This window comes from Sphingobacterium sp. UBA6320 (assembly GCF_002440335.1).
Taxonomy (GTDB): Bacteria; Bacteroidota; Bacteroidia; order Sphingobacteriales; family Sphingobacteriaceae; genus Sphingobacterium.
Genome location: NZ_DJTA01000017.1, coordinates 1 through 115,343 on the forward strand (window position 1 = coordinate 1; position 115,343 = coordinate 115,343).

Annotated in this window: 118 protein-coding genes, 1 tRNA gene and 6 pseudogenes (1 of these 125 running past the window's edge); 82 read left to right on the plus strand and 43 right to left on the minus strand. The window is 37.6% G+C overall.

The features are described from left to right. The 5 genes from B3P23_RS09920 to B3P23_RS09940 all read left to right on the plus strand — a co-directional run. Positions 1–614: Rpn family recombination-promoting nuclease/putative transposase (locus tag B3P23_RS09920; RefSeq protein ID WP_293925580.1), on the plus strand; the 614-nt coding region annotated here is incomplete at its 5' end. 146 nt (positions 615–760) lie between these two features. Further along, positions 761–934 (plus strand): heavy metal-binding domain-containing protein, encoded by a 174-nt coding sequence (locus B3P23_RS09925; RefSeq protein WP_293925582.1) that lies wholly within the window; start codon positions 761–763, stop codon positions 932–934. Positions 935–970: 36 nt separating this feature from the next. Beyond that, entirely contained in the window at positions 971–1,135 is a 165-nt protein-coding gene (locus B3P23_RS09930) for a hypothetical protein (RefSeq protein ID WP_293925584.1), read from the plus strand. A gap of 312 nt (positions 1,136–1,447) precedes the next feature. Then, positions 1,448–1,987, plus strand: coding sequence for a GNAT family N-acetyltransferase (locus tag B3P23_RS09935; protein ID WP_248753528.1), 540 nt, complete (start codon positions 1,448–1,450; stop codon positions 1,985–1,987). Between the two features lie 220 nt (positions 1,988–2,207). Continuing rightward, positions 2,208–2,981 (plus strand): hypothetical protein, encoded by a 774-nt coding sequence (locus B3P23_RS09940; protein WP_293925605.1) that lies wholly within the window; start codon positions 2,208–2,210, stop codon positions 2,979–2,981. A 42-nt stretch (positions 2,982–3,023) separates the two neighbouring features. Here B3P23_RS09940 and B3P23_RS09945 read toward each other — a convergent pair whose 3' ends face one another. Continuing rightward, entirely contained in the window at positions 3,024–3,584 is a 561-nt protein-coding gene (locus B3P23_RS09945) for a suppressor of fused domain protein (protein ID WP_293925606.1), read from the minus strand. Positions 3,585–3,769: 185 nt separating this feature from the next. On the opposite strand from B3P23_RS09945, the gene B3P23_RS09950 reads away from it, so the two are divergent. Beyond that, complete coding sequence (locus tag B3P23_RS09950; protein WP_293925607.1) at positions 3,770–4,219, plus strand: nuclear transport factor 2 family protein; 450 nt, start codon at positions 3,770–3,772, stop codon at positions 4,217–4,219. A 207-nt stretch (positions 4,220–4,426) separates the two neighbouring features. After that, positions 4,427–5,344, plus strand: coding sequence for an Rpn family recombination-promoting nuclease/putative transposase (locus B3P23_RS09955; protein WP_293925609.1), 918 nt, complete (start codon positions 4,427–4,429; stop codon positions 5,342–5,344). Between the two features lie 196 nt (positions 5,345–5,540). Here the strand turns inward: B3P23_RS09955 and B3P23_RS09960 are convergent, their stop codons facing one another. After that, positions 5,541–6,671, minus strand: coding sequence for a TlpA family protein disulfide reductase (locus B3P23_RS09960; protein ID WP_293925611.1), 1,131 nt, complete (start codon positions 6,669–6,671; stop codon positions 5,541–5,543). A gap of 464 nt (positions 6,672–7,135) precedes the next feature. On the opposite strand from B3P23_RS09960, the gene B3P23_RS09965 reads away from it, so the two are divergent. The 3 genes from B3P23_RS09965 to B3P23_RS09975 all read left to right on the plus strand — a co-directional run bounded on the left by B3P23_RS09965 (position 7,136) and on the right by B3P23_RS09975 (position 9,150). Continuing rightward, positions 7,136–7,585, plus strand: a complete 450-nt coding sequence (locus B3P23_RS09965) for a nuclear transport factor 2 family protein (protein WP_293925612.1) — start codon at positions 7,136–7,138, stop codon at positions 7,583–7,585. A gap of 216 nt (positions 7,586–7,801) precedes the next feature. Next, on the plus strand, positions 7,802–8,764 hold the full coding sequence (locus B3P23_RS09970) for a hypothetical protein (RefSeq protein ID WP_293925613.1): 963 nt from the start codon (positions 7,802–7,804) through the stop codon (positions 8,762–8,764). A 146-nt stretch (positions 8,765–8,910) separates the two neighbouring features. Continuing rightward, positions 8,911–9,150, plus strand: coding sequence for a heavy metal-binding domain-containing protein (locus B3P23_RS09975; protein WP_293925614.1), 240 nt, complete (start codon positions 8,911–8,913; stop codon positions 9,148–9,150). 273 nt (positions 9,151–9,423) lie between these two features. Here B3P23_RS09975 and B3P23_RS09980 read toward each other — a convergent pair whose 3' ends face one another. Then, on the minus strand, positions 9,424–9,834 hold the full coding sequence (locus tag B3P23_RS09980) for a DUF6169 family protein (protein ID WP_293925910.1): 411 nt from the start codon (positions 9,832–9,834) through the stop codon (positions 9,424–9,426). 74 nt (positions 9,835–9,908) lie between these two features. Further along, complete coding sequence (locus tag B3P23_RS09985) at positions 9,909–10,058, minus strand: hypothetical protein (protein WP_293925616.1); 150 nt, start codon at positions 10,056–10,058, stop codon at positions 9,909–9,911. A 156-nt stretch (positions 10,059–10,214) separates the two neighbouring features. On the opposite strand from B3P23_RS09985, the gene B3P23_RS09990 reads away from it, so the two are divergent. The 7 genes from B3P23_RS09990 to B3P23_RS10015 all read left to right on the plus strand — a co-directional run bounded on the left by B3P23_RS09990 (position 10,215) and on the right by B3P23_RS10015 (position 16,019). Continuing rightward, a complete protein-coding gene (locus tag B3P23_RS09990; RefSeq protein WP_293925617.1) occupies positions 10,215–11,132 on the plus strand; it encodes a heavy metal-binding domain-containing protein in 918 nt (305 codons plus the stop codon). A gap of 74 nt (positions 11,133–11,206) precedes the next feature. Then, positions 11,207–12,217 carry a PDDEXK nuclease domain-containing protein gene (locus tag B3P23_RS09995; RefSeq protein ID WP_094772085.1) on the plus strand — a complete coding sequence of 337 codons (1,011 nt, stop codon included), beginning with the start codon at positions 11,207–11,209 and terminating at the stop codon, positions 12,215–12,217. A 284-nt stretch (positions 12,218–12,501) separates the two neighbouring features. Next, a complete protein-coding gene (locus B3P23_RS21470; protein WP_414713144.1) occupies positions 12,502–12,747 on the plus strand; it encodes a heavy metal-binding domain-containing protein in 246 nt (81 codons plus the stop codon). After that, on the plus strand, positions 12,677–13,468 hold the full coding sequence (locus tag B3P23_RS10000; RefSeq protein WP_293925620.1) for a hypothetical protein: 792 nt from the start codon (positions 12,677–12,679) through the stop codon (positions 13,466–13,468). The genes B3P23_RS21470 and B3P23_RS10000 overlap by 71 nt, the downstream gene beginning before the upstream one ends. Before the next feature lie 243 nt (positions 13,469–13,711). Next, the gene (locus B3P23_RS10005) at positions 13,712–14,326 is read left to right on the plus strand and encodes an HAD hydrolase-like protein (protein WP_293925622.1); all 615 of its coding nucleotides are present in this window, start codon (positions 13,712–13,714) and stop codon (positions 14,324–14,326) included. After that, entirely contained in the window at positions 14,313–14,996 is a 684-nt protein-coding gene (locus tag B3P23_RS10010; protein WP_293925623.1) for a phosphoribosyltransferase, read from the plus strand. Before B3P23_RS10005 ends, B3P23_RS10010 begins: the two co-directional genes overlap by 14 nt. A 21-nt stretch (positions 14,997–15,017) precedes the next feature. Beyond that, complete coding sequence (locus B3P23_RS10015; RefSeq protein ID WP_293925625.1) at positions 15,018–16,019, plus strand: DNA-processing protein DprA; 1,002 nt, start codon at positions 15,018–15,020, stop codon at positions 16,017–16,019. 125 nt (positions 16,020–16,144) lie between these two features. On the opposite strand, the gene B3P23_RS10020 is transcribed toward B3P23_RS10015, so the two are convergent. Then, the gene (locus B3P23_RS10020) at positions 16,145–17,290 is read right to left on the minus strand and encodes an IS481 family transposase (protein ID WP_293925627.1); all 1,146 of its coding nucleotides are present in this window, start codon (positions 17,288–17,290) and stop codon (positions 16,145–16,147) included. Between the two features lie 73 nt (positions 17,291–17,363). Between B3P23_RS10020 and B3P23_RS10025 the strand changes: the two are divergent. Beyond that, positions 17,364–17,639, plus strand: a pseudogene (locus tag B3P23_RS10025) (IS66 family transposase); the annotation flags it as partial. Between the two features lie 50 nt (positions 17,640–17,689). Here the strand turns inward: B3P23_RS10025 and B3P23_RS10030 are convergent. The 3 genes from B3P23_RS10030 to B3P23_RS10040 form a co-directional block, all read right to left on the minus strand. Further along, entirely contained in the window at positions 17,690–19,504 is a 1,815-nt protein-coding gene (locus B3P23_RS10030; protein ID WP_293925629.1) for an RNA-directed DNA polymerase, read from the minus strand. Between the two features lie 224 nt (positions 19,505–19,728). Further along, on the minus strand, positions 19,729–20,385 hold the full coding sequence (locus B3P23_RS10035; RefSeq protein WP_293925631.1) for an SLATT domain-containing protein: 657 nt from the start codon (positions 20,383–20,385) through the stop codon (positions 19,729–19,731). A gap of 109 nt (positions 20,386–20,494) precedes the next feature. Continuing rightward, the gene (locus B3P23_RS10040) at positions 20,495–20,653 is read right to left on the minus strand and encodes a hypothetical protein (RefSeq protein ID WP_293925633.1); all 159 of its coding nucleotides are present in this window, start codon (positions 20,651–20,653) and stop codon (positions 20,495–20,497) included. Positions 20,654–21,000: 347 nt separating this feature from the next. On the opposite strand from B3P23_RS10040, the gene B3P23_RS10045 reads away from it, so the two are divergent. Next, positions 21,001–21,234, plus strand: coding sequence for a hypothetical protein (locus B3P23_RS10045; protein ID WP_094772536.1), 234 nt, complete (start codon positions 21,001–21,003; stop codon positions 21,232–21,234). Between the two features lie 490 nt (positions 21,235–21,724). Here the strand turns inward: B3P23_RS10045 and B3P23_RS10050 are convergent, their stop codons facing one another. Next, a complete protein-coding gene (locus tag B3P23_RS10050; protein WP_293925637.1) occupies positions 21,725–22,276 on the minus strand; it encodes a hypothetical protein in 552 nt (183 codons plus the stop codon). A 138-nt stretch (positions 22,277–22,414) separates the two neighbouring features. Between B3P23_RS10050 and B3P23_RS10055 the strand changes: the two genes are divergently transcribed. After that, complete coding sequence (locus tag B3P23_RS10055) at positions 22,415–22,645, plus strand: hypothetical protein (RefSeq protein ID WP_293925639.1); 231 nt, start codon at positions 22,415–22,417, stop codon at positions 22,643–22,645. 71 nt (positions 22,646–22,716) lie between these two features. On the opposite strand, the gene B3P23_RS10060 is transcribed toward B3P23_RS10055, so the two are convergent. The 3 genes from B3P23_RS10060 to B3P23_RS10070 all read right to left on the minus strand — a co-directional run bounded on the left by B3P23_RS10060 (position 22,717) and on the right by B3P23_RS10070 (position 24,540). Further along, positions 22,717–23,115 carry a DUF5958 family protein gene (locus tag B3P23_RS10060; protein WP_293925640.1) on the minus strand — a complete coding sequence of 133 codons (399 nt, stop codon included), beginning with the start codon at positions 23,113–23,115 and terminating at the stop codon, positions 22,717–22,719. 95 nt (positions 23,116–23,210) lie between these two features. Beyond that, positions 23,211–23,669 (minus strand): DUF695 domain-containing protein, encoded by a 459-nt coding sequence (locus tag B3P23_RS10065; protein WP_293925642.1) that lies wholly within the window; start codon positions 23,667–23,669, stop codon positions 23,211–23,213. A gap of 487 nt (positions 23,670–24,156) precedes the next feature. Next, entirely contained in the window at positions 24,157–24,540 is a 384-nt protein-coding gene (locus tag B3P23_RS10070; protein ID WP_293925644.1) for a hypothetical protein, read from the minus strand. A 473-nt stretch (positions 24,541–25,013) separates the two neighbouring features. Between B3P23_RS10070 and dinB the strand changes: the two genes are divergently transcribed. From dinB to B3P23_RS10085, 3 genes are all read left to right on the plus strand, one after another. Continuing rightward, on the plus strand, positions 25,014–26,192 hold the full coding sequence (gene dinB, locus B3P23_RS10075) for a DNA polymerase IV (RefSeq protein ID WP_045756481.1): 1,179 nt from the start codon (positions 25,014–25,016) through the stop codon (positions 26,190–26,192). Next, positions 26,182–29,118 (plus strand): DNA polymerase III subunit alpha, encoded by a 2,937-nt coding sequence (locus B3P23_RS10080; protein ID WP_293925646.1) that lies wholly within the window; start codon positions 26,182–26,184, stop codon positions 29,116–29,118. Before dinB ends, B3P23_RS10080 begins: the two co-directional genes overlap by 11 nt. A gap of 63 nt (positions 29,119–29,181) precedes the next feature. Beyond that, the gene (locus B3P23_RS10085) at positions 29,182–29,364 is read left to right on the plus strand and encodes a hypothetical protein (protein WP_293925647.1); all 183 of its coding nucleotides are present in this window, start codon (positions 29,182–29,184) and stop codon (positions 29,362–29,364) included. 175 nt (positions 29,365–29,539) lie between these two features. Here B3P23_RS10085 and B3P23_RS10090 read toward each other — a convergent pair whose 3' ends face one another. From B3P23_RS10090 to B3P23_RS10100, 3 genes and pseudogenes are all read right to left on the minus strand, one after another. Beyond that, on the minus strand, positions 29,540–30,874 hold the full coding sequence (locus tag B3P23_RS10090) for an HlyD family secretion protein (protein WP_293925649.1): 1,335 nt from the start codon (positions 30,872–30,874) through the stop codon (positions 29,540–29,542). Beyond that, on the minus strand, positions 30,874–32,547 hold the full coding sequence (locus B3P23_RS10095; RefSeq protein WP_293925650.1) for a peptidase domain-containing ABC transporter: 1,674 nt from the start codon (positions 32,545–32,547) through the stop codon (positions 30,874–30,876). Before B3P23_RS10095 ends, B3P23_RS10090 begins: the two co-directional genes overlap by 1 nt. A 156-nt stretch (positions 32,548–32,703) precedes the next feature. Further along, a pseudogene (locus B3P23_RS10100) lies at positions 32,704–33,057 on the minus strand (cysteine peptidase family C39 domain-containing protein). Between the two features lie 323 nt (positions 33,058–33,380). Here B3P23_RS10100 and B3P23_RS10105 point away from each other — a divergent pair. The 7 genes from B3P23_RS10105 to B3P23_RS10135 all read left to right on the plus strand — a co-directional run bounded on the left by B3P23_RS10105 (position 33,381) and on the right by B3P23_RS10135 (position 37,514). Next, positions 33,381–33,944, plus strand: coding sequence for an IspD/TarI family cytidylyltransferase (locus tag B3P23_RS10105; protein ID WP_349681562.1), 564 nt, complete (start codon positions 33,381–33,383; stop codon positions 33,942–33,944). Continuing rightward, on the plus strand, positions 33,919–35,115 hold the full coding sequence (locus B3P23_RS10110) for a LicD family protein (protein WP_293925651.1): 1,197 nt from the start codon (positions 33,919–33,921) through the stop codon (positions 35,113–35,115). The genes B3P23_RS10105 and B3P23_RS10110 overlap by 26 nt, the downstream gene beginning before the upstream one ends. 12 nt (positions 35,116–35,127) lie before the next feature. Continuing rightward, on the plus strand, positions 35,128–35,340 hold the full coding sequence (locus B3P23_RS10115) for a hypothetical protein (protein ID WP_293925652.1): 213 nt from the start codon (positions 35,128–35,130) through the stop codon (positions 35,338–35,340). A 117-nt stretch (positions 35,341–35,457) separates the two neighbouring features. Further along, positions 35,458–36,075, plus strand: a complete 618-nt coding sequence (locus B3P23_RS10120; protein ID WP_293925653.1) for a hypothetical protein — start codon at positions 35,458–35,460, stop codon at positions 36,073–36,075. 26 nt (positions 36,076–36,101) lie between these two features. Further along, positions 36,102–36,497, plus strand: coding sequence for a hypothetical protein (locus B3P23_RS10125; protein ID WP_293925654.1), 396 nt, complete (start codon positions 36,102–36,104; stop codon positions 36,495–36,497). A gap of 128 nt (positions 36,498–36,625) precedes the next feature. After that, a complete protein-coding gene (locus B3P23_RS10130; protein WP_293925656.1) occupies positions 36,626–36,919 on the plus strand; it encodes a hypothetical protein in 294 nt (97 codons plus the stop codon). Between the two features lie 100 nt (positions 36,920–37,019). Further along, complete coding sequence (locus B3P23_RS10135; protein WP_293925658.1) at positions 37,020–37,514, plus strand: GNAT family N-acetyltransferase; 495 nt, start codon at positions 37,020–37,022, stop codon at positions 37,512–37,514. A 156-nt stretch (positions 37,515–37,670) separates the two neighbouring features. Here B3P23_RS10135 and B3P23_RS10140 read toward each other — a convergent pair whose 3' ends face one another. The 3 genes from B3P23_RS10140 to B3P23_RS10150 form a co-directional block, all read right to left on the minus strand. Beyond that, positions 37,671–37,853, minus strand: coding sequence for a hypothetical protein (locus tag B3P23_RS10140; protein WP_094772097.1), 183 nt, complete (start codon positions 37,851–37,853; stop codon positions 37,671–37,673). Positions 37,854–37,926: 73 nt separating this feature from the next. Next, positions 37,927–38,601 (minus strand): PDDEXK nuclease domain-containing protein, encoded by a 675-nt coding sequence (locus tag B3P23_RS10145; RefSeq protein ID WP_349681563.1) that lies wholly within the window; start codon positions 38,599–38,601, stop codon positions 37,927–37,929. 129 nt (positions 38,602–38,730) lie between these two features. Further along, positions 38,731–39,102 carry a DUF1016 N-terminal domain-containing protein gene (locus B3P23_RS10150; RefSeq protein ID WP_293925660.1) on the minus strand — a complete coding sequence of 124 codons (372 nt, stop codon included), beginning with the start codon at positions 39,100–39,102 and terminating at the stop codon, positions 38,731–38,733. Positions 39,103–39,493: 391 nt separating this feature from the next. On the opposite strand from B3P23_RS10150, the gene B3P23_RS10155 reads away from it, so the two are divergent. From B3P23_RS10155 to B3P23_RS10165, 3 genes are all read left to right on the plus strand, one after another. After that, entirely contained in the window at positions 39,494–39,967 is a 474-nt protein-coding gene (locus tag B3P23_RS10155; protein WP_293925662.1) for a hypothetical protein, read from the plus strand. Between the two features lie 68 nt (positions 39,968–40,035). Further along, the gene (locus B3P23_RS10160; protein WP_293925664.1) at positions 40,036–40,836 is read left to right on the plus strand and encodes an SOS response-associated peptidase; all 801 of its coding nucleotides are present in this window, start codon (positions 40,036–40,038) and stop codon (positions 40,834–40,836) included. 18 nt (positions 40,837–40,854) lie between these two features. Then, a complete protein-coding gene (locus B3P23_RS10165) occupies positions 40,855–41,580 on the plus strand; it encodes a hypothetical protein (protein WP_293925665.1) in 726 nt (241 codons plus the stop codon). Between the two features lie 1,182 nt (positions 41,581–42,762). On the opposite strand, the gene B3P23_RS10170 is transcribed toward B3P23_RS10165, so the two are convergent. After that, on the minus strand, positions 42,763–43,122 hold the full coding sequence (locus B3P23_RS10170; RefSeq protein ID WP_293925666.1) for a winged helix-turn-helix transcriptional regulator: 360 nt from the start codon (positions 43,120–43,122) through the stop codon (positions 42,763–42,765). Between the two features lie 102 nt (positions 43,123–43,224). Between B3P23_RS10170 and B3P23_RS10175 the strand changes: the two genes are divergently transcribed. The 4 genes from B3P23_RS10175 to B3P23_RS10190 all read left to right on the plus strand — a co-directional run bounded on the left by B3P23_RS10175 (position 43,225) and on the right by B3P23_RS10190 (position 46,858). Continuing rightward, the gene (locus B3P23_RS10175) at positions 43,225–43,968 is read left to right on the plus strand and encodes an SDR family oxidoreductase (RefSeq protein ID WP_293925667.1); all 744 of its coding nucleotides are present in this window, start codon (positions 43,225–43,227) and stop codon (positions 43,966–43,968) included. 253 nt (positions 43,969–44,221) lie between these two features. Further along, positions 44,222–45,124, plus strand: a complete 903-nt coding sequence (locus tag B3P23_RS10180) for an NAD(P)H-binding protein (RefSeq protein WP_293925668.1) — start codon at positions 44,222–44,224, stop codon at positions 45,122–45,124. An 11-nt stretch (positions 45,125–45,135) separates the two neighbouring features. Beyond that, positions 45,136–45,873 carry an SDR family oxidoreductase gene (locus B3P23_RS10185; protein WP_293925670.1) on the plus strand — a complete coding sequence of 246 codons (738 nt, stop codon included), beginning with the start codon at positions 45,136–45,138 and terminating at the stop codon, positions 45,871–45,873. 73 nt (positions 45,874–45,946) lie between these two features. Next, positions 45,947–46,858, plus strand: a complete 912-nt coding sequence (locus B3P23_RS10190) for a helix-turn-helix domain-containing protein (RefSeq protein WP_293925672.1) — start codon at positions 45,947–45,949, stop codon at positions 46,856–46,858. A 143-nt stretch (positions 46,859–47,001) separates the two neighbouring features. On the opposite strand, the gene B3P23_RS10195 is transcribed toward B3P23_RS10190, so the two are convergent. Together B3P23_RS10195 and B3P23_RS10200 are read right to left on the minus strand one after the other, a co-directional pair. Continuing rightward, complete coding sequence (locus B3P23_RS10195) at positions 47,002–47,184, minus strand: RidA family protein (RefSeq protein ID WP_293925674.1); 183 nt, start codon at positions 47,182–47,184, stop codon at positions 47,002–47,004. Beyond that, positions 47,168–47,404 carry a hypothetical protein gene (locus tag B3P23_RS10200; protein WP_293925676.1) on the minus strand — a complete coding sequence of 79 codons (237 nt, stop codon included), beginning with the start codon at positions 47,402–47,404 and terminating at the stop codon, positions 47,168–47,170. The genes B3P23_RS10195 and B3P23_RS10200 overlap by 17 nt, the downstream gene beginning before the upstream one ends. Before the next feature lie 574 nt (positions 47,405–47,978). Here B3P23_RS10200 and B3P23_RS10205 point away from each other — a divergent pair. From B3P23_RS10205 to B3P23_RS10220, 4 genes and pseudogenes are all read left to right on the plus strand, one after another. Further along, positions 47,979–48,287, plus strand: coding sequence for a putative quinol monooxygenase (locus tag B3P23_RS10205; protein WP_293925678.1), 309 nt, complete (start codon positions 47,979–47,981; stop codon positions 48,285–48,287). 466 nt (positions 48,288–48,753) lie between these two features. Next, positions 48,754–48,957, plus strand: a pseudogene (locus B3P23_RS10210) (transposase); the annotation flags it as partial. Next, entirely contained in the window at positions 48,941–49,378 is a 438-nt protein-coding gene (locus tag B3P23_RS10215) for an SOS response-associated peptidase family protein (RefSeq protein WP_293925679.1), read from the plus strand. The pseudogene B3P23_RS10210 and the gene B3P23_RS10215, both read left to right, overlap by 17 nt. Before the next feature lie 18 nt (positions 49,379–49,396). Next, a complete protein-coding gene (locus tag B3P23_RS10220) occupies positions 49,397–49,870 on the plus strand; it encodes a hypothetical protein (RefSeq protein WP_293925681.1) in 474 nt (157 codons plus the stop codon). Here the strand turns inward: B3P23_RS10220 and B3P23_RS10225 are convergent. Together B3P23_RS10225 and B3P23_RS10230 are read right to left on the minus strand one after the other, a co-directional pair. Beyond that, a complete protein-coding gene (locus B3P23_RS10225; protein ID WP_293925683.1) occupies positions 49,808–50,536 on the minus strand; it encodes an FtsK/SpoIIIE domain-containing protein in 729 nt (242 codons plus the stop codon). The two genes, B3P23_RS10220 and B3P23_RS10225, sit on opposite strands and share 63 nt — an antisense overlap. A gap of 886 nt (positions 50,537–51,422) precedes the next feature. Continuing rightward, positions 51,423–52,433 (minus strand): hypothetical protein, encoded by a 1,011-nt coding sequence (locus tag B3P23_RS10230; protein WP_293925685.1) that lies wholly within the window; start codon positions 52,431–52,433, stop codon positions 51,423–51,425. Between the two features lie 72 nt (positions 52,434–52,505). On the opposite strand from B3P23_RS10230, the pseudogene B3P23_RS10235 reads away from it, so the two are divergent. The 6 genes and pseudogenes from B3P23_RS10235 to B3P23_RS10250 form a co-directional block, all read left to right on the plus strand. Further along, positions 52,506–52,928, plus strand: a pseudogene (locus tag B3P23_RS10235) (IS66 family transposase); the annotation flags it as partial. A gap of 50 nt (positions 52,929–52,978) precedes the next feature. Beyond that, positions 52,979–53,098, plus strand: a complete 120-nt coding sequence (locus B3P23_RS21475; RefSeq protein WP_414713145.1) for a group II intron maturase-specific domain-containing protein — start codon at positions 52,979–52,981, stop codon at positions 53,096–53,098. Positions 53,099–53,303: 205 nt separating this feature from the next. After that, positions 53,304–53,483, plus strand: a pseudogene (locus tag B3P23_RS21480) (IS3 family transposase); the annotation flags it as partial. A 1,465-nt stretch (positions 53,484–54,948) separates the two neighbouring features. Beyond that, on the plus strand, positions 54,949–55,836 hold the full coding sequence (locus B3P23_RS10240) for a nucleotidyltransferase domain-containing protein (RefSeq protein WP_293925686.1): 888 nt from the start codon (positions 54,949–54,951) through the stop codon (positions 55,834–55,836). Positions 55,837–55,839: 3 nt separating this feature from the next. Further along, a complete protein-coding gene (locus tag B3P23_RS10245) occupies positions 55,840–56,481 on the plus strand; it encodes a hypothetical protein (RefSeq protein WP_293925687.1) in 642 nt (213 codons plus the stop codon). Positions 56,482–56,529: 48 nt separating this feature from the next. Beyond that, positions 56,530–58,308 (plus strand): hypothetical protein, encoded by a 1,779-nt coding sequence (locus tag B3P23_RS10250; protein ID WP_293925689.1) that lies wholly within the window; start codon positions 56,530–56,532, stop codon positions 58,306–58,308. A 369-nt stretch (positions 58,309–58,677) separates the two neighbouring features. On the opposite strand, the gene B3P23_RS10255 is transcribed toward B3P23_RS10250, so the two are convergent. Next, positions 58,678–58,899, minus strand: a complete 222-nt coding sequence (locus B3P23_RS10255; protein WP_293925691.1) for a hypothetical protein — start codon at positions 58,897–58,899, stop codon at positions 58,678–58,680. Positions 58,900–58,947: 48 nt separating this feature from the next. On the opposite strand from B3P23_RS10255, the gene B3P23_RS10260 reads away from it, so the two are divergent. Then, a tRNA-OTHER gene (locus B3P23_RS10260) sits at positions 58,948–59,041 on the plus strand. Between the two features lie 512 nt (positions 59,042–59,553). On the opposite strand, the gene B3P23_RS10265 is transcribed toward B3P23_RS10260, so the two are convergent. Further along, positions 59,554–60,414 (minus strand): hypothetical protein, encoded by an 861-nt coding sequence (locus tag B3P23_RS10265; protein ID WP_293925693.1) that lies wholly within the window; start codon positions 60,412–60,414, stop codon positions 59,554–59,556. A 592-nt stretch (positions 60,415–61,006) separates the two neighbouring features. Between B3P23_RS10265 and B3P23_RS10270 the strand changes: the two genes are divergently transcribed. From B3P23_RS10270 to B3P23_RS10285, 4 genes are all read left to right on the plus strand, one after another. Next, on the plus strand, positions 61,007–61,690 hold the full coding sequence (locus tag B3P23_RS10270; RefSeq protein WP_293925695.1) for a hypothetical protein: 684 nt from the start codon (positions 61,007–61,009) through the stop codon (positions 61,688–61,690). A 138-nt stretch (positions 61,691–61,828) separates the two neighbouring features. Then, positions 61,829–65,131: a SusC/RagA family TonB-linked outer membrane protein gene (locus tag B3P23_RS10275; RefSeq protein ID WP_293925697.1), complete on the plus strand. Its 3,303-nt coding sequence runs from the start codon at positions 61,829–61,831 to the stop codon at positions 65,129–65,131. An 11-nt stretch (positions 65,132–65,142) separates the two neighbouring features. Beyond that, on the plus strand, positions 65,143–66,498 hold the full coding sequence (locus tag B3P23_RS10280) for a RagB/SusD family nutrient uptake outer membrane protein (protein ID WP_293925699.1): 1,356 nt from the start codon (positions 65,143–65,145) through the stop codon (positions 66,496–66,498). A gap of 1 nt (position 66,499) precedes the next feature. Continuing rightward, positions 66,500–67,972, plus strand: coding sequence for a TlpA family protein disulfide reductase (locus B3P23_RS10285; protein ID WP_293925700.1), 1,473 nt, complete (start codon positions 66,500–66,502; stop codon positions 67,970–67,972). A gap of 37 nt (positions 67,973–68,009) precedes the next feature. Here the strand turns inward: B3P23_RS10285 and B3P23_RS10290 are convergent, their stop codons facing one another. The 3 genes from B3P23_RS10290 to B3P23_RS10300 form a co-directional block, all read right to left on the minus strand. Then, entirely contained in the window at positions 68,010–68,351 is a 342-nt protein-coding gene (locus B3P23_RS10290) for a hypothetical protein (RefSeq protein ID WP_293925702.1), read from the minus strand. 10 nt (positions 68,352–68,361) lie between these two features. Beyond that, on the minus strand, positions 68,362–68,868 hold the full coding sequence (locus B3P23_RS10295; protein ID WP_293925703.1) for a MauE/DoxX family redox-associated membrane protein: 507 nt from the start codon (positions 68,866–68,868) through the stop codon (positions 68,362–68,364). 337 nt (positions 68,869–69,205) lie between these two features. Next, the gene (locus B3P23_RS10300; protein WP_293925705.1) at positions 69,206–69,811 is read right to left on the minus strand and encodes a hypothetical protein; all 606 of its coding nucleotides are present in this window, start codon (positions 69,809–69,811) and stop codon (positions 69,206–69,208) included. Positions 69,812–70,280: 469 nt separating this feature from the next. Here B3P23_RS10300 and B3P23_RS10305 point away from each other — a divergent pair, with 469 nt between their 5' ends. The 5 genes from B3P23_RS10305 (at position 70,281) to B3P23_RS10325 (ending at position 74,108) form a co-directional block, all read left to right on the plus strand. Further along, positions 70,281–71,210, plus strand: a complete 930-nt coding sequence (locus B3P23_RS10305; RefSeq protein WP_293925707.1) for a hypothetical protein — start codon at positions 70,281–70,283, stop codon at positions 71,208–71,210. A 29-nt stretch (positions 71,211–71,239) separates the two neighbouring features. Then, the gene (locus tag B3P23_RS10310; protein WP_293925708.1) at positions 71,240–72,247 is read left to right on the plus strand and encodes a hypothetical protein; all 1,008 of its coding nucleotides are present in this window, start codon (positions 71,240–71,242) and stop codon (positions 72,245–72,247) included. Positions 72,248–72,251: 4 nt separating this feature from the next. Further along, complete coding sequence (locus B3P23_RS10315; protein WP_293925710.1) at positions 72,252–72,965, plus strand: LytR/AlgR family response regulator transcription factor; 714 nt, start codon at positions 72,252–72,254, stop codon at positions 72,963–72,965. A 33-nt stretch (positions 72,966–72,998) separates the two neighbouring features. Next, on the plus strand, positions 72,999–73,310 hold the full coding sequence (locus tag B3P23_RS10320; RefSeq protein ID WP_293925711.1) for a MerR family transcriptional regulator: 312 nt from the start codon (positions 72,999–73,001) through the stop codon (positions 73,308–73,310). A 276-nt stretch (positions 73,311–73,586) separates the two neighbouring features. Beyond that, positions 73,587–74,108 (plus strand): ferritin-like domain-containing protein, encoded by a 522-nt coding sequence (locus B3P23_RS10325; protein ID WP_052627616.1) that lies wholly within the window; start codon positions 73,587–73,589, stop codon positions 74,106–74,108. A 267-nt stretch (positions 74,109–74,375) separates the two neighbouring features. On the opposite strand, the gene B3P23_RS10330 is transcribed toward B3P23_RS10325, so the two are convergent. Next, the gene (locus B3P23_RS10330) at positions 74,376–74,591 is read right to left on the minus strand and encodes a hypothetical protein (protein ID WP_293925713.1); all 216 of its coding nucleotides are present in this window, start codon (positions 74,589–74,591) and stop codon (positions 74,376–74,378) included. A 100-nt stretch (positions 74,592–74,691) separates the two neighbouring features. Beyond that, the gene (locus B3P23_RS10335; RefSeq protein ID WP_293925715.1) at positions 74,692–75,192 is read right to left on the minus strand and encodes an RNA polymerase sigma factor; all 501 of its coding nucleotides are present in this window, start codon (positions 75,190–75,192) and stop codon (positions 74,692–74,694) included. Positions 75,193–75,587: 395 nt separating this feature from the next. On the opposite strand from B3P23_RS10335, the gene B3P23_RS10340 reads away from it, so the two are divergent. Then, a complete protein-coding gene (locus B3P23_RS10340; RefSeq protein ID WP_293925717.1) occupies positions 75,588–75,878 on the plus strand; it encodes a hypothetical protein in 291 nt (96 codons plus the stop codon). Between the two features lie 54 nt (positions 75,879–75,932). After that, the gene (locus B3P23_RS10345; protein ID WP_293925719.1) at positions 75,933–76,487 is read left to right on the plus strand and encodes a DUF4142 domain-containing protein; all 555 of its coding nucleotides are present in this window, start codon (positions 75,933–75,935) and stop codon (positions 76,485–76,487) included. Between the two features lie 189 nt (positions 76,488–76,676). On the opposite strand, the gene B3P23_RS10350 is transcribed toward B3P23_RS10345, so the two are convergent. Further along, positions 76,677–76,967, minus strand: coding sequence for a hypothetical protein (locus tag B3P23_RS10350; RefSeq protein ID WP_293925720.1), 291 nt, complete (start codon positions 76,965–76,967; stop codon positions 76,677–76,679). A gap of 312 nt (positions 76,968–77,279) precedes the next feature. Then, on the minus strand, positions 77,280–79,163 hold the full coding sequence (locus B3P23_RS10355) for a PAS domain-containing sensor histidine kinase (protein WP_293925722.1): 1,884 nt from the start codon (positions 79,161–79,163) through the stop codon (positions 77,280–77,282). 397 nt (positions 79,164–79,560) lie between these two features. Between B3P23_RS10355 and B3P23_RS10360 the strand changes: the two genes are divergently transcribed. The 6 genes from B3P23_RS10360 to B3P23_RS10385 all read left to right on the plus strand — a co-directional run bounded on the left by B3P23_RS10360 (position 79,561) and on the right by B3P23_RS10385 (position 87,981). Further along, a complete protein-coding gene (locus B3P23_RS10360; protein WP_293925724.1) occupies positions 79,561–80,709 on the plus strand; it encodes a zinc-dependent alcohol dehydrogenase in 1,149 nt (382 codons plus the stop codon). Positions 80,710–80,725: 16 nt separating this feature from the next. Continuing rightward, entirely contained in the window at positions 80,726–81,223 is a 498-nt protein-coding gene (locus B3P23_RS10365) for a hypothetical protein (protein ID WP_293925726.1), read from the plus strand. A gap of 349 nt (positions 81,224–81,572) precedes the next feature. Next, a complete protein-coding gene (locus B3P23_RS10370; protein WP_293925727.1) occupies positions 81,573–82,646 on the plus strand; it encodes an ATP-binding protein in 1,074 nt (357 codons plus the stop codon). 959 nt (positions 82,647–83,605) lie between these two features. Next, positions 83,606–85,144, plus strand: coding sequence for an FAD-dependent oxidoreductase (locus B3P23_RS10375; protein ID WP_293925728.1), 1,539 nt, complete (start codon positions 83,606–83,608; stop codon positions 85,142–85,144). Between the two features lie 75 nt (positions 85,145–85,219). Next, positions 85,220–85,771 carry a ferritin-like domain-containing protein gene (locus B3P23_RS10380; RefSeq protein WP_248753609.1) on the plus strand — a complete coding sequence of 184 codons (552 nt, stop codon included), beginning with the start codon at positions 85,220–85,222 and terminating at the stop codon, positions 85,769–85,771. A gap of 20 nt (positions 85,772–85,791) precedes the next feature. Beyond that, positions 85,792–87,981: a catalase gene (locus B3P23_RS10385; RefSeq protein WP_293925731.1), complete on the plus strand. Its 2,190-nt coding sequence runs from the start codon at positions 85,792–85,794 to the stop codon at positions 87,979–87,981. Between the two features lie 62 nt (positions 87,982–88,043). Here B3P23_RS10385 and B3P23_RS10390 read toward each other — a convergent pair whose 3' ends face one another. The 3 genes from B3P23_RS10390 to B3P23_RS10400 all read right to left on the minus strand — a co-directional run bounded on the left by B3P23_RS10390 (position 88,044) and on the right by B3P23_RS10400 (position 89,753). After that, complete coding sequence (locus B3P23_RS10390; RefSeq protein WP_349681561.1) at positions 88,044–88,508, minus strand: ankyrin repeat domain-containing protein; 465 nt, start codon at positions 88,506–88,508, stop codon at positions 88,044–88,046. Between the two features lie 56 nt (positions 88,509–88,564). Beyond that, on the minus strand, positions 88,565–89,176 hold the full coding sequence (locus B3P23_RS10395; RefSeq protein ID WP_293925735.1) for a hypothetical protein: 612 nt from the start codon (positions 89,174–89,176) through the stop codon (positions 88,565–88,567). Positions 89,177–89,258: 82 nt separating this feature from the next. Then, positions 89,259–89,753, minus strand: a complete 495-nt coding sequence (locus B3P23_RS10400) for a hypothetical protein (protein ID WP_248753613.1) — start codon at positions 89,751–89,753, stop codon at positions 89,259–89,261. A 249-nt stretch (positions 89,754–90,002) separates the two neighbouring features. Between B3P23_RS10400 and B3P23_RS10405 the strand changes: the two genes are divergently transcribed. Beyond that, the gene (locus tag B3P23_RS10405) at positions 90,003–90,206 is read left to right on the plus strand and encodes a hypothetical protein (RefSeq protein ID WP_045755969.1); all 204 of its coding nucleotides are present in this window, start codon (positions 90,003–90,005) and stop codon (positions 90,204–90,206) included. 127 nt (positions 90,207–90,333) lie between these two features. Beyond that, complete coding sequence (locus B3P23_RS10410) at positions 90,334–90,807, plus strand: ferritin-like domain-containing protein (protein ID WP_293925740.1); 474 nt, start codon at positions 90,334–90,336, stop codon at positions 90,805–90,807. Positions 90,808–90,951: 144 nt separating this feature from the next. Here B3P23_RS10410 and B3P23_RS10415 read toward each other — a convergent pair whose 3' ends face one another. Both B3P23_RS10415 and B3P23_RS10420 read right to left on the minus strand, forming a co-directional pair. Then, the gene (locus tag B3P23_RS10415; RefSeq protein WP_260949416.1) at positions 90,952–91,209 is read right to left on the minus strand and encodes a DUF7218 family protein; all 258 of its coding nucleotides are present in this window, start codon (positions 91,207–91,209) and stop codon (positions 90,952–90,954) included. 24 nt (positions 91,210–91,233) lie between these two features. Continuing rightward, on the minus strand, positions 91,234–91,446 hold the full coding sequence (locus B3P23_RS10420; RefSeq protein WP_293925743.1) for a hypothetical protein: 213 nt from the start codon (positions 91,444–91,446) through the stop codon (positions 91,234–91,236). A gap of 255 nt (positions 91,447–91,701) precedes the next feature. Between B3P23_RS10420 and B3P23_RS10425 the strand changes: the two genes are divergently transcribed. The 7 genes from B3P23_RS10425 to B3P23_RS10455 all read left to right on the plus strand — a co-directional run bounded on the left by B3P23_RS10425 (position 91,702) and on the right by B3P23_RS10455 (position 99,256). After that, entirely contained in the window at positions 91,702–92,427 is a 726-nt protein-coding gene (locus B3P23_RS10425) for a hypothetical protein (protein ID WP_293925745.1), read from the plus strand. 823 nt (positions 92,428–93,250) lie between these two features. After that, complete coding sequence (locus B3P23_RS10430) at positions 93,251–94,396, plus strand: glycosyltransferase family 1 protein (RefSeq protein ID WP_293925747.1); 1,146 nt, start codon at positions 93,251–93,253, stop codon at positions 94,394–94,396. Then, a complete protein-coding gene (glf, locus tag B3P23_RS10435) occupies positions 94,389–95,495 on the plus strand; it encodes a UDP-galactopyranose mutase (protein WP_293925749.1) in 1,107 nt (368 codons plus the stop codon). The genes B3P23_RS10430 and glf overlap by 8 nt, the downstream gene beginning before the upstream one ends. Positions 95,496–95,535: 40 nt before the next feature. Next, the gene (locus B3P23_RS10440) at positions 95,536–96,702 is read left to right on the plus strand and encodes an amine oxidase (protein WP_293925751.1); all 1,167 of its coding nucleotides are present in this window, start codon (positions 95,536–95,538) and stop codon (positions 96,700–96,702) included. 58 nt (positions 96,703–96,760) lie between these two features. Beyond that, positions 96,761–97,966 (plus strand): acyl-CoA dehydrogenase family protein, encoded by a 1,206-nt coding sequence (locus B3P23_RS10445; protein WP_293925753.1) that lies wholly within the window; start codon positions 96,761–96,763, stop codon positions 97,964–97,966. After that, the gene (locus tag B3P23_RS10450) at positions 97,947–98,675 is read left to right on the plus strand and encodes a PIG-L deacetylase family protein (RefSeq protein WP_293925754.1); all 729 of its coding nucleotides are present in this window, start codon (positions 97,947–97,949) and stop codon (positions 98,673–98,675) included. Before B3P23_RS10445 ends, B3P23_RS10450 begins: the two co-directional genes overlap by 20 nt. Then, complete coding sequence (locus tag B3P23_RS10455) at positions 98,672–99,256, plus strand: class I SAM-dependent DNA methyltransferase (protein ID WP_293925756.1); 585 nt, start codon at positions 98,672–98,674, stop codon at positions 99,254–99,256. Before B3P23_RS10450 ends, B3P23_RS10455 begins: the two co-directional genes overlap by 4 nt. Here the strand turns inward: B3P23_RS10455 and B3P23_RS10460 are convergent. Beyond that, the gene (locus tag B3P23_RS10460; RefSeq protein WP_066852649.1) at positions 99,226–100,407 is read right to left on the minus strand and encodes a glycosyltransferase; all 1,182 of its coding nucleotides are present in this window, start codon (positions 100,405–100,407) and stop codon (positions 99,226–99,228) included. The genes B3P23_RS10455 and B3P23_RS10460 overlap by 31 nt on opposite strands. A gap of 358 nt (positions 100,408–100,765) precedes the next feature. Here B3P23_RS10460 and B3P23_RS10465 point away from each other — a divergent pair, with 358 nt between their 5' ends. Next, positions 100,766–101,185 carry a hypothetical protein gene (locus tag B3P23_RS10465; RefSeq protein ID WP_045752126.1) on the plus strand — a complete coding sequence of 140 codons (420 nt, stop codon included), beginning with the start codon at positions 100,766–100,768 and terminating at the stop codon, positions 101,183–101,185. Positions 101,186–101,703: 518 nt separating this feature from the next. On the opposite strand, the gene B3P23_RS10470 is transcribed toward B3P23_RS10465, so the two are convergent. After that, a complete protein-coding gene (locus B3P23_RS10470) occupies positions 101,704–102,711 on the minus strand; it encodes an SDR family oxidoreductase (protein ID WP_414713143.1) in 1,008 nt (335 codons plus the stop codon). Between the two features lie 366 nt (positions 102,712–103,077). Here B3P23_RS10470 and B3P23_RS21410 point away from each other — a divergent pair. From B3P23_RS21410 to ligD, 7 genes and pseudogenes are all read left to right on the plus strand, one after another. After that, positions 103,078–103,616: pseudogene (locus B3P23_RS21410) on the plus strand (DUF6766 family protein). 466 nt (positions 103,617–104,082) lie between these two features. Next, positions 104,083–104,205, plus strand: coding sequence for a hypothetical protein (locus B3P23_RS10475; protein WP_293925760.1), 123 nt, complete (start codon positions 104,083–104,085; stop codon positions 104,203–104,205). Between the two features lie 574 nt (positions 104,206–104,779). Then, complete coding sequence (locus B3P23_RS10480; RefSeq protein WP_293925762.1) at positions 104,780–105,424, plus strand: DUF6266 family protein; 645 nt, start codon at positions 104,780–104,782, stop codon at positions 105,422–105,424. A 58-nt stretch (positions 105,425–105,482) separates the two neighbouring features. Then, on the plus strand, positions 105,483–106,016 hold the full coding sequence (locus tag B3P23_RS10485) for a DUF6266 family protein (protein ID WP_281047098.1): 534 nt from the start codon (positions 105,483–105,485) through the stop codon (positions 106,014–106,016). Next, positions 106,013–106,417 carry a DUF5675 family protein gene (locus B3P23_RS10490; protein WP_281047099.1) on the plus strand — a complete coding sequence of 135 codons (405 nt, stop codon included), beginning with the start codon at positions 106,013–106,015 and terminating at the stop codon, positions 106,415–106,417. The genes B3P23_RS10485 and B3P23_RS10490 overlap by 4 nt, the downstream gene beginning before the upstream one ends. 246 nt (positions 106,418–106,663) lie before the next feature. Next, positions 106,664–106,888 (plus strand): hypothetical protein, encoded by a 225-nt coding sequence (locus B3P23_RS10495; RefSeq protein WP_260949434.1) that lies wholly within the window; start codon positions 106,664–106,666, stop codon positions 106,886–106,888. A 457-nt stretch (positions 106,889–107,345) separates the two neighbouring features. Further along, on the plus strand, positions 107,346–110,042 hold the full coding sequence (ligD, locus tag B3P23_RS10500) for a DNA ligase D (RefSeq protein ID WP_293925765.1): 2,697 nt from the start codon (positions 107,346–107,348) through the stop codon (positions 110,040–110,042). A 218-nt stretch (positions 110,043–110,260) separates the two neighbouring features. Here the strand turns inward: ligD and B3P23_RS10505 are convergent, their stop codons facing one another. The 4 genes from B3P23_RS10505 to B3P23_RS10520 all read right to left on the minus strand — a co-directional run. Further along, positions 110,261–110,590 (minus strand): DUF6122 family protein, encoded by a 330-nt coding sequence (locus B3P23_RS10505; RefSeq protein WP_293925766.1) that lies wholly within the window; start codon positions 110,588–110,590, stop codon positions 110,261–110,263. 330 nt (positions 110,591–110,920) lie between these two features. Next, positions 110,921–112,393 (minus strand): TlpA disulfide reductase family protein, encoded by a 1,473-nt coding sequence (locus B3P23_RS10510; protein WP_281047107.1) that lies wholly within the window; start codon positions 112,391–112,393, stop codon positions 110,921–110,923. Between the two features lie 48 nt (positions 112,394–112,441). Continuing rightward, a complete protein-coding gene (locus B3P23_RS10515) occupies positions 112,442–113,824 on the minus strand; it encodes a RagB/SusD family nutrient uptake outer membrane protein (protein ID WP_094772187.1) in 1,383 nt (460 codons plus the stop codon). 11 nt (positions 113,825–113,835) lie between these two features. Next, on the minus strand, positions 113,836–115,343 hold the final stretch of the coding sequence (locus B3P23_RS10520) for a SusC/RagA family TonB-linked outer membrane protein (RefSeq protein WP_293925769.1). The gene runs 1,843 nt beyond the window's last position; only the last 1,508 of its 3,351 coding nucleotides appear in the window; the start codon falls outside the window, past its right edge — the gene reads right to left on this strand; the stop codon is at positions 113,836–113,838.

The window sequence follows — 115,343 nt, forward strand, 5'->3', positions numbered from 1 at the left end:
CCGTTTTTTATACATCCAGGCTTATCAATAAACTTATTCCCAAGGGCTATAAGGGAAATACATATGAACTTCCCGAAGTATATTTTATCGGTATTTTAGAGTTTGAATTAGGAGAAACAGAACCCGGAAAGTATTTTTACGATGTTGCCCTTTGCGATAAGCAGAGTAATCGTATTTTTTATGAAAAGCTTGGTTATAAGCTGTTAGTATTACCAAATTTTATTAAGGATGAGGCTGATATCAAGACAGATATGGATATATGGCTATATCTATTGAAAAACATGAGTAAACTTGATAAAATACCGGATTTTTTGGATAAGCGGGTATTTGGTCTTATCTTTGACATAGGCGAAGTAGCAAAATTAACACCGGAGGATAAAATGGCATACGAAGCAAGTTTAAAACATAAGCGTGATGCAGAGAATAACTATTCTACTGCTCAACGTATTGGACATGATCGAGGTTTAAAAGAAGGGTTAAAAGAAGGCATTGCCCAAGGCGAGCACAAAAAAGCCATTGAGACAGCTTTGAATCTTAAAGAGATGGGTTTGTCTATTGATCAGATTGCCAAAGCTACAGGCCTGACCATTGACGAAATCGAAAAGCTGAAATAAATCAAATAGATCATATAAAAAAACAAACAAAGCCATTCTGTGAAGAATGGCTTTGTTGGTTTAACACCATCCTTACTGTTTCCCGTATCTGTTACGCAAACCGATCAATTATTTTCGGGCTTTAAAAACAGTATTCATCGTAGACTATGATCGTTACCAGTATCCATACCATCGAGGGGAGAGAAGTCCAGCGTTATTTTGGTCCCATTTCAGCAACAGCTGTTATTGGAGCCAATGCTTTGAGTGAAAAAGGAGCAAGCTTCGTAGACCTCTTCGGTGGGCGTATTTTTAGTTATACAACACGCCGATTCCAACATTAGCTACAAACTTATGGTATAGATAATGTCTTCCAATTAATGGTTTTCCAGCAAAAAGGAGTGAGTATACGCGAGTCTGCCTTTAGTATCTCCCGGTTATTTACGGTAGTAGATGGGGAAGAGATTGTTAGAGCAGGATTTGCTCGCTGGCCAGATATGATAGTAGGGGAGCTGGAATTGCTGAAGAACAGATTGGTTGATTAATGTGCCGCCATCGTCATGGAAGAGTTTTCTTCAAATTGTAGAAGCTTTGCATGTGGACAACATTGACCCCGACATTGAGAAATTAATTAATCAAAGAAATAAAGGTGTATGTCCATGTACTTTATCTTAAGTGAATTAATGTGCGAATGTAAACCACGGGAAGCAATATATATGAATGCGAATTTAAGTGAGTAGACAATTCCTATTTCCGCAACTCTGAAAACGATTAAGTCGTCAAGAAAGTTCCGTGTTAATCACATTGGCTTTTTTTGTAAATTTAGGTGTTGATAACGCAATTTTACCAATTCATATATGGATATATTTATAGAAACGGAACGACTAATTTTAAGAGAGCTAGAATTTACAGACCAAAGTGATTTGTTTGAAATGGATTCTGACCCAGAAGTTCATTTATATATTGAAAACAGTCCTGTTAAATCTATTGACGAAATTTCGAAAGTGATTGAAATGCTAAAAAAGCAATATGCGGAAAATGGAATTGCTCGTTGGGCCGTTGTTGACAAAGAAACTAACGAATGCATTGGTTGGGCAGGACTGAAATATTTCAGAGAAAATTTGAATAATCACGTTAATTTCTACGAGCTTGGTTATAGATTTAAAAGAAAACATTGGGGCAAAGGTTTTGCTACCGAAGCATCTGCCGCAATACTGGACTATGGATTCAAAAGCATGAAGGTTGACAAAATTTATGCAATAACCGATCCTAAAAACGTAAATTCAAAAAAGGTTTTAACTAAATTAGGCTTTGACTTGCAAGAAACTTTTGACTATGAAGGCGACCCCACAGATTGGTTTGAATTGACAAGAACAAGTTGGGTGAATAAAAGTTAAATCTCTAATAAATATTTTAGCAGTTTAAAAAAAAGTATACCCGCGATTCCTTCAATATTTGTTACTTGTCTTCTAATTTCAATTCCACTAGTAAACAATCAATAATTTCTCAATCTTATTTATTTACGAATTCATTCAGTAATTTTAAAATAAATTAAATGTTGAAATATTCATCATTAATAAACATATTTGATTGGGAGTAATAAAGCCTCTTTTTAAAATGGGTACATTCGATTTTTGGAAACGATGCAATAGCAAACCTTCAATAAAGAAGAGATTAAGAAAGCTGCTTAATTCCCTTTATGAATCATTTGCTGATAAGCAATACTTTCAGCAAAGTGTAGAGTACAATCATTTGGATGAATGGGGGCTTGCGGTTGAAAGTCTGATAGAATTGGGTGTTACGGGACCGCCACATTATACTAAAGAAGTGTGGTGTGAACTATATCAGCTAGCTAGAGAAATAGGGCTAGATGAAGACGCAAATTATTGCCGAAAACAAATTGACCTGATAGCATCTGAAATTTATGAAATAGACGAGGTTGATGAATTAGGATTTACTAAGTCTGAATTGGAATATTATGACAAGCACGTCAGGTTCTACTATACCAATATCGTCAATTCGCTTATTCTGTTCACTTATAAATCTAGAGAACTAGAGCTTATGGCATCTCCCATTTTCGATCCAATGACAGAGCTTTATCAGGAATTGGAATATGCATATACACCGGTGTGCTTCGAAACGGTATTTAGGAAAAACCTAATACCAATGATATACAAGCAAGAACTACTGAGGTTCAAAACTAAGGTCGATCAAATGCCAAGTGAGATATGGTATTGGGAATATTTGGAAGAACATCCGAGCTGGATAAACATAAGAACTGATGCTGAAGAAATATTAAAGAAAATGGGAATACTGCACCGCGTATATGATTATTCATTCACCAATATAATATCATCAAGTGGAGAAGTGATCAAAAAGAAAGAACAGTAATAACATTCTGAACAATAATCTTGAATCAAAAAATGTTAATTTTTAAATTAAACTGGCTCTTTTAGGACTTAGATAATTTAATTCTTTTTCTTCAAAAATTGTCTCTAGAGCATCATATCCAAATTTAATTTTAAAATCCCGTTCAGCTTTTGTTATAGGAATATACCAAAAGCATTTGATGGTTTTATGATCTATATCTATTTGCTCAAATTCAGGTTTTTCCAGATAAGGAAAAGATATAAAGCCATGGTCGCATAACGATTCCCCCAACCAAGGTTGTCCTAAATTAACTGTGTGATGTAAGTTCAATGGCGCATCGTTTCGATGGTAGCTTGCACAGTAGCAGAGAAGGTCTACAAGTAATGAATTCTTTTCAGCGGCATAAATGAATAACTCAATTAAGTTTTCATTCCACCTGTTTAATGACATTCCTACTGTACAATAGGTGTACATATTATGAATCTGATTGGGAGGAAACTCTAATATGAAAAATTCAGGATCGAGTTTATTTATTGGTCCCTTACCAATTTTGTGCACAATTCCTGAAATACCAAAGTATTGTTCATAATGCCTCTTCAACTTATCTATATAAACATTGATCATATTTTATACAACAATTTATGTGCTTAATTTAGCATTTTGAATCGATCTTCACAACTTCACCTACCAATTTCCACCATTCACCGAGTTTTTAGTTGGTTTAGTCTAATTGCCATTGGGTAGGAGCGATTTACACCCTACTTTTGAATCAACAAACAAGAACTAACAAACTATAATATAAAGACATTATGAACACTATAGCAAAAACATTCGCAGCAGCAGCATTGATCGCAGTATCTACATTTAATATGGTAGCAGCAAAACCAGCAGGAGACAACTCTACAAAAGCAACTGTCAACCTTTCCACAGCAGATCTGGCCATTGACCATTACGTAGCCGTTATGACGGAAGGTCAATCGGCAGGAGTAAAGCAACTGTTTACATCCGACTTCAGCCAAAAAGTACAGGCATCAAACGATCAGACCAACAGCCGTTCAGAAGTTATTTCCTTCTTGAAAAAGCAAAAAGGAGAGCAGTTAAACTGTAAAACCAATACAGTAATTTTACAGGAATCAACAGACTATATGATCGCCAAAATAACGATGCAGTTTGAAGGTTTTACCAAAACTGATCTGGTGACATTGGTCAATGATGGCGGCAACTGGAAAGTATCCCAATCGATCAATTCTTATCAGTAATCAAGTTTAATCCATATATTAAGTATAAGCCATGTCGTAAGATGTGGCTTTTTTTGTGCCCGGACAGCAAGACTAGGTTGACAAGTTGATACTTTTGTTACCTGCTAGCCGACAACAAACGACAACAAACGTTTAATAACCGGCTAATAATTTTAGTTTTCTGATGTTTGCTTATCAATATCGATTATTTAAGCAAATCCTAAAATTATGAAAAATCACGTTCAACCCGTTTTTATTGATCCGACCACCGATGAGGGATTCAAACGGTTATTCGGAGATAAGGTTAATCTGATCAATTTTCTAAACATCATCTTTCGCGGTCGCAAGATCATCACAGATCTGACGTATCGAGATACCGAGCGTATCGGAGCAACCGAGGAGATCGGTAAGGTTATCTTTGATCTGGTTGTCCAGCTCAGTACAGGCGAAGAGATCATTATCGAGATGCAGACCAGTATACAGACCAATCTTAAACAGCGCATGCTATACTATGCCAGTAAGGTTATTTCAGATACAGCTCCCAAAGGCAATCGCAAGTCCTGGGGGTATGCCATTCCAGAGGTTTACACCATTGTCCTGATGGATGGTTTTCATATGCCAGGAGGTGACCGGAGTACATATTTTCATGATACCTGCCTGTGTAATAGAGATTCAGGGAAAATTTTTTACGAGGGTTTGGGGTTTATCTATTTAGAAATTATTAACTTTGTTAAAAGCGAAGCAGAGGTTGAAGACGAACTGGACAAAGTATTCTTTATGCTCAAGAATATGTCTACGTTAAAGACCTTGCCACGGATCATGAAATCGGCGGTATTTCAACGATTCTTTCAGTTGGCCAGCTATGCAAAATTGACAAAGGAGGAACGAACTATGTATGATATTAGTTTAAAACGTAAATGGGATGCCGAAGCAGTGCGCATGTACCAAGAAGGTCTAGAAAATCAATTGGAAGGACTAGGAAAGCAATTGCAAGAAGCCAAGAGAGCAGTTGTAATTGCTAAAGCCGAAGGCGAACACAAAAAAGCTATTGAGACGGCTTTGAAACTGAAAAAGATGGCGTTATCAGTAGAGCAAATTGCTGAGGCTACGGGTCTTACCATCGACGAGATTGAAAAACTGAAATAAATCAAATACATCATATAAAATAAACAAGTAAAGCCATTCTGTCAAGAATGGCTTTACTTGTTTTATACCTTCCTTACGGTTTACCGTATCCACTAATCAAACCAATCCTTTATTTTCAGTCTTTTAAAACAGTATTCATCATACACCATGATCGTTACTAGAACTGTCCAAGACGAGATTGTTGAGTTATTGTTATTTACTTCGTTAAAAGTTTTTCTAAGGTTGCCATCAATTGCTCACCTTTCAGTCCTTTTGCAACAATGACACCATTTGGATCTAGTAAGTAGTTTTCAGGAATAGCAGTAATTAAAAATCTCTTAGCAACTTCATTATTAAATCCTTTTAGATCAGAAAGTTGAGTCCAGGTTAAACCATCATCCTGAATTGCTTTTAACCATGATTTTTTCTCCTTATCAAGCGAAACTCCCACAATTTCGAAACCTTTTGACTTTAATGTCTCATACGCTTTAATCAAATAGGGATTTTCTGCTCGACATGGCCCACACCAAGATGCCCAGAAGTCGACGAAGACGTACTTGCCACGAAAACTAGACAATTTTATGAAGTTCGATGCGGTATCCGGCTGCTCAAAATCTGGTAGTACCTGACCGATCTGACTCATTTCGTTAACTGAGATTTTAGAATAGATTTCTTTCCCTAAATAGGTCGAAGTAAGTGGTTCAGGGTAACTGTTTATCCATTTTTTCACTTCTTGGATATCAAAATTTTTAGTTTTTAGTTTTTTATTGATTAAATATAAACCATAATAGTTTTTAGGTTCATTTATAATAAAAGTATTTGTGATGCTATCATAAACCGCTAGTGATTCATCTTTGTTTAATTCAGATCCCTTTTGTTTCTTACGAGAATCTAGCGCCTCGGACCATTTCTTTTTATAAATTTTATCAAGACTATCTAAGACCGAATTTTTGACTTCATAGCGGTCCGATCTTGCTACTAATCCGTAAATACCTTTACTTAACCACCCCCTGTTACCTTTTAATAATATCGTTTTGTCTGGCTCTGCCCAAAAAGAATAGACATTAAAATCTCCTATGATTCTATCGTTATAAATATTGGGCACACTTAAAGAAAAGATTGTTGGTTCAGGAATTGTAGCCTGATATACAAAACTACTATTCTTGTCCAGTGTTACTGTATCCTGCATCATTTTATTACCATTTGCATAGCTTATAAAGTAGGTTGCATTAGGTACGGTATCGATGACCGCTTTTAATACAAACTGATCCTTTGACTGCGCAGACAAATTTGAAATACCGGAAAAGGTAAATGTTAAGAGGAGAGAAATTCGAAGAGCTTTTATCATTTATTTGTGGTTTTAAATTTGGGTAAATTGACCATTAAGGGTGATTGTCAGTAATTTTATGTTTAATTCTATTTGAAGTTAATAATTTTGATTGATATATTTCATTTTTAAGCTATCATTTACGTTGAAAAGTTTATTTATTGTTAAATATTATAAAATCATTAATTCTGAAAATAAACATTCAGACATATTGAGCCGGCTCATACTGAGTATTTGTCATGTATTGCTAACATAATCTACAAAAATTGAATAGCAAGGTAGTTTGTTTAGGACCGTCACAACTTCACCTAGCCATTTCCACCATTCACCGAGTTTTTAGTTGGTTTAGTCTAATTGCCATTGGGTAGGGGCGATTTACACCCTACTTTTGAATCAACAATTGCTTTAGCAAAGCATCAGGGTTTGAGTTGGTGGATGAGGGGCTGATGCAATTAAGAACTAACAAACTATAACATAAAGACATTATGAACACTATAGCAAAAACATTCGCAGCAGCAGCCTTGATCGCAGTATCTACATTCACTATGGCCGCGGGCAATCCAGAAGTAGCAAACCCTAAAAAAGCAGTGGTCAATTTATCTACAGCAGATCTCGCCATTGACCATTACGTAGCCGTTATGACAGCAGGTCAATCGGCAGGAGTAGAGCAGTTGTTTACAGTAGATTTTAGTCAAAAAGTACAAGCCTCTGAGGGGAAGACAAACAGCTGTTCAGAAGTTATCAGCTTTTTGAAAAAGCAAAAAGGAGAGCAGTTAAACTGTAAAACCAATACAGTAATTTTACAAGAATCAACAGACTATATGATCGCCAAAGTAACGATGCAGTTTGAAGGTTTTACCAAAACCGATCGAGTGACTTTAGTCAATGACGGCGGTAACTGGAAAGTATCCCAATCAATCAATTCTTATCAGTAATCAAGTTTAATCCATATAATAAGTAGAAGCTATGTCGTAAGATGTGGCTTTTGTTTTTTCTGCATTGATGCTGTCTCGGGAAAAGGAACGCCAATTGTTTAAGATCCCGTTATCGATACACGCGTACTTCTAAGGTTAAGAAAATAAAGAAACAAATGCTAATATATTTAGTTTTTATTTGTATCTTTATTTCTGTTAACCAATTGATAGACAGTTATGAGTGTAGATTCAAGACGTTTAAAGCCAGCCAAGAAGAATGATGAGCTTTTGAAAGCCATTTTTGAGGATAATTTTCCTGATTTTTTGCGGTTTATGTATCCAGATGCCGATGCTACCTTTGATCTCGGGCGTGGATTGACTTTCATGGATAAAGAATTGTTGGAGATCATTCCCTATCGTGAGCGTAAAAAAGGGAAGCGTGTGGCAGACCTTCTGGTCAAGGTTTATTTAAAAGACGGAAGCGAGAAGTGGATTTTAGTGAATACGGAAATTGAAGGCGGACATGATTCCGATTTCTCACATCGTATCTTTCAGTATTTTTACAGGCTATTAGATCGTTACCGTGTTCCTGTGGAGACCATTGCTGTTTTTACTGGAGGACGTTCGCAGCCATGTACTGATGAATATCATTTTGCTGTTTTTCGCACGTCGTTACGCTTTCAGTACCTGAGCTATCAAATTTTTGATCATGACGAATCAGAGCTACTAGATATGGACAATATATTTGCTTATATTGTCTTGGCATGCCAGAAAGCTTTAGATGAAGATAAGGTTCCGGAGCAGGAGCTCGCAGAGCAGCGTAGTACAATCGCAAGAAGGCTTATCGAGACCAATAAGTATAGTAAAGATCGTATAATGAGCTTTTTAGTTTTTTTAAAGAGTTTTCTTTTTATACGAGATAAAGAAATAAATAGTAACTTTGATCAATACATTTATCAAGTGACAGGAGGCACAATCGAAATGGGTGTAATAGAAACAATCAAACGACAAGAAAGAGAAAAAGGAATCCAAGCTGGAATCGAAAAAGGAATTCAGTCTGGAATCGAAAAAGGAATTGAAAAAGGCAAGCGAGAAGAATCTATTGCCATTGCTTTAGAGTTCAAGAAAATGGGCTTACCTATTGCCGATATTGCAAAAGGTACAGGCCTTACCATCGACGAGATCGAAAAACTAAAATAAATCAAATAAATCATATAGATAAACATATAAAGCCATTCTGTCAAGAATGGCTTTACTTGTTTATTACCAACCTTACGGTTTACCGTATCCGTTACTCAAACCAATCCTTTATTTTCGGGCTTTTAAAACAGTATTCATCATACACTATGATCGTTACCAGTACCCATACCGTCGAGGGGAGAGAAGTCCTGCGTTATTTTGATCCCATATCAGCAACAGCTGTTATTGGAGCCAATGCTCTGAGTGAGATCGGAGCGAGCTTTGTCTTGTTTGCTGCGCAGATCCCTTCGGGATTCTTCGGTGGGCGCTCCCGCAATTATGAAAACAAATTACAGGAGCTATATAAGAGGGTAGTGGAGTCTTTAAAGCATGCGGATAGCTTTTAATAGATGCCATTATAGACTTCAGCGTCAATATTGATTAACGCTTGGGCAAAGGCATGCTGATTATTTATGGTTATTACAATCGGGCCGATGTAATAGCAATTTAGATGCAGTACCTGAGGAATAGATTGGTGTTTTAACAATGCAAATATTATGGTGCCGGAGGGACATTAAAATGTTGTGTAAATCCAATTATGAATAATGAATATTTTTTTTATTATATTGATTGGTAGGTTATTGATAGATTAGGAAATCCTATGAGTCTTCGATGCAAAATTATTTTTCATCAAGCAATGCACTTGATATCTGAGTATAAATATGGATTATCTTTTTAGAATTGCTATTATCTCTATGAAACATCATCGATGTATAAAGTTTTTGGGTTTCTTGGTCCCCTAAATTGAAACTAATTATATTGTCAAGTTTTATTATAGCATGATGATATGGAGAATTTTTGTACCATCTATCAAAGATGTCATGACGCAATTTGGATTTTTTGTCATCATCAGAACAGATATATATTAACGAATTTTCAACCGTTTGGAAAAATTTTCCGGCAATGTCTTCTATTGTCTTAGAAACTTTAGCATCGTAAGATTCAACAGTTTCAGTTGCTTTTTCCACAACTAATTGGAACATGTTGGGAATGGTCTCTCCAGATATTGCTGAAAAAGTTTCATCCACCACAAAACGCAACCCTGTATAAAATAGAATTTCTTGTTACAAAGTTATACGTATTTGTAATATTATCGAAAACGTAATTATAATGGTTTTGCAAACTTGATACCTTTCTTATCCAGTTCTTGAAGTGTTGTTTTACCTTTTATGTATGAACGCACAGCTTCCTTATCAGCAATCATTTGAGATACTGAAGTTATAATCACTTGCTTTTTAATTTCTTGTTTTTTCATACTATCACAAAGATAATAAAAAAAACATTAATTATCTATATTACAGCATTATGCTGTAAAAATTCTTTGTTTATTACCATCCTTACGGCTTCCCGTATCCGTTACTCAAACCAATCCTTTATTTTCGGGATTTTAAAACAGTATTCATCATAGACTATGATCGTTACCAGTACCCATACCATCGAAGGGACACAAGTCCTGCGTTATTTTGATCCCATATCAGCAACAGCTGTTATTGGAGCGAATGCTTTGAGTGAAATCGGAGCGAGCTTCGTAGACTTTTTCGGTGGGCGCTCCCGCAATTATGAAAACAAACTACAGGAGCTATATAAGAGCGTAGTGGAGTCTTTAAAGCAAAATGCACGTAGCTATCGGGCAGATGCCGTTATAGGCTTCAGCGTCCATATTGATGAGCTCTCTGGCAAAGGCACGCAAATGTTCATGATCACCGCTATTGGTACTCCTGTATTGCTCAATGAAATCAAACATATACACGCAGAAGCAGTAGGTGGAGATATCGATGGATCTGTTATTAAGAACAAAGTCAAAGCAAGCTTGATCATAGAACGTTATACCGGTATCTATGCGATGACCAATGCTACAGCCGAGTTTATAGCCACATCCCGATTGACCGAATTTGTCCCCCTGCTATTCAAAGCAATGAATGAAACAGGGGAGGATCAGGTATTTATAGACCGTCAAGCCACGCTCTTCCGTTATTTTGATTTCCTGGACAAAGATCAAGCTATAGCCATACTCTATGGACAGTTGCTATCCGATGATTTAACCAGTGCGCAGTTTAAGATTATTTGCAAAGCTATCAGCAGTTCCAATCTGATCGATTACGATCAAGTGGAGAAACTGTTAGCAGGATCTTTATTAGCAAAAAAGGCAGCATTAAAGGTACTTACCTTAAAAGAAGACTGGTATTCCGCTCAATATATTGCCTATCTACAGACATGGAGAGGAGAGGGCTTGTTACAGTTATTTCAAGAAGTATTTACCGTTAAAGAGTCAAAGGATTCTATTACTTTTTCAACATCAGAGAATGAGCTGGATATGGAATTACAATGAAGTGATCTGGTACTGATGGTGGCAGGTATTCCTTTAATTTGTATATTTGATAAACGCTTAGAAGTTTCAATACTATGCTCGTAAACCAAACGATTATAACCGACATCAAAACCATAATTGCACAATCAAAAGATAAAGCGATTCGTGCCGTAGATCATCAACGGACGTTGATGTATTGGCATATAGGTAAACGTATTTTTGAAGAAGAGCAAGATGGGAAAGAACGTGCTGATTATGGTACTTACCTTATCAAATATCTTTCGGAAAAATTACAGCCTGAATTTGGATCTGGTTTTTCAATAAGACAAATCAACTTGTATCGTCAGCTTTATCGGACATTTCCAATTGTGCACGCACTGCGTGCACAGTTAAGCTGGACACAGTATAAATTGCTTTTAGGTGTTGACAGTGAGGAGAAAAGAGAGTTTTATATCGCTGAAACCATAAAAAATAATTGGACTTCAAGACAGTTGGAACGCCAAGTTTACAGCAATCTATACGAACGCCTCTTATTGAGTAATGATAAAGATAGCGTATTAGCTGTTGCAAAAAATGAAAAACTCCCATCGGATGCCAAAGAAATTATTAAAGACCCCATGTTTTTAGAATTTCTAGGTTTGAAACGTGAAGCCTCTTACTATGAAAAAGATTTAGAAAATGCAATTATTACCCATTTACAAGAGTTTTTGTTAGAATTAGGAAATGGATTTTCATTCGTTTCCAGGCAAAAACGAATTCATTTGGATGGCGATGAGTTTTTTGTAGATCTAGTTTTTTATAACCGTTTATTGCAGTGTTTTGTCATAATCGAAATCAAAACGCACAAACTAACCCATCAAGATATAGGTCAGTTGCAGATGTATGTTAATTATTACGACCGAATAGAAAAATTATCGCACGAAAACCCAACCATTGGTATCCTGCTTTGCGCTCATAAAAACGATACAGTTGTAAAATTTACACTACCCGAAGAGCAGAGGCAAATCATCGCCAGCCAATACAAACTTTACCTACCAACGGAAAAACAACTTTTGGAAGAAGTAAAAAAAGAATTGGATAGTTTTGAGGAGAAAGAGAATTTTTAAAAATAAGTAATTACTAAGGCTTTTTTTAAAAGCTGTAAATACAGAACTGATCAATCTGTATTGGAATATTGGCGAGTTAACAACAAATAAAGCCATTCTGTCAAGAATGGCTTTACTTGTTTATTACCATCCTTACGGTTTACCGTATCCATTACTCAAACCAATCCATTATTTTTGGTCTTTTAAAACAGTATTCATCATACACCATGATCGTTACCAGTACCCATACCGTCTAGGGGAGAGAAGTCCTGCGTTATTTTGATCCCATATCAGCAACAGCTGTTATTGGAGCCAATGCTCTGAGTGAAATCGGAGCGAGCTTCGTAGACTTTTTCGGTGGGCGCTCCCGCAATTATGAAAACAAATTACAGGAGCTATATAAGAGCGCAGTGGAGTCTTTAAAGCAAAATGCCCGTAGCTATCGGGCAGATGCCGTTATAGGCTTTAGCGTCAATATTGATGAGCTCTCGGGCAAAGGAACGCCGATCGTTTACGATCACCGCTATCGGTACTCCTGTATTGCTCAATGAAATTAAACATATACAAGCAGAAGCGGTAGGTGGAGATATCGATGGATCTGTTATTAAGAACAAAGTCAAAGCAAGCCTGATCATAGAACGCTATACCGGTATCTATGCGATGACCAATGCTACAGCCGAGTTTATAGCCACATCCCGATTAACCGAATTTGTACCCTTGTTATTCAAGGCGATGAATGAAATAGGAGAGGATCAAGAATTCAAAGACCGTCAAGCCACGCTCTTCCGTTATTTTGATTTCCTGGACAAAGATCAAGCTATAGCCATACTCTATGGACAGTTATTGTCGGATGATTTAACCGGTGCGCAGTTTAAGCTCATTAGCAAAGCTATCAGCAGTTCTGATCTTATCGATTACGATCAAGTGGCAAAACTGTTAGCAGGATCTTTATTGGCAAGAAAGGCAGCATTGAAGGTACTTACCTTAGACAAAGACTGGTATTCGGCTCAAGATATTGCCTATCTACAGACATGGAAAGGAGAGGGGCTATTACAGCTATTTCAAGAAGTAGTTACCGTTAAAGAATCAAAGGGAATGTTTTCATCGGGTAAAGAAGTATGGGTATGTTTATGTGGCTATAGCAATAAGCTGGATGCTACAGCATGCAGTTCTTGTACCGAAGATAAGCGAGGCTTTGGTTCTGAGGAATTAAAACCTGAAGCTGTGCAGAAACTGATTAATCGGAGGTTAGCGGTTATTGAAGGGATTTAATGGCTGATAAACTTGTATTTCTAATTTAATTTACTAAAAATGATTAATGCTTAAACATTTGGTTAATTGAGCAACAACAAAATTAATTGTTACGGTAGCCGCTTTACGGTTTTCCGTAAAAATTATGGTTTTTAATAATTTATTTTTGCCAAGGAAACAGAAATGAGATAATCTGTTTTTTAAATTATACATAAAAGTAATAACCATTTTCCTAATCCTGACATATAAAACTATAATAACTAAATGGATACACTAAACCCCGTAAGTCAGGAAAAATATTTTAAAATTATCAGTGATACCATTTTATTTTTTGATATGGACGGAACATTGATTGATACGGACTTTGCAAATTTTTGCTCTTATAACAAAGCTGTAAAATCTGTTTTGGGTTCAGATTATAATCTAACTTTTGATCCTAATAAACGATTGGATAGAACTGGTTTAAAATATTTAATTGCAAACTTAAGCGAAACTGACTTAGATCTGATAATCAAAGAAAAAGAAACTTGTTACTATGAATTTTTATCAGAAACAAAACTTAATGAGGATATTGTAAATATACTTTTCAAATATTGTTCGACAAACTTGACTGTTTTAGTAACAAATTGTCGTGAAGACAGAGCTTTAATGATCTTAAATCATCATGGAATAATGGACAGATTCAATTATATTTTCTGTAGACAGTTTGTCATTAATGATTTTGAAAGAGTAAACAAATTTCAAAATGCGATAAAGAAATTGGATATATCACCAAATGTAGTAATTGCTTTTGAGAATGAAGAAATTGAAATTCTTGATGCTCAAGAGGCAGGTATAGAAATTATTAACCCTAAAATATATAATTATGAAGAGCTTTAAAATTACACCATGTGAAAGTTGGTATACAAATCGGAATGACAATAGGCGAAAGGGAAAATTTATTACAAAAACAATTGATGCTTTTTACCATTCAGATTATCAAGGAGGTAACGATGCTTTAAGAAATACTGTTGGAACTGTTGAAAATGTAATATGTACAGTTAAAAATCAGTTCTTAGATAAAAGTCAAGCAGTCTTGAAAAATGTATGTGAAAATTTAATTGAAATATTGAAAGAAGATTTGCCAAAGATTCTTCAAATATCAGGAAAAAATAATCTTTCTGTTTGCGTTATTCCACGATCTAAAGCTGAGATGAGTTATGATCAGAGTCAATTATTATTTAAGAAATGTGTGGGTTTTGTTGCACAAAATTTGCAAGGTTTTAGTGATTGTACAACTTATATAATTAGACATACTGATACGAGAACAACGCATTTGGATAAGTCAGGCCATGGTGGTAGAGGTGATTTACCATATCCAGGAATAACTTGTGATACTTGCACAATATCTGAAGATGTTAATGGGAAAAATATTCTGTTGATAGATGATTTATATACAAAAAGTGTTAATATAGATGAAGATGCAATTCAAGCATTATTGGATAAGGGGGCGAATTCAGTTCTTTTTTATTCAATTGGTAAAACAATAGAGAAGAATTTATTTTTGTAAATTTGTAAAAAAGCTAATAGGATGGAATATACAGAAAACGCGCTTAATATATTAACTGCCAAGTCATATAAAGGAATTGGAAATGCTTGGATGGTTAAAAATCTGAGAGGAGGTGAAAGTGTAGATCTGATAATTACTTTACTTAATAAAACGATCAAGGGTGATCCTACAACTAGAGAGGAATTTGAACGTTTGAGAACAGATTTTGAGACTAAACTTAAAGCGAAATTTAAGGATTGTTGTGATGGTTTTACTGCTTTAGGAGATGCGAACTTTCCAAAGCATAGGGGGAATGTTAAAGATAGTGAAAAACCAGTTTTTCTTTATTATAAAGGTAATATTAACTTATTAAGCTGTGAGAATAAGAATATTTCAGTTATTGGGCTTTTAAATCCAGATAGCAATATAGAAAGAAGAGAACGAATAATTGTTGATAATTTTATTAAAAATGGTGCGACTATAGTTAGTGGACTAGCTTTTGGGTGCGATAGTATTTCTCATAAGCAAGCATTAGATTCCAATGGAAAAACAGTCGCTATTTTACCAAGTCCATTGCATAAAATTTTACCACTGAAAAACAATGATCTAGCACTTCAAATCGTGAAAGATGGAGGACTACTTGTAACGGAGTATGGAAACGATTTTAAGAGTAAAATGGAATTGAGCACTCGCTATAAAGAGCGTGATCGTTTACAAGCGTTATTCTGTGATACAATAGTTTTAATTGCAAGTTACGCCAAGAATTCTGCTGAGAGATGGGGAATTTATGGACAAAAACTTGATAGTGGAGCGCGTTTGGCAATGGGATATGCAAAAGAATACAATATTCCAAGAGCAGTGATGTATGACAAGGATCTAGATGAAAAAAATGCAATGTTCGATTTGAATAGAGATCTTTTTGAGGAACAAAAGGACATTACTATAATAACACAAGAAAATTTTAGTGAAATTGTAGATGAAATAATGTTAAAAAGCACTATTATCAAAGATATCGATATACCTCAGCCGAATTTATTTAATTAACAATAGCTAGGCTGAGATTATTAAGGAGTAAAAGAAATACAATAAGCATTTAATATGGTAGACCGGAAAGGTCGTGAAACGTCTAATCTTTACTAGCCACTACTTGATCTTACAGTTGGGTGTCTTTAAAAATTGTCAGATTGCCTATTCGAATATAGTATTGTTTCCCCAAAATCTATAGACGCAACTTGTTGCTTATTCTCTTGCATCGAATAAGTAACAAGTTGCTCTTCTTTTAGCGCCTCGCGCATCTTTTCTCTCGCTAAATTATTTGTATCGTTGAAGGTATTCATAGGTGTCTTCCCAAAGCAATATTTTCCAGTATGAATTCGATCCTGATTATAGTAAATCATCCAACGATCAAGGTCGTTTTGAAGATCCTGAATGCTTCGGTATACTTTCTTTCTGAATGCAACGGCATAAAACTCATCTTGAATAGTACGATGGAAATGTTCACAAATACCATTTGTCTGAGCACTTTTTGCTTTAGTTTTCGTGTGATCTATGTCTTCGATCGCTAAATAAAGCTGATACTCATGTTGATCTCTTACCCCGCAATATTCCGTTCCTCGATCTGTTAATATCCTTAACAATCTTAAGTCATATTGTTCGAAAAATGGTACTACCTGATCATTTAGCATATCTGCTGCAACTAATGCGTTCTTACGAACATAAAGCTTTGTAAAAGCGACTTTGGAATAGGTATCAATAAAAATCTGCTGATATATATGCCAAACTCCCTTAATATTTCCAACATAGTATGTATCCTGAGCTCCCAAATATCTAGGATGATGAGTTTCTATCTCACCGTGTGTCTTTTTCTCATCTTTAGCTCTTTCTAGAGCTACAAGCTGAGCTTCCGTTAAAACAATACCTTCCTGTGCGGACTTTGCCTCTAAGGCTTTTAATCTAAGCCTGAAGGTTTGCAGATCATGGCGCATCCATATACTACTAACTCCTCCATGTGATATAAGTATTCCCTGCTTTTTTAGCTCATTAGATACTCGTAATTGTCCTAAAGCGGGTTGATCTATAGCCAAATCCACAACTGCTTTTTTAATATGTTCTTCAACTCGATTCTTTAGAATTGGCTTCCTTCTTGAAAGCTCTTGAAGTGCAAGTTCACCTCCTTCGTCATACAATTCTTTAAATCTATAAAAGCTGTCTCTGGAATAGCCCATTACTTTACAGGCTCTTGATACATTCCCTAAGTGCTGGGCAAGTTCTAATACCCCCAGTTTGTTCTTGATGATTTTTTCTTGTGTAGTCATAACTCTAATCTATTTTTCAGTTATTAATTTTTTGCAACTGTCAGATTAAGTCTTGACTACTTCAGCTTATGCAAGGTGGGATGCCTTATCCGCTTATCTATACGACAGCTCATTATTGATCGATAATAACCAGATTGAAAATGCAATCAGACGTAAAAACTACCTCTTCGCTGGAAGCCATGAAGTGGCACAGCGTGCAGCAATGATCTATTCGTTCTTTGCTATCTGCAAAAAGCATGAGGTCAATCCTTTCAATTGGCTAAAGCATAACTTGCAGAATATAACATCCATAAACCACAAAAACTTAAAAGATCTATTCTCACAGAACTATAAACTAATCATCCAGTAATGAAATATGTAATTCCTAGGCTGGATACGTTGTAAACTCCCGAGGAAGGCTTATTTAATATTATATTGTAACTCAATCCATTTTTTAAAGTAAGGATCAGTAATATACTCTCTAACTTTTTCTCTTATTGAATGATCATTTCTAATGTGTTCAGAATTTAGAACTGAACATAAAACAAGAAATTTAGCCAAAGGGTATATTTTTTGTTTACTTTGGGGAAACAAGTAAAAGTTCATTTTAGAATCTAGTTGTTTTAAGTTTCTAAAATAATAAATTTGATTTGCTAATGTAACTGTGTTTGGAACGCCTGAAGAAATTTGACTATTCAATAATCTAATTACATCATTATTATTATTGAATAGAAGTCGTGACAATATTGACGTAACTTGCCTTCGTAAAAATGTATCATTATTCCATATATATTGATACTTTCTTATATAACCTAGTAATTCTTCAGGATGGCTATATTTTGCTTTAAACCACATAGAGCAGTAGAAGTCAGAACTATTTTTTCTCTGTACAGAAAATTTCGTTATTTTATTTTCAAAATTTTTTAAGAATTTGTCATTTTCTTCGCTTATTTTAATTTCCCATTGAGTGACTAAGAAGCAAATTTGATACAAAGAAATGTCATCAAATATATCTATTTTGTCAACAATTGAAAGTACGATTCCCGCATTTCGGTTTGAATATCCTAGAGTGAGTAAATAATAAATTAGATTTGCTCTCAACCCTGGGTTCTCAATATATGTTTGCACGATAATATTTAATAGTGTTTTACATTTTAGTTTACCGTAAGTAGTGATATATCTTTTGGATATTTTATCCCAATACTTAGGCTTTCTGTCTTTAAGATGTTGTTTGAAATTTGAATGCAATTGACTGCATACACTTTTATAATTATCATCTGTTTTTTTTATTTTTTCGATTAAGTCTATGTATCTATTTGCTTCTATTTGAAAATGATAGTAACCTTCTTTCTCGTCATATATATTTGTTTTTGACAAATTAAGAGCCAGACCCCTTGATTTTAAAATATCTGAAATAGAACTTAGAGTTTCAACAGCATGTTTTTTTGTTTTCATACCAATTACAATGTCGTCCATCCATCTTGTGAAAGAGTTGTCTGACTTGTTGGCTAAAACTTCATCTACTTCAAATAAGAATGAATGAGCTAATAATCTAATTCCTTCAATGTTTGTGGTTGGTAGACCACGTTTTGAATATGGTAAATAATCAGGCTTCCAAGATATTTCTTCTATAATTCTGAATAGTAAATCAATTAAAACCTCATCAATTTGACTATAGCTTGTGAAAACCTTTCTTAGTTCATTAATATCGATGCTATCGTAGTAATTAGTTAAATCAGTAACAACAATAAAATCTTTATCTTGTTGAAAATTGTAGATTTTTTTCTGTAATTGTTTCCATTGTTGTCGCCAAGTAAACCCATATTCTTCTACAGAATGTGGTGAGCTTACATTATGTTTATCTCTAGAATAAAAGGCATTAGGTGATGGTTGGTTTTTTAATATTTCAGTCGAAACAAACTCTACCAGTACTTGTAATACTAATGCATCAATTGGTTGAGGAATTACCAAATGTCGACAAATACCAAATTTTTTTTCAATTCGATATATCAACGGTTGAGATACTTTATAAGTTCCCCCTAAAATTTCACTTCTAATTGCTTCTGCTCGGATTTCTATGTTGAAGTTGAAATCATAATGATCAAATAAGTCTTTTAAGTCCAAACTTCTTAATTGATCACGTACTATTTTCCTCCAAACTTCAATGATTTTTTTACTTTCAAAAATCTTAGATAGTTTGTCTTTTCTTAATTGATTAAATCTGTCGGTTTGCATTTTTTTTGATTAAGAATACTGCTAATGGCTTGTATATTGTGGATAGTGATGGATTAAATACTCTAAACTTTTCGTCTAAGATTACCGTAGGTAACAACCTTATATTCATTACTGAATTATAAATAGAGAAAATATAAAAAGTTATTAAGACAAAAGAAGAGAAATTTTCAATGTCTCCCATAACCCGTTATTTTACCAATATGATGTTATCAATAGTACAGTTGTTAGATCATCTGAGAAATAGTCCAAATTAATATGATAGGAAGAATAAAAATAACTATATAATAATGGATGTAAATTAAATGGTTATATTTTAGCTTTGTCCTAAATCTATTGTATGTAGCTAAATTTATACTTACCCATAAAAATTTTACATTATCTTCATTATATTTTTTTAGCTTATTAGTAGATTGAAAAAAGTTGAAATCAATTGGTCTATGATTTTCATATAGATCAATAATTTCATTATATTTTTTTTGAATCTGTAAGTATTTATGATATTTTTTTGTTTCATCTAAAGATGCATCTTCCTTAATAAACTCAAATTTTTTAAATAACTTTCCTATTTTCTTTGCACAATCATGAAATTTTTCTGCTTTCAAATTGTATTGCATTGAAGATTCCATTAAAACAAAAACAAGAAGTGTTATTGAAACACATGTAGCTATTAAATTTAATACATTTAATGTCTTTTCTTCTGAAATAATATCATATGGATGAAATAAAGCAAGAACTATCACATAAACAGACAAAAAGCTTGTTGCGTAGGAAGATAAATATTGTGTTTTATTGAGCCTGTGATAAGCGTTAAATCTTGCAGATTTTGTTTTCCACAATCGATCATAAAGTTCATTTGCAGTATTTTGGCTTTGTATTCTCATTTTTCTTAAAGTATAGGTGGTAACGTTTCGGGGATTGGCGGAATTGGTGGATTATAAATCCTGCACTTTTAATTAAACGGATAAAAAATGACTACGTTTACTCTTGTATTTAATTCGTTACCCCCAGACTATCAATAATTGTATTTCCAATATTGAAGATGTCATCTGTACAAAGATCAATATTAAAATTGTAGTGTAATATTGTTTGGATTTCTTCGGTTATCTGTAGTTCTTCCACAAAGAATCCAATAAAAAGTTTTAGTTTCATTTTTTATTTCCTATTAGTCTGCGAAATTATTAGAAAATTAAAGAAAATATTTACGGGAAACCGTATTTCTAAAATTTAGATAACTTAAATATTAATAAGAATGCATTAAGCTAAAATTTGTAGTAAATAAACGCTAATATATTTAGTTTTATTATTTATCTTTGGATATTGAATAAGGATGGACACGATATTAAGATAACCGGTTGCTCAACATTCTTGCGTGTTCATCCTGTTCAATATTGAATTAAAAGCAGGGGAGGTCTGGTAGTTCGCTTTATAGTGAAGGGACTTACGATGGAAATTTAACCCTGTTAGGAAAAAGGCGAAAATGATAAATACTAATTGCGATGAATGTACCATTGACAATCGAGATCTTGAAGGATTTAAAGCATAAGGGATACAATATCCTCAAGTCCGACAATAGTGTGGATGATGTTATACAGCATTTTGTCCCGACAAAAGTGAACGACCTATGGGCGTTTATGAGCGAGTTTAAGGAAGAGTCTGCGACAGTTGTTATCGAGCAGATTTTGGATGTGCCAGAGGAAGTGTTAGAAGGGAAATTCTTGAGGGTTTTCTGATTGATTTATTAATCTATAAAAAGTTAAATCAATGAATCTAAAACAAATACAGCAAGAATTTATACTTAATCATCCTGCTGCTGTCAAAACTGCAAAGAGCAGAGGACAGCTAACTCTTAGACATATTCCAGGCATTCGTGAATGGGCCTTTAGTATCTCTCATTTATTTATAGATAACTCTTCATACCCTCTTCAAGTGCGGGCTCAAAAAAGCTTTTAACAAATGAGCAAGTGTTCCATACCTACCTGAAAGTAAATTCCCGTTGCGTAATTGTTCGAGGGCTTTATCCTTCATACACGCAAAATCAAAATCTGTCTCGTTGATACTCGTAAAACTGTGTCACTAATAATATTTTCTTTTATTATTAGTGACATAGTTTATTTTACAGTATCATTGTCTCAACTGTCTCCATGTAAAATAGGTTTTATCTCAAATACGATTAGCATGATTGAAGCTTTTATTGGGATTGCCTACTAAGCAACAAAACTTTTAACGGTGCTGCCAGCACCTTCCTCCACCTACAACGACACGCTTACAGTAGCCTCCCGATTTGTTTTTAGCTCCGCATACGGACGATGTCGGTTTGGTGCTACCGCCATTATTTCCTCCATTTCCTGAGTCTGTATTTTTAAAAGAGCCATAGACTCCATATCCCTTAGCTTTTTGTGCATCATATGTTATATCAGTTTGGTTGTATCCCACATCACCAAATACAGTTTCTTTATTTTTTAATATATATGCATTTATTGTCTGTTTAGATGCTAGCAAGGTTTTGATGGATAGCTTTAGCTCAAAGCTGATCCTTTGATCAAATCGATATTCCCACTTTCCTGTCGTATGCTTAACTTTCTTTGTGGTATTGGATTTATCGGTATAGGTGATTTCACAACTGGTACATTCCACTTCATAGCTGAATTCATCAATAGGTTGTTCTGGTATGGTTTCCTGGTTTTTGCTGCACGCATTAAGAGTTAGTAGAGCCACGAATAAAAATAGATACTTTGTTAAGCCTTTTGCTTGAATTAAATTTTTAAACCTCATATAGAATTTAGCTTTTGTGTTAGATTAATGTTATGTCAAATCTAATGGTTCATTTTGAACCTACCTTACGGTTTCCCGTTTTCAAAGCTCAAAACCTTTCTCGTACTTTAATTAAAATTTTAACTTAATTATTGAACTATGAAAAATATATTTCTTCAGGCTGCAGCAGGATCTGGATTTGGGAATTTGTTTTATTTTTTAATTGTAATAGCCATAACGGTAGTATTATTTATTGTCTTTCGCAATCTAATACTGTGGTATTATAAAATAGATGTAATATCTAAAAATATTCAAGAACAGACGGAGATACAAAGGGCTATTCTTAGAAAACTTGAATCTTTTAATGATGACCAGAAAGGAAATCCTTAGTTTGGGATTGTAGGAACGAAAATATAAGTTAGATGTTTAGTAAAAATTAGGTCGTGACACGTAGCATTTCTTTACATATTATGCCAATCATGCCCGCAACCATTTTTACATTCCGTATTCCGTCGTTGTGTATCGGTTTGCTTGAATATCCATAATAGTGCAAAAATGGTCTTTTGTTGTTCATCTTTACGGAGTATCTTAAGTTTGTTAAATGCAATTTTAGTAGGGAACGATTTTAAAATTACAACTGGAGTTAAGGTAGGTTTAAGTGGTATACTGGCAATTGCTTGAATGTATGTATCGGTAGTATAATTTACTTTTTCGGGAATTGAATTGAAAATATAATCTCTTAACAATGTGAAAACAAGTTCAAATTCAAAATTGGCGTGATTTAATATTAATGAACTGCCTTGATTAAATTCAATTTTATCCTGAGCTATTTGATTTATTAGTTTATAAAATTCTTCCATTAGTATTCCGAATATTGATAATTGAATTTAATGCTTTTACTTAGTAAAATAGCTGAGTTAGTTGTCATCATATATTATTAAACCCAAGCTTTTCACTACTTCCAGTCTGTCAAATGCCACTTTGCCAATTCCCATTTATTGTCAGGATCGATTCGATAGTCAAACTGTCTAGGGGAAGAATTTTCTGTAATAATTTTTTGCAGAAAGCTATTTGAGATTTCAGGATCGTATACGCGCCAAATTAATTCTCGAGTTTTATTCCAGGTTATTCTTGCAAGAAATAAGGCATTAGGCTTTTCCTTATCCGGGCCTTTTATTTCATTATCCAAATAATCGCCATAGTTGTCAATTACTTCAACTTCACTTTTTGAAGGCATTCCATTGTTAATTAAATCTTCTAGTTCTATCATAATTGATAAATGCCATGCGAAAACTATTCTTGGTTCAAATTTCCTTAAAGCAGTATTGACCACGGCCACACCTGGAAAATTATCTTGCTTAAAATTTAACACTGAATAGGATTCGTCGGGTATCAATACTTTATAATCTGTCATAATTTTTATTGTGGTATTATTTCATACACTAAACATGATCTCGTTTATTATAACAAATTGTTTGCAAAAGGTAATAATAATCTGAGATGGCTACCTATAACCGTAAATCGTTATTGAATCCTGATCAGTGTCGAATGGATGGTTTTTATCTTAGAGAAATGAGACCAATGATTTGTTACCTAACAACGTTATTTTTTCAATATCCAGAAATTTTATGAATCCGCTTTTATCATCAATGATCAGGCAGTCAGACTCCAGTTCGCAAATAAGTGTTACTCAGATTTCTATTTCATGGTTTAATCTCTTTAATGAAAATTTTCTACCTAATTGCTCCAATAATTCAAATAAATTAAACTATTTGATATTATTTAACAAACCAGATTTATTATTCATTATCGTTATTTAGTTAAGATTAGTATTTTACCTGAATAGTTTTATAATCTAGCTAAGATATAAATTTCATTCTACGCTTTTTAGTTTATACTTTTCAATCTGATTTCTTTAATACTTCATCCACATATTCATTAAATCTATTGTATCCATTATGTGATGGATTATTCAGATCTATCATTCCATCCAATCCAGAATCGTAGATTTGCCAACCCTGTAATTTTGCCAATTGTATCATTTCATAAATAGCATTTTCACCATATAGATGTAAAAGTTCATTTGAACTTAACTTATCATTTACAAAATAATCTATTTCAAAACCATCTCCAATGATAGTGCTACACTTATCTTTAACTTCAATTCTTTTAAAATACGTTTGTATTGGAGTGAAAAAATCAGTATCTATTAACAGATCCTCCTGAATTTCTTCCAGATCTGTTATTTTCTGTTTCGAATTAAATAAAACGATGTCCCAACTCATAAGGATGATATTATATGAATTTGCTATATAACTATTATGTTATAAATATAGGAAATCATAGTGCAATATTCTGTAAAACCAACATGAATATATGTGGGATTACAGTATTCATTGGTTCACTTCATTCAGTTGCGTACCGAAGTCGCACTACAGCCTTTCCGGTTGAATGCGATTAAACTGTTGTACTACGAAAGTAGAATAATGATTCTACTTCATTGATGCATCAGTGCCAACAGTTCTTAAATACGACCAGCTTATACAGTTTTATTGACTGTCACTAAATCCTCATTCTTTCCTTTAAAAAATCAATCCTTACATTATATTTGGCTAAATAATTTAGTCTTGAAATTCAGTTGTTTATCAAATTCCATAACTTTTACAATTCTTTTAGCTAAATATATTAGTATATTTGATCGAGTATTTATACCTTTAGGTATAAAAAAACAGTCGGGATAGAGATGATTTTTTAGAAAATGGAACGGAATATAGTGCATTGTGATCTTGACACATTTTTTGTGTCCGTAGAGCGTTTGCTCAACGTAGGGCTGGTGGATAAACCTGTGCTTATCGGTGGGACTTCCGATCGGGGTGTGGTCGCATCCTGCTCGTACGAAGCCCGTAAGTATGGCGTACACAGTGCCATGCCTATGCGGCTGGCCTTGCGTATGTGTCCCGAAGCCATTATTGTCAGGGGCGATCACGATCTGTACAGTCATTATTCTTCCATGGTCACCGAGATTATCGAAGAGGTGACACCTGTGGTTGAAAAAGCCAGTATCGATGAGCATTACCTCGACGTGACCGGTATGGACCGCTTCTTTGGATGCTGGCAGTGGACGCAGGAACTACGGCAGCGCATTATAAAAGAAACAGGATTACCCATCAGCTTTGGACTGTCCGTCAATAAAACCGTTAGCAAGATTGCTACAGGTCAGGCCAAACCATCCGGTGAACTGTTTGTCAACAGCGGTACCGAAAAAGGCTTTTTAGCACCGCTCTCCATCCGGAAGATCCCGATGGTAGGCGAGAAGTCCTACACCTTGCTCCGCAATATGGGCATCAGCAAGATCGGTACCCTGCAGCAGATGGAAGCCTTCACCATGAAGCATGTGATGGGGGAGAACGGAGTCACCATCTGGCGTAAAGCAAACGGTCTCGATGATTCCCTTGTACTGCCATTTCGGGAGCAGAAATCCATGAGCAAGGAAACAACTTTTGAGCAGGATACCATTGATATGGATCTGCTGCGCCGAACACTGATCGGTATGGTCGATACCCTTGCATTTGAGCTTCGCAAAGATCAGAAACTCACCAGCAGTATCACCCTTAAGATCCGTTACAGCAATTTCGATACCCATACCCAGCAGGTCAAGGTAGCCTTCACCAATTCGGATAAGCTTATTACCGAAAAAGTAATGGCACTATTTAAAAAGCTCTACAGCCGGCGCATGCTTATCCGCCTCATCGGAATCAAGTTTTCCAATCTCATCTATGGCGCCTATCAGACCGATCTGTTCAATGACAGCAGTGACGAAGTCAACCTGCTACAGGCCATGGACAAGATCCGCTTACGCTACGGCAGCCAGTACCTGATGAAAGGCATCTGTGCTCCCGATCCGACGGCGAAGAAAGGAGGGAACCATGCTCCTTAATCTGCACAGTTACTATAGCCTTAGACATGGCACCTTAAGTCTCGACGAACTACTGGAAGGCATGCTGGCCAATGGCTACGATACTGCCGTGCTCACCGATATCAACAACAGTACTGGTTCCATAGACTTTATCCGCAAAGGCCAGCAGGCAGGACTCAATATTCTGGCCGGCATGGAATTCCGTCAGGACGACACCTGCTGTTTTATCGCCATCGCACAGAACGAGCGGGGCTTTAGCGAGATCAATGCCTACCGTACACAGCTCAATTTCGAGAACGCAAAAGTTCCTCTGCAGGCACCAGAGTTCAAGGAAGTATTTGTCATCTATCCCCTGCAGCGCATGGGCAGTTTTGCCCTGAAAGACTACGAATACATCGGTATCCGTCCGTCGGAGCGGAGCAAGGCCATCCTGATGGATAAGCAGTTGCTTTCCAAAGCCGTTATACTTGCCCCGGTAACATTCCGTACAGCAGATCATACCTTTCATCGTCAGCTCAGAGCCATTGATCACAATCTGCTCATCTCGCAGCTCTCGGACGAACAAGTAGCACCTGTCGATGAAGTTTTTGTACCCAAAGCACGGCTGATGAAAATCTATGCCGATCTCCCACAGCTCTTGAACAACACCCATCGATTGTTGGCACAATGCCGCTTTCAGATGGATTTCCAGAGCGTAAAGAACAAGGCCACTTTTACTGGAAATCGGTATAACGATAAACAGCTCCTGCTCAAATATACCGGAGATGGATTCGAACACCGCTATGCCAAGAACGACCCCGTAGCCTGGGAACGCATAGCACGCGAACTGGAAATCATTGAACAGCTCAATTTCTCCAGTTACTTTCTCATCACCGATGATATCTGCCGGTATGCCCGCCATCGCGATTACCATTACGTAGGTCGGGGTTCCGGTGCCAATTCCGCAGTTGCTTACTGTTTGGGTATCACCGATGTCGATCCCATTGCCCTCAAACTGCCTTTCGAACGTTTCCTCAATCCCAAAAGGAAAAGTCCACCCGATTTTGATGTTGACTTTAGTTGGCGGGACCGTGACGATATGTACGACTATATTTTCAATCGTTATCAGCACGGCTATACCGCGCTAATGGGAGCGATGAGCACCTTTCGGTCGCGGAGCATCCTGCGAGAACTTGGCAAAGTCTATGGTCTCCCTAAATCAGAAATTGACCGTTTGGTACACGAGCCCGAGCATATGCTCAATAAAAATGAAGTGACCAATACCATCTTGAGCGTCTACAACCGTATGGCCGATTTTCCCAATCAGCGGACCATCCACGCCTCCGGAGTGCTTATTTCCGAACAGCCATTGGTCAGTTATTGTGCGCTCGACTATCCGCCAAAAGGATTGCCGACCATGCAGTTTGATATGTATGTCGCCGAAGAAATCGGATTTGAAAAATTCGATATCCTGTCCCAACGCGGTATCGGTCATATTAAAGACTGTCGGGAGATCGTACATGCCAATCAGGGCATTACGATTGATACCCGTCAGCCAAAACGATTTTTCGAAGATCCGCATATCGCCCAGCAGCTTCGCTCGGCCAATACCATCGGCTGTTTTTACATCGAGAGCCCCGCCATGCGGCAGCTGCTAACCAAACTGCATTGTGACGATTACCTTACGCTCGTTGCCGCATCCTCCATCATCCGACCAGGTGTATCGAGCAGCGGCATGATGGCTGCCTTTATCCAGCGGCACCATGACCCCAGTCAGGTGGTATATCCGCATCCCGTATTCAAAGAGCAGCTGGAAGAAACCTATGGTGTCATGGTTTATCAGGAAGACGTGATGAAGATCGCCAATGCCTACGGTGGGCTGGATATGGCCGATGCCGATGTCCTCCGTCGCATGATGTCCGGTAAATACAGAAGCAAAGACCACCTCATCGAGATCGAGGGGAAGTATTTTGACAACTGCAGGGCAAAAGGGTATGACGAAAAAGTGAGCCGGGAGATCTGGCGGCAGATGGAGAGTTTCGCCGGGTACTCGTTCAACAAAGCCCATTCCGCCTCCTTTGCTGTCGAGAGTTATCAAAGTCTCTATCTCAAGACCTATTTTCCACTCGAATTTATGGTCAGCGTGCTCAACAATTATGGCGGTTTTTATAACCGCAAAGTCTATGTCAACGAAGCCCGTGTCGCGGGTGCTACCATCTGTCTGCCCTGTATCAACCGGTCGGAGTATCAGACCAGCATTCATGGCAGCGATATCTATCTCGGTTTTGACTGCATGCAGCACGTAGAATCCAAACAAGTTGAACGGTTAATAGAAGAGCGGACGCGTAATGGGTTGTACCAGAATCTTGAACAGTTTATCAGACGAACAGGTACTGGGCTCGAGCAGTTGATCATTCTTATTCGTATCGGTGCATTTCGCAGTTTCGGTAGCAGTAAAAAAGAACTGCTCTGGGAAGCACATCTTTTGCTGAACAAGCACACAAAAGCGAGTCCAAGTGCCGAACTGTTTGAATCCAATAGCCGTAAACCCGTTTTGCCACCTTTGGATAGCCATATCCTGGAGGACTATTATGATGAGATGGAACTTATTGGTTTTTGTGTTAGCGGTACGCTGTTTGATCTTGCCCGGAGTGATTTTCGAGGCGATGTTCAGAGTCGTGAACTGATGGATCATGTCGGTCGGACCGTTCGTATGGTTGGCGATTTTGTGGCCGAAAAGTTTGTGAAGACAAAGCGTGGCGAGCTGATGAAATTCGGCACCTTCCTGGATATCGAAGGCAAGTTTTTCGACACCGTGCATTTTCCACCCACGTTGGCACAATATCCTTTAAGAGGAGCTGGTATCTATCTTATCGAAGGGAAGGTCGTGCAAGAGTTTGGTTGTCCGTCACTGGAAGTGATCCGCTGTGCCAAGATGCCCCTTAAGCCAGATCCACGGAGTATATAGCGGTATACGTCGTAGAATTTCTACTGATATTCCTTATATTCGTATCAACAACGCGATACTGTTATGCTTTACAATCCATTTGAACAACGCACCCGCAGTACCTTTCAGGAATTTCTGGAACAGGGCTATCGTGATTTTGTACTGCAACGGTTTGAGTGGACGAACATCAGTAAGGTTAACGGTTTAATGTTATTGCTATTTTTTATAGCAGAAAAAACACATGCAAAATACGCATACTTAAATTAACCAATTAGTTTATAATAGTCTACCTTGTATAATTTCTTTTTTCAAACGGCAAAGCCTCGTGAATACCAATAGAATAAAATACGCATAAAAAATCAAGTTGTGTTTTATCTTTCACTTTGCGAATAAAATTAGAATATCGCAATTATTCACTATTAATTTTTATTAATGATACACTTTAATTTACATTCTCGGAGGGAAGCTGATTTTTATCTGTAAGCATATATTTTAAATTGTCAAAAATTCGTGCAATTAATCGTCTATCTTTAGTTATAATTTCTGCGATTCCTTTTAATTCATATTTGAAATTTAGCGTTTTACCATAATTAGTTTTTAAGCCATCGGGCAGTTCTACTTGAATGAGATAATTTTCAATACTTCCCTGGGCAGTTTCTTGGGTGTTTGTTACTAGTGAAATATCATTTACGATTCCTTTTATCGAGCCATATTCGTTATATGGGTAATTATCTAATTTAATTACTACATTTTGATTTTGAGCTACTTTTCCAGCCCCTGAATTGGGCAGGAATATTTGAGCTATTATTTTATTATTAGCTGGAACAATTGAAAAAATAGGTTCTCCAGCTTTAACATAAATATTGTCGTTCCAAAAATTAAGGTATTGTAAAGTCCCTGTTTGAGGACTTTTGAAAATATAGCTTTCTTCAAATGATTTTAAAGCCATTGAGAATTCGTGATACGATGAATTTAAATTTAATAATAGTGATTTTTCTATTTCTTCTTTTTTGATCTGGGTTTCAGTTATTGCATTTTGCGTTCTAAAAAGTTCTAACATAATTTGTGATGCTTCATTTTTATTATTCACAACACTATATGCGGCATTTAGATAGCTTATTTTATTTCTTTCAAATTCTGCTGTACTGATCACTTTTTTCTGTAAAAGAATAGAATCACGTTCCGCAAATTTGTTCATGTAACTGATGCTTCTATTGGACAACTCTGCTTTCTGTTTTGTTGTAGTTAAAATGTTATTCTGCTCGTGCAATAATTCTCGATAAGTATTCAATTGATGATCAAAAGTTCGATTTTGATGATAATTTTTAAATTGTTGTAAGGCATCTAAAAACGTGTAATATTTATTGTTAATGATGCCAAGGTATATTCTGTTTGGTAAAGGTTCCAGATCCATCAATAAATTGCTATTGCTCACATTGATTTGTTCAATAAGTGCTTTTATCTGCAGTACATCATTCATTTTTGCAGGATTATCTATGTAAGCAATGATTTCATCTTTATAAACATGTTGCTGATTTTTTTTAACCAAAATAATCTTTCCCGAATTTGGACTTATAATTTTGATAGCAGGATTTTTTGTATTTATTGAGACGGTGCCCGTCTGTACATCGGGGTAGGATATTATGAAACCAAACAGTAATAACAATAAGATGCTCAACATTACAATAACAGTAATTTGAATACCAAATTTTTTGGGCATCCTATTAATAATATGATCAACTTCTTCTGCCTTTTTTATTTTATTAATATCTTTCATTAGTTTAAATTGGCTTGGGAATTAATTAAATCATAATAATGGCCTTGTTTATCCATCAATAATTTATGGTTACCCACTTCTATGATCTTTCCATCTTTCATTACGATGATCTGATCTGCTTTTCTGATGGTACTCAGGCGATGGGCGATAACCACAACCGTTTTATCTTTAAAAATTTTATCTAAGGATTCAACTATTTTTTTCTCATTTAATGTATCCAATGAGTTTGTAGCTTCGTCCAGGAACAGGTAGTCCGGATTTTTATATATTGCTCTGGCAATAAGTATACGTTGTTTTTGACCACCGCTTAATCCTCTGCCTTGTTCACCCATCATTGTTTTGTATCCTTTGGGCATATCTTCGATCTCTTGACGAATATTGGCAATTTCGATCGCTATTTTGAACCTTTCAAAATCAAGTTCCTCATCATTAAGTACCATATTATTAATCACCGTGTCATTAAATATTTTGCCATCTTGAAGTACAACCTCACATTTAGAACGCCAGTAGCTTAGCGGTATATTTTTTACGTTCAATGGACCGATACAGATTTCACCATGACTTAGGCCATATAACCTTAAGATTAATTTCATTAAAGTCGTTTTTCCACTTCCGCTATCTCCCACAATTGCTGTTATCTTTCCAAATGGAATAGTTAGATTAACACCCTTAACGCTATATGGATGCTTTGGCGCATATTGGAAATAAACATTTTTCAATATAATACTTCGGTCTTGAGGCAGCACTGCATCATTGAATTCCTGAATCTGTTCCTCATCTTCCAGTGCGTGAATTTCATTTATTCTAGCAAATGATATTTTAGCAGATTGAGCCGTTGTTATAAATTGGATAAATTGCTGAATAGGCGAATTCAGCATACCGATAATTATCTGTGTAGAGATCATAATTCCAAAACTCATTTCACCATTAATTACAGCCTTTGCACATATGATGGTAATAATGATATTTTTTAGATTATCAATAAACTGACCTCCCAGATTTTGATAATTTGTTATAGAATGAAGTTTCAAATTAACTTTGTATAGGCGGGCTTGCAAATTCTCCCATTTCCATCTTTTTTCCGTTTCATAATTATTAATTTTAATATCTTGCATTCCTGAGATGGTTTCCACCCAATAACTTTGATCTTTCGCCATCAGACTAAAATAATTTGTATCAAGTCTTCTTCGAATGGATAGAAAAGCCATGACCCATATAAGGTATACTACACTTCCGGCAATAAATACCCAAAAAATAAAACTGTTGTAAATCGCTAATATAACGGCAAAGACTAAAAATGTCATCCCTGAAAATAATAAATTCAGAGAACTACCCATTATAAAATCCTTTATTCTTTGATGATCCTGTGCCCTCTGTAATATATCCCCTATCGTTTTGTTTTCAAAAAACGACATTGGAAGCTTCATTAGTTTAAGAAGGTAGTCCGATATCAATGATATGTTGATCCTGCTGGTCAGATGTAGAATAATCCAATCTCTAACGGCATTTGAAAAAGTCGTAGCCAAAAGTATAGCAATGTTTGCAGTAAGCATAATGTTCACAAAATTCATATTTTGCGTGCTTACGCCCACATCGATGATAGATCTAGTAATAAATGGAACAATTGCCTGTAGGCTTGTTACAAACAACATGACGATCAATAAGTTTACCATACTGGTTTTGTATGGTTTAAAATAACTAAATATGGAATTAAATTTTTTATGTTTTACAAGGCTATCCTCATGATTGATTTCTGAAAAATTAATATCTGGATCAAAACCAATTAAAACTCCCTTCTTCGAATTTTCTTTTATCCATTTTTTAGCAAACTATTTAGTAGGATATTTTACAAGACCTTGTGCAGGATTAGAAACATAGATATAATTTTTTGTGGTTTTATATACGACCATAAAATGTGAATCATTCCAATGTATGACTACAGGTAGTGGAATGTCGTTTTGAAGTTGGTTTAGCGTGCATTTAACAGCGCGGGATTTGAGACCTATTTTTTCTGCAGCATAAATCAAATTGAGAATTGAAATACCCTCTTTGGTTTTACCACATAATTCTCTTAGAAAGTGTAAGGTGTAGAATCAACCATAGTGCTTGGCTATTATTTTTAGACAGGTAGGACCGCAGTCCATCTTATCGTACTGAATCTCTGTAGGGAATTTGTTAAACATTGCTCGAATATCACACTATCTCTTTAACTGAATATTAATTTTCTGTTAAACAATCTATTTTACTGTGTTTTTGATAAAAATGTTGCTTAATTTTCATCATTAATTATAGTGTATTAAATTTTTTTCTTCTATGGAGATGGTGTTTTTCAATTGATCTTATGTCATATATAAAGAAGTATGTTATCATCTTAGCTGGTGGAGTTGGAAGCAGGTACGGAGCTGTCTTAAGTAAGCAATTTCATAAGATAAACGGCCGCCCCATAATTGTGAAAACTTTATGCAAATTTTTAAAATTATTTCCAACATAAAGTTTACGGTTAGTCATTAATCCTGAACATCAGTTGGAATGGTCACAGATAAAAAATGAGTATCCTTTTATAGCTGATATACCCACTGTTTATGGAGGGCCTCAACGATATCATTCTGTTAAAAATGCATTGGAGACTATCGATTCAAAAGAGCATGATCTGATAGGGGTTCATGATGGTGTACGACCATTTGTGTCCTATGAAACAATTTCCAATACTTTTCAAACTGCAGAGCGACTGGGAAACGCAGTTCCCTATTTTGATGCTGTTAATACAATACGAATAGAAAAAGGTATAGCTAACGAAGCCCTCAATAGATCTGAGATAAAAATTGTGCAAAATCCGCAAGTTTTTAGGTCAGATATTATAAAGGATGCTTATAAGTTGCCATATTCTCCAGTTTTTCTAGATGACGCCACTATTGTAGAAAATGCAGGCTATACGATTCAATTGTGCCTCGGTAATTATGAAAATATAAAAATTACCCATCCACAAGATATCTATATAGGGCAGGGAATAGATAATTTTTTAATGGATTTAGAAGCTACATCAAATGGATATTTATACAGTAACGCGTGAATTGACCTATTATAAAAACAGTGATAAAAAAGGAGAGAAAACTAGTCAAGTATTTCTAGAAGTAGATCAAGATTTCAAAGATCTATATGGTATAGCAATATCTCCATTTGAAGTAAGCTGGTTTAATACCCATTTTTCCATCTGGCAAGATTTCCTTGATCATTCAAGAGAAGAATTTTGCTTGATTACTTCAGTAAATGTTTTCTGGAACAGTACGGTAAACATTATGGAAGATATATTAATGGAATACGATCCTCTTTTCCATGTTTTTTTTCCATATGATCTCATTAATGGTAACCGTAAGATCAGCCCGTCTATAGCACTTAGCCGATTTGGATTTTTGTGGGGGAGTGATGCGTATTTTATATCAAGAAAAACGGTAAGCGAGTTGCTCGTTACATGTCAGAAAATATACTTTCCACTAGATGAACAACTTTTGGATTTGGGGATCAAAAAAAGTATTCGCTTTATCTGTTCAGATACCAATTGGATAGATTATGATTTTTCAACATCTCCAAGCTATTTGTCAAGGAGATCAAGTATTCTGGATTTTCTATCAAATTATTCGGCATGGACTGAAGATGAGTTGATTGAAGTTCGAAAAATTCTACATTATATTTCCGAAGTAGCAACCAACTTAGATGTGAAAGTATTTTTACATGCGGGCACTTTGCTGGGTTCAATACGACATGGCGGAATAATGCCTTGGGATGATGACGTGGATCTGATGGTCTTGGATGTAGACGTTAAGTCTTTAATCGGAAAAATAAAAAAAGATGGTATTTATGAGGTATTGGAATGGACCTGGAAAAAGACAGGGCAGGTCTATTATAAAGTATGGAAACCCGGAGGATATAAGGTTGAAGGCTACGCCTACACATTTCCATTTGTAGATATCTGGTGGGCCCAGGAAGTCGGAAACGAAGTTCAAACCAATGACGGTTACACCTTTAGAAAAGAAAGCTACCTTCCTTTGAAAGAGATCCAATTCGAAGGCTGTAAATTTTACCATCCACATATTTCAACAGATATATTGAACAAGATGTATTTAGGATGGAAAAGTGTTATTAAAATATTTTCATGGTCACATAAATATAAAAATCATTCCGTAAAACAGGTTACAATTCCAATTGAGACCAGTAGTAGCGGACATATTGTAAGATTCAAATAGATTAATAAAAAAATGAAAAGGAAAACAAATTTACACTTTTTTGATATTTCGAGTTATATTGAAGAACTGCCTGAAAATGAACTTTTTGAATTGAAAGGTGGCTATAGTGATGGCACTATTGATGGCGGAGATCTAGAGGAGGTTGAAATTACTCCTCCAGATCGCGATGAACCTGAAGATGATTGGGGAACAGATGATGCTTGGGATGATCAGGAAGATCCTTGAGATGAACCCGAAGATGATTGGGAAGATCATGGCGGGGGAGGAGATAATAATGAAGAAGAAGAGCAGGATGAATGTACTTGTTCTCAAGGAATTGTAGGTCAGGGTTCAGGATTATTAATGGACTCTACAGGTGTAGAAAAGAATTTATCTGCGGCGATCACTGCAGATTTGAACAATCCCGATACAAATCAGTCTTTTAAAAATACATTGAATGGTATCCAAACTATTTTAAATCGGATTGGAGACAGTAATTTCAATTTAGTTATCGAGTTTGGTGATGCCAAGGGTTCCGATGGCCTGACAAGCTTGCAAGATAATAAAAATCTGGTAGTGACTTTGGACAGATCACAATTGGTGTACGAAAATGACGTTCTTGTCCCAGGAACGAGTATAATCATGCATAAACAAGGCGATTTGGATAACTCGTTAGTAAATAACGTTTTGGTACACGAACTTAAGCATGTAGAGCAATTTTTAGATGGTAGAATAGGATTTGAGTCTTTTGATAATGAAAAAGTATTAAATTATGGCGTTGAAGATGAGGTGGAAGCTTTTGCATTTGCGCAAAGTTATTCAACTTTTGGTGGTTCTACAGATAATATTACCAGTGAGTGGGTAAAAAATCAAGAAATTAAGGTCACTAAAGACGGTGTTGAAACAACTTATAAACCATATGAAAACCTGGGTAATGGCGGTAACTGTCCAATACACGGTGTTTCATCAAATCCAAATTAATGATGCAAAAAATAAAATATTGCTTTTTGACTATAGTGCTATCATTAGTACTTACATCAAGTTATGCCCAAGCAGATAAAAAAATATCCATATTACAAGATATTGTAAAGCGTACACATCAAACTCTACGAGATGTTGCAACAAAACTAGCTGTTCCATATTCTGTTTCTGCTACATGGCCCGAACAAGTATATATTGAAAGGGGAGATTCATTGGTCGCTATTCCATTCGATAGTCTACAGTCTCCCAGTTGGAATTTTCTTGAATATGATGTTAAGATTGTATATGATAAATTGACAAAGAACCGGACTCAATATCTTAAAGGTATCATTGTTTTGGAGCGTATAGATCCCATTAGAGAAGAGAAACTTCGAAAAAGGATGTTGGAAGACCTAAAAGCTAAGCAAGAAAAGCCCCAATAACTTAAGCATTTGCTGTATTGAGTGTAATATCAGTAGTTTTATTATCTAAAGTTACTTACTGATAGTAAATGAGAAGATAATTTAGTTAGTATTAAGTTTCGTAGAGCCCTTCGGGGCTCTTTGATATTTTGAGAAGAGATGTCAGTCATGTCGGTAAGACCCTAAGTACGGTAGGCGATTTTGTAGCCGAAAAGTTTGTGAAGACCAAGCGTGGCGAACTGATGAAATTCGGCACCTTCCTGGATATCGAAGGCAAGTTTTTCGATACCGTACATTTTCCACCCTCGCTCGTGCAATATCCATTGCGGGGAGCAGGTATCTACCTCATAGAAGGGAAGGTGGTGCAGGAGTTTGGTTGTCCATCACTGGAAGTGATCCGCTGTGCCAAGATGCCCCTTAAGCCAGATCCAAGGAGTATATAAACAATTTTAATTAGCGTTTAGTTATTGTTCTTTGATAACTTTATGCAGTTTTTGTTCGCATTTATATTCACGAATTGCTATATTTTCAAAAATATAAGAAATGGATATAACCCTGGTCAAATATATAGAAGATGACTTTGATTCTTTTAAAAGAATGGTAAGTGATGAGGAGACAATGAGATTCATAACCGGAATAGTTTGGACAGAAGACGATGCAAGATTACAGTTCGATGCAATGCTGCGAATGAATACTCAACACGAAAAATTAGGCTTTTTTAAAGTAGTCAATCAGAAAAACGAATTTATAGGAAACTGTTCACTGGAATCCTACAAATATGATGCTGCAATTCTTGAAATTGGCTATGTTCTTAAGAGAGAATTTTGGAGAATGGGCTATGGAACGGCAATTCTACAACAGCTCGTTTACAAAGCCAATAATTCATATCCAAACATGGATATGATTGCGATTATCGATCCGGAGAATGAGGCTTCAAGAAAATTACTTTGCAAAAATGGTTTTGAAAGCTATTTCAGAGGAATGGAAGATGGTAAGTTTTCTGAAAAGTTTATATTGAAAAATCTGCACGCAGACTAAACCATCATTTTCTTATATTCGTATCAAAAACGCGATACCATTATGCTTTACAACCCATTTGAACAACTCACCCGTGCTACCTTTCAGGAATTTCTGGAACAGGGCTATCGTCAGTGTTTGTGTTTATTAAGCAATCATTGATACCTATTTTCACTGCTATTTCTGTGATTGATCACCCGAGGTATCTGTTTTTTTGAGCTTTGCATGAATAGCTAGCAAAGATTCATATTCTTTTTTCGATTTTTCCAAGTAACGCTCTTTTTCAATAATTACTTTATCTTGCTCTTTTATTCTTCTTCTTAAATATAAAATAAAGATCAAGCCAATAAAAATTGCCATTAGTATGATGATCATAAGGATGATAAGTATCTGCATAATATATGGATTTAGATATCTATTATAAAATTTTTCATTACCTTTTATAATTGTCTTTAGCTACCTTTTTATAAATTTCTTCCTTTTCTCTTAACACATTATTTTCCCTTTGAATTTCTGCGATGAGTTCTTTTTCTGAGGGTAATTCAAGCAAATATTTACTCACAAATAATTGCTGATCGCTATCTGCAATAGCATATTCTACCAGTGCTTTGTTCTGATTAGTGACAAGCAGTATTCCTACAGGAGGGTTGTCATCTTTTTGCATTATCTCCTTCTTATAATAGTTTACATAAGTTTTCAATTGGCCTATATGCTCATGCTTAGCTTCATCTACTTTTAGTTCTACTAAAACATGACATTTTAATATGCGATGATAGAAAACGAGATCGATAAAGAAGTATTCGCCACCGATCAATATACGTTTTTGTTTAGACTCAAAACAAAAGCCGTGACCCATTTCTAATAGAAAAGTCTCTAGATGATCCAATAGAGCCTTTTCAAGATCATTTTCGTAAACAACATCTTTAGGACTTATACCGAGAAATTCGAAGGTGAAGGGAGATTTAATAATATCTTCCGGATTTATGCGTTCAGCCTTCTCATTTATAATTTTAGACAGTTGGTCAGGTTTCTTACTGATTCCACTCCTTTCAAAATAGAGTGTATTGATTTGCCTTCTCAGTTCTCTTACACTCCATGTGTTTTTTATAGTTTAGATTTCAAAAAATTCTCTTTTACTTAGATCTGAAATGGATATCAATTCCAAGAAATGAGAATATGATAGCTTTGTAAGCAATTCTTCAGGCTTTATGCGGTCAGAATTAAACTGGTGATGCAATTATTTTTGGTATATATCGTTTTCAAAATTAACGTTTTGTAATTGGTCAGACACTGTCTGACTAATTAGATAACCCTTGTTTTCGAACATAGTCTTTATTGTAGCAAGGATGTTAGGATATGCAATATAAAACTGTCTGCATAGTTTCAAATTTGTCTCAGACAATCCTTTGATCTTAATAGACAAAGCTAGATCAGAAAGTAATTTCTCACCATATTTAGCTCTATCTTCACCCTGTTGTTCAAATTCAACAATAGACAGACCAATCAGCCAATTGCGCACTGTTAGCGACTGGTTCACCGCTTTCGCTGCAGCAAGATATAACTCACTGTGAGTATTTCGGATACTATTTACAAGTTTAGTAAATTTCATATGTTTATGTTCAAGTTATCCTGAGCCTATCCATTTCATCTATTCCTTCACTATACTGCCCGATTTCCACTCTTATTGTATCGTATTTTAGATTTGCTTGTAACAATTGTTTAGCTAAACTAATATACATAAAGTTTCACTAACGTAGCGAAGTACAAGGAGAAAATCCATATCCAAAGCAGATACGCTCAGTTGGGATCCCTTTCAAAGTATTGTTGCCAGAACGACTACATTATCGCTCCAGTTCTAACATCTTTTAAACCTTATAAATTCAAAACCAAATACAATTGAGTCATCCATAAATGATATTAATCAAAAGTTTATATTGAAAAATCTGTACGCAGACTAAACCGTCATTTTCTTATATTCGTATCAACAAAAAGATACCGTTATGCTATACAATCCATTCGAACAACTCACCCGTGCTACTTTTCAGGAATTTTTGGAACAGGGCTACCGTGATTTTGTACTGCAGCGGTTTGAGTGGCCCGATGTTGTCAAAGGAACTGGCTTTCTGCTTTCACCTTATTGGTCAGCCGAAGAAGCACATACCCATGCTGCAGAACTGGGCCCCAAAGAAGGGAAAGCCATACAGATACCGGCAGATGCCCATAGCATACAGCAGTTACTGGAAACCAATTCCGGTTATCGCATCTTCAACAATCGCTTTCGCGAAGAAAAGTGGGACAAGCGCATGTTAGGCATGTACGAAAGCAAGATTGTCGGTTACCTCCGTAACCAGACCACTTTTAAGAGGAAAGATCCGATCGATATCCTCTTTACCCTCGAACATGGCCGCGTCTGGGCGATCATTACCGATGGTAAGACACAAAAGAAAGTCAGGGCTATTGAACTCATCAGTTAATAGCCGCAGACAAACAAATACATACATCACCGTGTTTAACAAGAAACATACTATCAATATAAACAACTATGTGCTGGGACATATCACTTCATTCCGATCTTGAAATCGTCAAGAAAGCATTCCCGAAGTTACGGGACGAACGCAAACAGCTTGATTACGACTACCGTTATTTTGAAAATGTGCAGGCCATCACCTTTCCCGCATATCCCATTATCTACAAAGACAAAGAAGGCGAGGAGCTGGGCTTACTTGAAATGGAGTGGGGCGTATTGCCTACCTACATCAAAGATCCCAAAGAACAGGAAGACCGCCGTCGCAATATGATCAATGTGCGGAGCGAGCGGATCCTTGCCGATAGCAAGTCGTATTGGCATAGACTCAAAAATCAACGTTGTCTTATCCCCGTATCCGGTACCTTTGAGCACCGCAAAGTACACGGATGGAAAAAGAAAGTACCCTATTTCATTGGAGAGAAAGGAAGAGAGATCTTCTATATTCCAGGCTTATACCAATGGCATGAGATTGTTGACCAGGAAGGAGAGATCCATAAAAAAGGAAGTTTCGGTATGCTTACCTGTGAAGCCAATACCATTATGGGCCAGATCCATAACGATGGACCTAACAAAAGACGTATGCCTTTATTTCTAACACCTGAGCTCGAACAGCAATGGCTTTATGCTCAAGATGAAGAAAGTCTGATGCCCATTTTCAATTACGAGATGCCCGATCAGGCACTAGAATACTATCCAGTCTATACCTTGAGAGGATATCCCAACAGGCCAGATGGCAAACATCGGTACGAGCCCTATCAATGGTCAGATCTTCCGCCCCTGGGGCAGGATGGACCGATACAGCAGAGTCTTTTTTAACGGAAAAATAAAGGTAATATGAAATTTATTCCCCTCACACATGCGGTACTTTTAGATCTCCAATTGAGGGGGTATAATATCTTGACATCTAAAAATACAGTTGACGACGAAAATCCAACCTGGTATCCGATCACCGTACCCGATATTTGGGAATACCTGCTTCAGCTGGATTGCAAAGGAAGCATCGTTCCTTTGCAGGAACCCGCGATATTGGTTATTGCAGATGCACTTAAAGATATAGTAGAAGAGGAGCTTCAGGGAGAAGTATTTATAGAAATAGATCATTTAGAAGAACTGGAGGATAAAATCCAGTTTTACGGCAAGCAGTATAAGTTTATCTCCAATCCTGAAAATTATGTTTTTTCATTCGATCCGAAGCGGGTCTTAATACGTAATTATGCCTTGCGCACTGGCAATCATCTTCTGTATTTAGCTTATATTGATGTAAATTATCCCACCCATATCATCGATGAGATGCGAGATCTTGAAGATCTAACCCGTTCCCTGATCTGCCTAGATCAGGAGCAGGCAAGAGAATGGTTTAGCAAACATGATGTTACTATGGTACAATCAGATATCTCGATATTTGACATGGATGCTATTTTAACCATTTTTTTACTTAGAACGGATCAACAAATAACGATTCCTTTAGAAGAGAAAGATGAATTGGTTTATAATTTGATGCACACAGATGACCTACTGCAACTCCGTGATCTGTTCTGGATAGATCCGAGGATGGCATAAGGTTTAATGAGAGAATTTAATAAAATAAATTGCGCATATACATACCAGCATTTGATTTCTTAAATTTCAATCTGGTAGAATCTTCAATTTTATATAATATGAAATTCTGTACTTGTATTTAGATATTCTGTATAATGAAACTTCCGATGGTTATTTAGTAAATGCCAATAGGAGAAATGTTTGTTAAACATTAAAGGTCTTACAGCTACTTTTTTGTTATGAGGAAAGGGAGGGATTCTAACCATCTCTTCCTTAACATTTTAAAACCTCATTTTTCTATATATTTTAATTGTTGCCACGAATTTGCTACTAAAAATTTTATGGCAAAATCATAGTTATAATTATTCTATTACGACTTCAAAGAACATCCATAAATCTCTTATGCCAAATATTAGAATTTTCATGATATTGTTTTGAGTATCATAATTTCATAGTTACGAATTTCTTTCCTAAACGATAATGATCCTGCTTTTTTTGTTCTATCATCCTATTATTTTGCTAAAGCCTTACAAACTTCAGTTTAATCACGGAATAGATGGGGCATTTTGCCGAAACACAATTATTAGGATCGCTTTCATTTTATAATACCTGTACAAATCTAACTAGCCCCAAAAAAAATCAAGGAAGTAGTAGACTCACATGTTATAAATTGCTGATCTTCTCCTTGTACTAAGTTCCCCAAGAATTGCGCAGTTTCAAAGCCAATGGAGGTCAAATAATCATCTATGAAGGATTGGACGATCCTACGTTTCCTCCAACAGACCGCATTGAATGGTAGAAGCAAATGAATGAAGGAACAGACAGCGCCCAAAGTTTTGCTAGAGTTTTTGTTGTGCCGCATATAAAACACTGTGGAGGGGGACCAGCATTGGACGATATCGACCCTTTAACTACTGCCCTTGAAAATTAGTGTGAAAAAGATAAAACACCCCAGTTTATCATAGCAAATGGCAGTGAGTTTTTCAAAGGTAAATCCCAAGCAGTATGTGCCTATCCGAATATCGTTACTTATATTGGTAGCGATGAAGATAAAGCGGAGAGCTTTGAGTGTAAGCCATGTAAATTGTAATGACAGGATATAAGGAGAAGGGTTAAAAGTATATTTTGTTGCTCTTTTAAGTCTACCTGGAAGCAAAAAAGTATCGGCTTGAAAAGTTGAAAAATCTCAAAAAACGATTATTGTTACTCTTCCTGCTTACCAGTTATCATTTTACGATGCTCTCTTCCCCAATCTGCCAGATTATTTATAATGGTTTTCAAGGATAGACCATATTTTGTAAGTTCATATTGAACTGTAACTGGCTGAGTATCTAAAACAGTCCGTGTTACAAGTTTGTTGATTTCTAATTCCTTCAATTCTTTGCTTAGCATTTTATTAGAAATCCCTTTTACATCGTTTAAGATATCAGAAAATCTTCTTTTGTTATAATAGCAAATAGAAGATAAAATAGATATTTTCCATTTACCATTCAGTACATCCATCGCGTCGTGTACTGCCATAATTTCTTTTTTGTGTTCTGCTACTGCGTTTGTTCCAATCATAATGTTATCTAGTTACTCAAAATGTTACTGTTACTTTACGTTACAAAGTTACTAAAATTAATTACTTCCTCGTAAATTTGTAGCATAAATAATTTTTTTACTATGAATTTTGAAAATAAAAATGTTGTAATAACCGGGGGAACTACTGGAATTGGATTAGCAACAGCAAAAGCTTTTATTAATGCAGGAGCACAAGTATGGATAACTGGTCGAAGTGCAAGTAATTTGGAAAAAGCTGCTAAAGAGATTAATAATCCTAATTTAAAAACAGTGATCTCGGACACGTCAAAAATCAACGAGATTGCAATCTTGGAAAAAACAATCACTGAAACAGGAAATAAATTGGATGTGTTATTTTTAAATGCCGGGATTGGAAAATTTGAGTCGATAGCAGAAGTTACCGAAGAGAATTTTGATGCACAGTTTAATACTAATGTTAAGGGAAATTTCTTTACCCTACAAAAACTAATTCCTCATTTAGCTGACGGAGCATCAGTTGTTTTCACATCCTCTACAGTAGCTACGGCTGCAAACGCTGGCGCAATTGTATATTCAGCTACAAAAGGTGCAATTAATAAAATTGCACAAGTTGCTGCAAACGAATTAGCAAGCAGAAAAATTCGAGTTAATATTGTGAGTCCTGGCTCAACGGAAACGCCTGGATTGAATAGTGTAGTTTCCCCAGAAATCAAAGACTATTTTGCAAGTGTTACAGCATTGCAAAGATTGGCTCGTCCGGAAGAGATTGCACAAACGGTGTTGTTTTTGGCATCCGATTCAGCAAGTTTTATCACTGGTACCGAGATTGTGGCCGATGGTGGTTACCTCAATTACCTCTTAAAATAATCTTCAGATTTTATAGCATTAAATGGGAGAACCTGCAAATGCCACTTCTCCTTTTTTTAGATGTATTAATCACCTTCCATTTGTGAGCGAGCTTATTTTGCAATTCAAATCAAATTATCTAGCTATCCTATATTGAATAGATATTTACATTCAAATTTAGAAATATTGCCCCGTTTATGTTAATCAATTCCCTGATTCTGTTATTTCTATTTCCTGTGGTTGAAGCAATTTTGTATTCATAAATATAAGTACAATGAATATCGTATTAACAGGTTCTTTAGGGAACATAGGAAAACCACTTACAAAATTATTAGTAGCAAGAGGGCATCAGGTAACACTCATCAGTAGTAAAACTGAAAGAAAAGCTGAAATAGAAAAATTGGACGCTGTGCCAGCTTTTGGAACTATTCAGGACGTTCAGTTTTTAACGAAAACTTTTCAGGGAGCCGACACGGTCTATTTGATGGAAGCTTGGGAAGGAATTGGAAGTATCTTCGACAAGGATATTGACTTCTTAAAAGAATTCAAAAATATAGCCGCAAATTATGTGCAAGCTATTCAAAATTCCGGAGTAAAAAATATCATCCACCTGAGCAGTGTTGGTGCCCATTCGGAGCAAGGTACAGGAAGCCTTCTCGTACATCACAATGTAGAAAATATCTTGCGGACATTACCAGAAAGTTTTTCCATAAAATTTCTTCGTCCCGTAGGTTTCTTTAGCAATATCTACAGATGGATGCCAATGATAAAATCTCAGGCAGCTATTATCCAAAGTTATGGAGGCAGCATAAAAGAACCTTGGGTCTCTCCTCAAGATATAGCAACAACCATTGCAGATGAAATGGAAAAACCTTTTGTCGGTAGAACGGTACAATATGTCGCAAGTGATGAAGTTTCGCCAGACGAAATTGCAGATGCTTTGGGAAAAGCAATCGGAAATACAGATTTACAGTGGAAAACAATCCCGGCTGAAGAATTGCGTAATCAGATGCTTTCTGCAGGTGTCAATGACTGGATTGCAAATGGTATGATAGCGATGCAGAAAGCACAGGCTGATGGAAGTCTGTATCAAGATTTCTACTTGAACAAACCCAAGTTAGGCGTAATAAAACTTAATGATTTTGCGAAAGAATTCGCAGAAGTATACAACCAATAAATAATTGTGAAATGAAAAAAGCATTGATAACAGGAGCTAATAAGGGAGTTGGGTTTGAAACTGCCCAACAACTTCTGAAAAATGGATATTATGTTTTCATAGGAAGCAGAAATCTAGATAATGGAGAATCAGCAGTACAGCAACTCAATAAAGCTGGTTACACTAATGTTGAAGCTATTCAGCTGGATGTAACAGACCAGCTATCCATTACGCAAGCCAGAAAAGAAATAGGAAGCAGAACAGATACATTGGATGTACTTATCAATAACGCAGGAATAAATGGTGGATTGCCCCAAGCAGCCCTGGAAGCGTCAGCCGAAAATTTCCATAAAGTAATGGATACCAATTTATATGGTGTTATCCGTGTAACGCAAGCGTTTATTGATTTGTTAAACAAATCTGATGAGCCGAGGATTGTCAACGTATCATCAAGTGGTTGCTCACTTACACTGCACTGCGATCCGACCTGGAAATATTATGATCACAAAGGGGCTGTATACACTGCTTCCAAAGCAGCAATGAATATGTACACCATCAATCTTGCATATGAACTTCGCGAAACTGCTTTTAAGGTCAATGCAGTCTGTCCCGGATTTGTGGCTACAGATTTTAATGGTCACCGTGGTACGGGTACTGTACTGGAAGCAGGAGTAAGAATTTCCAAATATGCAATGATTGACAAAGACGGTCCTTCGGGAAAGTTTATCAGTGAAGAACACAATCCGCAAACAGGTGAAACGCCTTGGTAATAATTCATTATTTTTAGAAGAATTTCTGGTGTAATTTAGCTCAACGCTAGGCTGAAATATAAAATTGGCTATTATGAAAGATACAAAGAACAAATTCCATAAGTTCAGTTCGCTGTCCGAGTTTCATCAAAAATTTGGTTTGACAAAACCTGAACATCCTTTAATCAGTTTTATTGCCATAGAAGAAATGTCGATGCCTGAGGATATTCTGCCCGACTTTATGGTAATGGAATTTTATAAGATAGCGTATAAAGATACTATTGGGAGCGCAAAATATGGACAGAGTCATTATGATTTCGGTGAAGGCGGGATGGTTTTTACAGCTCCCGGACAGCTATTTGAAAAACCTAAAAACAACAAAAGCAAAGGTTATATATTGCTAATACATCCTGACTTTTTATTGTCCTATCCTTTAGCCAAAAAAGTAAAGCTATATAATTATTTTACATACGCTACAGACGAAGCATTGCATCTTTCCGAAAAAGAAAAGGTAACAATATTCTCTGTATTTAATATCATTAAAGAGGAGCTGGATAGCAGGATTGATAATTTCAGTCACGATGTGCTAATTTCACAAATTGACCTTTTACTTACTTATTGCGAACGATTTTATAAAAGACAATTTATTACGGAAAAAGCTTTGAATAACGGTCTCATTCAACAGTTTGAATATATATTAAATCACTATTTTAATAATGAACAGGCTATTCAGAAAGGCTTACCCTCTGTTCAGTATATTGCAGAGCAACTGAATGTGTCAGCCAACTATTTAAGTGATATGCTCCGTTCGTTGACAGGATTGAATACCCAACAACACATCCACAATAAACTCATTGAGCTTGCAAAAGAGATCTTGTCGACAACAGATTTACCAGTCGCTGAAATTGCCTATCAGTTAGGTTTTGAATATCCGCAGTCATTCAGTAGACTATTTAAAACCAAAACCTCTATGACTCCGGCCCAATTCAGGCAATCATTTAATTGACAGTTTCAGAAATAAAATCAAAAGGCGATTCAGGTTTAAAATTTAAATCCTAAATCGCCTTCTAATAACTAAGGTGACTTTCTATTTTAAGACTGTCGCTTCAAATTCCACTTTTAATTTTTCAAAAAGTGTTTTGACTTCCATTACAGTTGTGGCCTGTGGATTTGATGTTTGAAAATCCAATTTTGAAGAACATCAAAATTTTTAAATAGCTCACTATGTTCCGTTGTATAGACATTGAGACGGACAATATTTTGCATTTCAAAATCAGCCTGAAGAATAACCTTTTCTAGATTTTCCAATGCTTTTTCAATTTGGATCTTCATATCGGCTTGAAATTCCGTCGTCTTCAATTGCTATTTGACCAGACACGTACAGCGTACTCTGCACATTTTTTACTTCTACAGCCTGAACATAATTCCTTGCATCATTGATGGTAAAATCTTTTTTTCTAAAAGTTTCTTTGACGAAAAAAGACATCACTTTTTCCAAATCGTTTTTGGAAATTTCTACAGCTTTCTTTATATGATGGGCTAATATATCCAATTTCTTATTTCATAAAATTATTATTTTGTTCAGAAGTCACCTTTAATTTCTATCTTGTTTCTTATATAACATCATAAAAACATCGAAAATTACTTAATAATTTCTTTCTTATGTTCGGTTCCCTAGCCCGAAAGACTCTGTATTACCTAAGTTAGTTTTTTACAGAGGGCTTTGAGTTCGTAAAAAACTATAACTGGATGTGCTTTAATAATATCTATTGAAATTAAATTTATTAGTTCCATTTTTTCAGCCCTTACTCAACATTATGTTGGAGATTCCACTTACATCATTCAATAAATCGGTGAATCGTCTTCTCTCATTAAAGCTGCGGGATGTTAAAACGGAAATTTTTCACTTTCCGCTCAACGCATACATTACATTTGATTCTTACGTGTGCGTCACACTTGCTGGTTAGAATTTTATAACCTTCCATAAGTTACCTTGTTACCCGAATGTTACAGTTACTTTTTGATACTTTGTTACAATTTTAAACAAATCAATTGTAAATTTGCAAAGAAGATAATATGATTCTAGAAAGAAGGTATTATAATATTAAATTTTAAACATTAATAAAATGGAACAATTTACATTAGCTATCAAATTTACTGCAAAACCTGACAATTACGAACAATTTAAAAAAGCCCTTGCCGACCTTTTTGAAACGGTGAGCGAGCAGGAAAATTTCGTTCAAGCCACTATTCATCAGAATATTCAAAAAGCCGAAGAATTTTTTGTTTATGAAGTGTGGAATGAAGATATTGAGCATTTTATGAATGTTACCCTCAAGCAACCTTACGTTCTGGAATGGGAACAGTTGTTATTGGATTTGGAGATACAACGTGAACCATCGGTCTACCAGTCTTTTGCAAAATTTAGAAAATAAAAAAAGCGTCTCAAAAAATATCTTTGAGACGCTTTTTCATATCAAATTTATTTTGAGCTATATTATCTGATTATCAAATAATATGATAGAGAAGTTAAATGCCTTCGAAAAACTATTTCACGATGCTTCTTACCCTAATCATACATTATCGTTAACAGGGCTGAAGGAGATTGATGGTGTCCGGTAACAGGAAATTTGTCTTTTACGAAGAAAGTTTTCTCTTGACCGAGAAAACTCAGTCAGCTTGAATAGCATTGGCACTAAAGCAGCGAAACGTTGGCAGCTATAAAAACATCTAAAAAAACGATTCATTTTTTAATCTAAATGGTGTTATGTGTATTAGATGATTGATTAGTAAAATGCAGTAATGTTTTTTTACTAAAAATTTATTACCACCCAGTTGTAAGTGTCCCAAAAAATCAAACAGCTTAAAACTGGACATATATGTTTAGATTTAAGTAATAAGATGAAAAAGACACGTTTTACAGAAACCCAGATTGTAAGAGCTCTCAAAGAGGGAGAAGAAGGTAGAAACACCGATGATATCTGCCGGGAGCTTGAGATTAGCAAAGCCACCTTTTATAACTGGAAAAGCCGTTACGGTGGCATGAAAGCATCTGATGTCAAGCGCCTGAAGGAACTTGAAGAAGAAAATGCACGGATGGAAAAAGAAAGTACCCTATTTCATTGGAGAGAAGGGAAGAGAGATCTTCTATATCCTAGGGTTATATCAGTGGCATGAGATCGTTGATCAGGAAGGTGAAATCCATAAAATAGGAAGCATTGGTATGCTCACACGTGAAACCAATACCGTTATGGGCCAGATCCATAATGATGGACCGAACAAAAGACGTATGCCTTTATTTCTAACACCTGAGCTCGAACAGCAATGGCTCCATGCACAAGATGAAGAAAGCCTGATGCCCATTTTCAATTACGAGATGCCCGATCAGGCATTAGAATACTATCCAGTCTATACCTTGAGAGGATATCCCAACAGGCCAGATGGCAAGCACCGTTACGAACCCTATCAATGGTCAGATCTGCCACCCTTAGGACAGGATGGACCCATGCAGCAAAGTTTGTTTTAGTGATATGTGTAAGATCTTATGAAGTTTGTCCCCCTGAGCAGAATTATACTATTAGAATTAAAGCGTAACGGTTATAACATTTTAACATCCAAAAATACAGTTGATGACGAAAACCCAACATGGTATCCGTTAACTGTACCTGATGTTGATGATTATTTATTACACTTAGATTGTAGTGGAAGCATTGTTCCTATGGAAGAGCAAGCGCTATTGGTCATTGACGATGCACTTGCCAATATAGATGAAGGGCAGCTTTTAGGAGAAGTATTTATAGAAATAGATCATTTAGGAGAGTTGGAGGATAAAATCCAATTTTACGGCAAGCAGTATAAGTTTATCTCCGATCCAGAATATTATGTTTTTTCATTCGATCCGAAGCGATTCTTAATACGCAATTATGCCTTACGTACAGGCAATCATCTTCTGTATCTAGCTTATATCAGCCAACGTATTATAATCAACAGGCTTAGTTCTGCATATCACGAGTTTTAATTGTGCCGGGTGGTATAAATACAGCCACATGACCAACTGGTTGTAGACGAATTGCGTTTTGCCAGAAGCTATGGTACCTGCTAATAAAATATTAGGATGATGGTAAAGCTCACGAAGTATTAAATCTTCGGAACCATCAAGCAGAAGAGGAAGTTTATACTGAGAAGCTTCTTGTCCGATTTTTGAAAATAAAGACTGGAGTAAACTTGGCAGTAATTCTAATGTTGGATATTGGTAACTAGATAAATCCATCTTTTCATCATATACTCCAAATTGTTCTACTAGTGTCACCGGATCAGCTATTACTGAAGGATTTTGGTAGTATTTGACAATCGTTTGGATAAGTTGTTCAAGATCTTTCTCTTGATATTGTTTTTCTGCAATGTCGAGCAATTCTAAGAGTGAAGCGGCAGATTCTTTCCTCCATAAATCCTCACTAGAATCACTTGTGGTTGTACTCAATATTGCATCTTTAGTAATGGGTGTCCCAAAATAGTTATGTAACTCTTCTATGTATTCATTGATATTAGTTTGATTTTGGCATGGCCAATCATTCATCGCACTTACAAACAACGTAGCTATCTCTTTTAGAGCATGTTCATTCGAGTCTGCTTCAATAAGATTTTTTAATTGCTCTATGTTTTCAAGTCTCGCTTCGTCTTTCATAGTTTATTCTTTTCCTACCATTATTTTTTAATCGTTTCTATTTAAGGTGATTTGGTCGTGATCTTTTATTTCCATATAAGATCTATGGTTCCACAATGAAGTAAATATATATGATCAATAATTTACTTATTTAAATATAATATTAAATTCTGCTTGTTTAGTCTTCAGTTTATAGTAAATAACTATTAAATCAACCAAACTAAAATTTACAGTAGATAATAAATTATTTATTTAGTTTTATTCTTTCTTTTTGGATATTGAATAAAGATGGATATGCTAAAGAATAACCGGTTGCTCAACATTTTTGCGTGTTCATCCTATTCTGAGTCAGACATTGGTTTGTATGATTTTATACAGCATTTTGTCCCGACAAAAGTAAACGACATGTGCGTTTATGTGCGAGTTTAAGGAAGAGTCTGCGACTGATGTGATCGAGCAGATCCTTGATGTGACTGAAGAAGTGTTAGAAGGGAAATTATTGAGGGCTTTCTGATTGATCTATTAATTTTTAAAAAACTATACAGATGAATTTAAAGCAAATACAGCAAGAATATATTCTCAATCATCCTACAGCTGTAAGATAAGGTAAAAGTAGATCACAGCTAACTTTACGACAGATGGGTGGCAATCGCGAGTCTGCCTTTAGTATCTCTCAGTTATTTACTATAGCATATGGTGAAGAGATTATTAGACAAGGTTTTGCTCGTTGGCCAGATATAATAGCAGGGGAGTTGGAGCTATTGAAGAGGAGATTGGTTGATTAGTGTTTATAATTTTTGAAACTCAAAAATTAGTCTGTTAATATTTCAAGAATGTCAATATGAAATCAATATTAAAGTAGAATTATCTGCAAAAAGATTGAAATAGTTATGGATATTATTCTTTCTTATTTCTCTGTTAAAAAGGTAAGTAGGGTTGCTTTATTTATGTTTTTATGTAAACTCCTGATTAATTCTCCTTTGCTATTCAATAATATAAATGCAGGAAGTTTCTCAGAACCTAGATAATGAAGCTGAATTTTTTGGCTACGTTTACCTATGGTCATACTGGTTCCGTTAGTTTCATTTTGGTTTGGAGAGTTTACGATCTTAGTTTTATCGTCAGTGTGTAAGGTTATAAACATAAATTTATCAAAAAGTAATTTGTTCAGTTGCATATCGTCAAACAATGAGACTTCTAGTTTTCTACTATCCACATGTCCCCAACCGGTAAAATAGATCACGACATTTCTATTAATATTTTCAGCTTCCTTAAGAATTTCGGGAAGCGCCATGTAATAATACTTTTCTGATAAAATTTCATATTTACGTTTACTATTAATTTTGGTATTTTCTCGTGCTGTACCCATAGTTTTTCCGAGTTGTTCGTTCTCAAAAATTTTAAAAAGGCTCCAGGCTTCAAAATATGTGTTATCTCTTGATAAATTATCTTTTAAATAGCTGTGAAATCGTTGTACTTCGTTGGAATCTATCGGAATTTGTAAAAGGAGATTTTGATCTGATATCCAAGTATTGAGGTCAACCTTCTTATTTTTAAGGATTTCTGATGCATGGTGTGATGTTCTTAATAAAGGGAATTCTTTAGAATTTTGAAATTCTAGCACTACATTAAAGATATCTTGATAGGTTATCTTCTTATTACCCGATTCTACTAAAGGAAGAATTAAGGTCTCAAAGAGAGGGGGAGTACTAATGATTTCTAATGCAGTGCTGTCGAGTCCACATGCCTTTAACTTTGAGAAATCTTTAAGAATTAGCTCTATTTTATTAGGCTCTATGTCTTGCAAACTTATTTTCCTTTTTAATAACTGTTTGCAATTGACCTGTGCATTTACAAAATGCAGATTAAAAAAGTTTATTAAGATAATAAAGCCGACAATCTGGTAAATTCTTTTCATTTCTCAAATATAGGATATATTAAATATATTCATTTGCAATGAAATGGTTTCATTATCTATTTCATCTTCTAAGAGCTACGTTTGGCAGAATCATTACCTGTTATCAATGAGCTTGGTAAATGGATATTTGAAGAGATAAAATCTACACTTCCAAAAAGTCAGATCAGAAAAGCCATGGCTTATGCATATGCAAGATGGGATGCCTTATCTGCTTTTCTGTACGACGGCTCATTATTGATCGATAATAATCAGATTGAAAATGCAATCAGACCAGTTGCGCTGGGACGTAAAAACTACCTCTTTGCCGGAAGTCATGAGGCAGCACAGCGTGCAGCAATGATGTACTCATTCTTTGCTATCTGTAAAAAACATGAGGTCAATCCTTTCAATTGGTTGAAATATACGCTGGGGAATATCATTTCCATAAATCACAAAAACTTAAAAGACCTATTTCCACAGAACTATAAACAAAGCAGCCAACAATCAAATATGTAGTTCGTAGGACGGATACCTATAGTCTGAGTATAGAGTAATGTGCGAAAAATATCAATCCAGTCATTCAAGGTTGGATAAACTATTATGGAAGATTCAGAAAGTCATCATTAAATTCTTTTTATCGGAATATCATTGATAAGCTGACAAATTTTTTAATGAGGAAGTATTAACCTATACAAAGACGTGTTACTGGTGCTGGGAAGTTTTTAAAACAACTTTATCTTAAAGACCCAAGATTATTTGCTCATTGGAAACATTAAATGGTTGGCTGAATAACAAGAGCTTTATGAGTCGAGAGGCTCACGTACGTTCCTGTGAGAGATTTAGGGCTGAGACTCCCCTTTATTTACTCGACCAGTTGCAGAAAGCTTCTTTAAATCATTAAAATCAGAACAAATATATGGTAACAAATTGGTATCCAATGAGCAAATGAGAGGCGATTTATTTGAATACATAGAAATTTGTTACAATAGAGAGTGTAGACATCCTACACTGGGAAATATTACCATAGAGCAATTTAATAACAAAAAACAAAATCTTAAAAAAACTGCTTAACTCATACTGCAGATTTTATTTGCAAGTCCAGTCTAATTTCAGATGCATGAAAAATGGGTTACTTACAGCTTTACCTGTTTTGGTAGCCTTGTTAGGAGATATTTTATGTGTATTTCTTAAAAAATACTATTAGTTTTTCTGTGTAATAATCAATCTGATTATTATCATTGTCTATTTGTATGTTCGAAATATTATCTTTAAAATATATTTTAGATTTTTTTGCATTAATATCGTACAAAAAGATGGATTTGGAAGTTTCTCCAAGATAATTTAAACAACTTTTGTATTGGTCAGTGGATATAATTCGATCTCCTTCCTTAAAGGAAATAACATAGGATTCTTTATAGTACCTTTTAGAAAAAGAATCATAAATTGTAGAAGATATTAAACCGAAAAAAATAATTATGAACCACATCAGCAAAGTTAGTGTCTGGAAAGTTTTTTTATCAAATTGGCTCAAAATAAATATTAAATAAACAAATAACGCAGGAATAATTATAACCTTCAAAGGGAAATATCCTACAAAAAACACAGACAACAGAATTATGGTCAATTTGAAATTTCTGAGGCTTTGGCTTGCATTCTTTTCTAGAATATTTATGAAACGTTCTTTATTGTTCTTTTTTGCTGTAAAATAAACTATCACTTTTTTTCTTTGAAAAAGGGTTATATAGACATGTGTTATTCTGTAATAGTAAGTATGAATAATAAATAGTACTACTTCGACGAGGAAAACTACGAGTGTTACTTTAATGATATATTCAAAAAAAAAGAATAAAAGATCTGTAAGCTCAATATAGTTAAATATGGGAATGCCAAAAGAGTAGTAGTAAATGAAATAATTAATAAAGCTCACAATGTAGATTGTTGCAATTGATACTCCCAGATTATCCTTTAGAAAGTCATAAAAGTTTTTTATATCCTGCATAGATCATTGGCTCTTTTTGGTTAAAATTATTTTTAAATGTTTACTTTCCGATTTATTATAGGTTTCAAATATATTCATTTCCTTTAAAAGATCCGTATCTACTTCATGTAACTTTAAAATATTACATCATTTTGGTGATAAATAAGTGTTTTTTATTATCGTCTAATTAAATTAATATATGTAATCATGTAATACTGAAATTTAAAGTGTCCGTTTTAAAATAATTACAATCGGAAAAGAATTAAGCTGATGATAATATATGCTGATTCTTACATCATTAAATGTCCTAAGAAGCGATAAGTTTATAAAGGAAGCAAAGCTATTATATCATAGTGCGAGGAAACTATCCCACAAAAGGAAATATTTTAGATGTCTTTTGGAAATGACTTAAAAAAATGAGATATTCGAATTGCTCGATCATTTATAAAACTAGATCGTGTAGAGAAATCAAAATTGAACCATAATTCTGAAACCTATACAAAATCATTATGACCAGCACCACGAGTAATAATAGTCAAAAAGTACAAGTAGAACATTATGCCTAAATTTACGGAAGATCAATTAAATAATTTTAGATATCCACCAAGTGATACGGAAGAAGAAAAACTCTCCAATTCGGAGAGACAAGTTAAAGAGGCTATCAATAACTGGCCTGCTTTAAAAACTAGGTCCATAACCATATTTGGTCAGGGTTCTTATGCAAACGACACTAATGTTAGAGTAAATAGTGATATTGACATAAATGTCATGTTAACCAATACAGTTTTTTATGAACTACCTTCAGGTAAAAATTATGAAGATTATGGTTACTCGCCGTCAGATTATAGATATACAACTTATCGAAATGACGTATTTAATGCCTTGGTCTATCACTTCGGTTCCGAATACGTAAGAAACAACAATAAATGCATAACTGTACTACCGAATACTACTAGAGTAGAAATTGATGTTGTCCCAACCCTGAGATTCGATAGATATGATAGTGAATCCCGTACTCCTGTTGAAGGTGTGCGATTTATAGCGAATGATGGTACGCTCGTTACAAATTTTCCAATACAACATATCGAAAATGGCCGTTTCAAAAATAGTCAAACTCAGAAGCGGTTTAAAAGACTTACAAGAATATTTAGGCGCATTAGGTACAAGATGCTCGATGACAGGTATGAAGTCAATCAAAATATTACATCCTTCTTGTTAGAATGTCTCTTATGGAATGTCCCAAATTATGTATATAATAACAATCATACATGGACTGAAAGGCTTAAAGAGGCGATTAAGTATATCTATAATGCTACAAGTGAAAATGAAACCTGTAAAGATTGGGGTGAAGTTTCCGAGTTACTTTATTTATTTCGAGGACGTAAATGGAGTATTAAAGACGTCAATCAATTTATGCTACAGATGTGGCGGTACCTAGAATTTTAATCTATGAATTTCAAATACTACAAAACAAGCAATTTGATCATTTCAATTCTTGTGCTTTCATTGCTCATAGCTCCCGGATCAAAGCGCTTAGAAAGCTTAATTCAAAAGTCTGAGTATCTTAATTCTATTTACAGCTACATTGGGAATTTTTCCACCGTAGCCATTCTAACATTATTTTTGATATTGATCAACAACATCCTTTGGAAATACGTAGCGTGTAAGTGGCTGGTTGATCTTCCTAACCTCAATGGTAGATATCAAGGGGAACTAACGTCTACATATATTGACCCACAATCTCAACTTCCTGTAAGGAAGAAATGTATCATTGAAATTTGTCAAAATGCATCAGAAATAAAAATACACTCATATTATGGTGATCATAATAGTAGTTTGCAATCATCTGAATCAATTAGTGTATCAGAAGAAATAAGAAAGTTGTCAAATGGTTTCTTCGAAATCTTCTACATTTTCTCCAATACCGCTAATACATCAAGTCCTCAACTAGACAATCATATTGGCACATGCCAATTGAAATATCATCCCGACTTAAAATCTTTGGTCGGCGAATATTACAATAAAAGAGGATATAAGGGTAGAATTGACGTGACGTTTGTGCAGAAGACGATTTTAGGAAGATTTAATTGATATTGTGTTTAGTGTCAATCGCAGATTAAACAATATTTCTACTACTTTATGAGCGAATATCCAAAAACATTAAAATATTTCATGTGGTCTTATCAGGTTCACTTTGTACAAGGTTTACAATACACAGCTAAGGATATATTTACATACTTGGGAATTGACCTGATACCCACCGTTTTCATGATCGGGTTATCAGATCAGGAAGAAACACATCATGCTCCAGTCTGCTTTGAACCAGAAGAATTTGACTACTACGGTGCCGACATCTATGATAACTTTCATCAACTGGCACAGAAAAGCTACGAGAATAGCGAAGATAGTCAGATGTACTACTCTGGCGAAGGACAAAATGAAATCATGACAGTTAGGCATTTAGCTAATCATAGAAGGCAACATTTAAAAAAGATGCTAGACGAGCGTTTGCCGGGAAATACTCATTATGTCGGTACAGGTCAATCTTTATATGGCTACGATATATATATCATAGTACGATTTGAAAGCTCCGTTCACGATAAATACATCGTATTGAACAGAACTACTTTACCTAATGACGAAAGGATGTATCTAAAACGGTCAATACTTGAGTGCGCAATAGAAAAGTTTATTGAAGATGCAACAAACTCGATATATATTCCTGACGCCGGTTCTAATCTAAGAGGTGGATTAAGGTCTTCTAGCGACTACCTTAACATAGCAGCTCAGGATTTGATGGTGTCCCTAGCAACCAGAGGTCGAAAGTTTATGGGAATGCATGGACTCTACCCTAACTGTGAGATGATATCACTCTCCACTTATGAGAATGAGGTAGTAGTAGGAAGTTTGATTATTGCCATAGAAAATCACGATGCGATAGAAATGGTAAGAGTACTGACCGATCCGTTTGATCTTTCAAATCATCGAAAAACGTTGAAAATACTCCGTTTGTGTGAAAATGATATTTGCGTTGTAACAAATAGCGAAAAAGTTCTGGGTTTAGGACGGATCGATCATTCGACATACCAGGAAGAAAGCGAATCGATAATTACAATAAATTTCACAGGTTTCCATCAATGGGAAGCAGTTCATTCGGGAAATAAACTTCTTCGGATGGTACATGGAAAGTTGGAGCCGGTTACGATCAACTTAGGTTTTGAGAAACTCTATTCGGACGGTGTTCGAATCTTCAGCTCCTTTAAAAAAGATGAATGTCAGCACATCTTTGATTTAATAACCACAGCTTTAGCTGAAAAAAAAGGCGCCCAAATAATAATATCAGAAAATGCTGACAAAGAATCCGACCGGCTTAATGCCCGCTGTTTCAAGACAAAACCTACACCACTGACCTCAGAAGAACTTACACGTCTAATGCGTGTTGATGGTGGTATAATGATAGATCAACATGCAAATCTTCATGCTTTTGGTGTATTACTAGACGGGGCATTATTAAAAAAAGGCGATACTTCTCGTGGTTCACGCTATAATTCTGCTCTAACATATTATGAAACGCAGCACAACGATAACCCCACGATGATAATTGTAATTTCAGATGATGGAATGGTGAGCTTATTACCTGGTCTACGCCCTCAAGTAAAGCATTCTAAAATAAAAAACGCTATAGATATAGTTCAGAAGATGGAAACTGAAGATAATTATGAACATAAATCATATGGAATAATCCAAAACTGGTTACAGCATCATAAATTTTATCTAACAGTAGATGAATGTCAAACCCTAAATGAATCAGTCGAAAAGATTTCAGCATACCAAATACGTGTGCATCAAATGTCAATTAGGTATGACAAATTTGAACCTCATGAAGAGATGAATGAGAGTTATTATTTACCTGAATAATGGATGACTGAATTTTATTTTGCACAAAAAGACAATAGACTTATCAATATATTATTAATTGAGTTTAGGAAAATAAAAAAATACGGCTGATGGATTAATGACAATATCATCATCTGTAGAAATTCCGAATGAGCAAATCTCCTTGTATTTCTGGATAGCATGCACATTTAAAGTCTGCTAAAATGGAATTGTTGAATCAAGGGATATTTATAACATTCTGGGTGTAGGTATGTGTGGCAAAAAAGGTTTTGAGTTCCAGAAGTATAATTGACAAACGTGCTGTATATCTTACTTTCACGCTTAGCGCTGACTTTAAATAGTGTAAATATCCCTAAATTAATGATATCTATTTGATTTTAAAAAAGATTTCTAACCATCAACAATTACGACTTCTAATCTTTTGTTTTTTCCTTTAACAGCACGACTCAATGCATCAGTGAAATCCGAACTCGTCCAAGTTTGATTTTGTAATTTATTGCAATGATTAACTATTTCCTCTAAGTTTCTTGCTTTGTCGAAAAACTTTGTGTTTTCAATCACGGCATTCAATGTAGATGCAGAACCTGCTCCTAGTGGGATAGGAGGTATCACTTTTAGTACTTTATCCCTTCCTTGAATTCCAGAAGGTTGTAAATCTATATTGGTATAGCTTAATTGGTTAAAGCACTCCCTTGGAAAGTGTTTTATTCAGAACATTTTCCAAGGAACGTTGTTGGTTCGAACCCAATTACCATCACTAAAATGTACTGCAGTTAAAACAGGTTTTGCGTCAGGAGGGGTTACATCCAAACTTAGAGTTTCGGAAATCCGTCTGAACGTAAAGCCTCAAAACATATTAATTTATTTTAGAGAAGTAGCAATTCAGATCTGAGTTAATCTTTATACGTGGCTTTCCCCAGAAAAATGGTCGATAAAAGTTACATTCAAAATCAGATTTGTCCGAATTATAAAATAATTTCAATCTACTCTCAGAAATAATGTAAGTGCCTTGGCCAATGTTTTACTATTAAAAATACCATTATTTTTTAATAGTAATTGGTCACCTTCATTGGGACCATCCGCAGTTGATATAGGAAAATTGTATATATAATTCCCAACGATTGAATTTTGAAGATAATAATTATCAAATTCTATTGAAATTCCAATAAACAATATTACTAAAAAAAGTATTATTTATTTTAATTTCATTTTTCTTAGCATACGATCAATGTCTAAAATTTCGTGATTTGGAAGATCAATTAATGATTATAACATATCCAATTCTTGAAGTAGTTGTAAACCTTTTTCTGTCAATTTATATTTTTGTCTACTACTTTTTGGAGCTAACTTCGTTTTTTGAATTAAATTGAGTTTTTCCAATACAGATATAGTTCGAATAACATTATTGCTGTCGTTTATCATTCCAATACTTGTAAATAGGTCTGACCTAGATTTTTCGCAGTCTTTTAATGTTATTAAGATCTTAGCCATTTTTCTTAAAGATGGTTTAGTTTTATTAGAAAGGTCATTCACTAAGTTGGAAGTGCTACTGGTAGTAATTTCTTCTAATTTTACTACCAAGTCAAAAATATAATCAATTTCTCGATTAAATTTTTGACTTGATCTTTGATACTTAATTGGGGAATCCTTTGACTTAGTTAGGGTGCCTTCAAATACTAAATTGTTAAGAGCATTTTGTAGTTTATTTCTATCAAAATTGTATTTAAACCTTTTTTGTATTTCTACTTTTAATTCTGTTACTGAAATTGGTGTTTCTAATAATTTATCGGGCATAGCTCTTTGCGTTATCACTTGCTTTGGGATAACTTTATTCGGTTCTATTTCGGTTATATTATCGTCATTAGGGTGTTTTTTAGTTAAAATATATGAAAGTTCCTGCCAAGTCAAGTTGAAGTTCTTATCACTAAGAGTTTCTAAATTAAGTCCAAGAAAATCAATATATTTATCTCTATCAGTTATATTTAGATACTTGTCAGCCTTTTCTATTAACTCTAAAGATCGTGGCGTAATTTCAGCTTTCTTTGCAGATATTTTACGGGAAAACAAGAGCTTTTTCCTTACAATTTCTAAATTCTTTCCGACTATATGATTGGTGTCCTTTGCCATTCTTTAAGTTATGGCAGATTGTGAAAAAATATATAATATTTTTATGTGAATTATTAGATTAATTCATTATGTTTGTGATAGTATTATTAACAGGAATTTATTTCTGTATAAATAATAGTGGTATTTAAAATAAGAGTCTTGCGGTTGCAATTTCTGAAGCCGTAACGCAGGGCAGTAGTTTAAAATACCCATGTCTTTTCTTTGTAATGCAAATCGTATATTTGCTTATCAAGATGGATATGGGCCTACTGTTAGTCCGTGTTACGTTAGGCTTCAGAAACTTTAATGCAACCACGGCATGTAGTCCCATATTCATCAATATAACTTGCCTCGAGACTCGTTAATTATAAAACGAGTTATGAACAAAAAACAAACCACCAAAAACATCATCAAGCCGGCAGGTTGATCTGCTGCGCCAAGTCACTATGTTGACTATCCATTCAAAATGCAATCACGAAGCCCAGTTTTGACCTTGATGAACCCATAACATTGCATTTTTTCCAGTTTATTTTTTAACCATTTGACGGTTGAAGAGGAGGCTTATTGCCTGAATTTTAGCTCCTGATTCACCTTCAATGTAAACCATTAAACAATGCAAAAAACTTGTGTTAGGGAGAGCTATGTGCTGTCCCCAGGGAGAGAAATGTCTTCGTTTTTTAGCGAAAAAAGTGTTCCAGTAACCAAAAAACCCATTATGACAACACCAATACCAAAACAGAAATCTAAAAAGCCTAAGCCCGTCAGGTCCAGAGGACGCGTACCTCATGTGCCACTATCTATTGTAGCGCAAAGACCAAAGGAGCTATACTATTCGATACTAGTTCCCGCGGTGGAAAAGACCGATCCCTATATCACTATAGTGAGCGATGTGCGCAAAGATGTACTTCGGATCACGATGGTCTGCATGTCGATCTATGAAGCCTACTTATTTGCCTTGGGTCTGCCATCCAATTTTCCAAAAGAACAGATTATCGTGTTCGGACAAGACCGAGCCAGGTATATCCCTTGCCGATCTTGTGAGTACGGAGAAAAGCTGATCTACCATTATGAACTCACCGTACCTGCCGATACCGCCATTGAAGAGTATCAGCAACGGATCTGTAATGATCTGAATGATCATTTTCAATTGGATGTCAAAGTGGAGCAGCTGTCCATTGTCACAGATAGCCGACCGATCACAACTGAAAATGGCGAGTCGGTAGAACTGATCTGGGAGGATCAGACCACCGTGATTATGAGAACCAAAGGAAACCAAATAGGAAAGCTCGTCTATTAAAAGGCCGTAGCTGAAGTATTAAAAATAAATTTTCTACCCGTGAATCTCAATTCTGCCGAGGGATACAACTGACATGATAAAAGTAAACCCTCGGCATGAAATGGGGACGGTGGAACTATACCCAAAAAATTAACAACAATGAATACAGATGATAGATATAGAATAAAGCTTTGGGGATACCTCAAAAAGCTATTTAAATCCAAGGGGGATAACATCTTGCTGATTGGCAAGATGTTATTGTTCACCTTGATGTCTAACGCTTTTATGGTGAGTACTTACGCTCAGACACCCCGCAAGGACAGCGGGGTGAATGGGCAGGTAAAATATGAACTGGTAGGGCAGGTGCTATCTGCAATTGACAATAGCCCAATGCCGGGGGTATCCATTCGTATCGAAGAGGAGAATATACAAATTAAAAGTTCAAAGGATGGGACTTTTAAAATGCTCGTCAACAACCAAAAGGGTAAAATCAAATTCTCCTTTGTTGGTTTCAAAAGCCAAGAACTCAATTATACCGCAGGAGTATCAATGACTGTTAAATTGATACCTGACGATAATAAACTCGAAGAAGTAAACGTGGTATCTACGGGATATCAGAAGATACCGAAAGAACGTGCAACAGGGAGTTTTGCTCAAGCAGATATGAATTATTACAATACGCGTCCCGCAACTACTGTTTTATCTAGATTGAAAGGACTTGTTAGTGGACTGCGCTTTAACAATGAAAAAGATATTTCTATAAGGGGGCAGAGCACAATATTTGCAAATGACCAACCTTTGATTGTTGTTGATGGATTTGCTTATAGTGGAGATATTAACATGCTCAATCCTGAAGATATCCTTTCTGTCGATGTACTCAAAGATGCGGCGGCTGCAAGTATATGGGGGGCTAGAGCAGGAAATGGTGTTATTGTAATATCAACTAAAAAGGGTGTTATTGGTCAACCTCCTGTAATTTCTTTTAATACTCGCATATCTATTTCATCAGTTCCTAATTTAAAATATGCTCCCAATTATATGGATGCAAAGACGTACTTATCCGCAGAAAAATTACTTTTTGATAGTGGACGGTATAATTCTGCTTTCGATGATACACAGAACTATCCGGTAATATCTCCCTATGTGCAACTACTTTATCAGGGACAAATGGCTGAAGCTGAACGTCTAAAAGAAACATTAACTGGTTACGATGTGAGAAAAGAAATATCATCTACCTTCTATAGAAACAAACTCCTCCAAAACTATGACCTTAATATCAGCGGAGGTTATGATAAAGGGCAATATTTCTCGTCGATAGGTTATAACAAGGATTTACAAACTTTAAATCACAACCACGGAAATCGGTTGACAATCAATATTTCAAATACCTTTTCAATTTCCGATCGTATTAAATGGACGTTGGGATTGAATTATATCAAATCAAAAAATGAATTAGATAATACGGTTTCAGAAGTTTTAAGTGGCAGTAGTTTTTATCCATATTCCCGCTTTCGGGACAGTGAAGGAAATGAAGTGCCTTACTATCCTTTGTTTAGTAGCACCTGGGTTGATGAGTTGGCTCCCCAAAAGAGTTTTTTGGACTGGAATTATTGGCCCATACAAGAATTGGGTCGTACAAAAAATGAGACTACAGCACATGATATTCGTGCTTATACATCGCTCAATCTGAAATTGCTGAAAGGACTTACTGCCGATATCAGCAGTCAGATGCAACAGAGCTTTTCTAATAATAATATTGTGGCTCCGCAAGAATCTTTCCTAGCCCGCAATATGACCAATCAGTATGCACAAATACTGGAAGGAAAGGTGGTGGGTTTTAATATTCCGATTGGAGGTATTGCAAATTTTTCAAAAGCACAGGTACGCTCAGCTAATCTCAGAGGGCAGTTAAATTATAATTTAGTTGGTAATGAATGGCGTCTTGATGCGTTATTAGGAACAGAGATCTCACAGACAAACCGTGCTTCGGACTATTTTAGGCTGTATGGCTACGATGCCGAAATATTAACTGCTCAACCTGTAGATTACCGATCGTATTTTACTCTTAATCCTTATGGCACTACTGCAGCGATTCCAAATTATAGTGGTCAGGGAAAGGGAATTTCTCGCTTTGTATCTTCCTTTTTTAATGGATCTTTTGCTTTTCGAGAACGCTATATTTTTTCACTCAGTGGTCGGGTAGACGGTTCAAATTATTTTGGAGTCAATGCAAACCAAAAGATGGTTCCACTTTGGTCTGTAGGTTCAAAATGGCGAGTATCGAAAGAATCTTTTTTCCAAAATGGAATATTTGACCAGTTTGATTTGAGAGCAACTTATGGCTATAGTGGTAATCTTGCATCTAATTTAACTGGTGTTACCACTTTACAATATAGAAGTAATGCGGGTTTTACAGGACTTCCTTATGCAACGATGGTCAATCTCGGAAATCCTGATCTCCGATGGGAGCGTATCGGTCAGGCTAATTTTGCTATAGATTTTCGTTTAGCAAACAAATGGCTGGAAGGAAGTCTGGAATATTATCTGAAAAATGGTAAAGATATGATTGGTGATAAACCATTTGCTCCCAGCAGTGGTGTATCCAATATGAGGGGTAACTATAGTACCATTTCTGGTGAGGGGTTGGATGTAAAATTAACCGCACATCTTGTTAATAGGAAGTCTTTGAGTGTGCGATCTGATTTTTACTTCAGCTACACTTATGATCAAGTAAAAGCATATGACATAGGTCGCACTTCTGTCATGTATTACACGGCGAATGACAACATCCCCCGTGTAGGATATCCTGTGCATAGTCTATACAGTTTCGAATGGGCGGGGCTTGACCCAGCTAATGGTGGCCCACGTATCAGGGATGTCGCAGGAAATATAAGTGGCGATTATAATGAGCTACTCAATAATCTACAGGCGGAGAACCTGATTTACGGAGGAATGACTCGCGCCAAGTATTTCGGTAGTTGGGTGAATCGTGTCCAGCTAAAAAATATTGAAGTAGGAGCGAGCATACTTTATAAATTGGGATATGTATTTCGTAAGCCGAGTTTATCTTATGCAGAGCTGACAAGTTCTAGTAAACTTACTGGACATGCTGAATTTGCAGATCGTTGGCAAGTGGTAGGTGACGACTTGAAAACAGATGTTCCCAGTTTTACTTATCCCGGAAACCAAAATCGAGATAATATCTATCAGTACAGCACGGTCAATGTGGGCAATGCTGCTCATTTTCGCCTGCAAGATGTATATGTTTCATACAAGCTTCAGCCTGACATAGGGGGGAGAAAGACACTTCTTCGATTACTTTGTCAGGTTGAGAATTTAGGCTTACTGTGGAAAGCGAATAGATGGGGCTATGATCCGGATTACATCTCTGGAAATGCCAGTACTTTGAGTACTTACCCGGCGCCGATGCAAATGACAATTGGTGTCTCTTTAACCTATTAAATATAGATGATATGAAAATAATATATGCTATAACAGCAGTCCTTTTATGCACAACAATAAGTTGTTCGAGTTCATGGCTCGAGGTAAAACCAGATCAGTCATTGGTTGTGCCTACGAGTGTTAAAGACCTTCAGGCTTGGTTAGACAATGTTTCTGAATTCAATCGATCTAGTTCTTTTGGAAACATGGAAGTTACAGCAGACAACCTATATCTTACTGATGCTACATACAATGCACTGAGTACAGTTGCGGCACGCAACATCTATTCATGGGCAAAAGGTGGAAATGATTTTTATGAAGGACAAGGAAGTGCAAGCTGGCACGATGCTTACGAGAAATTACTGCAGATAAATATCATAAACGAGGGGGTTAACAAGGTCAATAGAATGACTGATCCCGAAGGTTGGGATAATGTAAAAGGTAGCGCGTTATTCTATCGTGCATTTTACCATTATGCGCTATTATCTGAATTCTGTCAAGCGTACAGTGAGAATGATCTTTTAGGTATTCCGATCAAAAGTTCTGGAAATGTCAATGATAAAATGGTCCGTAGCTCAGTGAAGGCTAGTTATGATCACGTCGTCAACGATTTAAAAGATGCGGAGTCATTGTTGCCGGTCACAGCAATTAATAAAATGAGACCATCAAGAATGGCGGTATGGGCTATGCTCTCGAGGGTCTATCTTGCTATGTCGGATTATAGTACCGCTCTACATTATGCGCGGCTTTGTTTATCCAATAATGATGTATTGCTGGATTATAATAAATTAAATACGGCGGCTTCATTTCCATTTGACCGTTTTAATGCTGAGGTGATATTTTCGGTGTATATCGCAAATCCAGCAGTGCTGTCTCAGACTAATCACGTGATCGATAGTACACTTTATCGTTCTTATGCCGAAAATGACCTTCGCAAGCAATTATTTTTCCGTCTTAATGCTGGATTACCCCGTTTTAAAGGCGGATACTTTGGCGTCGCAAATTGTTTTGCAGGATTAGCTTTAGATGAGGTATATCTCAATGCAATTGAATGTTTGATACGGACCGAGCAATTGAATGATGCAATGATTTTGTTTAACAAATTCATGTCAACGCGTTGGAAGGTAGGTCAATATAGCGAAGTTGTTTTTAAAGATCTAAATATTGCATTATCACTTGTTCTGGAAGAAAGGCGTAAATCTCTATTGTTCCGATGTTTACGTCTGTCCGATATCAAGCGGCTTAATAAAACTTTGCAGCAGCAAGTTTTTATGAAAAGGAAAATCAACGGCGTGGAGATTACTTTAATGCCTAATGATCCTAAGTATGCTCTTCCAATTCCGCAAAAAGAGTTATTGATTAATGAAATGCCCCAAAACCCAAGATAATATGCGAAAAAAGATAATAATTTTATTTATAATACTTTGTCGCACTTTATTACTTGAAGCACAGAACAAATCAAATTTTACGATTCAATTGAAAGGATTTGATTCATACGACAAGGCAGTGGTTACTGTGCAGCATCTGGATGAACATGCCGATGTATTAAAAAATGAAACAGAACTGATTAATGGAAATATTTTTCCACTTGAGGGCGGAGTGGGAACCATCAAACTGGACCAAGTACCTAATAATTTTATATTAACCGTTAATTTATATTCGAGAGGAACTAGATATGGTTTAATTGCAAATTGGTTTGTGAATAATACCGACAGTATTGTTATTGAGGATAATGATTCAAAGCGTAATTTTGATCGTATTTCCATTAACGGACGTGGGTCGGCCCTATATGAATTGCAATATAAACTAGATGGAATAGTTGGAAATAGAATTACTTATCCAAACTATCCAACAACACTTGATTATTTTACCAGTGATTTTGCTCGATCATTTGGTTATGATCGAGCTGTTGATATGAATATTGAAGTTGGAAGGTTGATCAATGAAACTGGTTTCGATAGTAATTGTAAAAAATGGATGCTCACCAATATGTTTTATAAAATATATACTGCTTATTTTTTGAAGCCATTAATACTTTCTTTTGTATCAAATGATCTAGAGCGAACAAGAGCGATTAAAGATGTTTTCAATCAATTTAAATCTAATTATGGGAATGGTGCAGTTCTGGGAAACATGAAGCTATCGACAGACTATATGCTTTTTTATTTACTTTATTCAAAATTAGAGGCAACATTTTCAGAGGAGAACAAAGTAGAATATCAGTTACATAAGTTGCAAACTGACTTTAAAGGCGAATCTTTAGAAAAAATGGCTTATGCTTATCTATCCAGGACATTTTATCAAGTAAAAGGAGCTGACAGATTGAATATTTTGAATTGGATGATTTCAATAACAAAGTCACCGATGAGGTTGGCTAAGTTGGAAGAAATGAGGGCAATTGGGGCGGGGATGCCTTTTCCAGATTTTGAATTAACAGATTTAAAAGGTAAACAGTGGACAAAAAATGATCTATTGGGTAAAGTAGTTTTCTTTGATTTTTATTATACAGGTTGTGGAAATTGTGTTACTTATTTTAAAAACAAGGTTTCAAAAGCTGAAGAACATTTTAGGAAAAATGAAGATGTTGTTTTTGTGAGTGTAAGTATCGATAAAAATTTCGAAGTTTGGAGGAGCTCGGTCGAATCTGAAAAATATAATTCTGAACATAGTTTGAAACTATATACCAACGGAGAAGGTAATAATCATGTTCTTATAAAAAACCTTAGGATAAATGGGTATCCTTTTCCAATTTTGATGGGTAAGAATGGTCTAATTGAGACTTCGGATAATGTCAATTTAGGAATAGCTAGTTCCAGTGCCGAAACACTGATAAAAACCATAGAGAAAAGTTTGATTCATTAATACAAAAGCCGGAAGTATTATTTCCGGCTTTTGCAACCTAGTTCATAGGTTCTTGATATTCGCCATTTTCTGCACTATTGGGGACTATAGTGGCTGTCGAAGGTGGCGCTTGACCGACTACAGGATTTGCAGTACCAAGATTCCATTCTGCAGAACAATCTTTTTCCTGATTTTCCTGACATAACAGGTTTTCCTCATCTTGATAAATGAAATCAGCAGGATTAGTTGAAGGAATTCCGGTTTTATTATAAAAACGATGAACGCCCGCTAACTTTTTATCAGCTTTTGGTTTTTGTGTAAATGATTGCGTCAATGCCGCACCGCCTAATACAGCTACTCCAAGTAGCACTTTTGTGAAATTTTTTAATGAGGTTTTCATACCTTTAGTTTTAATTGTTTATAATTTTTGTTTTTTTTAGGGCGTAGATTCCGGCGATAAACCAGACCACATTAAAGATAATATGTGTTCTCCAGCCCATGGATTCGATCACACCTCCGCAATTACAGAGTTTTTTTTCAACAAAAGCGACCATTAGGGTCAGATAAAGTGCGAATATGCCCATCAAAAAGGTAGATGCATGTAGGGCAAAACGCTTTATCTTGTATACCGGGACAATCAATAGTACAGCCAGCAGGATTTCCAAAGAAGGAATGCCCCAGCCGATCAGTTCAGCATATTTTCCTAAATAAGGGATTTTGCTGTTTCCCCGGATAAATTCAGTGATAATTTGCAGCTTCGCAATTCCTGTATAGAAATATAAGAAAGCATAGCCATAAATAATCAAAGCAGGTATGCGAGGCTTGATCCACCGTGCACTCCGACGGATTAAACTACCGTTTTTTGTGGATGTTGCCGGGTGTACCTTGTTGCCCTTGTTGTTGATGATATGTTCCATTTGATTGCGTTGTGAATGTTTCTTCTATCCATGCAACGGAATAGTCAACTGTCGTTAACTGATTTCCTGTTTGCGGGTCTCACCCGCCTCTGGGGAAGACGGCAAATTTTTTCTTGTATTGTTTCATAACCTTGTTTTTTATTGGGCAGATCGGAAAAAATGATACTTTCACGGTTTCTTTCTACTTTTAAGTTGGATGGTAATGATCTCTTTCATCCGACCTGCTATTACAAATTTCAACAGCATTTTTTGTTATATTTTGGGAATTTGGACACTATGTTTTGGGTTTTTATGCCCAAATTATTGGGTATAAAAACCCAAATTATTGGGAAAATGCCTATTCTCTTTCGCGTATAAGTCGACGAAGCAACTCTTCACTGATCCCCATAAACTGGGCTAATTCTTTATGTTTGATATACTGGCGTATATCCGGATATTTGTCAAAGACAAAATCATATTTATCAGGATTGGGCAATGAGAGCAACTTTGCCCGATAGTCCAGATACTGTTGCTGTTTGTCCATCAGGCTGGCGTAGATCGGGAAAAGCTTTGGGTTTTTTGTATTAATCGTATATAGCTGTTTCCTTGTGGTCATGTAGGTCCGGCAGTCACTGAGTGCGATAAACTGATAGTCATGCCTGTGGTAGGGGATCATCAGCGATTCGCCATTAATGGCATACCTTACCGGACAGGTCTTTTCATACTTTCCAAATAAACCCTCGGCTATAAGATAGAGCTCTCCCCAGTTGTTGGTCAGGTACTCGCCCTTAACAAAGCGGATCTCCTCAAATGCATCCGTTAGTTCAGGTATGGCAGATACCCATTCTGCATGGATGTCTTTTAAAAAACTGGCTAAAATCTCTACCTTACTTTTCTTCATAATTAAGTATTGGCTGGTATTGAGCATAAAATAGACCCACAATTTATTAAACGATGTTTGCAAAATCAATTCTTGGGAAATAAAGGCATATGTAGGGACGAATCACCTTGATAGAGGGATGAATCCAAACATTTAGCGAGGGTATTTGGATGAAATATCGTTTTATCCCTCGATAAAGCAATATTTCCCAATTATTTTTTATTTAGAAAGCAACTTTCATATTTGTTCTGCTGGCCAGCAAAAAGGAGAAATAACTGCCCATTATGGCAACGGGATTGACCTGACCCGGATGGTTATAGGTCGTAAACGAAATAGACGATTATGGAAATCGAAATTCAAAAAATCGAGCCGGTAGTCTTTGAAGGAAGTTCAATCTTTGAGCTTTTTACTGAAGATACTCCACTAATTGATTTAGGTAGCGGCAAGTGCTGGCCTTCTTCATTTTAGTTAGGAGAAATGCTTTTCCCGAACCAGAGAGAAGCTGTCTTCTCTCTGGTTCATTGAATGATGCTATCCATATGCTGTAAACGATATGAAAGTACAAGAAAAACAAAATCTACACCGGTTGATGTGGCTGGCAAATGTCCAGCAGTTTTTTCAGGACAAACCGGTCTCCATCTTATGGGAGCATTATACCACTTGGATCAACAATCGGGATAATTTTGAAACATTATACCGCGAATTCCCTTTAAAAAGGTTGGGTCAATTGAATAAGGCCGGTGTTGAGCGGGCTGAAATCACTGGGATCTTGATCACCTTTCACTATGGTCCATACCGCCTGTTGCCCAAATTGCTGGTGCAAATGGGTTATCAGGTCACCTTACTGGTATCTGGGGCTGTATTGGAACGAGAGCTCAACTATTACCGATCGGAACTCGAGGATGCCGGAATGTTACAAAATCAACTGGAATGTATTGATGCAAATGAGGCAAACTCACTCCGACATATCCTGCGGGCTATTCAACATAAACGCTTGGTGTTGATGTTCCTTGATGCTGATGAAGGGGTGGGAAAAGAGAAGGAGGGCATCGGTGAACATAAACTGGCTGTTCCTTTTGGGAGCCACTTCTTTTACTGGCGGACCAATATTTTTAAACTGGCGTGCCGTTTCGGAATTTCTGTGCACTGCACTTTTATGAAGCGGGCAAATAACGCAGTCCAATGGCAAATAGCACCTTTTATGAAAATTATGGAGACTGCGAAAGGACAGGGAGAAGAAATCATGATGGGCGCATTTTCCGCGCTGCAGATGGCATTTCACCAGATGATGCAGCAGGGATGGATCTATTGGGAAAACTGGGCCTTTATACATCAGTCCAATGGAAGTACAGCTATTGATAAAAGAGGTATTACGGCAAAAGGAAGCTCGCTGGCACCGTTCGAATATAATCGTAAAAAATATTTATTTGACATAAAGAACAGACAATTCTTCGAAGTATCGCCTTGTTTTACTGATAGTTAATTATTATGTTTGAGTTAACCTTTTGTAAAATGAATATTCAATCAATCCTAACATCAATCCAGCATAGTCTTTTGAAGCGTATGGCTATCTGTCTGTTAATCTTATTACTGGGCTTGACGATTGTCAATTTCGGTAAGCTCCATCTTTTTACACCACTGACTTTTACCGTCTATGTACTGCCTTTTATGCTCTTCTTTTCAGCCATGTACATCTGTTATCGAATCGCACTAGCTAAGGGTAGGTTTTGGTTTGTCTGGTGCTTGTTGCTTTTGCTGTGCGTGGCGATGACCTATAGGTGTGTCAAGTACTATTATTATGACCTGGTACCGCTGTTTTTCGACGGATTTACCAGCGACTGGAAACCAGAACATCGAACCGAGCTGCTTTCTCGTATTAGTAGTGGTCTGCTTTTCTTTGTTGTGATCGCGGCGGCCGACTATTTTGCTTGGGCACATTGCTATACATACGCGCTTTCCAAAAAAGTACGCGCACAGCTGCACAGCATGTCCGATGTGCAATTGCTGTCCGGTCATTTTATGAGACGGCTGTACAATATTGTCCGTGTCCAGCCCAAATCTGTTCAGAGCGAAAGCCTGGATTTTTTTCAGTATGTGACCGATAAAATAGCTAAGCCTACCGTATTGGTTCCTTTGAAAGAGGAATGGCATTACTCAATGTTATTGGTATCCTATAGCACGGACCGCAGTTTTATGGTCGAAGGGGATGAATTGCTGGATCGGAGAATGTGGAACAGATCTGTGCCCACCCTGTCTATGATGACCTGGATTGAAAATGCCATTGCTTATAGTCCCTGTGATCCGGTAGAACCGATTGTCATCCGTTGGATCAGAACACAACACGGAATGCAGCTCCAGATTAAAAATTGTATATCCTCGGCAGATCTGCAGCATGGGACAGGTAAAGGATTACAACTTGTTAATAGGCTTTATGAGCAGATGAACAATCACTTTATTGAACTGGAGTATGCTCTTTATGATCAGAAATACTTTGTTATTAAATTAACCTTTAAATCTTAATAGAATGGCCAAATATGATGTCATGATTATCGATGATGATTTATTCGATATTCGAAAAGCTGAAAAAGCATTAAGGGGAATTCCGCAGATGGGAGAAGTGAAGAGTTATACGAAAGCCATTGATGGTTTTAATGCTATAATTGACAATCCTCCTGATGTCTTATTGCTGGACGTTGAAATGCCCGACATGTCCGGACTGGACCTTTATCTTACTTTACCTGTTGATAAAAGGCCGCCAGTTATTCTGTACACCAAAACAGAAAAATATAGCTACAAAGGCATTAAAATGGCTGTTGCAGATTATCTGATCAAACCTGTCAGTTTTCCGGATTTGTACATTGCTTTTAAGCGCGCCCTGGAGCAGAAAAATATCACGGTTAAGATTGATTTGGAAATAGAACCGAGTGGACAGTGGTTCAAATTTAAAAACACAGACCGTTTTATTAAATTCAGTGATGTGGTCGCAATTGCGTCTATCAAAAATTATGTCATCTTTCATTTACGTCAAGCAGAGGAGGACTTTGAGTACCGCCTTACGATGGAACAGGCAGAACAACTTGTGCCAAAGAGAACCTTCGTAAGGGTGCACCGCGGTTTTATTGTCAACACTGATTTTACAACAAAGATAGTTGATAAAACGTTTGTACTGCCGGACCGGCCGGATCTGCAGCTTAAAGTAAGTGATGTAGGGTTAAAACGACTGTATAATATAAATTGATGGGCTTACTATTATAAATCTAAATATATAACTATGCGTAAAAATCACCATTTAAGGGGCTTTCTCATAAGCCCAGGGTACTCCTATGCCCAAAAATTAATTTTGTTGGAGCTCCTAGCTACCAAGCGTAAGCTTGCGGCATATCTTGAACTTCGGGAGCAGATGGAGGAGGACAACTTGCTGCTGCGGGATGCGGACTATGTCAAATCTTACGTGGGTATTTCAACCGAAACGCTCTACCGTCTACAACGGGACGGGTATATCTGCGTGGCCAAACGTACCCGAAACAAACGCTATTACCGCGATGTGGATGTGGAGCGTCTGCGAAATAGTTACCGTGGATAGTACTAATGGAGCGCCCGATCTTTTGCTATTCTGAACTACATGTTGTCATTCGTCTCTCTTTTTTTGAGGGACGAATTTTTTGAAATAGAACCTCGTCAATCATGATGTGCAGATCAATGTAAAATCCTATAGGAAGCCGTAGTTTTTACCTGACATTTAAATTTTATACGTGATATCCATCTTTTTGCGAACTATTCATCGAGTTGATGAGTTCTAATCGCAGTTAGTTGGAAGAGTTCTGATCTAACGTTATTTGTTACCTAAAACGATACGATTATGGCTAGTAGAAACAAATCGGGCGAAATGCCAAATGCACATTTACATGAGTTATTTGTCGATGAACTAAAAGACATCCTCGGTGCGGAGAGACAATTGCTCAAAGGACTAAAAAAGTTATCAGACGGAGCCCATAGTGATACGCTGAAAGAAGCTTTTAAAACGCACTATAAGCAGACCGAAGGCCAGATAGAACGGTTAAAATCGGTATTCTCCAGTTTAGATCTGACCGCAAGGGGCAAAAAGTGTAAAGCTATGGAAGGCCTTTTGAACGAGGCTGAAGAAATTATGGAAGAATTCCAGGATAGTCCAGAAGTGTTAGATGCAGCGTTGATCTGTGCTGCTCAAAAAGTGGAGCACTACGAAATAGCAAGTTACGGTTGTCTGGTCACTTATGCCAGACTGATGGAACATACGGAAGCAGAAGAGCTTTTGGCTGCTACACTGGCCGAAGAGAAAGAAACAGATGTTTTACTGACCGAAATTGCCATGGATGAAGCCAATGTGGGAGAGGCTCAATAAAAGGTACGGATTCAATAGTCAAAATATCAAAGCTGGTTCTTAGGAGCCAGCTTTTTTTCGTTTTAGACGCTAGCGGTTGACCACTTCCATCATCTTTTCTTTACAGCGGGTTGATATGGATGATCTATTGACCAGACAAAACACAAAAAATCTCCAAACGACGATGGTCAGACCATCGTCTTGGAGTATTAAATATAGAAGCTACGTATATGCTGAGTTAAGTAGAATAACAGAGACCCTGTTCATCATGACAGGACTGCGGTTTACTTATGAAGTAGGTGGGATGACACCATTAGATGATTCTGTCGAATTGGAATCGCGATATTGGATCATGCTTGTATCCGGCATCATGGTATCTCGCTGCATGGTGGTATCCGTAGACATACTGTCCACATTATTTACATTATGATTCGTACTGTTGCCGCAGGCTGATGCTAAAATTATACCCATTATAGCACCAAATAAGAATTTCATTTTTTTCATGATTGTCTATTTTAGTTTAACCTTGTTAAGTGTTTTATTTAGTTTTGTGATCTTTTGGACTTTTTTTATAGATCTGATTGCCTTAGCCTGTGATATCGTATCAATTGATCTGATAAATTTTCAATTTTCCCTGCAATGTTTTTCGAATCACATGGATCCGGGATTTAATGGTTCCTTCGGGAAGATCATAGACCTCCGCTATTTCCTGATATTTGTAACCATCCAAGTACATGCGAAATATTTCGGCATTGTCCTCTGACAAGCTTTCAAATGCCTTGTTGATATCATCATGGATCATCTTATTTTCGATTTGATTGATCGATACTCCACCGAAATAATCGGTATGTGCATATTCTTCATAGATGGTATTTTTTCGCTTTTCGCGGCGGTATTGGTTGATGTAGATATTTTTCATAATGACATAAAGCCAAGTCATTAATTTAGGATCATGGATAAAATTATGAATAGATTTTAGTGCTCTGATGAAGGTTTCCTGCACCAGATCCTGTTTTTCATCATAATCGGATGTAAATTGACTCGCAAAATGGTTGAGTTGTTGTCTTTTTTCCGTGAACAAGACATTTAAATCTTTATTTTCCATAAAATCTATTTAAAAAATCTCTTCTTTAATTAACTAATAAACTCTGATCTGTTATTAAAACGCAATATCGACGCGATTAGTTTCGTGAATGTAAAGGCTTGACTGGGGTATAAATGAGCTATACGTATTAAGTGCGTCAAGTCATTTTATTTTAAAAGCTGTAGTATTTCAGCTACAAAAGTGTTTTTAGTGTATTTTGAGATGGCAATTTTATGATTATGATGCGGATGTAAATGGGTGTTTATTTTTTATAAATAGGCATTTGCCACATATGTGGTATGACACATAAAATCAGCATTTTACGTGTGAAAACACCTGTTGGCTGTGTGTTAAGTACCCTAATCATTTTTTTATTGAACGATTGTGAGTAGAGATTGATTCTTAAAGTATAACATATGAAACAATATCACTCACTTAAAAAAAACAAGATGGAAAATTTAGAAAACAAAAATCTTAAAGAAGGGGAAACAACGAAAAAGATTGAAGAGAAAACTGCTCAAATACCTTCTAAAGTGTATTTATGTGCGGCCATCACGGCTATGGTCGGTGCAGCAGCATTGAAATGTGTGGGTCATAAACATACCGCACTATTTGTGGGACAGTGGGTCGCTCCATTTTTACTATTCGGTATTTATAATAAAATTGTAAAAACCCAGGGCCACGATCAGCAAGACCAGAATTCTTAAAAAAATTTATTCTAAAGAAGATAGAGAGCAAGATTACTTTTAAATTTTAACATTATGATCAGAAATTTGAAACTATGCGGCATATTTCTAGGAATTATTGCCCTTCTCGCTTTTAAACAGCAAAATGCAGAACAGGAATTTATTAGCAAAGCGTATATGTCCAACCAGTATGAAATTGCTGTTGCGAAATTAGCCAGTGAAAAATCAAAAAATGATGCGGTAAAGACCTATGCCAGTATGTTGATTGATGATCACCAAAAACAAATCGGTGACCTTCAAAAAATGGCAACTGCGCAGGGCATGACCTTGGTCGATGGACTGGATGCCGACCATCAAAAGCAATGGGACAAGGTAAATGGTGCGGACAGTACCAGCTTTGATCGCACTTTTAAAGATGACGCTATCGCTTCTCATCAAAAAGCCATTGCGCTATTTGAGGATGCAAGTAAAAATGAAAACATCAAAAATGTAGAACTTAAAAATTGGATCATTGGTACTTTACCAGGACTTAAAGCCCATCTAGACCAAGCTCGTGTTCTAGTTGCTGAGGACATGACAGAAACTGCCGTTAGTATCCCACCTCATACACTGGGCAGCATAAACAAGTAAGAACATAACAAATATTTGAAGTCATGAACTTCATAATATAATAGATCACGTTAAGTTAGATATCATAAATTGTATGCTAACTTAACGTGATTTTTTTACATATGACCTGATCGGTCAGATTGTTAACATCCGCGACATGATCCATTTCATCTCATCATCAGGAGCTACATCATGTTGTGATCGCTGAGGCTAATTCAATGGGTCGATCGGGTCTATTAAATCATCTCGATCCCGACCGTGAGTTTCATCCCTTGAATATTCCTCCAGGTCGCTTTCTTGATGTTCCTGATGACGTTCTGGTTTAGCATTTGGATCTTCTAATTCGGGATCCGGGTTGGTCAGAGTGCTGTCATCATCTTCGTCCGTGTCATGGTTGGAGGAGCGGTCTGGATCTTGGTTATCAAATTGACCTGGATTGACCATCATTGCTGCCACGATAAGACCTAGTCCTTTGTTGGCGGTTTCTGCATGTAAGTTCATAGTTTTTATTTTTAAGGGTCTGATTTATTATAAGAACAGCTCCGCACAACAAATAGTTGAGCCGTAAAATACCCGAAAAAAGGAACAAGTACGCAATGACTCCCTTCATTGGCTTATTTGAGAATAAAATAATGCTGCAACACTAAATGGAACAAAAAGTGGGAATTGATCCATGTGTAAAACGAACAATGATCCTATACGATGATTTATTGTCCGTATATGGGAAGTAATTCAGATGAGTGAAGATGGTGGACAATATGGTTACGTAGACTAGGCTACTGTGGTCACTTCACACCAGGTAAGATTAAATCTTTATGGTCGATTTTCATGGATTTGATCTAAAAGGAAATAAAAGGTAGTACCCACTCCCTTTTGACTTTGCACTTGAATGGTCGAGTTATGAGATTTAATGATCTCCGATACAATATAGAGACCTATTCCGAATCCTGAAATGTGATTCGTCTGCTCGCTATCTACCCGATAAAAACGGTTAAATAATTTCTTCTGATTAGCCAGATCGATCCCGATCCCTTCATCTTGCACATACAATCTGATTTTTTTACCGAGGTCCTCACATCCAAGGGTAATGGTTCCGCCATCAGGTGAATATTTGATGGCATTGGAAAGCAGATTCATAAACACCTGTCCGATCTTATCTCGATCAGCCATAATCGTGATATTGCTTTCGCACTGGAATCTAATATGGTGTTTTTTAATCAAGAGTTCTGCTTCATTTTTAATTTCCTCAAATAAAGTGAGCAGCGAAATGGGTTCTATAACGACCTGCAATTTTCCTTCTTCGATTCTGGCCAAACTCAAAAAATCTCGGATCAAGGAAGTCATCTTTTTAGTCTGATTTTCGATTTTTGCAGTCATCTGTAACCCCATATCATCGTTGTTATCATTAAATTTTTGCTGCAGGATCTGTGTAAATAACAACACGGAGGTAAGCGGCGTTTTTAGTTCATGACTGACCATGGAGATAAAATCATTTTTACGTCTTTCCTCGAGCTTTTTATCTGTGATATCACGCGCTATTTTCGAGATTCCAACTATCGTACCTTGATTATTTCTGATGGGGGAAAACGTTAGTGAAACATCTACTATTTGACCTGATTTCGTTAATCGTTTGGTTTCAAAATGCTTCAACGATTCACCATTGCGTAGCCTCACTAAAATATAATCTTCCTCATCTTTAAGCTCATTTGGTAGGAGTTGTATATTAGATTGACCGATCATTTCAGCTGCTGTAAATCCAAAGAGCTCTTGGGCAGCATTATTCCAACTGCTGATGATTCCGTCCAATGACTTTCCAATAATCGCATCATTGGAAGAGTTGACAATGGCAACAAGTTCATTATTTTTAGTTTCCGCTACTTTCAGATCGGTTATATCAAGCACCGAACCAATAATGCGTCGCAGCTGCTGTCCGGCATTAAAATGAGTGGAGCCTTGTACTTTAATCCAACAGGTCGTTTTCAGCTTATTGCGAATAATTCGACAGATAAAATTAAATGGTCTTTCTGAGCGATCATCTTTTAATTTTTCAATCTTGAGGTTAATTTCTCTACGATCCGCGGGATGGACCAGCTCCAGAATGTGATCCGGGTCTAATATATCATCTTCTAAATTCAGTATCGATCTGGTCTCTGCGGATAAATATATTTTTCCCGCCTCCATATCCCAGTCCCAAGTGCCTAACTCTGTTGCTTCGATGGCGAGTCTCAACCTTTCTTCGCTTTTCTTCAGTAATAGCATTAGCTTATTTTTCCGCTCTTCTTCTCTCACTAATGCGGTAATGTCTTTCGTAAAGCACCGGGAATGTATAAATTCGCCATTTATAAAAAGTCCATTTGAACTGATCACCACATATTTCAACGATCCATCTTTGCATTTTAATATCGCTGGATAATCGCTTAGTGTTTCATGATTGAGCAGGCGCTTCAGTATTTCTTGAATGATGTCGGCATCATAATGAAAATCTGTGATGGACTTACCCAGGTATTCATCCATTCGGTAACCTAGCAAATTCAGCTCGGCTTGATTTGCCCAGATAATTATGCCATCTCCATTGACCCAGTGGAGGGGTACTGCTCCATGCTCTATGAAATCCGAGAGTTGTGCAACTCGATCTTTCAACTCCTCATTTTCTTTTTCCAGAGTTGTTATGTATTCAGGTGTTTGACTAGGCTCCATGCTGATAAATACTATTTTATTAATAGAAATAGAGGATCACGAATAGTAAAAATACTATTCATAATGATATTAAACGAATAATATTTTATTAAATTATCAATCAGAAGGAAATTGATCGCTGAATGGTGAATCATCATTACTGGTTATCTACAACATGATACTGTTTTGAAATTCGTTATAGTTTACCGAATAAACTTGTCGATACATAATAAAGCGACTATTCAAAGATAGGCTCTATCAGGTATTTAGGTCACTATGTAGGGTATTTACAACTCCTATTAACTATTAATACTGGAATAGTATCTTGCTGCAGAAAAAATTAAACGATTCTACCTCGGAGTTGTTCACCTTACGAATACACGACTGTCTATTTATAAAATTAGAAAGGAGATTTTTTATGCAAGCAATGAATTACAGAGGGCCTAAGCGGGTTAGAACAGAAGAAAAACCGATGCCAGAAATACTTCATCCCGACGATGCCATTATACGGGTCACAAGGGCCTGTATTTGCGGCTCAGATCTCCATCTGTATCACGGCATGGTTCCAGATACTCGTGTGGGAAGCACCTTTGGACATGAGTTTATCGGTGTGGTAGAAGAAGTTGGTCCGACGGTACAAAAACTTAAAGTTGGGGATCAGGTTCTAGTACCCTTTAATATAGCCTGTGGAAAATGCGCATTTTGTAAACAAGGATTATATGGCAATTGTCACGAATCAAATTCCATGTCAACGGCTGTTGGTGGAATATTTGGCTACTCGCATACTGCCGGTGGCTTCGATGGTGGGCAGGCGGAATATGTGCGCGTTCCTTATGCCGATGTTGGTCCTACCGTCATTCCCGAAGGTATGGATTTAGATGATGCCTTGCTATTGACGGATGTTGTACCAACAGGTTATCAAGCTGCTGAGATGGGTGGTATTAAAAAAGGAGATACTGTCGTGGTATTTGGTGCTGGACCGATCGGTATCATGGCGGCTAAATGTGCGTGGCTGTTTGGAGCAGCACGTGTCATTGTAATTGATCATCTCGAATATAGATTAGAGTTTGTACGTCATTATGCCCACTGTGAAGCCTATAATTTCAAATCTCTGGTGGATCCAGTGCTTTTTATAAAAAAGACAACGGACTGGTTTGGTGCCGATGTGTGTATCGATGCCGTTGGATCAGATGCTTGTGGAAGTATGCTCCATACCATTACTGGTAAAAAGCTCATGTTGCAAGCAGGTGCAGCAACGGCACTACATTGGGCAGTCAATGCAGTTAAAAAAGGGGGCATTGTCTCCGTAGTAGGTGTATACGGTCCGACAGATAATCTGGTTCCCATAGGAAACGTAGTCAATAAAGGATTGACCATTCGTGCTAATCAGGCGTCGGTCAAACGGTTGTTGCCGCGATTGATTGAACATATACAGTCGGGGGTATTAGATCCAAAAGGAATAATTACCCACCGCATTCCTTTGTCGGAGGTTGCAGATGCGTATCATATCTTTTCTTCAAAACTTGATGGTTGCATTAAACCCGTACTTATTCCAGGAAAAGGATAACATAAATTGAATTATTATGAAACAAGAGCAAGAACATTTTAAAAACATACCAGGCTGGGGTATTGATGCAGATGCAGACAATGAACCCACATATCCCATGAAAAATTATACAGGGGACGATCATCAACGAAGCAATTGGGATCGTCCAGCCCTACAGAAGCCAAGTGTGGAAGTATTACATTCCAATGAAAGGCCAACTTACTCTGCAGCAATAGGGGAGACAGTACCGCCAACTGGACTGAGCGGGATGATCCGAAGATATGCTTTTCAATTTAGTGAATCTAGTTATGGACATTGGTTACCTTTACTATTGGCCGATAGGATAAACGTCGTGGAGGGTATCGCTGACGATCTAGCAAAAGGAAAGATTCCTAATATTTTTGCGGAGAGGGGATGGAATGCAGAGTGGAAATACAATCGGTCTGCACGCATCCAGAAAATGGTTATTGCTGCAGCTACGGTTGGTGCGGTAGTGGCACTATCTCAGTTGAAAAAGCGAATCCAACAAAAATAAGTTAATGAGGCAAAGCCATACGATAAGTTATGGCTTTGCCATTTTCAGATCTTGACAACTTATAAAAATACCACTTCATAAATTTAATTATCAGGTTTAAATATATTTTTTTTGTTTATAGAAAAATTGTAATATTTTGATATATAGCAATTTATACAATCTCTATAACAGGATTAACAAATTTTAAATTGCTAAGTAAAACAATAAGGCAGTAATGCTGTTAAATAAAGTATAACTTTATAAAAATATACCCAATATCTGTTGGTCAACGTTGATCTTCTTTGTGCTTTTTGTTCCTATTACTACAACAAAAAAGGAATATATTTTTATTTACAACGGAGACAGCAGTATGAATCTTAAAAATGATCAGATCAGCGAACTCATTCAGCTCAATGAGGATCTAGAAAATTATTTCAGTAATACCATTATTCCGCAATTATTCGTCGATGCAGATCTACGGCTGCGTAAATTTACGCCTCCGGCCATGAAGCATTTTGTTTTAAAACACGACTATATCGGACTCTCTTTGGAAGATATTAAAGAAAATTTTAGATATCCCAATATTATCAGTAATATCAGTACAGTGATTTCTACAGGTAAAATGCTGGAAAAAGAAATTCAGACTACGGACATGCGCTGGTATCAGATGAATATTCTGCCCTATATCACGCGCAAGGATAGTAAAACAAATGGTGTTATTATTACATTTGTTGATATAACGGCTCGGATCAAAGATTTGAAAGAGCAGGAGAAACTGATTATGGAACATGAATTACTGTTGGATCAGATCGCTCATGATATTAAAAGTCCATTAGCAGGTCTTTATCTAACCTGTGATCTGCTCAAAATATTGCCAGAAAATAAATCATCAAAGTTTAAGCTGATGATCGAAAATCTGGAAAGGGGCCTGGTCAATATCAAGAAGGTTATTTATGATTTAACAGAAAGTCGCTGGGAAAAACAAAAATATCAGGCAGCCGAAGAACTATTGGATCTGCCTCATATCTTGGAAGACGTTAGGCTGGCACTAGCTCCTCAGATCATTGCTTCCAATTCAAAAATCTCTCAAAATATAGAAGTTTCCGAGATTAATTTTGTGAGAAGGAAGCTACGTAGTGTGTTGTACAATTTGCTGAGCAATGCTATTAAGTATACACCCGCAGACCGCAAACCCGATATCAAAATTCACTCGTACCAAGAAGATCGATGCATCGTTATCCGTATTACGGACAATGGAATCGGAATGGGGGAACAAGACTTAGTCACTATTTTTGAAAAATTTAAAAGGGTGACCGCATCTGCTGATGGTTCAGGAGTGGGATTATATTTAGTCAACAGTATTGTCAAAAATGCGGGCGGTAAAATTCTGGTAAAAAGTAAGATTGGCCACGGATCCGAATTTAAGGTTTATCTGCCTTTGTAATAGGATGTCGACGATGTGTTTTAAGTTATTTGCATGCCAGTGAAATTAATTTTTTTATAAATCGCCTAGCCATTATTCTAAAGATGAATAACTTTAACTTTTCACATCGTGGTTATGATTATTACATTTGTCTTGTAAATGCTATTTGTTCAATACCATCTCCATTAATTTGTAAGTAAATTAGATACGTAATTGGTAATTTCAGCAAGCTGTTGCTGATATAGGATTGATGATAGAATAGGAAATAAAACTGGGTGCCAAATGGTTTATGAAAATTTCAATCTTTAACTTATTTTTCAAAGTCCTAAGAGGGGATCTTAGGACTTTAACGTTAATCTGTAGTAATCTTTATGATAAGACTCCGTGAGAGAGCAGCATAAATATAATAATTATCTTTAAATTCTCAAAATAAAAATAAATTTTTTCCGGACTCCGCTTATGGGCTTCGTCTTAATATGTAATAGTATCAATTAATGATGAATATGTATGCTTTTCACATAGAAGTAAACACATTCCAGTCACTAAAATTTGAGAAGTTAACAATGCTGTCGACCTATCATAACGCCGGATCTTTTGGGCTTTCAATATTCATGAGCAGGATAAAGTATACAACAGAACATACGATATCAGCATAATCTTGCTCACTCTATTCCTTTTACCGCCATTCTCGCCGTGCTTGTCAGATGCGGCATATCATGCCTACATCTAAGAGTAGCATTTCCTAATAAAAATTTCACACTGTAAAGTCGCGTGCAACGTATAAATATGTTTTGATAGGTATTTATGCCCCTTATCGACAATTTATGAACGATTAGGATGAAGGGGTTGTTATCCTAGCGTAAATGAATCAGGTTAATAGCCCATGCGGCAGTAATCAACTCGATTGATTTAACATGATCAGTTTAATAAACGTTTAAGTACCCTAAAGTATTAAAAAAAACAAATTCAACGGTTCAGCTATGATTAAAAGAGACGGTAAAAATACGAGCTTATGGCAAGATCTGGAAGATTTGGAGGGTTACCATCAGGTGCCACCCTCTGATCATGTTGATGTCATTATTGTTGGTGCAGGTATAACAGGTATCACGACTGCACTGATGTTGCAAGCGCAAGGTAAGAAATGCTTAATTCTTGAAGCACATACCGTCGGATTTGGGACGACCTCCGGAACATCCGCTCATCTGAATACGGTATTGGATACACCCTATCAAACCCTTATTTCCAATTTTGGAAAACAACAGGCCATACTGGCTGCTGAGGCTGCTCAGCAGGCAGTAGAACACATAACCGGTTTTATTGAAAAATTTCAGATTTCGTGCGACTTTAGCCGTTGCGATGGCTACATGTATGCGACGCAGCAGGACGAAGAAAAAGAGCTGATCAAAACATTAGAAGCCATCAACGAAGTGGGTATTTATGCCGAGTTTGTCGACGATATCCCTGGCCCGATGGATTATATCCGGGCGATAAAATTTGGTGAACAAGGACGCTTTCATCCCCTTCAGTATTTAAAAGCGCTGTATGTTGAATTTTTAAAATTAGGGGGTCATATCCTGGAAAATACAAAAGTGATCAAAACCATTGATCAGGAAGGTTTGCAGCGTGTAGAGACAGCAGGAGATAAAAGCTTTTATGCTGATTATGTGGTCTATGCTACCCATACGCCACCGGGGGTTCATCTGTTGACCTTCAAATTAGCTCCTTATCGCAGTTACGTGATGGGGTTCGAATTAGCAGATAACGAATCTTATCCTGAAGACCTTATTTATGATATGCAAGATCCGTTTCACTATTTTAGAAAAGCTGCCTATCAAGATCGGCAACTGTTACTGGTAGGGGGCCAGGATCATAAAACCGGTCAGCACAACAATACCGATTTTAATTTTACAGAACTAGAATCATTTGTCAGAAGTACATATAAGGTCAAAGAAGTCGTATATAAATGGTCATCACAGTACTACGAAAGTACAGACGGCTTACCCTATATCGGATACTTTCCAGGTAAGAAGAACAAACGCATATTTGTGGCAACTGGTTATAGCGGTAACGGGATGATCTTCGGAACCTTATCTGCTCAAATCATTTCGGACCTGATTGTGCATGGCAAAAGTACGTATGAAGCGCTATTTTCACCTTCACGATGTAAGCCAATTGCCGGTTTTTCTAATTTTATGACTGAAAATATAGATGTCGCCAAACATCTGATTACCGATAAGCTCTCGGTGTCGAAGATCCACAGCTATGGCGAAATTGCCAAAGGAGAGGGGCGCATTATCAATTTTGAAAATCGAGATATTGGCCTTTTTAAAGATGACATAGGTCAGTTATTTGCGGTAGATCCAGTGTGCAAACATGCCGGCTGCGTCGTGCAGTGGAATAGCACGGAGCGAAGCTGGGACTGTCCTTGTCATGGCGCTCGATATGATCCGACTGGCCTTTTGCTTACTGGTCCAGCCACAACAGGCTTACCTGCTTATGAAATAAATGGAGATGATTAAACAAGGAGGCATTATGCATTATTTCACCTATATACCCTATTAAACTATAAATTTTCCACCTTTAACTTATACGTTATGAAAAACGAAACGGGCACAACGCCAAAATTTAAAATGAAAACGTCGGTTCATTCTGAGCCTGCTTTAAATGAACTTTTTTTTGATGGCATCCGGGATCTGTATTGGGCCGAAAACCATCTCCTTAAAACCTTGCCGAAAATGATTAAAGCTGCTACCTCAGCAGCACTCAGCAAGGCCATCGAAAATCATCTGAAAGAGACAGAAGGACATGTTGCTAGGCTCGAAACGATATTTGATATCATGGGAAAAGAGCCAATTGCTAAAAAATGCAATGCCATGGAGGGCTTGGCCAAAGAAGGCGAAGAGATCATTGAAAGTACAGAAGCAGGGACGGCAACCCGTGATGTGGGTATTATACTAGCCTCCCAAAAAGTAGAACACTATGAAATTGCGAGTTATGGTGGTCTGCTGCAGCTTGCTGCCACACTGGGATTGACCGAGGTAGCGACACTCCTAGAGCAAACTTTGGAAGAAGAAAAAGCAGCTGATCTCATATTGACAGAAGTGGCCGAAGAAGGAGTTAATTATCAGGCATCAGAAGAATCGTAAAACCTATTAAAATCAACCCCATGAAAAAAAATAAAACCGAAGATCATACCACCAAGCCGGTGGACAATAAAAAAGTCCAGTCGCTGCAGCCACATATAGCTGATGCCTCCGGACAACAGATGACGACCGATCATGGCTTGTTGATCAATGATGATCAAAATTCGTTAAAAGCCGGAGAACGGGGAGCGACTTTACTGGAAGATTTTATTCTTCGAGAAAAGTTGACACATTTTGATCATGAGCGCATTCCCGAACGCATTGTCCATGCAAGAGGTTCAGGCGCACACGGCGTATTTAAATTGTATAAGCCTTTGAATAAGGTTACCAAAGCAGTATTCTTAAATGATACAGAAGTGGAAACTCCAGTATTTGTGCGTTTCTCCACCGTTGCAGGTTCCAAAGGGTCGACCGATCTCGCGCGAGATGTCAGGGGATTTGCCGTAAAATTTTATACGCAGCAAGGAAATTTTGATTTAGTGGGTAATAATATGCCTGTTTTCTTCATTCAAGATGCCATGAAGTTTCCGGATTTGGTACATGCGGTCAAACCAGAACCGGACAATGAAATTCCACAAGCAGCCTCGGCGCATGATACGTTTTGGGACTTCATCTCGTTAATGCCCGAGTCCACGCATATGATTATGTGGCTGATGAGTGATCGTGCCATACCGCGCAGTTACCGGATGATGGAGGGATTTGGGGTACATACCTTCCGCTTTATCAATGAAAAGGGTGTGGCCAGTTTTGTAAAATTTCATTGGAAACCGCTATTGGGGGTACATTCCGTGGCTTGGGACGAAGCCCAGAATATTTCCGGCAAGGATCCAGATTTCCATAGAAGAGATTTATGGGAAGCGATCGAAAGTGGTGCCTTTCCGGAATGGGAGCTTGGCGTCCAGATTGTACCAGAAGAAGATGAGTTTAAATTTGGATTCGATTTGTTAGATCCTACTAAAATTATTCCAGAAGAACTTGTTCCAGTTGAACGAATTGGTAAGATGACCTTGAACCGTAATCCTGATAATTTTTTCGCAGAAACGGAGCAAGTTGCGTTTCATGTTGGTAATATTGTACCTGGTATTGATTTTACGAATGACCCCTTGTTGCAAGGCAGGTTATTTTCCTATACCGATACCCAGCTGATTCGACTCGGAGGACCTAATTTTCATGAAATACCGATCAATCGTCCGATCGTACCTATTTATAATAACCAGCGAGACGGCTTTATGCGTCAGCAAATTAACAAAGGCAAAACGAGCTACGGACCAAATGCTTTGGGGAATAATGATCCACAGCAAGTCCGCGAAGCAGATGGTGGTTTCACCTCTTATCAGGAACGGGTTGATGCCAAGAAGGTACGAAATAGAAGTAAGAGTTTTTTTGATCATTTTAGTCAAGCCCGATTATTTTTTAACAGTCAGTCCGAACCTGAAAAAAATCATATCATTGATGCATTTAGCTTTGAGCTTGGTAAAGTAAAGACCATTGCTATCCGGGAGCGTATGCTTGGTATCCTATCCTTGGTCGATCCGGCTATTGCAGCGGAAGTGGCTTTTCAATTGGGCTTGAAAGTGCCTAAAAAAATAGAGCAACCGATCAACCGAAGCATACCAGCAGATGGTGTTGTCGCCGATTATCAGCCAATAGAAGTCGAATCACCGATCGCTAGATCCGAGGCATTAAGCATGGAAAATACAGTAAAAGATGGAATTGTTAGCCGTAAAATTGCGATACTTGCTGCCGATGGAGTAGATGGCAAATCGTTAAATTCCATGAAAAAAGCCCTTGAAGATGCTGGCGGCGTGGTCCATATTATTGCGCCAAATCTGGGAATGTTACTTGCTGCAGATAACAGCCAGATCTCCGTTGACGAGAGCTTTCTTACTGCAGCCTCTGTTTTATACGATGCCGTTTATGTCCCAGGGGGCACGAATAGCGTGGCGACGTTAGAAGCTGAGGCCAATGCGGTGCATTTTCTCAATGAGGCTTTCAAGCATTGCAAGGCTATTGCTGCAGATGAACAGGCATTACAAGTATTAGAAGCGACATATTTTAGCCAAAAAATACCGGAGGAATTTTCAGAAGACACTGTTCTTTCTGAAGGAATTGTTTTTGGTAATACGGGTTTTAGACTTGCAGCACTATTTATAAAAGCAATCGCACAACACCGTTTCTGGAATCGTGAAAAGCCACGTTTAATTCCAGCCTAGAACATTTGGATACAAAAAATACACCTAGCTTAAGCTGGGTGTATTTTTTGTATTTTGATTCTTTAAGCTTCTAAAATTGCGATGGCGCGCTCATTGCCCTGTTGGGCAGCAAGCTCCAGTACCGAAAGACCGCGGACATCTACGATATCCTTTTGAGCGCCATTCTCCAATAAGAGCTTTAATACATCATTTCTGCCGAACATCGCAGCAAACATCAGTGCCGTACCACCATTACCATGTTGAAGATTGAGATCGGCACCATAACGGATCAATAGAGTGGCTATTTCCACATAACCTTTAAAGGCGACACCCATCAGTGCGGTATTACCGCCATTGTCCTGTGCATTGACATCAGCTCCAGCCTCCAACAGTAATTTGGCGGCATCTTTACGATTATGGTAACAGGCGATGATGAGTGGGGTGAAGCCCTTTTCATCCCTGCAATTAAGATCTATGTTTTGGCGGATTAATTCTTGGAGTACCTCCAAATTGCCGATCCGCGCAGCATGAAGGGTGATTTCAGTCATTTGAGTCATAAAATGTAGATATGTAGTGTCTATAAAAAATGCAGGTTACTAGGCGTTTACGCTTCTTTTACCTGATTGGCAAATCCCTTGATGAGTGCTTTCCATTGTGGATAGGAGGCACCTATTATAGCTCCCAGTCCCACCATAAAATTTCGCACATTATCCACCAGATGCGAATTCTCCGTATTCAACACTTCATTACGACCTGCATATTGAAACAGCAGGCTGTTATTCCGTTGCTCAACAATTAGGGTTGAGGTAGCGATGCCTTCGAAAAAATGAGCGGTATCGTTGTTTTCTGGATCGGTAGGATCAGGACAAGGCTTTAGACTGATCGATAAGATTTTAAATTCGGACATATCTTTGGACTCCATATGGACGACATTGACCCAGTCGAACCCTTTTGTTCTGGGTAATCCTGGACCAGGAATATCAATTTTAATATAATCATGTAACTGCAGCGGGCGGTGCAGTTCCACGCCCCGGCGATCCACCAGTTTAAAAACTGCCGCTGGAATTTCGGCAATACGGTGCCAGTCGTTGATGGCAAGTAGGTTGATACATGCGACCATGAAAGCCTTGCTTGCTATTTCCGTCGTCGAAAATTCAACCGATTCAAAACAGTCTAATTTATTGCCTTCTTTTTGAGTTGGGATTATGTTTTTCATCTTTATTTAATTTATAACAACCTTAGGTTGACTTTTATTTTAACCATTGTATTTTTTGTTTTTCTACGTAGAAACACGATACTTACTTGGCCGGATAATAGACCCAGCCTGCTAGATTTTCAAATGCATCAGCTTGTTGCAGATCAACTAAAATCGTGCTATCCATAAATAATAGCCGTTTCGTATCGCGATTTAGGTCTTCAATAGGGCAGAATAGGGCATTTTCATTGGGCAGTTCAACATTGCTCTGTAGCGCACGATAGCCATCTGCCAAGAGATTCTCAATGAGAGTCGGCGTGATGGCTTCGAGTTCATGCATCATCTTACCGATCCAATTCTTTTCACGCTCTTCATTTCCAGGATAATGTTCCGTAACAAAATCCAAGATCAGTTTTTCACCTTCCTTTTCTAATCCATCTCGGATCATGCGCAGTCCCATCGATCGGGTTTCTTCCTGATAGTAATCTTTACCGTATTCAAACTGGATATCTCCTGCAAGTGGACTTGCTTCAATTTTGGCCCGTAGCGCCATCTGACGGTTTAACAGTTCGTGTACATAGGCGTAAGTCTGATCCATACTCATTTGATTTATCATTTAAATGACTCTATTGATGATCTTGTCATGCAAAGAACACATCTGGGACAAGAAAAGTTTATGTACTAGTGCTTTGATCGATGGAGACCTCCATCAAGTACGTTTAAATAGATATTATAGGGACAGAACAAGTATTCTGTTTTTATTTTAGGTATTTTATACGGTTTAGAAAATACAAACTTTTGACCTGCCGACACGTTATATGATAAGTTACACTTAATCAATACGATCATGGCAACAAAAAATGAAAATGCAAAAGTCGGTCTAATCGATGAAGATAAACAGCCGAAGAAAAAGAAAACCATTACTTCAGTTGTGGATAAGAGACATAAGAAACAAGAAGGTGATGGCGAGGCTGGTGTTGATCCGCAAAACGAACAATTGAACGATATGCCTGAGCCGGATACCTTTCCAAGAGAACAGGTCAAAAAATAGGCTCTACCATACGTAAATTACAAATACGGGAAATCGGTCCGAGTCTGAACGATTTATTTAGGTGAGTTGTATGACCTATAAACAGGTAATCATATTTTTAATTTAATCATATTTTAAAAGAGCAGTTATGGACAGTAAAGTAAATGATCCGGAAATGATCAACGATTTGATAAAAATTAATAATGATCGAATAGCTGGATATAGAACAGCTTTAGATCTCGCGCATAGTATGCATATAGACGATCTAGGTGGAATATTTGCAAAATATATCCTCCAATCGGAGCGATTTATCACTGAACTCACACCTCATGTGATACGAGAGGGAGAGGAGCCTACAGACAGCACCATGCTGAGCGGTAAGCTGTTTAGATTGTGGATGAATATAAAAGTAAGCGTCGCTGGAAACGATCGTAAAAGTTTACTAGAAAGTTGTGAAAAAGGGGAAGATGCCTTTAGAGATATGTACAAGAAAATATTAGCGGAGGATCGAGAATCATTGTCTGTCCCTGTTCAACATTTAATAGGAGATCAGTTGAGCCGTCAATTGGTTGCTCATGATGAGGTTAAAGCACTAAGAGATGCGATATTAACATCTGATTAGTGCTATTATTTAGAATTTAGTGGACCAGGAATAAATTTCGCTCTATATTCAAATTAGGTTAATCGTAAAAAAGGGGAATTTTTCCCCTTTCTTTTTGTTTTTTAAGTGGTTGACTACATTTACGTAGCATGTTGTTGGGCTAAATTAATGATTTCTGATCGCCTTGATCAGTTCTTCTTTTTTCATGGCATGCCTTCCGGTGATGCCTATTTTTTTTGCTTCGGCAAGCAGTTCTGATTTTGTTCTCGAATCTAAATCACTCGCCTTGCCACCTTTTTTGCTAGCCTTCGGTGAGTTGGCAATGCGAGCGGACTTTTCCTTGCTCATTCCTTTCTGACGTAATGCCTCATACTGTGCATCGTCTTTGATTTGTTTTCCGTGATCTTTAGGCATGGTTTCCATTTTTAAAGTTTATAGTAGAGATGATCAGATAGTATGATCATCTTTTATTTTCGCGATATTATTTTCCTCTTCCTTTTTTGCAAAATGCTCGCGAGCAAGCTTTAGACCTATAGCGATAGCCGTTCCCTCATCGTTGCCTTCCTGCAATAGGGCATTCGCAATTTCTACAGCTTTATCCCGTATATGGACGGGCTGATTTTTATAGGACGGTGGATAGTCATTGTTGTACCAGGGCATAATTTCTCTTTTTAATGATCAAACAAATAAAATCTCAGATGAGTAAATTCCTGTCATTCGTGAACTTCGATCATCTGCCAATTCAGTTCTATTGATATAACAAATAACTCTTTATAAAGTTGATCATGCTGATGAGTCAAGGGAAATAATGATGTAGGAAATCCACGAGAGAGTAAACCACTTATAGGTAACATTTGTTCTAATGATAATAAAATACTACAAAGTATATTTTGTATTGATTTAATCCCTATTGTTATGCAATTTACCAGCTTATCCCGATCCCTACTAGTAGACCTTAAATGCAAAGGATATAATTTGTTGACCACCTACGATGCTATTAACATGTCAAATCCAACTTGGCAACCTCTTCGCATCCGCAACGTACAAGAATATCTTTTACAATTGAAATATAACGGGAGCAATATTGACCTCAAAAAACCAGCTGTTTTGATCATTGATCAGGCTTTGAATCTTTTGGAAGATAATCAACTTTCAGGAGATGTTTTGATAGAAGATGATCATGCTCAGCGTTTGCAGCAAAAGTGCAAGCTGTACGATCTCCGTTATCATTTTACGACCAATCCAGAAATTTACGATTTTTCTTTCGATCCTCAGCGCGTACTGATCCGTAATCATGCATTAAGAACGGGGGACCATGAAATCTATTTCAAATATGTTCAAATGTACTATCAGGAACATGTTTCTTATGAAATGAAAGATATGGAAGTTTTGACGGAGTCTCTAATGTGTTTAGATGCCAAGCAGGCTCAACAGTGGTTCGAAAGGAGGCAGGTCACTGTAGTAGAGTCAGATATATGGATCTGCGACCAGGATGCAATCCTTAAAGTATTGGCTGTAAAGGAACATCACCATCGATGGGAATGTCTTGATCATGCAGATGAAATGATCTATAATGTAATAAGTGTTCAGGAAGTACTACTCCTACGTGATCTTTTTTGGATAGATTCTAGAATCATGTAAAGGCTTATTGTAAATATGTTTAATATGCTTTATTTAAGCACAATATCTCTAACATCATTAACAGTAAGTGAAAGCAAAGGTTCTTTCAGATCCTTTAGTACTATGAAATAAATCACAAGTGCCCACTAGATGATTCCCGAGTCAACTCTTTAGCTTCCCTTTATAGTGGGGTATAAAAGAATGGTATCTGCTGTGGTATGAAGATAGGGTGCCATACCCTGTTGCGCATTTAAGGATTTTCGTTTGATTACCAAATCATACAATTATGGTTAAAAATAAGTTTAATATTTCAGCACCTTAAGTCTCAGATCGCATATTTTTTTTTAAAACTAAATATTTCAGCAACCATACCGAACCATTTAGCATGATCGATTGTCTTAATAGCAATGTGTTCGAGCGGTGCCGCAACAGTACTTGCAAAAGCCAATAAAAAATCAAAAAAATAGGAGAGCATAGCACATGATAAAAGAAAAAAAAGCAAAATCAGGAGCGGACTAAAAGTACAGGTTGAAATCATATAAAATTTCATATTTCAACCCTACACGAAATGCCAATAGCCAAAGGGTGTTAGCAGTTATTATTTCATTGTAAAAGGAGGATCCAACATGGTTATTACCTATAGCGACAGTTGAAGGGCCAACAACTGAGCAGCCCATTCAACTGGTGTAAACCAGTCATTTCATTTAAGCTTAACAGGCTTTTTTATTAATTTTTTAAAAATATCAATTTATAGAAAGGATCTACTTGATCTCCATAGGCTGTATTTCTCCTATTCGACTGGATCTGTATCCCTAGATTGTTAACGATTAAATCACATTTAAATATGCATAACTTATTATGTTTTAGTCATTTGTCCTGGAATTTCGTTTATCAGCGACCGCAACACCTCCTGACTCGATTTGCTCAGGACTACCGGGTGTTTTATTTTGAAGAACCCAAGATTGGGCATGCCGATCTATATGTGGTACATGCACAGGACCATGTTTGTATTGTGGAGTTGCTGATCACCAGTCATGACGAAACGACTGACAGTCGGATCCAAGCGCTCATCCATCAAGTATTAAAAGATTATCATATCCAGCAGTATATCAGTTGGTACTATACACCAATGGCACTTCAGTTTACCCGAGAGTTGAAACCTGAAATGGTAATATACGATTCCATGGATGAGCTTTCAGCTTTCAGATTTGCTCCGCCGCAACTTTTGGAATTGGAAAATGAATTATTTCAAAAAGCAGATGTCGTTTTCACCGGTGGTCACTCTCTGTTTCAGGCAAAGAAACATAGACATCATAATATTCATCCGATGCCCAGCAGTATTGATAAGCAACATTTTGGCCAGGCTAGGGGCATTCAGCAGGAACCTGAAGATCAGAAATCGATCGGATTTCCGAGATTGGGATTTTTTGGTGTTGTCGATGAGCGGTTTGACATTGAACTGCTGCGTGAAGTTTCGGTACAACGTCCCGATTGGCAGTTTGTGATTATAGGACCTGTTGTCAAAATCGATCCCAATGATTTACCAAGAGCAGCCAATATTCATTATTTAGGTCCAAAAAATTACACGGAATTACCTGCATATATTGCGCATTGGGATATGGCGTTGATTTTATTTGCTTTAAATGAATCTACGGAATTTATAAGCCCTACCAAAACACCAGAGTATCTAGCAGCGGGAAAACCTGTGATCTCAACGGCAATAAAAGATGTTGTTCATCCATATGGGAGTGCAGGATTGGTGCAGATCGTGGACAGTTCCAAGGTATTTATGACAGAAGCTGAAAAAATCTTGGCTAGTAACGAAAAAGAGCAGTGGTTGAATAAAGTAGATCGTTTTCTTGAAAATGAATCTTGGGATCACACTTATGCTAAAATGAATGCACTCATCAATCAAGTAAGAAGAAGTAATCAAGTAAAAATAAGCACTAATCAGGTGACAAATGTACAAAAGGAGATCGATCATGTATGATTTTTTAATTGTAGGCTGCGGTTTTGCCGGAGCGGTTTTAGCGGAGCGTCTTGCTGAAGAAGGAAACAAGGTATTAATCGTGGACAAACGTGATCATATTGCGGGGAATGCCTATGATTATTACAATGAAGAGGGGATACTTATTCACAAATATGGACCTCATATCTTCCATACCAATTCGGAGGAGGTATTTCGATATCTGAGTAGGTTTACCGAATGGCGCCCATATGAGCACCGAGTTTTAGGTAGTGTAGACGGTTTACTGGTTCCTATTCCCATTAATTTGACGACCATAAATGAGTTGTACGGTAAAAATCTAACTTCCGACGAGGTGACTGATTTTCTGGCATCAAAAGCTGAAAAAAGAAATCCGATCCTGACTTCGGAAGATGTCGTGGTTAATGTTGTCGGGAAAGAGTTATATGAGAAATTTTTTAAAGGATATACCAAGAAACAGTGGGATCTCGATCCTTCGGAGCTTGATGCTTCCGTAACCGCACGGGTACCCACACGAACCAACAAAGATGACCGCTATTTTACAGATAGCTTTCAGGCCATGCCGAAAAATGGTTATACGGAAATGTTCAAGAAGATGCTGTCGCATCGGAATATCAGCATCATGCTACAGACCGATTATAAGGATATTATGGACCTTATTCCTTTTAGGCAAATGATCTATACAGGACCAATCGATTCGTATTTCGATTATTGCTATGGTCAACTGCCCTACCGTTCCATCGATTTTAAATTTGAAACATTAGATCAGGAAGTATATCAGGAAACGGGAACCATCAATTACCCAACATCCAATCTCTTTACGAGAATAACAGAGTTTAAATACCTCACAGGACAAAAGAATCCGAAAACCACCATTGTATACGAATATCCGACGGCCGAAGGTGATCCCTATTATCCGATTCCGAGAAAGCAAAATCAGGAGATTTATAACCTATACAAGAAGCTTTCAGAGGAGCATCCAAATGTATATTTTACAGGTCGCCTGGGGACTTATAAGTACTATAATATGGATCAGGTAGTCGCGCAGTCACTGGTACTTTTTCGAAAAATTAAAAATCAGGAAGTCTATGTTCAGTCATGATTTTTCAGCCTCCCATCAGAGCCCTTTTAATAGTTTTCTGATGGGAGGTTTTGAATGCGCGGATCACCTCAATGCATTTGGAAACCGGGTAGATTTATTTCAGGCATCTGGGCACGATCGCTACCTCGAGGAAGATTATGATGCGCTAGTTGGCCTCGATATCCAAACGATTCGTGAAGGTATCAGATGGAGTCATGTTGAATATCAGCCTTATCAGTACGATTGGTCAGAAGTAGAGCGGATGATCACAATTGCTCAGGCTAAAAAAGTTCAGGTCATCTGGGATATCTGTCACTTTGGTTTTCCGGATGACCTGACACCCCTGCATCCGATGTTTGCTCGAAGATTTAGCCATTTGTGTCGCGAGTTTGTCATCAAATATAGAAGTCTGGTGCCAGAAGGTGTTTTAATCGTCACGCCCATTAACGAAGTCAGTTTTCTTTCCTGGTTGGGAGGAGATGTGAGAGGCACATCTCCGTACTGTACCGGGCAGGGTTGGGAGGTCAAATATGCCCTGATGAAAGCCTATATAGAAGGCATCGAAAGGATGAAAGGAGTGGATGCCTCCATAAGGATCATGATTACGGAGCCATTAATCAGTATCGTCACCAACGATCCTGAAAATCTGTTATCAGTGGTTGAAGCTGAAAAAAGACATCAGGAACAATTCCAGGTGCATGATATGCTATCTGGTGCGCTGTGTCCGGAACTGAGGGGGAAGCCTGAATATCTCGATATCATAGGTGTCAACTATTATTATAATAATCAGTGGATCAACGAGACGCATGAGATCTTACCTTGGGCCGAAGAGCCGGCTCATCCCTACTTTCGATCCCTGCAGTCGCTCATGGAAACAGTCTTTATCCGGTATGGACGACCACTTGTCATTTCTGAAACAAGCCATCCTGGAGAAGACCGTGCGAAATGGGTTCATGCCATTACAACAGCATGTATGGCTATTTTACAGTCAGGAGTGTCGCTTTGGGGTTGCTGTTTTTATCCCATTGTTGATCGTCCGGATTGGGATGATTTAGCATATTGGCATCACAGCGGAATCTATGATATTTTTGATACCAACACTCTGACACGAGTACCTGATATCAGGACGATCAGCGCAATTTTAAATTTTAAAAAACACGTCAATACCTTTCAGGCATTAACAGATACTGATTATTTACTTTTTAAGTCTAAAGTCAGTTCGCTCTAAAGGAGCAACAGTCAACTGTCATAACCATCATTAATCCTATTCATGAATTATTTAGCGTTTGAAAAATCATCAACATAAAAACAAGAGATCCAATTTAGCCGCATTAATACTTGCTGCGCAAGTTATTGGAGAATCAGCATTGGTGGAAGCGGCAGAAACGGACGATGTCTATTCTTTTGCCGAAAAAACTTTGGCCCAACTCACATCTGCCAAGCTTTTGATGGCAAGTGTTTCAGAAAGATATGGTGGTCAGGATGTAGGACTGGTACCGGGTACTAATCTAGCAATGCTGACCATTTTGAAACATATAGGCAGAGGTAACTTAGTGATGGGAAGGGTGCTGGAAGGACATATCAATGCACAGCTGTTAATCCATCAATTTGGCAGTGAAAAACAAAAAAAGCGCTTTGCCGCAGACGCCTTAAGGGGCAGGCTTTTTGCTGTGTGGAATACGCAAGCTGAGGACGGTACCGTCTTATCAAAAAACAAAAAAGGCACGTACCATTTAACGGGTTCTAAAACTTTTGCCACAGGCACTGATTATGTTACCCGGCCCATCGTCACGGCTGCAAAAAAAGATGGATCTTGGCACATGTGTGTCGTCCCCATGGAGGAGGTACATATCATCAGTGATGCGAACTGGTGGAACCCTATGGGAATGAAGGCCAGCAGAAGTTTTAAAATGACATTTGTCAAATCGTCTATTGCCAAAATAAATATGTTGGGATCAGCAGGCCAATATTATCAACAACCTGGTTTTAGCAGTGGATCGGTACGCTTTGCGGCTGTACAGTTGGGAGCAGCTGAACGGTTATTAGATGAAACAAGAACCTACCTGATCCGTTTAAACAGGATAAAGGACCCTTTTCAAAATACACGATTGGGTCAAATGGCCATTTTGGTCGAGTCAGGAAATCTATGGTTGAAGGCTGCAGCCGGTAGAATGGATCATTATATGAAAAATTCGACCAAAGCTGAGGAAAAGAAATTGATGATATATGTCAACATGATGCGAACCGCTATCGAGCAGATCTGCATCGATATCATGAATCTTTGTCAAAAATGTGTCGGTGCCCGCGGACTCAACAAGCCCTATCATTTTGAAAGAATCATCCGTGATCTCAGTACTTATCTGCGGCAACCCGCTCCTGATACCGTATTGGCAGAAGTTGGCGAATATATCTTACACAATGGTGTTGCTGCCGACGAAATGTGGAATCTAAGTATTTATAAAAAGAAAAATAATGAATCAAGAAAAGTATAATCATATCCCACTGGCGCCCGAACAGTGCGTCACAGGATTTGGCACCACGCTGATTGTTGCTCCACATGCCGATGATGAAAGCTTAGGATGTGGGGGAGTAATCTCCCTATTGCGCAAATATGGGCAGAGGGTATATATCGTCCTGTTGAGCGATGGAACACGGTCACATCCAAACAGCAAAGCCTATCCTCTTGAAAAACTGCGAGATTTGCGGGAGAAAGAATTGCTAGATGCAGCGGAAATCCTTAGAGTACCACCGGAAAATATTATTTTTTGTCGATATCCAGACAGAAATGTGCCTACGATCCATAGTGAAGGATTTGATGGAGCAGTACAAAATATCGCGAAACTGCTAGCGATCGTACAACCGCAAAGTATATTTGTTCCATGGCGGAGAGATCCACATCCTGATCACCGCGCTGCTTTTCAGATCATAGAGGCTGCTGATACTGCTGTCGCAAAAATATATGAATATCCGATTTGGCTGGAAGAATTAGGTGTCGCGGGAGATGAGCCAACACAGGAGGAGTCCATACCTTTTCGTTTAAATATTAGCCAGGTGCTGCATCAGAAACAAGAAGCGATAGCACAGCATCGTTCTCAAATCACGGATCTGATCAGTGACGATCCAGAGGGATTTAGACTTTCACCAAATATGCTGAGTCGATTTGCTGTACCGTATGAAACATTTTTTATATCAAAATCATGAGGGAAAAAAAATCTTTAAATTTGGATTACTTTAAGGATATCTATGATAGGAGCGAAGATCCCTGGAATTTTGAAACCAGCGCCTATGAGGCTGCAAAGTATGCGGCAACGATCGCAGCTCTTCCGAATAAACAGGAGGAGCGAGTTTTAGAGGTGGGGTGTTCGATCGGCGTTCTTACGCGGCTTCTCGCGCAAAGATGTACCTATTTACTGGCTATAGATGTTTCGCAAAAAGCGTTGGATATTGCCAATAGACGATGCGAACACGTCAGGAATGTAACGTTTAAAAAAGCAAGTTTTCCAAAGGAATTACCAGCAGATCAATTTAATTTAATTATGGTCTCAGAAGTTGCCTATTATTTGTCAGCAGCAGATTGGAAAGCTGCTATAGGTGCTTTGTATGAAAGATTGGTATCTGGAGGTCATATTGTTCTTGTCCATTGGCTCCCTGAAGTACCCGATTATCCTCAAACAGGGGATGAAGTACATGATCGTTTTGAGCAATTGATGCGGGACAAAATGAAATCTGTTTTTTCCAACAGAGCAGAAAATTATCGCATTGATGTCTGGGCTAGATCTTGATGGGCGTATTCCTCCAGTTTGGCCTGTAAATCTGTTATTGCTGTATCGATATGGACTGCCGGAAATTCCTGTTGATCTTGGATCTGTCCGAGTTGCATGATTGTTCCATACCATGTTCCAAAATATCGGCTGTTCTTAAAAGTGGTCATTAAGTCACTATCGATGGCCACTTCCGGAATTATTTTGGTCATCTCTAGATAGAAGTCAAATTCGGGCCGGTCTTTTAGTTCCCACACGTGGAGCAGGTTTTTCTTCCGATGGAGCCTGTGGACAATGGATGTACACGACTCTACAAAATATTCTTCTACTTGGTTTCCTAAGTTCTTCCAGGCATTCAATTGGTAGGAAAGACCAATTTCGGCCCGACCGATGCATCTAGCCGATGTATGGACCTGGACTAGATGACTATGTCTAATTTTGGCATCTACGCTTTCTAATCGTTCAAAAAATGCGCAGTCCTCCAGTTGGTCAACGATGGGAACACCTCCTGATCGAGCGTAGCAATCTGTGGTAATCGCAAAACTACCATTGAAATGTTGATGATGTCTGGGTACAGGGTCAACAGCAGGATCGATGATTTTCGCCTCTAGCTCAGCAATTAGGAGGTGATATTTTTCGTCTTTAAAATGATGTAAACGTGTAAATTCGTCCAGGCCTTCTAGCTCATCATCAGCAAGTAATATTCTTCCTCCGACGACCTCAGCTCCCTGCTCTATTTCCCAGTTTGTCTGTGCAATCCAGTCTGAGGCTACCGTCGTATCAGCATCTGTCGTTAGCAGGATACCGCCACCATTTTGAGATAGTCGGGCATAAGCGCATTCCATCAGTTTTCTGCGGATGTAGCCGATATTGGCTTCGCTCGGTTCTAATATCACCTCCTGCAAATGAATATGAAGGTGTGGATGGTCATGTTGAAAATCTTTAATGTAGTTGACGGAGCGGTCCGTACAATTATTGGCCAAAACTAATACTTCAAATACATCTGGGTCAAGCGGATTACCCGATCGATCAACCTGTACAGCAAAAGAGGAGAGTGTATTCCAAATATAGGTTTCCTCGTTCTTCACTGGAATAACGATACTGAATTTTACGCTCGGCGAGATTGCTGATCGAGAGAAAAAAGTATCATGTTGTGCGGGATTTTTCATCATATTTTATTTTTCAGTACGCATTTAGATCTTTTAATACATAACGCATTATCCACTACCTGAAAGATTTCGCTTGCGTCTCTTCAGAAAACCGAGAACTTACAAATAAATACAATTCAAATACCAATTCGTTCATATCCATTTGATAAAATTGGTATGATCGACGACAGGTAGGAATTGCCATCATATTTTATCAATTGAAGTTATAGAATAAAAACCAATGGACAATTGTAACTGCTATTTTTTCGTTATTTTTATACATCAGTTTAAATGAGAGTGGGCGTACAAAAAAAGCAGGTAGTGAGCAGTCCGATGTTTACTTGCCCGTATTGAGCGCTAATAAAAATATAAATTAGAAAACATGATTCATATTAAGACCAAACGTGAAAAAATGAATGCGGTATTTATGAAGCACCACTTGAAGGGTTTGCCTTTCGATGCGGTGATTCACCATTTCAGCGAAAAAGATCAACACGAGCACATTCATGATCATCCATTCAGTTTCACGACCCATATCTTAAAAGGGAGTTACGTGGAACGGATTTATGAAATTCATGCAGACGGAACTTATACGACGTCGATGCATCATCGAAAAGAAGGAACTTCACATTTTGTGGCAGCAGGCACCATACATGAGATTATGGAGTTGCCAGAAGGGGAGTGCTTTACACTTATTAGACCTTATGAAAAAGAGCGGGAGACCTCTTTCTACAGATTTGAAAATGGCAAGGTATTCATAAGACGGTGGAATCAACGTAAATTTAGAGTATACGGGACCTAGAAAATCCTTTTATAAATTGATCTATATGACCAATACGATCGACGAGTTCCACTGCCAGATCCGTAAAGTATCCAACGCCAATGGGTTATTCGGTTCGGATACGACGCTGATTTATATAGCATAAAAAATATTACAAAGAAATGAACGAAGGCATGGACAATTGGGCAATAAAGGCGCAAAAATTAGCGATTCGGTTTCCGGGAAGAATGGTGTTAGATTTACAGTAATAAAAATGTTCAATTACCGCCCGAAGGCGCGGTAATTGAACAATTAACATAGTTTGTATTACACTGTCATGATCACTTTTCAGTCCCATTGAAATACTCAGATACTCACTTCTTTTTTTATAACTATGTTTAACAAATATAGTTCAGGTTTAAGGATAACCTTATTTTTCCATAAAAGTACGTTCTGGTTCAAAACCTACAGCACCTACTTATTTAGAGGTTTATTAACCTAATTTCATATTTTTAGTGCCACTATTTTTTTCGACTCATACCTGACTTCAAAATGCTACGTTATGGTTGACCTCCACCACCGGCAGATCCATAAATTTGTCCTGTGGCATAACTTGCGTCATTGGCTGCAAGTTGTACATATATTGAGGCCAATTCTGCAGGTTGTCCAGGTCGTTCAAGTGGGGTGTCGCTACCGAAATTGACAAGTTTTTCCATTGTTGCCCCGCCACTAACCTGTAAGGCGGTCCATATTGGGCCTGGAGCAACACCATTGACACGGATTCCTTTAGATCCCAGCTGTTTTGCCAAAGAACGTACAAAACTTGTATTTGCAGCTTTTGTTTGTGCATAATCGAATAAATCTGGAGAAGGGTCTGTCGCTTGAACTGAGGTGGTAGCAATAATGGAAGATCCTGCCTTCAGATGTGGTAGAGCTGCTTTAGTAAGCCAGAAAGGAGCATAAATATTAGTTTTCATTGTCGCATCAAAATCCTCCGAGCTGATATCAAGAATGGATGGCCTAGTTTGTTGTCGACCTGCATTGTTGACAAGAATATCGAGCCCACCGAGTCCAGCTACGGCTTCGGTAATCAATTTTTTACAAAAATTTTCATCCCGGAGATCACCTGGTATTGCCAATGCTTTGCGGCCTTCTTTTTTAATCAGCGCAATCACTTCTTTAGCATCAGCTTCTTCAGCAGGTAAATAATTAATGGCTACATCTGCACCTTCTCGAGCGTAAGCAATTGCAGCAGCTCTTCCCATTCCTGAGTCGCCACCTGTGATTAATGCTTTACGTCCGTTTAGTCTGCCTGAGCCGCGATAGGAAGTTTCTCCATGGTCAGGCCTTGGATTCATTTGACTGGCAAGTCCTGGCCATGGCTGAGATTGTTCTTTAAATGGAGGTTTGGGAAACTTCATTCTTGGATCTTCCATATCGTATCCAAGTTTTTGCTTTGTGGACGAACTCTCATTTCCCATTAACGGTGTAACTGCTAATGTGGCAATACCAGCTCCGATACCGCCGATTACTTTACGTCTACTGATTTTGTTTTCTTCATTTATCATAGCACTAAATTTTATTTGCAAATTGGACGTTTCAAACGTTCAGCACAATATTGAGAATAATTGTATGAAAGCGCTTTAAGTAGCGGTTTTGTATCCAATTAATTTTGTTTATTCCATTAATAAACATGTGGAAAGGCTTGAAAGTTGTCAGGTAAAATACTGGTTTTTCGCGATTTATATACCTTTATTGACGCAATCAGGTATTGACGCAATCAGGAATTCCTAAAACTATTACAGTAAAAAAGTTAAAATCAATACACGACACAATTAAAACTAATTTTTATATTTTTTAGGACAAAAAAGATCTAGAATGACTTTAGCAATTAGAGAAGTGATCATAAGATTTTTTCATAGCAGCTCAATCTAATGTTGAAGCTACAGCAATTCAACGAGGAAATTAAAATAGGTGTTTATCTTACTAGTGGGCATTTTTTTTCAACAACTTTTATAAATTTTCAAAGCGAATTTTTACAGATGGCCTTATATGTTATACTTACTGTTTAGCTCAGGCAGATTGGTTATGCCCAGTCAAAATATATCGAAAAACACGAAGAAGTAGACCCAGACCTCGCAAAGCCCGATGCTGTAAAATGCGGAGGCTGGAGATTGTCGATTAACCAAAATTCTCTAGCCATTTCTTTTATATTGTTATTTCTGATCAGTTGGGCAGGAAATTTACACGGCAGTTTATTGATTATAATCAAGAGCAACTCCTTAAAAATGAACCTGCAAAAACTTTAATTGATTTTCTGAAAGAACCTCTTTTTTGGTTTGAAACATTTCAAAATTGGCAAAGTGAATTTCTATCTGTTGCAACAATTGTAATTTTAACTATTTTTCTCCGTCAAAAAGGTTCTTTTGAATCCAAGCCCGTGGCTCCCGGGCATCTGGAAAGAGATAAATAAGGCACAAAATCGGCTAATGGCATAGCATACGGGACGTGTCATTTCATATTTTCTAAATATATCTTCCGGCAATGAGGTCAAGTTTTCCCCATTTGTAGGTCAGGTACTCGCCTTTCAAAAAGTGGATCCCTTCAGATGCATCCGTCAATTCGGGTATGGCAGATACCCCTTTTCTATGGAGGTCTTTAAAAAACTGGCTAAAAGCTCTTCTTTACTTTTTCTCATGGCTTAATTTTATAATGGTGTTCTGGCTAAAAAAGACCTGTAAGATATAAAAAGATTTGTTATAAAGGGCTATTCAGGGAAAACTAACCTATAGGAGGGACGAATGACCAATAGGAGGGATGAATGGTTATTTGACCTACACCTTCTGCTGGTTTTAACCATTCAACGTGGCTAATGGATCATATTTGCCCCAAATCGCTATTGATCAAAATCTTCTGCATTTTTGGATATCAGCTGATAAATGAATAGAAGGTTTAACTTAAAATTGAAAATGATGGAAAACGACATGCAAACGCTGGATGACATCTGGATCGCGGGCTACACCGTCTTCGACCTCATGGAAGATGAACCCATGTTTGTGTAGCTAAACGCAGCCGCAACAAACGCTGCTACTGCGATGCGGATGTCGAGCGGCTGCGTCAGCATTATCGCGGATAAGGCTCCAACTCTTTGTATACTGAGCTGCATGCAGCGTCTGTGATCCATCGTCTCTCGCACCTAGAGAGACGATTTTTTGTGGAACTGGAAATGGGGGGTGTTCTCCTGTTTTTATAGTTTTCTTCTGACTTTCTTCTAACCAACTTCTACCTTTTCTTCAGTGCGCTTCGACCGGGCTTCGAGGCTCCTTCGACTCAACCGCATGAAAAGTCGAAGCCAGCTCGAAGCGGACTCGAAGCGCACTCGTAGCCAGCTGGGCAATAGGCAGAAATTGGTCTGCTATTGATGGGCTGTTGATAGATCTCTTAATGCAAAAATTTCCTGTTTTCAATTTATTTTCTGTCGCATGCAGTCGGTCATCGGTCAAAAACACGATGCCGATCGGTCAAGGCTCGGTCTTTCAACTTATTGCTATTGATTCCTGATTTAATGCGTCTTATGTTTGTTATGTCAATGGATGATACCGGTATAAAAAAAACCTTGACTTGAATTAAAAAAATATGGGAACAATTGTACATGGAGCAAATGGTGGCTTTAAGGGTAAAGCCGGCTCCGTAATCGGGAGTAGCTGGAAAAGTATCAACTACATCAAGGGTCTTTATAAAAAAAGATCCAAGCCCTCGTCGCAACAGCAGATGGTGCAGCAGGAAAAATTCAAAACATTGATGCGTTTTCTACTGCCGATCAATGTCTTTTTGCAGATCGGGTTCGGTCGTAAAAATATGGAAAAAGTAACGCCGATCAATGCGGCTTTTCAGTTTAATCTCAAAAAGGCGATCAGAGGCACTTATCCCAACTTTGAACTCGACTATGCCAAGGTCAGCATCTCCGATGGTACGCTGTATGGTGCAGGGACGCTCGGTGTGCTGTACACCGCAGGTGAGCTCAGCTTCACCTGGGATACGGGTGTCAGCGACAACTTCAAGACCTATGGCGACGACCTGGTGTACGTATTGGCTTACCATCCGGAAAAAGATGAGTTTATGTCGACTCCGAATCCGGGGACGCGTGCCAATGGGGAAATCAACTTTATCGTTTCGGATCATCTGCAGACAGGTTCGGTTCACACCTGGATTTTCTTGTCCAACCGGTCGAAAACCAGAGTATCCAAAAGTGTGTATCTGGGAGAGGTACAGCTCGACTAATGCACCTATGGGGTCAGGCCGATCTGGCTTGCCCCCTGATTTCAAAAGATCAATAGATATGGCTAAAAAAATAGGCAGTCCTGCACAAGAGCGTGCAAGGGCTGCATTTAAAGCGGGGATTGCCTACCTGGTTCCGCTGAAGGACTTGGTCGAGAAAGGCTATGCTGAAAAGGCTAAACGAAAAAAATCATTTGCATCAGCGCTCGCGCTGGGCCATCTGCTGCGTACGGCGATCCACATTGTGGATGGTGAGCCGCAGGTGGATCCATCCAAAGTGCTACTGAGCACGGGTACCGTGGCTGATGTGCAGGTTGACCACATACACCGTTACCCCGATCGGATTGAAGTGACACATTGCTGGTTTCCTGCCGCATATAGTGCCGCCGATGATTACCTGACGCTCTGTGCCTATCAGGTAGAAAAAGGGTATGCTTTTCTCAATGAGCTGACCTGGAGGAGGCGGGAGGGTAAAGTCATCTTACCCTTGCGAAAAGAATTTCAGGATGATGGCCTGCACCTCTATCTGATGGTGGCAGAACGTACGGGACAAAAATATGCACGTTCGCAATATTTAGGTTATTCAACAGCATGAAAACAAAACATATCCTGCTGCTCCAACGGATTTATGGGGCAAATGGAACAAATGGAACTTTGACGTATCGCGGTGAGCTGATCTGCCATACGATCGAACTGCCAGATCGCAATAATATTCCTCGGATCAGCTGCATCCCGACGGGTCAATATCGATTGCAAAAACGGCGCTACCCCAAACATGGGGAGCAGATCGGTATTCCGCATGTGCTGGGGCGGGAGGCGATTTTGATCCATGCTGCAAATGATGCGCAAAAAGAACTGCTGGGCTGTATCGCTCCCGTCACGACCCTCACGGGTGAAGGAAAAGGACATGCAAGCGGTCAAGCGCTGGCCAAACTCAAGGCGCTGGTCTATGCTTTTTGGGAAAAAGGTGAGGAGGTGTATTTGGTGATTAAGTGACAGAGTAACGAAGTGATCAAGTGACCAGGTAACGAGTGATCAAGTGACGGAGTGATCAAGTGACGGAGTAACAAGTAACCAAGTAACGAGTGATCAAGTAACGGAGTAATAAGTGATCAAGTAACGGAGTAATATGTGACCAAGTAACGGAGTAATAAGTGATCAAGTAACGAGTGATCAAGTGACGGAGTGACTTTCTAACCTACTAACTCCTTCACTTTCTAGCTTCTGACTAACATTCAAAACATGAAAAAAATAATAACAAAAATAAACCGTGCGCTGCAGGTGGTCCTGCTTGCGCCGATTAAATGGCCTGGTAAGGCCTTACAGATGTTCAAATATATCGCACTGGGGCTTGGTGTGGTGGAAACGGTGTTGGACGATCCAGACAAAAAGGAAGCGGAGGAGTCTCCGCCAACGGAGAAGGGCACCGCGCAAAAAGAAAAGGAGGTGCCCGATGAAAGGGAATGATATCCGGATCGGGACGCTCGGTGGCACGCTGTGTTCCATCTACGCGAGCTTTTCTTTTGGTGACCTCTTGCAGACGGCACTTATGGCCGTGGTCGGTACGGCCGTAAGCTATCTGACCAGTAGGCTATTGGGAAAATGGAGGCGTAAATAGCAAGAAAGAATAGGCTTATGTTGTGTCATGCATAAGCTTATTCGTTTTTCCGGATCAGATTGTGGATGCTTATCATAGACCACTTTCCTAAGTTGTTCGCTTTGACAAGCGATGTTTCTCGATATCATTTTATAGCTGGGATGCAATTGTTATCTGTCATTTTCGAACTTTCTTGTGGTCAGTTTGTTATACTGGAGATGGTCTTCAGGACATGTGCACATCCATGTCCGGACAAGCTTTTTTTCAGTCCATGATAAAAAATAGACGAATAGGGCATCTTCATTTTGAACTTAAATCTCTTGAACAATGGCTTTAGATAAATACCGAGAAAAACGAGCGCAGGATAAAACGACCGAACCCTTTGGAGGTCAATCTTCGGGTCAGGAATTACGGTTCGTAGTCCAGAAACATGATGCTTCCCACTTGCACTATGATTTTCGGCTGGAAATGGAGGGAGTACTCAAAAGTTGGGCTGTTCCGAAAGGTCCATCGCTCGATCCGGATATCAAGCGACTGGCCATGATGGTCGAAGATCACCCTTATGATTACCGAACGTTTGAAGGCATCATCCCAAAAGGACAATATGGGGGTGGTACGGTGATTGTTTGGGATGAAGGGACTTACGAACCTGCTGAACCGGTAGCGGGAGACCTCAAAAAACAAGAAAAAGAACTGCTAAAGCAGTTAAAAGCCGGCAAATTGAAATTTAAACTCAACGGTAAAAAGCTCAAAGGCGAATTTGCTCTGGTGAAAGCTTACGGGAAATCTGAAAACAGCTGGCTCTTCATGAAACTGAAGGATAAGTACGCCAGTAAGAAAGATATCACGCTAAAAGACAAGTCGGTTATTTCTAAAAAAAGTATTGCCCAGATGGAGAAGTCCCCTGATCACGTCTATGGCAAGAAAATCATCAAAAAAGGTAGTACGGCAAAGGACAAACCTGCTGGAAAGAAAAAAGCAGCTGCCCGTATCGACGAGCAGATCGCAGATGCTGGAGAAACGGAGCGAACGGATGTCGATGTAGCGAAACTACTGAAAAAGGCTCCTAAACAAGCATTTTATAAGCGCGTAGAACCGATGCTTGCGACACTTACGGACGAGCCTTTTGACCATGATGGGTGGCTGTACGAAGTAAAATGGGATGGCTATAGGGCCGTTTCATTTCTGAAAGGTGAAGAGGTCGAGATCAAATCACGCAATGATAAGAGCTTTAATGAAAAATTTTATCCCATCTACCAAGCCCTAAAGTCCATGAAGCTCGACGCGGTTTTAGATGGTGAAGTCGTTGTCGTAGGAAAAGAGGGCCATGCCAATTTTGGTGCCCTGCAGAACTGGCGAAGTGAAGCAGATGGAGAATTATTGTATTATGTTTTTGATATCTTATGGTACAACGGCAAGGACCTCACACACCTGGCCCTGTCCGAAAGAAAGGGGATACTCGAAGAGATTTTGCCCGAAAGTGATCTTATCAGATTGAGCACTCCGTTTTACACTTCAGGCATTAAATTTTTGGAATCGGCAAAAAAGATGGGATTGGAAGGGATTATGGCAAAACGCATGGATAGCCTTTATCATAGCCATACCAGAACAAAAGACTGGTTGAAAATTAAAGCCAACCAACGTCAGGAGGTCTTAATCGGCGGTTTCACTAAAAATGAAGGTTCCAGTAAAGCATTCAGTAGCCTCCTCGTCGGTGTCTACCAAGACAAAGACCTGGTCTACACGGGCAAGGTGGGCACCGGTTTTAGTGACAAACTGCAACTGGAGCTGCTCGAAAAATTTAAAAAGCTGACCCGCAAAACTTCTCCCTTTAGTACAAAGCCCGATGTCAATAAAGCTTCGCGGTTTCGTCCAGATCCGCCGCATGCGGATGTTACGTGGCTGAGACCACAGCTCATCTGCGAAGTGAGCTTTACAGAAATGACAGCAGATGCTGTGATGCGTCATCCTTCATTTCTCGGTTTACGGGAAGACAAGGACCCCAAAAGCATCGTATTGGAAAAAGAGTTATCGACCCGTCAGGTTGTCGACGGATCGGATGATCAAATAACCATAGCTCCAGGAAAAATGAAAAAGACTTTACTGAATCCGAAGGATCAAACACAGGTCAAAAAAATCAACAAACATGAACTCAAGTTCACCAACCTCGATAAGATTTTTTGGCCTAAAGAGAACATTGCAAAACGTGACCTGATCAATTACTACCATCAGGTGGCCCCCTATATATTGCCCTATTTAAAAGATAGACCGCAGAGCATGAACCGTTTTCCCGACGGTATAACAGGGGAGGGATTTTATTTTAAAAATGTAACCGATAGTGCTCCTGATTGGGCAGAAACCTACTTATATACAAGCGAAACGGATGACAAAGACAAGCAGTACCTCGTCGGGAAGGATGAGGCGACCTTGCTGTATATGGCCAATCTAGGTTGTATCGAAATGAATCCCTGGAGCAGTACGGTCAAAAAACCGGACCATCCGACCTTTTGTATTATCGACCTTGACCCCGGTAATAATTCATTTGATCAGGTGATCGAGACGGCACAGGTGACCAAAGAAATACTGGATAGCATGCATGTACCCTGCTACTGCAAAACAAGCGGCTCTACCGGTCTGCATATCTATATTCCTTTGAATAATAAATATACGTATGAACAGTCCAAAGAATTTGCCCGCGTCATCGTGACGCTCATCAATCGACAGCTTCCAGACTATACGACGTTGGAACGTACCATCAAGGACCGCAAAGGGAAGATGTACCTGGATTTTCTGCAGAACAGACCGCATGCTACCATTGCTGCTGCGTACTCGGTACGGCCCAAACCTGGTGCCACCGTTTCGATGCCCCTGCATTGGGACGAAGTTAAAAAAGGCTTAAAAATGAGCGATTTCACCATTTTTAATGCATTGGAACGACTTGAAAGTGAAGGCGACATCTTTAAACCAGTTTTGGGTAAAGGCATTGATCTCAAAAAGATCATCGACGACTACAGCAAAAAGTAGCTTGCAACCGTACGAAAAGGCAATGGTGGGATCCCGTCCATTGTTTTTATAAACCATTTTTAGGTCTATTGGATAACCGCTGGCTCGTCCTAAAAAGGCTATTTGGCATCTCCTAGATCATAGAAGGATTGCTACCGCGCTATGCACTTTTTGCGTAGCATCCTATCGTACGCTTGAGACTGATGGAGACCAATAGCAGGCGAAAGAAACAACTTGGGTTAATGCCATTGACAATCTTGCCAATCGGTCAACATATGGAAGAGTAATCCGACAGCAATAATGCGCGTTTTTGGAAAAAAAAGTAACACGAAGTATACTGCAATGGCATAATAGGAGTGAAGTGGATGATAGCCTATGCTACAACGCCCAGGGTCGAAGATCGGTGTCGCTAACAAATGATCCAGATCCACGAGCATCGTACCGATCATAATCAACCAGGCGCGTTTCCATTGTTCTCTAAAAAACAGATAAGCCAATAATCCTGGGACTAAAAAATGTAAGCTGTAATGAACAAGCGGTTGTAAGTACTGTAATCTGTCAAGATCCATGGATAAACAAAATATTAAATGAACGCTGGGCTTTATAAACGCTTTACTTAATGCAAATATAGCATCCAGCCGCAGAAACTGACTTAAATCTGGATAAATTTATCGATTTGTACCAAATGGATAGGATAAGCAGTCAGGTAGAAGATGTTTATCTATCACTTCATAGTATTAGATTCTCATATTTTCAAAATGAAAAAAGCCAGCTTTAAGTAAAAAAGCTGGCTTTTGTTATAAAATGAAAATTTGGGATACTTTTTTAACATGTAAAACTAACACAACCACAACATGGTGTGGAAGAAAATTTTCTTGCTATTTTAATTTCCATATTTTTTAACCTTTATAGGGCTTCTTTGCCGCTTCGATCAACTCCTTCATTTCTAGTTTTATATAGTCAACATTCGGAGTAGATCCGGTTAAGAAATACCGAATATTTCCCTCCTTATCGATAATAAATTTAGCAGGAATACCTTTCACACCAAATTTAGCAGCCATTACCTCACCAGTTTGAGGATCTTTTTGATCATCAAAAAGAACTTCAAAAGGATAATTATTTTTTGTTATAAAAGCCAACACATTTTCTTTATAATTTTTGTCGCGTTCCCAAGTATTCATAAACAGGAATTGAACATCTTTATCATTTGCATATGATTCCTGCGCAGCTTTCATACCCGGAAATGAGCGCACGCAAGGCTGACACCAAGTCGCCCAGAAATCAAGGACGACAACTTTTCCTTTTAAACTGGCCAGCGACACTTTTTCACCTTTTAAATTGAGCAACTCAAAATTCGGAGCAGGTTTGAAGGTCTCCATTTCTTTAATATGGTCACGTATATTCTGTGTTAACGTTTCTTTTAATGATGCATTGAAATTTTCGTAACCCTGAGCAGACCCGTTCAATTCCAAGTAGAGTTTTTTAAGATCATTCTCAACAGCAAATTGTCCTTTAGTATATAATTTCGTCAAGATATTATACGCCTCCAGTTTCCGTCCTGTTCCCATCAACGATTTATAGTAAACCATTGCTAATCCGTCAGCTTGTTCAGGAGCCGCTTTTAGTGCATTTTCTATGTATCCAAGTGCATCGTTATATTTTTTTTGAGCTACTAAGATATTGACATAAGCAGACATAGAGCTGGCATATCCCATAGAAGCGAATCTTGCTTTATTGTCTTTCTGATCCTCGGGCAGGCTTAGGTAATAATAACTGTCATCCATAGCAGTTTTTAGGAGCGGTGCTGCAGTTGCTGTATCTCCTGCCGATAATAATATCTGACCTACGGGCAGATATCCATTGCCACGCCAAAATTTTTCTTTCATTTCGCCAAGGTAATGGATAGCTTTAGGAGCATTTCCATCATTTGCAAATCCCTGTGCTAAATTGGCTAGAACATAATCATAGGTCAAAAGTTCTTCGCTGAAGTTTTTGGCTGGCCACTTCTTGTTCAGATCATGATAAGCTTTTTCCTTCTCTTGGACAGTAGGTGCGTTGTAAAAAACATTGGTGATAAAAGCATCGCGGGTCAGTGATCCCTTAGGATACTTTTTCTTCGCAATAGCTTCTACCGAAGCCTGTTGCTCTTCCTTTCCCAATGATCGTAGGATATTGATTGTTGTGCGGAACTCTTGCTCTGTTTTATAGCCCTTAATTTCGGTTAAAAGTACATTTGTAAGCGAATCTTTTTGAGCTGTGCTGCCTTTTTCTATTATAGGGAGATATTTTTGAAATTTGTCCCCCGATGCCTTTTGTGCCATAGCATTAGCTAGGGCAAAAGTCAAGGCAATGGTTAAGATTGTTGTTTTCATTTTTTAATGATCTGTTATTGGTAATAATTTACTGTTATTGGTAATAATTTAGTTTTCGTATCCAGGATTTTGCGTCAGTTTAGTGTTGATCAGAATTTGAGCCTGTGGAATTGGAAAAAGCACATCTGTAGATTGCCAGTTTGCTTTAACGGGTGAAAGCACTGCAGTGGCACGTTCAGTCCGTTTAAGATCAAGCCAGCGATGACCATACTCGCCAAAAAATTCATGAAGTCGCTCTGTTTCTATCGCGGTCAATAATTGTGTTTCGTTACTGCCACTAGGGATAGCCGTTAATCCGGCACGAGTACGCACAGCATCAATGTCAGATCGTGCACCGCTAAGATTATTGAGTTTGCATCTAGCTTCCGCGCGTATCAGGTACTGTTCTGCCAACCGTAGCATGATATGATATTCTGCACCTGTTCCAGAAGCTACTTTATACTTCGTGATGGCATAGTAGTTTTTACCTGAAATGGTTTTAAGACTTGTCCAATTTATTTTTCTTAGATCAGTTGTGGATGATGACTCGAAACTGTTGTATACTGCATCGGGAAGCGTATAACCTGGGACAGCAGTCGCCGCCGTAATATAGTTTGCTCCGAAAGTTGTGACACCCGTCAGATTTCCCAACTGAAGGATAACTTCGTTGCTCGTGTTTTGGAAGTTTTTGTCTGGAGCAGGCATACCATAATCAGATGACTGCAATACTTTGGTTGCATACAATTCGGCATTTTGATAGTCTTTTTGATATAAATATACTCTAGCCAATAGGGCGCTGGCGGCAGCTTTATTGGCCCGTCCTCTTGGACTGGCAGTTGCATCATAGTTGGTCTGCATTTTACTCTCTGCATCTTTGAGGTCACTGACGATCTGATCATAGACCTGCTGTTTACTTGCCCGTGGTAGAGAAGCATCTTCAAATGCATAGAGGTCATTCCGCAATTGTAAAGGGACATCACCATATAAATTCACAAGATAGAAATAAGCATAAGCTCGAAAAAATTTAGCTTCACCTATCAGCTGATCTTTTATAAGTGGCGTGAGGGAATTGGATGCATCCAAGCCTGAGATGGCATTGTTGGTATTCTTGATCAATTGATAACTATTATACCACAGGTTAGCGACATTATTGTTTGTATTTAAGATATTGTTACTTGCAAACTCTGTTATACCGGCATCTGTCGCATTATATTGAAGATCGTCTGCCGCTATTCCAGTAAAGAATGTCGTCGTGCCAGACAAGTTAATATTTAATACTGTGCTATACAATCCACGGATCACACTGTTTGCGGATGCATCCGATGCAAACGCATCTCCAGTGATAACTTGAGTCGGTGGAGCACCAAGATCCACAAATTTTTCGCAAGAACTAAATAAAAGTGCTCCATTGGTCAGGATCAGCGATATGATGATTTTATTGTTTAATTTCATTGTTGTACGTTTTAAAATTGACAGTTAAATCCAAAGACAATTGTGCGCAATGGAGGTAGCACTTGTGCGATAGTGCCCGTGCCTAAACCAGAGGGACCGCCCTGGACGGTAGTTTCCGTATCCAGTATATACTTGTTCTTTGCCCAGGTAAACAGATTCTGGCCCTGCATAAAGACATTGCAATTGGACATTTTCAATCGCGAAGTCCAGCTTTTGGGCAGGCTGTAGGAAAGGTTTATAGATCTCAATTTAATATAAGATGCATCCCCGTAGACAGCATCAGAGCTACTGTATAGATTGTATGAATTGTTTAAAGCAGTTCCTGCAGGCGTAGAAGTTGGTGATGACGGTGTGATCGCTCCAGGAATATCTGTATTCGGATTTGTTGGAGACCATCTTCCAAGCCAGTATTCATTCTGGTTAACCATTGCTCCAGGTCTTGTATTTAAAATTTTGGTCACTCCAAATCGATGGTTAAACTGGAAAAATACACCCAGCTCAAATCCTTTGTATGAAAACGTATTGTTAAATCCTCCATAAAATGGTGTTCCTAAGTCAGCAACATAGCGGTCGTCTCCATTGATAACGCCATCACCATTGCGGTCTTCATAAGTAGCGCTGCCAGTTGCTTCATCTACCCCCTGATAATGATAAAGACGGATCAGATTGAGCGGTTCTCCAACGAGAAAACTGCTCGCATAGAATGTATTTTCAATTCCTGGAAATTCCACTAATTTATTTTTATAGAATGTGAAGTTGGTCGATGTTTTCCATGTGAAATTTTCCGTAGCAATATTGGTGGTATTCAATTCCAGTTCCAGTCCCGTATTTTGAATCAGTGCAGGAAGATTGGCCTTATAACTATTATAGCCCACTTGAGTACTTAGGATAACGTCTGTAATCTGGTCGCCTGAGCGGTTTCTAAAATAGTTACCTGTGAACAAAATACGGTCTCTCAAGAAACCAAGGTCAAGGGCAAATTCCATCTTTTTGGTTGTTTCCCATTTGATATATTCATTAGGCAGTGTCCCAATGTTCATCGAGGGATTATTTAGATAAGCTGTAGCAGAGGAGTAAAGCGGCAGATACATATAGTTTGATATCTGATCATTCCCGGTCGTACCATAACTTGCTCTCAGTTTACCGAAACTGAGGAACGGCAGCTTGTCCTGCACAAAATCTTCTTTGCCAAATACCCAGCCAAGGCCTATCGCGCCGAAATTTCCAAACCTGTTTTTTGGACCAAAACGTGAAGAACCATCTCTTCTAAATGTTCCGTTAAATAAGTATTTCTCATTCCAGTCATAATTCACTTTTCCAAATACTGCATTGTATTTGTAATAAACAAGATTGTTGTTCGCGGTGAATGTTCCTGCCGCACTGAGCGATCCTAAAAGTGCATCATTGCTATAATTAGATCCATTAGTTGTCTGTGAGCGGGAGGAATTCTGCTGGAAACTCGTACCGATTAATGCTGTTAGTTTGCCTTGACCTATATTTTTGACGTAATCCAGTGTGG

What these genes read in the sequence shown, in the direction of transcription:
- B3P23_RS09925 (WP_293925582.1), top strand. Translation starts at nt 761, where the DNA reads ATGATCGTTACCAGTATCCATACCATCGAGGGGAGAGAAGTCCAGCGT.
- B3P23_RS09930 (WP_293925584.1), top strand. Translation starts at nt 971, where the DNA reads ATGGTTTTCCAGCAAAAAGGAGTGAGTATACGCGAGTCTGCCTTTAGT.
- B3P23_RS09935 (WP_248753528.1), top strand. Translation starts at nt 1,448, where the DNA reads ATGGATATATTTATAGAAACGGAACGACTAATTTTAAGAGAGCTAGAA.
- B3P23_RS09940 (WP_293925605.1), top strand. Translation starts at nt 2,208, where the DNA reads ATGGGTACATTCGATTTTTGGAAACGATGCAATAGCAAACCTTCAATA.
- B3P23_RS09945 (WP_293925606.1), bottom strand. Translation starts at nt 3,584, where the DNA reads ATGATCAATGTTTATATAGATAAGTTGAAGAGGCATTATGAACAATAC.
- B3P23_RS09950 (WP_293925607.1), top strand. Translation starts at nt 3,770, where the DNA reads ATGAACACTATAGCAAAAACATTCGCAGCAGCAGCATTGATCGCAGTA.
- B3P23_RS09955 (WP_293925609.1), top strand. Translation starts at nt 4,427, where the DNA reads ATGAAAAATCACGTTCAACCCGTTTTTATTGATCCGACCACCGATGAG.
- B3P23_RS09960 (WP_293925611.1), bottom strand. Translation starts at nt 6,671, where the DNA reads ATGATAAAAGCTCTTCGAATTTCTCTCCTCTTAACATTTACCTTTTCC.
- B3P23_RS09965 (WP_293925612.1), top strand. Translation starts at nt 7,136, where the DNA reads ATGAACACTATAGCAAAAACATTCGCAGCAGCAGCCTTGATCGCAGTA.
- B3P23_RS09970 (WP_293925613.1), top strand. Translation starts at nt 7,802, where the DNA reads ATGAGTGTAGATTCAAGACGTTTAAAGCCAGCCAAGAAGAATGATGAG.
- B3P23_RS09975 (WP_293925614.1), top strand. Translation starts at nt 8,911, where the DNA reads ATGATCGTTACCAGTACCCATACCGTCGAGGGGAGAGAAGTCCTGCGT.
- B3P23_RS09985 (WP_293925616.1), bottom strand. Translation starts at nt 10,058, where the DNA reads ATGAAAAAACAAGAAATTAAAAAGCAAGTGATTATAACTTCAGTATCT.
- B3P23_RS09990 (WP_293925617.1), top strand. Translation starts at nt 10,215, where the DNA reads ATGATCGTTACCAGTACCCATACCATCGAAGGGACACAAGTCCTGCGT.
- B3P23_RS09995 (WP_094772085.1), top strand. Translation starts at nt 11,207, where the DNA reads ATGCTCGTAAACCAAACGATTATAACCGACATCAAAACCATAATTGCA.
- B3P23_RS10000 (WP_293925620.1), top strand. Translation starts at nt 12,677, where the DNA reads ATGAGCTCTCGGGCAAAGGAACGCCGATCGTTTACGATCACCGCTATC.
- B3P23_RS10005 (WP_293925622.1), top strand. Translation starts at nt 13,712, where the DNA reads ATGGATACACTAAACCCCGTAAGTCAGGAAAAATATTTTAAAATTATC.
- B3P23_RS10010 (WP_293925623.1), top strand. Translation starts at nt 14,313, where the DNA reads ATGAAGAGCTTTAAAATTACACCATGTGAAAGTTGGTATACAAATCGG.
- B3P23_RS10015 (WP_293925625.1), top strand. Translation starts at nt 15,018, where the DNA reads ATGGAATATACAGAAAACGCGCTTAATATATTAACTGCCAAGTCATAT.
- B3P23_RS10020 (WP_293925627.1), bottom strand. Translation starts at nt 17,290, where the DNA reads ATGACTACACAAGAAAAAATCATCAAGAACAAACTGGGGGTATTAGAA.
- B3P23_RS10030 (WP_293925629.1), bottom strand. Translation starts at nt 19,504, where the DNA reads ATGCAAACCGACAGATTTAATCAATTAAGAAAAGACAAACTATCTAAG.
- B3P23_RS10035 (WP_293925631.1), bottom strand. Translation starts at nt 20,385, where the DNA reads ATGAGAATACAAAGCCAAAATACTGCAAATGAACTTTATGATCGATTG.
- B3P23_RS10040 (WP_293925633.1), bottom strand. Translation starts at nt 20,653, where the DNA reads ATGAAACTAAAACTTTTTATTGGATTCTTTGTGGAAGAACTACAGATA.
- B3P23_RS10045 (WP_094772536.1), top strand. Translation starts at nt 21,001, where the DNA reads ATGAATGTACCATTGACAATCGAGATCTTGAAGGATTTAAAGCATAAG.
- B3P23_RS10050 (WP_293925637.1), bottom strand. Translation starts at nt 22,276, where the DNA reads ATGAGGTTTAAAAATTTAATTCAAGCAAAAGGCTTAACAAAGTATCTA.
- B3P23_RS10055 (WP_293925639.1), top strand. Translation starts at nt 22,415, where the DNA reads ATGAAAAATATATTTCTTCAGGCTGCAGCAGGATCTGGATTTGGGAAT.
- B3P23_RS10060 (WP_293925640.1), bottom strand. Translation starts at nt 23,115, where the DNA reads ATGGAAGAATTTTATAAACTAATAAATCAAATAGCTCAGGATAAAATT.
- B3P23_RS10065 (WP_293925642.1), bottom strand. Translation starts at nt 23,669, where the DNA reads ATGACAGATTATAAAGTATTGATACCCGACGAATCCTATTCAGTGTTA.
- B3P23_RS10070 (WP_293925644.1), bottom strand. Translation starts at nt 24,540, where the DNA reads ATGAGTTGGGACATCGTTTTATTTAATTCGAAACAGAAAATAACAGAT.
- dinB (WP_045756481.1), top strand. Translation starts at nt 25,014, where the DNA reads ATGGAACGGAATATAGTGCATTGTGATCTTGACACATTTTTTGTGTCC.
- B3P23_RS10080 (WP_293925646.1), top strand. Translation starts at nt 26,182, where the DNA reads ATGCTCCTTAATCTGCACAGTTACTATAGCCTTAGACATGGCACCTTA.
- B3P23_RS10085 (WP_293925647.1), top strand. Translation starts at nt 29,182, where the DNA reads ATGCTTTACAATCCATTTGAACAACGCACCCGCAGTACCTTTCAGGAA.
- B3P23_RS10090 (WP_293925649.1), bottom strand. Translation starts at nt 30,874, where the DNA reads ATGAAAGATATTAATAAAATAAAAAAGGCAGAAGAAGTTGATCATATT.
- B3P23_RS10095 (WP_293925650.1), bottom strand. Translation starts at nt 32,547, where the DNA reads ATGGTAAACTTATTGATCGTCATGTTGTTTGTAACAAGCCTACAGGCA.
- B3P23_RS10110 (WP_293925651.1), top strand. Translation starts at nt 33,919, where the DNA reads ATGGATATTTATACAGTAACGCGTGAATTGACCTATTATAAAAACAGT.
- B3P23_RS10115 (WP_293925652.1), top strand. Translation starts at nt 35,128, where the DNA reads ATGAAAAGGAAAACAAATTTACACTTTTTTGATATTTCGAGTTATATT.
- B3P23_RS10120 (WP_293925653.1), top strand. Translation starts at nt 35,458, where the DNA reads ATGGACTCTACAGGTGTAGAAAAGAATTTATCTGCGGCGATCACTGCA.
- B3P23_RS10135 (WP_293925658.1), top strand. Translation starts at nt 37,020, where the DNA reads ATGGATATAACCCTGGTCAAATATATAGAAGATGACTTTGATTCTTTT.
- B3P23_RS10140 (WP_094772097.1), bottom strand. Translation starts at nt 37,853, where the DNA reads ATGGCAATTTTTATTGGCTTGATCTTTATTTTATATTTAAGAAGAAGA.
- B3P23_RS10150 (WP_293925660.1), bottom strand. Translation starts at nt 39,102, where the DNA reads ATGAAATTTACTAAACTTGTAAATAGTATCCGAAATACTCACAGTGAG.
- B3P23_RS10155 (WP_293925662.1), top strand. Translation starts at nt 39,494, where the DNA reads ATGCTATACAATCCATTCGAACAACTCACCCGTGCTACTTTTCAGGAA.
- B3P23_RS10160 (WP_293925664.1), top strand. Translation starts at nt 40,036, where the DNA reads ATGTGCTGGGACATATCACTTCATTCCGATCTTGAAATCGTCAAGAAA.
- B3P23_RS10165 (WP_293925665.1), top strand. Translation starts at nt 40,855, where the DNA reads ATGAAATTTATTCCCCTCACACATGCGGTACTTTTAGATCTCCAATTG.
- B3P23_RS10170 (WP_293925666.1), bottom strand. Translation starts at nt 43,122, where the DNA reads ATGATTGGAACAAACGCAGTAGCAGAACACAAAAAAGAAATTATGGCA.
- B3P23_RS10175 (WP_293925667.1), top strand. Translation starts at nt 43,225, where the DNA reads ATGAATTTTGAAAATAAAAATGTTGTAATAACCGGGGGAACTACTGGA.
- B3P23_RS10180 (WP_293925668.1), top strand. Translation starts at nt 44,222, where the DNA reads ATGAATATCGTATTAACAGGTTCTTTAGGGAACATAGGAAAACCACTT.
- B3P23_RS10185 (WP_293925670.1), top strand. Translation starts at nt 45,136, where the DNA reads ATGAAAAAAGCATTGATAACAGGAGCTAATAAGGGAGTTGGGTTTGAA.
- B3P23_RS10190 (WP_293925672.1), top strand. Translation starts at nt 45,947, where the DNA reads ATGAAAGATACAAAGAACAAATTCCATAAGTTCAGTTCGCTGTCCGAG.
- B3P23_RS10195 (WP_293925674.1), bottom strand. Translation starts at nt 47,184, where the DNA reads ATGAAGATCCAAATTGAAAAAGCATTGGAAAATCTAGAAAAGGTTATT.
- B3P23_RS10205 (WP_293925678.1), top strand. Translation starts at nt 47,979, where the DNA reads ATGGAACAATTTACATTAGCTATCAAATTTACTGCAAAACCTGACAAT.
- B3P23_RS10215 (WP_293925679.1), top strand. Translation starts at nt 48,941, where the DNA reads ATGCACGGATGGAAAAAGAAAGTACCCTATTTCATTGGAGAGAAGGGA.
- B3P23_RS10220 (WP_293925681.1), top strand. Translation starts at nt 49,397, where the DNA reads ATGAAGTTTGTCCCCCTGAGCAGAATTATACTATTAGAATTAAAGCGT.
- B3P23_RS10225 (WP_293925683.1), bottom strand. Translation starts at nt 50,536, where the DNA reads ATGAAAGACGAAGCGAGACTTGAAAACATAGAGCAATTAAAAAATCTT.
- B3P23_RS10230 (WP_293925685.1), bottom strand. Translation starts at nt 52,433, where the DNA reads ATGAAAAGAATTTACCAGATTGTCGGCTTTATTATCTTAATAAACTTT.
- B3P23_RS10240 (WP_293925686.1), top strand. Translation starts at nt 54,949, where the DNA reads ATGCCTAAATTTACGGAAGATCAATTAAATAATTTTAGATATCCACCA.
- B3P23_RS10245 (WP_293925687.1), top strand. Translation starts at nt 55,840, where the DNA reads ATGAATTTCAAATACTACAAAACAAGCAATTTGATCATTTCAATTCTT.
- B3P23_RS10250 (WP_293925689.1), top strand. Translation starts at nt 56,530, where the DNA reads ATGAGCGAATATCCAAAAACATTAAAATATTTCATGTGGTCTTATCAG.
- B3P23_RS10265 (WP_293925693.1), bottom strand. Translation starts at nt 60,414, where the DNA reads ATGGCAAAGGACACCAATCATATAGTCGGAAAGAATTTAGAAATTGTA.
- B3P23_RS10270 (WP_293925695.1), top strand. Translation starts at nt 61,007, where the DNA reads ATGCAAAAAACTTGTGTTAGGGAGAGCTATGTGCTGTCCCCAGGGAGA.
- B3P23_RS10275 (WP_293925697.1), top strand. Translation starts at nt 61,829, where the DNA reads ATGAATACAGATGATAGATATAGAATAAAGCTTTGGGGATACCTCAAA.
- B3P23_RS10280 (WP_293925699.1), top strand. Translation starts at nt 65,143, where the DNA reads ATGAAAATAATATATGCTATAACAGCAGTCCTTTTATGCACAACAATA.
- B3P23_RS10285 (WP_293925700.1), top strand. Translation starts at nt 66,500, where the DNA reads ATGCGAAAAAAGATAATAATTTTATTTATAATACTTTGTCGCACTTTA.
- B3P23_RS10290 (WP_293925702.1), bottom strand. Translation starts at nt 68,351, where the DNA reads ATGAAAACCTCATTAAAAAATTTCACAAAAGTGCTACTTGGAGTAGCT.
- B3P23_RS10295 (WP_293925703.1), bottom strand. Translation starts at nt 68,868, where the DNA reads ATGGAACATATCATCAACAACAAGGGCAACAAGGTACACCCGGCAACA.
- B3P23_RS10305 (WP_293925707.1), top strand. Translation starts at nt 70,281, where the DNA reads ATGAAAGTACAAGAAAAACAAAATCTACACCGGTTGATGTGGCTGGCA.
- B3P23_RS10310 (WP_293925708.1), top strand. Translation starts at nt 71,240, where the DNA reads ATGAATATTCAATCAATCCTAACATCAATCCAGCATAGTCTTTTGAAG.
- B3P23_RS10315 (WP_293925710.1), top strand. Translation starts at nt 72,252, where the DNA reads ATGGCCAAATATGATGTCATGATTATCGATGATGATTTATTCGATATT.
- B3P23_RS10320 (WP_293925711.1), top strand. Translation starts at nt 72,999, where the DNA reads ATGCGTAAAAATCACCATTTAAGGGGCTTTCTCATAAGCCCAGGGTAC.
- B3P23_RS10325 (WP_052627616.1), top strand. Translation starts at nt 73,587, where the DNA reads ATGGCTAGTAGAAACAAATCGGGCGAAATGCCAAATGCACATTTACAT.
- B3P23_RS10330 (WP_293925713.1), bottom strand. Translation starts at nt 74,591, where the DNA reads ATGAAAAAAATGAAATTCTTATTTGGTGCTATAATGGGTATAATTTTA.
- B3P23_RS10335 (WP_293925715.1), bottom strand. Translation starts at nt 75,192, where the DNA reads ATGGAAAATAAAGATTTAAATGTCTTGTTCACGGAAAAAAGACAACAA.
- B3P23_RS10340 (WP_293925717.1), top strand. Translation starts at nt 75,588, where the DNA reads ATGAAACAATATCACTCACTTAAAAAAAACAAGATGGAAAATTTAGAA.
- B3P23_RS10345 (WP_293925719.1), top strand. Translation starts at nt 75,933, where the DNA reads ATGATCAGAAATTTGAAACTATGCGGCATATTTCTAGGAATTATTGCC.
- B3P23_RS10350 (WP_293925720.1), bottom strand. Translation starts at nt 76,967, where the DNA reads ATGAACTTACATGCAGAAACCGCCAACAAAGGACTAGGTCTTATCGTG.
- B3P23_RS10355 (WP_293925722.1), bottom strand. Translation starts at nt 79,163, where the DNA reads ATGGAGCCTAGTCAAACACCTGAATACATAACAACTCTGGAAAAAGAA.
- B3P23_RS10360 (WP_293925724.1), top strand. Translation starts at nt 79,561, where the DNA reads ATGCAAGCAATGAATTACAGAGGGCCTAAGCGGGTTAGAACAGAAGAA.
- B3P23_RS10365 (WP_293925726.1), top strand. Translation starts at nt 80,726, where the DNA reads ATGAAACAAGAGCAAGAACATTTTAAAAACATACCAGGCTGGGGTATT.
- B3P23_RS10370 (WP_293925727.1), top strand. Translation starts at nt 81,573, where the DNA reads ATGAATCTTAAAAATGATCAGATCAGCGAACTCATTCAGCTCAATGAG.
- B3P23_RS10375 (WP_293925728.1), top strand. Translation starts at nt 83,606, where the DNA reads ATGATTAAAAGAGACGGTAAAAATACGAGCTTATGGCAAGATCTGGAA.
- B3P23_RS10380 (WP_248753609.1), top strand. Translation starts at nt 85,220, where the DNA reads ATGAAAAACGAAACGGGCACAACGCCAAAATTTAAAATGAAAACGTCG.
- B3P23_RS10385 (WP_293925731.1), top strand. Translation starts at nt 85,792, where the DNA reads ATGAAAAAAAATAAAACCGAAGATCATACCACCAAGCCGGTGGACAAT.
- B3P23_RS10390 (WP_349681561.1), bottom strand. Translation starts at nt 88,508, where the DNA reads ATGACTGAAATCACCCTTCATGCTGCGCGGATCGGCAATTTGGAGGTA.
- B3P23_RS10395 (WP_293925735.1), bottom strand. Translation starts at nt 89,176, where the DNA reads ATGAAAAACATAATCCCAACTCAAAAAGAAGGCAATAAATTAGACTGT.
- B3P23_RS10400 (WP_248753613.1), bottom strand. Translation starts at nt 89,753, where the DNA reads ATGGATCAGACTTACGCCTATGTACACGAACTGTTAAACCGTCAGATG.
- B3P23_RS10405 (WP_045755969.1), top strand. Translation starts at nt 90,003, where the DNA reads ATGGCAACAAAAAATGAAAATGCAAAAGTCGGTCTAATCGATGAAGAT.
- B3P23_RS10410 (WP_293925740.1), top strand. Translation starts at nt 90,334, where the DNA reads ATGGACAGTAAAGTAAATGATCCGGAAATGATCAACGATTTGATAAAA.
- B3P23_RS10415 (WP_260949416.1), bottom strand. Translation starts at nt 91,209, where the DNA reads ATGGAAACCATGCCTAAAGATCACGGAAAACAAATCAAAGACGATGCA.
- B3P23_RS10420 (WP_293925743.1), bottom strand. Translation starts at nt 91,446, where the DNA reads ATGCCCTGGTACAACAATGACTATCCACCGTCCTATAAAAATCAGCCC.
- B3P23_RS10425 (WP_293925745.1), top strand. Translation starts at nt 91,702, where the DNA reads ATGCAATTTACCAGCTTATCCCGATCCCTACTAGTAGACCTTAAATGC.
- B3P23_RS10430 (WP_293925747.1), top strand. Translation starts at nt 93,251, where the DNA reads ATGCATAACTTATTATGTTTTAGTCATTTGTCCTGGAATTTCGTTTAT.
- glf (WP_293925749.1), top strand. Translation starts at nt 94,389, where the DNA reads ATGTATGATTTTTTAATTGTAGGCTGCGGTTTTGCCGGAGCGGTTTTA.
- B3P23_RS10440 (WP_293925751.1), top strand. Translation starts at nt 95,536, where the DNA reads ATGGGAGGTTTTGAATGCGCGGATCACCTCAATGCATTTGGAAACCGG.
- B3P23_RS10450 (WP_293925754.1), top strand. Translation starts at nt 97,947, where the DNA reads ATGAATCAAGAAAAGTATAATCATATCCCACTGGCGCCCGAACAGTGC.
- B3P23_RS10455 (WP_293925756.1), top strand. Translation starts at nt 98,672, where the DNA reads ATGAGGGAAAAAAAATCTTTAAATTTGGATTACTTTAAGGATATCTAT.
- B3P23_RS10460 (WP_066852649.1), bottom strand. Translation starts at nt 100,407, where the DNA reads ATGATGAAAAATCCCGCACAACATGATACTTTTTTCTCTCGATCAGCA.
- B3P23_RS10465 (WP_045752126.1), top strand. Translation starts at nt 100,766, where the DNA reads ATGATTCATATTAAGACCAAACGTGAAAAAATGAATGCGGTATTTATG.
- B3P23_RS10470 (WP_414713143.1), bottom strand. Translation starts at nt 102,711, where the DNA reads ATGATAAATGAAGAAAACAAAATCAGTAGACGTAAAGTAATCGGCGGT.
- B3P23_RS10475 (WP_293925760.1), top strand. Translation starts at nt 104,083, where the DNA reads ATGAATAGAAGGTTTAACTTAAAATTGAAAATGATGGAAAACGACATG.
- B3P23_RS10480 (WP_293925762.1), top strand. Translation starts at nt 104,780, where the DNA reads ATGGGAACAATTGTACATGGAGCAAATGGTGGCTTTAAGGGTAAAGCC.
- B3P23_RS10485 (WP_281047098.1), top strand. Translation starts at nt 105,483, where the DNA reads ATGGCTAAAAAAATAGGCAGTCCTGCACAAGAGCGTGCAAGGGCTGCA.
- B3P23_RS10490 (WP_281047099.1), top strand. Translation starts at nt 106,013, where the DNA reads ATGAAAACAAAACATATCCTGCTGCTCCAACGGATTTATGGGGCAAAT.
- B3P23_RS10495 (WP_260949434.1), top strand. Translation starts at nt 106,664, where the DNA reads ATGAAAAAAATAATAACAAAAATAAACCGTGCGCTGCAGGTGGTCCTG.
- ligD (WP_293925765.1), top strand. Translation starts at nt 107,346, where the DNA reads ATGGCTTTAGATAAATACCGAGAAAAACGAGCGCAGGATAAAACGACC.
- B3P23_RS10505 (WP_293925766.1), bottom strand. Translation starts at nt 110,590, where the DNA reads ATGGATCTTGACAGATTACAGTACTTACAACCGCTTGTTCATTACAGC.
- B3P23_RS10510 (WP_281047107.1), bottom strand. Translation starts at nt 112,393, where the DNA reads ATGAAAACAACAATCTTAACCATTGCCTTGACTTTTGCCCTAGCTAAT.
- B3P23_RS10515 (WP_094772187.1), bottom strand. Translation starts at nt 113,824, where the DNA reads ATGAAATTAAACAATAAAATCATCATATCGCTGATCCTGACCAATGGA.